This is a genomic window from Pantoea sp. X-Soil-TKNS-1280 (assembly GCF_059730475.1).
Window position 1 is genome coordinate 4,074,858 of record NZ_AP035962.1, and the last position, 115,343, is coordinate 4,190,200.

The 115,343-nt window shown below is 56.2% G+C and carries 100 protein-coding genes, 4 tRNA genes, 3 rRNA genes and 2 riboswitches (2 of these 109 cut by a window edge); of the genes, 38 read left to right on the forward strand and 69 right to left on the reverse strand.

The annotated features are described in order from the left end of the window. Both AC6I8X_RS19020 and AC6I8X_RS19025 read right to left on the reverse strand, forming a co-directional pair. On the reverse strand, positions 1-337 hold the 5' portion of the coding sequence (locus AC6I8X_RS19020; protein WP_497840295.1) for an epoxide hydrolase family protein. Its footprint begins 800 nt before the window's first position; only the first 337 of its 1,137 coding nucleotides appear in the window; its start codon is at positions 335-337; its stop codon lies beyond the left edge, outside the window. A gap of 45 nt (positions 338-382) precedes the next feature. Further along, positions 383-1,204 carry an SDR family oxidoreductase gene (locus AC6I8X_RS19025; RefSeq protein WP_497840296.1) on the reverse strand — a complete coding sequence of 274 codons (822 nt, stop codon included), beginning with the start codon at positions 1,202-1,204 and terminating at the stop codon, positions 383-385. 95 nt (positions 1,205-1,299) lie between these two features. Between AC6I8X_RS19025 and AC6I8X_RS19030 the strand changes: the two genes are divergently transcribed. Beyond that, on the forward strand, positions 1,300-2,202 hold the full coding sequence (locus AC6I8X_RS19030; protein ID WP_497840297.1) for a LysR family transcriptional regulator: 903 nt from the start codon (positions 1,300-1,302) through the stop codon (positions 2,200-2,202). Here the strand turns inward: AC6I8X_RS19030 and AC6I8X_RS19035 are convergent. Beyond that, the gene (locus AC6I8X_RS19035; RefSeq protein WP_497840298.1) at positions 2,193-2,834 is read right to left on the reverse strand and encodes a hydrolase; all 642 of its coding nucleotides are present in this window, start codon (positions 2,832-2,834) and stop codon (positions 2,193-2,195) included. The genes AC6I8X_RS19030 and AC6I8X_RS19035 overlap by 10 nt on opposite strands. A gap of 238 nt (positions 2,835-3,072) precedes the next feature. On the opposite strand from AC6I8X_RS19035, the gene AC6I8X_RS19040 reads away from it, so the two are divergent. Continuing rightward, positions 3,073-3,987, forward strand: a complete 915-nt coding sequence (locus AC6I8X_RS19040; protein WP_313686553.1) for a bestrophin family protein — start codon at positions 3,073-3,075, stop codon at positions 3,985-3,987. A gap of 8 nt (positions 3,988-3,995) precedes the next feature. Here AC6I8X_RS19040 and AC6I8X_RS19045 read toward each other — a convergent pair whose 3' ends face one another. From AC6I8X_RS19045 to AC6I8X_RS19060, 4 genes are all read right to left on the reverse strand, one after another. Then, positions 3,996-4,892: an alpha/beta hydrolase gene (locus AC6I8X_RS19045; protein ID WP_299449148.1), complete on the reverse strand. Its 897-nt coding sequence runs from the start codon at positions 4,890-4,892 to the stop codon at positions 3,996-3,998. 174 nt (positions 4,893-5,066) lie between these two features. Then, positions 5,067-5,414 carry a hypothetical protein gene (locus AC6I8X_RS19050; protein WP_313686551.1) on the reverse strand — a complete coding sequence of 116 codons (348 nt, stop codon included), beginning with the start codon at positions 5,412-5,414 and terminating at the stop codon, positions 5,067-5,069. A 32-nt stretch (positions 5,415-5,446) separates the two neighbouring features. Then, the gene (locus AC6I8X_RS19055; protein WP_313686549.1) at positions 5,447-6,790 is read right to left on the reverse strand and encodes a cation:proton antiporter; all 1,344 of its coding nucleotides are present in this window, start codon (positions 6,788-6,790) and stop codon (positions 5,447-5,449) included. Positions 6,791-6,843: 53 nt separating this feature from the next. Beyond that, on the reverse strand, positions 6,844-8,052 hold the full coding sequence (locus AC6I8X_RS19060) for an MFS transporter (RefSeq protein ID WP_313686547.1): 1,209 nt from the start codon (positions 8,050-8,052) through the stop codon (positions 6,844-6,846). Between the two features lie 93 nt (positions 8,053-8,145). Here AC6I8X_RS19060 and AC6I8X_RS19065 point away from each other — a divergent pair, with 93 nt between their 5' ends. After that, positions 8,146-9,081 carry a LysR family transcriptional regulator gene (locus tag AC6I8X_RS19065; protein WP_497840299.1) on the forward strand — a complete coding sequence of 312 codons (936 nt, stop codon included), beginning with the start codon at positions 8,146-8,148 and terminating at the stop codon, positions 9,079-9,081. Positions 9,082-9,109: 28 nt separating this feature from the next. Here the strand turns inward: AC6I8X_RS19065 and AC6I8X_RS19070 are convergent, their stop codons facing one another. From AC6I8X_RS19070 to AC6I8X_RS19125, 12 genes are all read right to left on the reverse strand, one after another. Beyond that, complete coding sequence (locus AC6I8X_RS19070) at positions 9,110-9,607, reverse strand: TIGR00645 family protein (protein ID WP_299448314.1); 498 nt, start codon at positions 9,605-9,607, stop codon at positions 9,110-9,112. Between the two features lie 54 nt (positions 9,608-9,661). Then, positions 9,662-12,337, reverse strand: a complete 2,676-nt coding sequence (gene kdpD, locus AC6I8X_RS19075; protein ID WP_313686541.1) for a two-component system sensor histidine kinase KdpD — start codon at positions 12,335-12,337, stop codon at positions 9,662-9,664. 10 nt (positions 12,338-12,347) lie between these two features. Continuing rightward, a complete protein-coding gene (gene kdpC / locus AC6I8X_RS19080) occupies positions 12,348-12,920 on the reverse strand; it encodes a potassium-transporting ATPase subunit KdpC (RefSeq protein WP_313686539.1) in 573 nt (190 codons plus the stop codon). An 11-nt stretch (positions 12,921-12,931) separates the two neighbouring features. After that, on the reverse strand, positions 12,932-14,980 hold the full coding sequence (gene kdpB / locus AC6I8X_RS19085; protein ID WP_313686537.1) for a potassium-transporting ATPase subunit KdpB: 2,049 nt from the start codon (positions 14,978-14,980) through the stop codon (positions 12,932-12,934). A gap of 7 nt (positions 14,981-14,987) precedes the next feature. Next, a complete protein-coding gene (gene kdpA / locus AC6I8X_RS19090; protein WP_497840300.1) occupies positions 14,988-16,667 on the reverse strand; it encodes a potassium-transporting ATPase subunit KdpA in 1,680 nt (559 codons plus the stop codon). Further along, on the reverse strand, positions 16,667-16,756 hold the full coding sequence (kdpF, locus tag AC6I8X_RS19095) for a K(+)-transporting ATPase subunit F (RefSeq protein WP_084877689.1): 90 nt from the start codon (positions 16,754-16,756) through the stop codon (positions 16,667-16,669). The genes kdpA and kdpF overlap by 1 nt, the downstream gene beginning before the upstream one ends. Before the next feature lie 109 nt (positions 16,757-16,865). Then, positions 16,866-18,032 carry an HD-GYP domain-containing protein gene (locus AC6I8X_RS19100; protein ID WP_497840301.1) on the reverse strand — a complete coding sequence of 389 codons (1,167 nt, stop codon included), beginning with the start codon at positions 18,030-18,032 and terminating at the stop codon, positions 16,866-16,868. Between the two features lie 87 nt (positions 18,033-18,119). Then, positions 18,120-18,449 (reverse strand): HigA family addiction module antitoxin, encoded by a 330-nt coding sequence (locus tag AC6I8X_RS19105; protein ID WP_313686529.1) that lies wholly within the window; start codon positions 18,447-18,449, stop codon positions 18,120-18,122. A gap of 39 nt (positions 18,450-18,488) precedes the next feature. Continuing rightward, positions 18,489-18,797 (reverse strand): type II toxin-antitoxin system RelE/ParE family toxin, encoded by a 309-nt coding sequence (locus AC6I8X_RS19110; RefSeq protein WP_313686557.1) that lies wholly within the window; start codon positions 18,795-18,797, stop codon positions 18,489-18,491. 111 nt (positions 18,798-18,908) lie between these two features. Beyond that, the gene (locus tag AC6I8X_RS19115) at positions 18,909-19,868 is read right to left on the reverse strand and encodes a 2-hydroxyacid dehydrogenase (protein ID WP_497840302.1); all 960 of its coding nucleotides are present in this window, start codon (positions 19,866-19,868) and stop codon (positions 18,909-18,911) included. Further along, positions 19,849-21,243 carry an MFS transporter gene (locus AC6I8X_RS19120; protein WP_497840303.1) on the reverse strand — a complete coding sequence of 465 codons (1,395 nt, stop codon included), beginning with the start codon at positions 21,241-21,243 and terminating at the stop codon, positions 19,849-19,851. The genes AC6I8X_RS19115 and AC6I8X_RS19120 overlap by 20 nt, the downstream gene beginning before the upstream one ends. Positions 21,244-21,578: 335 nt before the next feature. Beyond that, positions 21,579-22,085, reverse strand: coding sequence for a GNAT family N-acetyltransferase (locus AC6I8X_RS19125; protein WP_313686460.1), 507 nt, complete (start codon positions 22,083-22,085; stop codon positions 21,579-21,581). Positions 22,086-22,147: 62 nt separating this feature from the next. Between AC6I8X_RS19125 and AC6I8X_RS19130 the strand changes: the two genes are divergently transcribed. Further along, on the forward strand, positions 22,148-23,980 hold the full coding sequence (locus tag AC6I8X_RS19130; RefSeq protein ID WP_313686458.1) for an ABC transporter ATP-binding protein: 1,833 nt from the start codon (positions 22,148-22,150) through the stop codon (positions 23,978-23,980). Here AC6I8X_RS19130 and AC6I8X_RS19135 read toward each other — a convergent pair. Continuing rightward, on the reverse strand, positions 23,977-25,092 hold the full coding sequence (locus AC6I8X_RS19135; protein ID WP_313686456.1) for a GNAT family N-acetyltransferase: 1,116 nt from the start codon (positions 25,090-25,092) through the stop codon (positions 23,977-23,979). The two genes, AC6I8X_RS19130 and AC6I8X_RS19135, sit on opposite strands and share 4 nt — an antisense overlap. 123 nt (positions 25,093-25,215) lie before the next feature. On the opposite strand from AC6I8X_RS19135, the gene AC6I8X_RS19140 reads away from it, so the two are divergent. The 3 genes from AC6I8X_RS19140 (at position 25,216) to AC6I8X_RS19150 (ending at position 27,773) form a co-directional block, all read left to right on the forward strand. Further along, complete coding sequence (locus AC6I8X_RS19140) at positions 25,216-26,115, forward strand: LysR family transcriptional regulator (protein WP_497840304.1); 900 nt, start codon at positions 25,216-25,218, stop codon at positions 26,113-26,115. 99 nt (positions 26,116-26,214) lie between these two features. After that, positions 26,215-27,156, forward strand: a complete 942-nt coding sequence (locus tag AC6I8X_RS19145) for a glutathione S-transferase family protein (RefSeq protein WP_497840305.1) — start codon at positions 26,215-26,217, stop codon at positions 27,154-27,156. Positions 27,157-27,167: 11 nt separating this feature from the next. Further along, positions 27,168-27,773 (forward strand): alpha/beta hydrolase, encoded by a 606-nt coding sequence (locus AC6I8X_RS19150; RefSeq protein ID WP_299448343.1) that lies wholly within the window; start codon positions 27,168-27,170, stop codon positions 27,771-27,773. Here the strand turns inward: AC6I8X_RS19150 and AC6I8X_RS19155 are convergent. Both AC6I8X_RS19155 and crcB read right to left on the reverse strand, forming a co-directional pair. Next, positions 27,770-28,585, reverse strand: a complete 816-nt coding sequence (locus AC6I8X_RS19155) for a sugar phosphate isomerase/epimerase family protein (RefSeq protein WP_313686449.1) — start codon at positions 28,583-28,585, stop codon at positions 27,770-27,772. The genes AC6I8X_RS19150 and AC6I8X_RS19155 overlap by 4 nt on opposite strands. 107 nt (positions 28,586-28,692) lie before the next feature. Then, complete coding sequence (crcB, locus tag AC6I8X_RS19160; RefSeq protein ID WP_313686447.1) at positions 28,693-29,070, reverse strand: fluoride efflux transporter CrcB; 378 nt, start codon at positions 29,068-29,070, stop codon at positions 28,693-28,695. A gap of 91 nt (positions 29,071-29,161) precedes the next feature. Then, positions 29,162-29,237, reverse strand: a riboswitch (Fluoride riboswitch). Positions 29,238-29,370: 133 nt separating this feature from the next. Here crcB and AC6I8X_RS19165 point away from each other — a divergent pair. After that, on the forward strand, positions 29,371-30,288 hold the full coding sequence (locus AC6I8X_RS19165) for a nucleoside hydrolase (protein WP_497840306.1): 918 nt from the start codon (positions 29,371-29,373) through the stop codon (positions 30,286-30,288). Positions 30,289-30,382: 94 nt separating this feature from the next. On the opposite strand, the gene AC6I8X_RS19170 is transcribed toward AC6I8X_RS19165, so the two are convergent. Further along, positions 30,383-31,411 carry a zinc-binding alcohol dehydrogenase family protein gene (locus tag AC6I8X_RS19170; RefSeq protein WP_497840307.1) on the reverse strand — a complete coding sequence of 343 codons (1,029 nt, stop codon included), beginning with the start codon at positions 31,409-31,411 and terminating at the stop codon, positions 30,383-30,385. A gap of 135 nt (positions 31,412-31,546) precedes the next feature. Between AC6I8X_RS19170 and AC6I8X_RS19175 the strand changes: the two genes are divergently transcribed. Both AC6I8X_RS19175 and AC6I8X_RS19180 read left to right on the forward strand, forming a co-directional pair. Beyond that, positions 31,547-32,449, forward strand: coding sequence for a GntR family transcriptional regulator (locus tag AC6I8X_RS19175; RefSeq protein ID WP_313686441.1), 903 nt, complete (start codon positions 31,547-31,549; stop codon positions 32,447-32,449). 172 nt (positions 32,450-32,621) lie between these two features. Further along, positions 32,622-33,974 (forward strand): MFS transporter, encoded by a 1,353-nt coding sequence (locus AC6I8X_RS19180; RefSeq protein WP_299448355.1) that lies wholly within the window; start codon positions 32,622-32,624, stop codon positions 33,972-33,974. A gap of 125 nt (positions 33,975-34,099) precedes the next feature. Here the strand turns inward: AC6I8X_RS19180 and AC6I8X_RS19185 are convergent, their stop codons facing one another. Both AC6I8X_RS19185 and AC6I8X_RS19190 read right to left on the reverse strand, forming a co-directional pair. Continuing rightward, a complete protein-coding gene (locus AC6I8X_RS19185) occupies positions 34,100-35,014 on the reverse strand; it encodes a LysR family transcriptional regulator (protein ID WP_497840308.1) in 915 nt (304 codons plus the stop codon). Between the two features lie 2 nt (positions 35,015-35,016). Continuing rightward, positions 35,017-36,081, reverse strand: a complete 1,065-nt coding sequence (locus tag AC6I8X_RS19190) for a dipeptidase (protein ID WP_497840309.1) — start codon at positions 36,079-36,081, stop codon at positions 35,017-35,019. On the opposite strand from AC6I8X_RS19190, the gene AC6I8X_RS19195 reads away from it, so the two are divergent. The 7 genes from AC6I8X_RS19195 (at position 36,080) to AC6I8X_RS19225 (ending at position 42,974) form a co-directional block, all read left to right on the forward strand. After that, positions 36,080-36,244, forward strand: a complete 165-nt coding sequence (locus tag AC6I8X_RS19195; RefSeq protein WP_313685010.1) for a hypothetical protein — start codon at positions 36,080-36,082, stop codon at positions 36,242-36,244. The two genes, AC6I8X_RS19190 and AC6I8X_RS19195, sit on opposite strands and share 2 nt — an antisense overlap. A 38-nt stretch (positions 36,245-36,282) precedes the next feature. After that, complete coding sequence (locus AC6I8X_RS19200) at positions 36,283-37,878, forward strand: ABC transporter substrate-binding protein (RefSeq protein WP_299448363.1); 1,596 nt, start codon at positions 36,283-36,285, stop codon at positions 37,876-37,878. Beyond that, the gene (locus AC6I8X_RS19205) at positions 37,878-38,888 is read left to right on the forward strand and encodes an ABC transporter permease (protein ID WP_313685006.1); all 1,011 of its coding nucleotides are present in this window, start codon (positions 37,878-37,880) and stop codon (positions 38,886-38,888) included. Before AC6I8X_RS19200 ends, AC6I8X_RS19205 begins: the two co-directional genes overlap by 1 nt. After that, entirely contained in the window at positions 38,885-39,784 is a 900-nt protein-coding gene (locus AC6I8X_RS19210; protein ID WP_299448368.1) for an ABC transporter permease, read from the forward strand. Before AC6I8X_RS19205 ends, AC6I8X_RS19210 begins: the two co-directional genes overlap by 4 nt. Further along, positions 39,785-40,612: an ABC transporter ATP-binding protein gene (locus tag AC6I8X_RS19215; protein ID WP_299448370.1), complete on the forward strand. Its 828-nt coding sequence runs from the start codon at positions 39,785-39,787 to the stop codon at positions 40,610-40,612. 113 nt (positions 40,613-40,725) lie between these two features. Continuing rightward, positions 40,726-41,466 carry an ABC transporter ATP-binding protein gene (locus AC6I8X_RS19220; protein ID WP_313685001.1) on the forward strand — a complete coding sequence of 247 codons (741 nt, stop codon included), beginning with the start codon at positions 40,726-40,728 and terminating at the stop codon, positions 41,464-41,466. After that, a complete protein-coding gene (locus tag AC6I8X_RS19225) occupies positions 41,463-42,974 on the forward strand; it encodes a serine hydrolase domain-containing protein (RefSeq protein ID WP_497840310.1) in 1,512 nt (503 codons plus the stop codon). Before AC6I8X_RS19220 ends, AC6I8X_RS19225 begins: the two co-directional genes overlap by 4 nt. A gap of 57 nt (positions 42,975-43,031) precedes the next feature. Here the strand turns inward: AC6I8X_RS19225 and AC6I8X_RS19230 are convergent, their stop codons facing one another. The 10 genes from AC6I8X_RS19230 to mntP form a co-directional block, all read right to left on the reverse strand. Continuing rightward, positions 43,032-43,853, reverse strand: coding sequence for a M55 family metallopeptidase (locus AC6I8X_RS19230; RefSeq protein ID WP_497840311.1), 822 nt, complete (start codon positions 43,851-43,853; stop codon positions 43,032-43,034). A 58-nt stretch (positions 43,854-43,911) separates the two neighbouring features. After that, positions 43,912-44,958 (reverse strand): DmpA family aminopeptidase, encoded by a 1,047-nt coding sequence (locus tag AC6I8X_RS19235; RefSeq protein ID WP_497840312.1) that lies wholly within the window; start codon positions 44,956-44,958, stop codon positions 43,912-43,914. A 2-nt stretch (positions 44,959-44,960) separates the two neighbouring features. Next, positions 44,961-45,845 carry an ABC transporter permease subunit gene (locus AC6I8X_RS19240; RefSeq protein ID WP_313684993.1) on the reverse strand — a complete coding sequence of 295 codons (885 nt, stop codon included), beginning with the start codon at positions 45,843-45,845 and terminating at the stop codon, positions 44,961-44,963. Next, a complete protein-coding gene (locus AC6I8X_RS19245; protein WP_313684991.1) occupies positions 45,845-46,774 on the reverse strand; it encodes an ABC transporter permease in 930 nt (309 codons plus the stop codon). Before AC6I8X_RS19245 ends, AC6I8X_RS19240 begins: the two co-directional genes overlap by 1 nt. Before the next feature lie 84 nt (positions 46,775-46,858). Continuing rightward, positions 46,859-48,400: a glutathione ABC transporter substrate-binding protein gene (locus AC6I8X_RS19250; RefSeq protein ID WP_497840313.1), complete on the reverse strand. Its 1,542-nt coding sequence runs from the start codon at positions 48,398-48,400 to the stop codon at positions 46,859-46,861. Between the two features lie 19 nt (positions 48,401-48,419). Continuing rightward, complete coding sequence (locus AC6I8X_RS19255; protein ID WP_497840314.1) at positions 48,420-50,291, reverse strand: ABC transporter ATP-binding protein; 1,872 nt, start codon at positions 50,289-50,291, stop codon at positions 48,420-48,422. 18 nt (positions 50,292-50,309) lie between these two features. Then, positions 50,310-51,275 (reverse strand): N-acetyl-D-Glu racemase DgcA, encoded by a 966-nt coding sequence (gene dgcA, locus AC6I8X_RS19260; protein WP_313684985.1) that lies wholly within the window; start codon positions 51,273-51,275, stop codon positions 50,310-50,312. A 1-nt stretch (position 51,276) separates the two neighbouring features. Further along, complete coding sequence (gene dgcN / locus AC6I8X_RS19265; RefSeq protein ID WP_497840315.1) at positions 51,277-52,284, reverse strand: N-acetyltransferase DgcN; 1,008 nt, start codon at positions 52,282-52,284, stop codon at positions 51,277-51,279. A gap of 251 nt (positions 52,285-52,535) precedes the next feature. Continuing rightward, the gene (gene azuC / locus AC6I8X_RS19270) at positions 52,536-52,613 is read right to left on the reverse strand and encodes a stress response protein AzuC (protein WP_497841054.1); all 78 of its coding nucleotides are present in this window, start codon (positions 52,611-52,613) and stop codon (positions 52,536-52,538) included. 137 nt (positions 52,614-52,750) lie between these two features. After that, complete coding sequence (mntP, locus tag AC6I8X_RS19275) at positions 52,751-53,323, reverse strand: manganese efflux pump MntP (protein ID WP_084877771.1); 573 nt, start codon at positions 53,321-53,323, stop codon at positions 52,751-52,753. A 283-nt stretch (positions 53,324-53,606) separates the two neighbouring features. Between mntP and AC6I8X_RS19280 the strand changes: the two genes are divergently transcribed. Further along, positions 53,607-53,849, forward strand: coding sequence for a DUF1158 domain-containing protein (locus AC6I8X_RS19280; RefSeq protein WP_084877774.1), 243 nt, complete (start codon positions 53,607-53,609; stop codon positions 53,847-53,849). Here AC6I8X_RS19280 and AC6I8X_RS19285 read toward each other — a convergent pair. Next, positions 53,839-54,483 carry an FMN-dependent NADH-azoreductase gene (locus AC6I8X_RS19285; protein ID WP_313684979.1) on the reverse strand — a complete coding sequence of 215 codons (645 nt, stop codon included), beginning with the start codon at positions 54,481-54,483 and terminating at the stop codon, positions 53,839-53,841. The two genes, AC6I8X_RS19280 and AC6I8X_RS19285, sit on opposite strands and share 11 nt — an antisense overlap. A gap of 81 nt (positions 54,484-54,564) precedes the next feature. After that, positions 54,565-56,004 (reverse strand): MocR-like pyridoxine biosynthesis transcription factor PdxR, encoded by a 1,440-nt coding sequence (pdxR, locus tag AC6I8X_RS19290; protein WP_497840316.1) that lies wholly within the window; start codon positions 56,002-56,004, stop codon positions 54,565-54,567. Between the two features lie 64 nt (positions 56,005-56,068). Between pdxR and AC6I8X_RS19295 the strand changes: the two genes are divergently transcribed. Both AC6I8X_RS19295 and mqo read left to right on the forward strand, forming a co-directional pair. Further along, a complete protein-coding gene (locus tag AC6I8X_RS19295; RefSeq protein WP_497840317.1) occupies positions 56,069-56,524 on the forward strand; it encodes a carboxymuconolactone decarboxylase family protein in 456 nt (151 codons plus the stop codon). Positions 56,525-57,034: 510 nt separating this feature from the next. After that, entirely contained in the window at positions 57,035-58,648 is a 1,614-nt protein-coding gene (gene mqo / locus AC6I8X_RS19300) for a malate dehydrogenase (quinone) (protein ID WP_299448400.1), read from the forward strand. Positions 58,649-59,344: 696 nt separating this feature from the next. On the opposite strand, the gene AC6I8X_RS19305 is transcribed toward mqo, so the two are convergent. Continuing rightward, positions 59,345-59,938: a LysE family translocator gene (locus AC6I8X_RS19305; protein ID WP_313686748.1), complete on the reverse strand. Its 594-nt coding sequence runs from the start codon at positions 59,936-59,938 to the stop codon at positions 59,345-59,347. Between the two features lie 135 nt (positions 59,939-60,073). Here AC6I8X_RS19305 and AC6I8X_RS19310 point away from each other — a divergent pair, with 135 nt between their 5' ends. Further along, positions 60,074-61,564 (forward strand): aminotransferase-like domain-containing protein, encoded by a 1,491-nt coding sequence (locus AC6I8X_RS19310; protein ID WP_299448404.1) that lies wholly within the window; start codon positions 60,074-60,076, stop codon positions 61,562-61,564. Here the strand turns inward: AC6I8X_RS19310 and AC6I8X_RS19315 are convergent. Further along, positions 61,531-62,154 carry a glutathione S-transferase family protein gene (locus tag AC6I8X_RS19315; protein WP_208716864.1) on the reverse strand — a complete coding sequence of 208 codons (624 nt, stop codon included), beginning with the start codon at positions 62,152-62,154 and terminating at the stop codon, positions 61,531-61,533. The two genes, AC6I8X_RS19310 and AC6I8X_RS19315, sit on opposite strands and share 34 nt — an antisense overlap. Before the next feature lie 113 nt (positions 62,155-62,267). Here AC6I8X_RS19315 and AC6I8X_RS19320 point away from each other — a divergent pair, with 113 nt between their 5' ends. After that, positions 62,268-63,116: a PhzF family phenazine biosynthesis protein gene (locus AC6I8X_RS19320; RefSeq protein WP_497840318.1), complete on the forward strand. Its 849-nt coding sequence runs from the start codon at positions 62,268-62,270 to the stop codon at positions 63,114-63,116. Positions 63,117-63,190: 74 nt separating this feature from the next. Here AC6I8X_RS19320 and AC6I8X_RS19325 read toward each other — a convergent pair whose 3' ends face one another. Next, on the reverse strand, positions 63,191-63,949 hold the full coding sequence (locus tag AC6I8X_RS19325; protein WP_313686754.1) for an SDR family NAD(P)-dependent oxidoreductase: 759 nt from the start codon (positions 63,947-63,949) through the stop codon (positions 63,191-63,193). A 115-nt stretch (positions 63,950-64,064) separates the two neighbouring features. Here AC6I8X_RS19325 and AC6I8X_RS19330 point away from each other — a divergent pair, with 115 nt between their 5' ends. From AC6I8X_RS19330 to AC6I8X_RS19340, 3 genes are all read left to right on the forward strand, one after another. Next, positions 64,065-64,964 (forward strand): LysR family transcriptional regulator, encoded by a 900-nt coding sequence (locus AC6I8X_RS19330; protein WP_313686756.1) that lies wholly within the window; start codon positions 64,065-64,067, stop codon positions 64,962-64,964. Between the two features lie 45 nt (positions 64,965-65,009). Then, on the forward strand, positions 65,010-66,011 hold the full coding sequence (yhjD, locus tag AC6I8X_RS19335; RefSeq protein WP_313686758.1) for an inner membrane protein YhjD: 1,002 nt from the start codon (positions 65,010-65,012) through the stop codon (positions 66,009-66,011). A gap of 290 nt (positions 66,012-66,301) precedes the next feature. Further along, positions 66,302-67,636: an MFS transporter gene (locus AC6I8X_RS19340; protein WP_299448415.1), complete on the forward strand. Its 1,335-nt coding sequence runs from the start codon at positions 66,302-66,304 to the stop codon at positions 67,634-67,636. Positions 67,637-67,788: 152 nt separating this feature from the next. Here AC6I8X_RS19340 and ilvC read toward each other — a convergent pair whose 3' ends face one another. After that, positions 67,789-69,264: a ketol-acid reductoisomerase gene (gene ilvC / locus AC6I8X_RS19345; protein WP_313686761.1), complete on the reverse strand. Its 1,476-nt coding sequence runs from the start codon at positions 69,262-69,264 to the stop codon at positions 67,789-67,791. A 160-nt stretch (positions 69,265-69,424) separates the two neighbouring features. On the opposite strand from ilvC, the gene ilvY reads away from it, so the two are divergent. Further along, complete coding sequence (gene ilvY, locus AC6I8X_RS19350) at positions 69,425-70,306, forward strand: HTH-type transcriptional activator IlvY (RefSeq protein WP_084877799.1); 882 nt, start codon at positions 69,425-69,427, stop codon at positions 70,304-70,306. Here ilvY and ilvA read toward each other — a convergent pair whose 3' ends face one another. The 6 genes from ilvA to ilvL all read right to left on the reverse strand — a co-directional run bounded on the left by ilvA (position 70,307) and on the right by ilvL (position 76,865). After that, positions 70,307-71,854, reverse strand: a complete 1,548-nt coding sequence (gene ilvA / locus AC6I8X_RS19355; RefSeq protein ID WP_299448420.1) for a threonine ammonia-lyase, biosynthetic — start codon at positions 71,852-71,854, stop codon at positions 70,307-70,309. Between the two features lie 3 nt (positions 71,855-71,857). Then, on the reverse strand, positions 71,858-73,708 hold the full coding sequence (gene ilvD, locus AC6I8X_RS19360; RefSeq protein WP_313686764.1) for a dihydroxy-acid dehydratase: 1,851 nt from the start codon (positions 73,706-73,708) through the stop codon (positions 71,858-71,860). Between the two features lie 60 nt (positions 73,709-73,768). Further along, positions 73,769-74,698, reverse strand: coding sequence for a branched-chain-amino-acid transaminase (gene ilvE / locus AC6I8X_RS19365; RefSeq protein WP_299448424.1), 930 nt, complete (start codon positions 74,696-74,698; stop codon positions 73,769-73,771). An 18-nt stretch (positions 74,699-74,716) separates the two neighbouring features. After that, complete coding sequence (gene ilvM, locus AC6I8X_RS19370; protein WP_208716873.1) at positions 74,717-74,974, reverse strand: acetolactate synthase 2 small subunit; 258 nt, start codon at positions 74,972-74,974, stop codon at positions 74,717-74,719. After that, the gene (ilvG, locus tag AC6I8X_RS19375; RefSeq protein WP_497840319.1) at positions 74,971-76,617 is read right to left on the reverse strand and encodes an acetolactate synthase 2 catalytic subunit; all 1,647 of its coding nucleotides are present in this window, start codon (positions 76,615-76,617) and stop codon (positions 74,971-74,973) included. The genes ilvM and ilvG overlap by 4 nt, the downstream gene beginning before the upstream one ends. Positions 76,618-76,766: 149 nt before the next feature. Next, positions 76,767-76,865, reverse strand: a complete 99-nt coding sequence (gene ilvL / locus AC6I8X_RS19380; protein WP_071783595.1) for an ilv operon leader peptide — start codon at positions 76,863-76,865, stop codon at positions 76,767-76,769. 328 nt (positions 76,866-77,193) lie between these two features. Here ilvL and AC6I8X_RS19385 point away from each other — a divergent pair, with 328 nt between their 5' ends. Next, entirely contained in the window at positions 77,194-78,714 is a 1,521-nt protein-coding gene (locus AC6I8X_RS19385) for a YifB family Mg chelatase-like AAA ATPase (protein ID WP_497840320.1), read from the forward strand. A gap of 25 nt (positions 78,715-78,739) precedes the next feature. On the opposite strand, the gene AC6I8X_RS19390 is transcribed toward AC6I8X_RS19385, so the two are convergent. Beyond that, positions 78,740-79,078, reverse strand: coding sequence for a MaoP family protein (locus AC6I8X_RS19390; protein ID WP_084877814.1), 339 nt, complete (start codon positions 79,076-79,078; stop codon positions 78,740-78,742). Positions 79,079-79,199: 121 nt separating this feature from the next. Here AC6I8X_RS19390 and hdfR point away from each other — a divergent pair, with 121 nt between their 5' ends. Next, a complete protein-coding gene (gene hdfR / locus AC6I8X_RS19395; RefSeq protein WP_299448435.1) occupies positions 79,200-80,021 on the forward strand; it encodes an HTH-type transcriptional regulator HdfR in 822 nt (273 codons plus the stop codon). A 106-nt stretch (positions 80,022-80,127) separates the two neighbouring features. On the opposite strand, the gene AC6I8X_RS19400 is transcribed toward hdfR, so the two are convergent. From AC6I8X_RS19400 to btuB, 9 genes are all read right to left on the reverse strand, one after another. Beyond that, positions 80,128-80,203, reverse strand: a tRNA-Trp gene (locus AC6I8X_RS19400). Positions 80,204-80,212: 9 nt separating this feature from the next. Further along, positions 80,213-80,289, reverse strand: a tRNA-Asp gene (locus tag AC6I8X_RS19405). 74 nt (positions 80,290-80,363) lie between these two features. After that, positions 80,364-80,479: ribosomal RNA gene (gene rrf / locus AC6I8X_RS19410) — 5S ribosomal RNA — on the reverse strand. Between the two features lie 106 nt (positions 80,480-80,585). After that, positions 80,586-83,490 (reverse strand): 23S ribosomal RNA (locus tag AC6I8X_RS19415). A 204-nt stretch (positions 83,491-83,694) separates the two neighbouring features. Next, positions 83,695-83,770 (reverse strand) — tRNA-Ala (locus AC6I8X_RS19420). A 108-nt stretch (positions 83,771-83,878) separates the two neighbouring features. Continuing rightward, a tRNA-Ile gene (locus AC6I8X_RS19425) sits at positions 83,879-83,955 on the reverse strand. 74 nt (positions 83,956-84,029) lie between these two features. Beyond that, positions 84,030-85,571, reverse strand: a 16S ribosomal RNA gene (locus AC6I8X_RS19430). Together the 16S, 23S and 5S rRNA genes with 4 tRNA genes alongside form the textbook arrangement of a ribosomal RNA operon. Positions 85,572-85,942: 371 nt before the next feature. Next, positions 85,943-86,794 (reverse strand): glutamate racemase, encoded by an 852-nt coding sequence (gene murI, locus AC6I8X_RS19435; RefSeq protein ID WP_299448437.1) that lies wholly within the window; start codon positions 86,792-86,794, stop codon positions 85,943-85,945. Further along, positions 86,739-88,610 carry a TonB-dependent vitamin B12 receptor BtuB gene (btuB, locus tag AC6I8X_RS19440; RefSeq protein ID WP_313688579.1) on the reverse strand — a complete coding sequence of 624 codons (1,872 nt, stop codon included), beginning with the start codon at positions 88,608-88,610 and terminating at the stop codon, positions 86,739-86,741. The genes murI and btuB overlap by 56 nt, the downstream gene beginning before the upstream one ends. A 68-nt stretch (positions 88,611-88,678) precedes the next feature. Next, positions 88,679-88,859: riboswitch (cobalamin riboswitch) on the reverse strand. A 112-nt stretch (positions 88,860-88,971) separates the two neighbouring features. On the opposite strand from btuB, the gene trmA reads away from it, so the two are divergent. Beyond that, positions 88,972-90,075, forward strand: a complete 1,104-nt coding sequence (gene trmA, locus AC6I8X_RS19445; protein ID WP_497840321.1) for a tRNA (uridine(54)-C5)-methyltransferase TrmA — start codon at positions 88,972-88,974, stop codon at positions 90,073-90,075. A gap of 32 nt (positions 90,076-90,107) precedes the next feature. Here trmA and AC6I8X_RS19450 read toward each other — a convergent pair whose 3' ends face one another. Together AC6I8X_RS19450 and fabR are read right to left on the reverse strand one after the other, a co-directional pair. Next, entirely contained in the window at positions 90,108-90,464 is a 357-nt protein-coding gene (locus tag AC6I8X_RS19450; protein WP_013510971.1) for a YijD family membrane protein, read from the reverse strand. An 18-nt stretch (positions 90,465-90,482) separates the two neighbouring features. Continuing rightward, the gene (gene fabR / locus AC6I8X_RS19455; protein ID WP_084877826.1) at positions 90,483-91,127 is read right to left on the reverse strand and encodes an HTH-type transcriptional repressor FabR; all 645 of its coding nucleotides are present in this window, start codon (positions 91,125-91,127) and stop codon (positions 90,483-90,485) included. A gap of 193 nt (positions 91,128-91,320) precedes the next feature. Between fabR and sthA the strand changes: the two genes are divergently transcribed. Beyond that, a complete protein-coding gene (gene sthA / locus AC6I8X_RS19460) occupies positions 91,321-92,721 on the forward strand; it encodes a Si-specific NAD(P)(+) transhydrogenase (RefSeq protein ID WP_084877828.1) in 1,401 nt (466 codons plus the stop codon). Here sthA and oxyR read toward each other — a convergent pair. The 5 genes from oxyR to argC form a co-directional block, all read right to left on the reverse strand. Continuing rightward, on the reverse strand, positions 92,704-93,621 hold the full coding sequence (gene oxyR / locus AC6I8X_RS19465) for a DNA-binding transcriptional regulator OxyR (protein ID WP_084877830.1): 918 nt from the start codon (positions 93,619-93,621) through the stop codon (positions 92,704-92,706). The genes sthA and oxyR overlap by 18 nt on opposite strands. Before the next feature lie 262 nt (positions 93,622-93,883). Next, complete coding sequence (gene argH / locus AC6I8X_RS19470; protein ID WP_299448452.1) at positions 93,884-95,257, reverse strand: argininosuccinate lyase; 1,374 nt, start codon at positions 95,255-95,257, stop codon at positions 93,884-93,886. Between the two features lie 73 nt (positions 95,258-95,330). After that, complete coding sequence (locus AC6I8X_RS19475; protein WP_084877836.1) at positions 95,331-96,548, reverse strand: argininosuccinate synthase; 1,218 nt, start codon at positions 96,546-96,548, stop codon at positions 95,331-95,333. Between the two features lie 24 nt (positions 96,549-96,572). Continuing rightward, positions 96,573-97,349 carry an acetylglutamate kinase gene (argB, locus tag AC6I8X_RS19480; RefSeq protein WP_084877838.1) on the reverse strand — a complete coding sequence of 259 codons (777 nt, stop codon included), beginning with the start codon at positions 97,347-97,349 and terminating at the stop codon, positions 96,573-96,575. A gap of 18 nt (positions 97,350-97,367) precedes the next feature. Then, positions 97,368-98,372 carry an N-acetyl-gamma-glutamyl-phosphate reductase gene (argC, locus tag AC6I8X_RS19485; protein ID WP_299448456.1) on the reverse strand — a complete coding sequence of 335 codons (1,005 nt, stop codon included), beginning with the start codon at positions 98,370-98,372 and terminating at the stop codon, positions 97,368-97,370. Positions 98,373-98,540: 168 nt separating this feature from the next. On the opposite strand from argC, the gene argE reads away from it, so the two are divergent. After that, entirely contained in the window at positions 98,541-99,689 is a 1,149-nt protein-coding gene (gene argE / locus AC6I8X_RS19490) for an acetylornithine deacetylase (RefSeq protein ID WP_313681843.1), read from the forward strand. Positions 99,690-99,933: 244 nt separating this feature from the next. Next, positions 99,934-102,585, forward strand: coding sequence for a phosphoenolpyruvate carboxylase (ppc, locus tag AC6I8X_RS19495; RefSeq protein ID WP_313681841.1), 2,652 nt, complete (start codon positions 99,934-99,936; stop codon positions 102,583-102,585). A 101-nt stretch (positions 102,586-102,686) separates the two neighbouring features. Here ppc and AC6I8X_RS19500 read toward each other — a convergent pair whose 3' ends face one another. The 4 genes from AC6I8X_RS19500 to metB all read right to left on the reverse strand — a co-directional run bounded on the left by AC6I8X_RS19500 (position 102,687) and on the right by metB (position 109,090). Next, the gene (locus tag AC6I8X_RS19500) at positions 102,687-103,769 is read right to left on the reverse strand and encodes a YdcF family protein (protein WP_497840322.1); all 1,083 of its coding nucleotides are present in this window, start codon (positions 103,767-103,769) and stop codon (positions 102,687-102,689) included. 606 nt (positions 103,770-104,375) lie between these two features. Continuing rightward, positions 104,376-105,272, reverse strand: coding sequence for a methylenetetrahydrofolate reductase (metF, locus tag AC6I8X_RS19505; RefSeq protein WP_313681837.1), 897 nt, complete (start codon positions 105,270-105,272; stop codon positions 104,376-104,378). 219 nt (positions 105,273-105,491) lie between these two features. Then, positions 105,492-107,927, reverse strand: a complete 2,436-nt coding sequence (locus AC6I8X_RS19510; protein ID WP_497840323.1) for a bifunctional aspartate kinase/homoserine dehydrogenase II — start codon at positions 107,925-107,927, stop codon at positions 105,492-105,494. A gap of 2 nt (positions 107,928-107,929) precedes the next feature. Beyond that, the gene (gene metB / locus AC6I8X_RS19515; protein WP_084877855.1) at positions 107,930-109,090 is read right to left on the reverse strand and encodes a cystathionine gamma-synthase; all 1,161 of its coding nucleotides are present in this window, start codon (positions 109,088-109,090) and stop codon (positions 107,930-107,932) included. 279 nt (positions 109,091-109,369) lie between these two features. Here metB and metJ point away from each other — a divergent pair, with 279 nt between their 5' ends. Further along, positions 109,370-109,687, forward strand: a complete 318-nt coding sequence (gene metJ, locus AC6I8X_RS19520; RefSeq protein WP_013510984.1) for a met regulon transcriptional regulator MetJ — start codon at positions 109,370-109,372, stop codon at positions 109,685-109,687. A gap of 78 nt (positions 109,688-109,765) precedes the next feature. Here metJ and rpmE read toward each other — a convergent pair whose 3' ends face one another. Then, the gene (rpmE, locus tag AC6I8X_RS19525) at positions 109,766-109,981 is read right to left on the reverse strand and encodes a 50S ribosomal protein L31 (RefSeq protein WP_084877857.1); all 216 of its coding nucleotides are present in this window, start codon (positions 109,979-109,981) and stop codon (positions 109,766-109,768) included. Positions 109,982-110,195: 214 nt separating this feature from the next. On the opposite strand from rpmE, the gene priA reads away from it, so the two are divergent. From priA to hslU, 5 genes are all read left to right on the forward strand, one after another. Next, the gene (priA, locus tag AC6I8X_RS19530; protein WP_497840324.1) at positions 110,196-112,394 is read left to right on the forward strand and encodes a primosomal protein N'; all 2,199 of its coding nucleotides are present in this window, start codon (positions 110,196-110,198) and stop codon (positions 112,392-112,394) included. A gap of 168 nt (positions 112,395-112,562) precedes the next feature. Then, on the forward strand, positions 112,563-113,600 hold the full coding sequence (cytR, locus tag AC6I8X_RS19535) for a DNA-binding transcriptional regulator CytR (RefSeq protein WP_299448475.1): 1,038 nt from the start codon (positions 112,563-112,565) through the stop codon (positions 113,598-113,600). Positions 113,601-113,747: 147 nt separating this feature from the next. After that, positions 113,748-114,659 (forward strand): cell division protein FtsN, encoded by a 912-nt coding sequence (gene ftsN / locus AC6I8X_RS19540; RefSeq protein ID WP_497840325.1) that lies wholly within the window; start codon positions 113,748-113,750, stop codon positions 114,657-114,659. 139 nt (positions 114,660-114,798) lie between these two features. Then, positions 114,799-115,329, forward strand: a complete 531-nt coding sequence (gene hslV / locus AC6I8X_RS19545) for an ATP-dependent protease subunit HslV (protein ID WP_084877866.1) — start codon at positions 114,799-114,801, stop codon at positions 115,327-115,329. A gap of 11 nt (positions 115,330-115,340) precedes the next feature. Next, a protein-coding gene (gene hslU, locus AC6I8X_RS19550) for an ATP-dependent protease ATPase subunit HslU (protein ID WP_299448479.1) crosses the window boundary here: on the forward strand, positions 115,341-115,343 show its start. 1,329 nt of this gene lie beyond the right edge of the window; the window shows 3 of its 1,332 coding nt (coding positions 1-3); the start codon lies at positions 115,341-115,343; its stop codon lies off the right edge, out of view.

Sequence of the window (115,343 nt, forward strand, 5' to 3'; positions counted from 1 at the left end):
GGATGATCTTCTGGTAACGCAGAAACGAATCGGGCCAGCCGTGGGTCAGCAGCAGCGGCAGCGGATTTGGCCCGTTGCCACGTTGATGAATAAAATGCACCGGCGTTTCGCCCTGCTGCCAGTAAAAATGCGCCAGCTGGTTGAGTTCATGCTCCTGCTGACGCCAGTTATACTGATGCAGCCAGTAATCCACCAGCGCTTTCAGCTCATCAATGGCGGTGCCCTTTTGCCATGCCGCACCCGGTAACGGAGCAGCCCAGCGCGTCTGGCGCAGCCGCCACTCCAGGTCATCTAACTGCGACTGCGCGATATCAATCTGAAACGGTTGCACAGACATAACCACTCCTCAGTTTAAGCAGACTCTGCCTCTACTGTAGCCTGATCAGGCATCTGCGCCATAGGCCAGGGCCTTCTGTCCATGCAATTCCGCCAGACGGCTTTGTAACGCCGCGTCGATATGCTGATATGCAGTGCTGCCCAGCGCCAGCCGCAGCGGCATCTGTAGCTGCTCAAGGGTGGTGAGCATCGCGCTGACACATTTCTCCGCATCACCGAGGATCGCGAATTCCCCCGACAGCAGCATGCGGCGCAATTCACCCGAGGCAGTATCGCGGTAACAATCCAGCGCCTCAGCCACATCCAGACCCGCACCAAAGTTGGTGGCAGTCGGGCCGGGTTCCACCAGCAAAAAGTCGATGCCAAAGCTCGCCACTTCCTGGCGCACCGCCTCAACAAACCCTTCAATGCCCCATTTGGTGGCGTGGTAAAGGCTGAAGTTAGGATAAGCGACCTGCCCGCCTTCTGATGACAGCTGCGCAATCCGCCCGCCGCCCTGCTGACGCAGCAGTGGGATCACCGCGCGAATCAGCTGGATGGAGCCGGTCAGATTCGTGGCAATCTGGCGTTCAATCTGCACATCACTCAACTCCTCCGCCGCACCAAACAGGCCATAGGCGGCATTGCTGACCACCACGTCGATACGTTCCACAGCGGCAAAGGCCAGGGCTATGGCGGGCGCAATGGTAGCGGTCTGCGCCAAATCGAGGGAGATGACCTGCAACCGTGCGCCGTAGCGTTGTTGCAGGTCATCCATCGCTGCGCTGCGGCGCACGCAGGCGATAATCGTATCGCCGCGCGCCAGTAAACGTTCACTCATCAGACGGCCCAGCCCATTGCTGGCACCGGTAATTAACCAGGTTTTCATCTTTGCTTCCTCCGGTTGAAAACCTGATGATAGATCGCTTTACTGGTGGTCATAATCTCCCTAATCGTGCATGACCTGGTGAGGAAAAACCACCAATGAGACGACCTTCCTGGCATGAGTTGCAGGCCATCAAGACGCTGGCAGAACAGCGCAGTTTTCGTCATGCCGCCGAAAGGCTTGGCCTGAAACGTTCCTCGCTCAGCCATCTGGTTAAAGGGCTGGAACACAATCTCGGCGTGCAATTGTTTCAGCGCACCACGCGCAGCGTAGCACTGACCGAGGCGGGCCAGCAGTTGCTGACGCGACTGGCCCCGTTACTCGACCAGATGGATGAGGTGCTGAATGACGTCAGCGCCCGCCGCCAGCAGCATTACGGCACGCTGCGCATCAGCGCCAGCGATGCGGCGATTAGTTTGTTGCTGACCCAGGTCATTCCAGCATTCAGCGCCCAATACCCCGCTATCGAGCTGGATCTGGCCGCACAGGGCGCGTTGGTGGATATCACCGCAGAAGGATTTGATGCCGGTATCCGGCTGATTGAGGATGTGCCACAGGATATGGTGGCGATACCGCTGGGAGGCCCGCTGACCTTTGTCACCGTGGCATCGAAGGCTTATCTCGCCGGGCATCCGCCGCTACATCACCCGCTGGATTTGCATCAGCAACAATGTATCCGGCAACGCTTGCCGGGCGGTAAACGCTATCGCTGGGAATATCAACGTCAGGAGGAGGCGCTGGAAATTGATGTACCAGGTACACTGACGCTGGACAGCAATGCATTGATGGCCGAAGCAGCCATCAATCATATGGGGATTGCTTACCTGCCCCTGCCCCATGCTCGTGCGGGGCTACAGAGCGGCCAGCTGGTGGAACTGCTGGCAGAATGGCGGGTGCAGTCGGCGGGCATCGCCTTATGGTTCCCGCCTAACCGCCATCAGTCGATGGCGTTGCGGCTGTTTATCGATGCCCTGAAAACCCACCTGCCCTATTACAGATGACGTTGTGGAGCCTTATGCACCATGGTGTAGGCATAATCGACGCCCATGCCGTAGGCACCGCTGTGCTCACGCACCAGATCCATCACTGCATCGTAGGTGTCTTTGCGTGACCAGTCGCGTTGGTATTCCAGCAGCACCTGCTGCCAGGTCACCGGCACGGCACCCGCCTGCACCATGCGCTGAACCGAACGCTCATGGGCATCGACGCTGGTACCACCTGACGTATCCGTTACCACATAAACCTCATATCCGGCCTTCAGCGCCATCAGCGCCGGGAACGTCAGACAAACTTCTGTCCACAAGGCGGAGATAATCAGCTTTTTACGGCCGGTTTTTTCCACCGCTTCGACAAATTTGGCATCTTCCCAGGAGTTCATGGAAGTACGCTCAATCGGCTTCGCTTCCGGGTGCACCGCCAGCAGTTCCGGCCAGATATAACCACTAAAACTTTCGGTTTCAACCGAGGTGTAAATCACCGGCACGTCGAAAATCTTGCCCGCTTTTGCCAGGGCAACGGTGTTATTTTTGAGCTGCTGGCGATCAATATTGGCCACGCCGAAAGCCATCTGCGGCTGGTGGTCGATGAAGATCAGGGTAGAGTTTTGCGGGTCGAGCAGGTCAAGTTTAGACATAGTTATTTCCTCAGCGGTATCGGTTTTGTGTGTTGTGTCGTTGAGATGAACTTTAAAAAAAACCGCGCTGAAGAGATAACGGAAAGAATTTTATAAGTTGTTCAAAATGATTTTAGAAGGTTGATTTAAAAGAGAAAGAGAACCAGCAACTCGCAGGAAGCCTGCGAAACAGCGTTGATCAGTCGCGCAAGACAGGCGTAACCTGTGCTCACAAAATCAAAAACTCACCATCGCAAAAATGATTGTTCGCCCACATCAGCACTGGTTCCTGCGCTTGTTTGACTGGCACGGTTCGGTGCTTACCAGCATTCTGTTTCGTTTATCACTCAATCTGCTGATGTCGTTAATCGCCATCCTCGGTTTTCCCTGGTATGAAACCCTCGGCATCCATCTGACCACCGCGCCTTTCAGTTTGATTGGTGTGTCGATTGCTGTCTTCCTCGGATTTCGTAATAACGCCAGCTACGCGCGTTTTACCGAAGCCCGCACCCTGTGGGGCACACTGCTGATTACCCAGCGTTCGTTGCTGCGTCAGGTGAAAAGCATCCCCACCCTCAGCCTTGAGCAGGCGCGTGAATTTGCCAATCTGCAAATCGCTTTTAACCTGAGCATGAAACATCAGCTACGGCATACCGACCCGGCAACGGATTTGCAGCGCACGCTGCCACCCGGCTTCCGTGATCAGGTATTAAGCAACCCACTGCCGACCACGCTGATTTTGCTGCGCATGGGGGAATGGCTGGCGCAGCAGCGCAATGAGGGGCACATCTCGGATATTGTCTGGCAGAGCATGGATGAAAATCTGAATCATCTTTCCACCGTGCTGGGTGGCTGCGATCGTATCGCCAGCACGCCAATTCCGTTCGCCTACAGCCTGATTCTGCATCGCACCGTGTACCTGTTCTGCACCCTGCTGCCGTTTGCGCTGGTGTCGGACCTGCACGCCATGACGCCGCTGGTGTCGGTGTTTATCTCCTACACCTTTTTATCGCTGGAATCGCTGGCGGAAGAACTGGAAGACCCCTTCGGCACCGCGCCGAACGACCTGCCGCTGGATGCCATCTGTGTGGCGATTGAACGTAACCTGAAGTCGATGAACGGCGATCCGCTGCCGGAACCGTTGCAGCCGGATAAATACTTTAACCTGACGTGAACCCCGGCTTAGCTCAGATGATCCAGCCAGCGGACATAAGCCTGATCCCATAAGGCCGCTGGCGTCCCCGCCTGACCCAGACCAAAACCATGCCCACCCCGGGTCAGCTGAATCAGCTCCACCGGTACCCGCATACGGCGACAGGTATCGCGCATCAGTTCGGTGTTATGAGGATTGGAGGTGTGATCGTCTTCCGCCTGTGCCAGGAAGGTTGGCGGATAACTGCGGGTGACATAATTTTGTACCGACCAGTTAGCCTCTTCGGCCGGGGTGGCATTGTTACCCACCATCATCAAATGGGTGTTGGTGTGCTGGAACGGCGCTTCGAGGGTAATGACCGGATAGATCAGACCGACGCTATCCGCCTTTGGCACCACCTGATCGAGCGGGTCCTGCGCGGGATAAGAGTCGAACTCAGGCCGTGCCGCCGCCATGCCCAGCAGATGCCCACCAGCGGAAAAACCCAGCAGATGAACTTTGCGCTCCATCGAACGCACCAGGCGAATGGCACGCTGCGCATCCTGTAACGGGGCAAGATGGCCCGCCTGCCACTTCTCGCCCGGTAAGCGGTAGCTCAGCACATAGGCGGTGTAGCCGTTGGCGTTAAGCCAGCGCGCCACCGGCCAGGCTTCACGCCCCATACCGATCCATTTATATCCGCCACCTGCGGCAATCAGTACCGCTTCACCATTGGGATTTTCCGGACGAAAACGCTGAATCGCCGGAGAGACAACATTGGACCATGAACCGTTGGCACTGACACGTAATAAACCGGATGGGCCGCCGCCGCCGGGCGGATCGTCCGGCCAGAGAGGGATAATGTCATCACGGGCAAACAGTTTGCCTGTGGTCATGGAAAGTACCGTTGCTCCGGTTGCCAGCAAAAGGCGGCGACGCGTTATCATCATGCTGTGAAGCCACTGTCAGAAAAGGGACAGCCTTCAGGCTGTGTCTCGTTATGGTGATGCAAGGTCAATGCCAAACGCTGGCGATTATGTACGCAATCTGTACAAAAAAGCTATAAAAAAACGCGCCGAAAAAGGCGCGTATTTTGTTGTTAAAGCGGACGATAAAAAGATTTAATCTTCCTGCTGAAATTGCGTCATCACCGTTTGCTCACATTGCTGCTGGTTATGACGTAACTGGCTGCGTTCATCGTCACCCAGTTGCAGCCAGGCGTTGATCACTTCCTGCGCCGTCTCTTCATCAAATTCCTGTGGGCTAACCGCCGATGGCGACTGGCTGGCCGCCATTTGTGACTTCATTTTTGCCACATAACTGTCCATGGTTGCGGTGCTTTTTTCACTACTGACCAGATGGCAAAGCTGGCTGGCATAGACGTTTTGTTCGCTATCCGCGTTGGCGTCCTCCGCCAGCGCACTGGCCGACAGCGAAAGCCCGAAAAGGGCAAGTAATAAAACTTTCATAACAGGCTCCTGTTGTTTCCAGAAAATCGTAATCAGTCGTGTTGCGTGCGTGAAGCCTGACGGGCCGCACGCCAGTTGAGCAACGGCGTCACCGTTACGCCATGCAACACAATGCTGCACACCACTAACGTCAACGCCATATCCACCATCTGTTCTGCCTGTGGGCCGCGCATACCGTGCACCCAGGCATAAGCAATATAATTGATACTGCCGATGCCGCGAATCCCCAGCCAGCCAATCAGCAAACGCCGCGCCAGTGGCAGACCACAACCCAGCGTGGTGATCCACACCGCCAGGGGCCGCACCAGCACAAACAGCAGCAGCGCCAGGCCAATGCCGGTCAGGTTCCAGTGATGCGCCAGCGTAATGCCCAGCACCACCATCATCGCCGCCGCCAGCAGGCGCTCGATAGTATCACCAAACGACAGCGCATCACCGACCACCAGCCCCACCGATTTCACCATGCCGCTGCCACCGTGGGCCAGCCGCTGATTAGGATTGACGCGTGCTTCCGCCGGCAGCAGATGCTCCTCTTCCGACACATCTTCCGGGGGAAAACGCTTCACCACCCGCAGCTCGGCACGGCGCAGCCCCACACCCGCCGCAAAGGTCGCCAGAAAGCCAGAAGCATCCAGTGACTGCGCCGCCGCATAGCTCAGGGCAATCAGGGCCAGCGCAAGAATATCGTTCGGTGCCACATCCTGATGGGCGCTGCGCAGATGGGTTGCCAGCTGGCCGATGACGCGGCCAATGGCATAACCGATAACCAACCCGCCACCTATCGCCCAGACAGCATCGCGGGCGGCCCACAGGCTGATATCGGTGAAGGTGAACGCGGGTTGATGCAGCATCAGCAGCGCCAGCATCAATAATGGCAGCGCCGAGCCATCATTCATCCCGGCTTCGCTGGAGAGTGCCACGCGTAGTGCATCGTCGTCACGCGCGTCGTTGACGGAAATCAGGCTGGCGAGCACCGGGTCGGTAGGCGCGACAATCGCGGCAAACGCCAGCGCCAGCGGCCAGTCAAAACCGGTCAGCCAGCGCACCAGCAAGGTCATGCCCGCGACGGTGAGCAGCATCGCTGGAAACGCCAGTCGTACCCCCACCCGCCAGGCATGGGCGCGCAGCGGCAGGCGCAACTTAAGGCCGGTGATAAACAGCGAGGCGGCCATCGTGATTTCGGTGATGTGGGCGGCGAGATCAGCGTGCCCGAGAATATCGATGTGCAGCAGATTGAGCATCCACGGGCCGCAAAGCACCCCCGCGAACAGATAGAGACCAAATGAGGTGACTGGCCCCCGGTGAATCCAGCCGGAAGCCAGTGACATCAGCAGCAACAAACCACCGGTTGCTGCTGTCCAGGCAAGAAAATCCATAACGCTCCGTTTTTATAAAGGATCTTCTTTAAGCCTGGCACAGGATACGACAATCAGTTTTTCAGGTGACGGCTCGCCAGGCGAATCATCAGGCTCAGCGCCGCTGCCAGGGTGGACAACGCCACCACACCGGTCCAGCCCCAGTGGGACAATGCCAGGCTGCCCAGGGCTGCGCCGGTCGCCATACCGATAAACACCACGGTGAACATCAGCGCATTCAGGCGGCTACGCGCTTCCGGTGCCAGGCTGTAGACCAGCGTCTGATGCGCCACCAGCGTCGCCTGTACCCCTAAATCAAAACCCACAGTGCTGATGATAATCAGCCCAAGCTGCGCGGAGACCGGCAACACTGGCAACAGGAACATCAACGCAAAGGACACCATCACCAGCGTGGCACCATATTGGGTGACTCGTGCCGGCCCAATGCGGTCGGCAAAGCTGCCCGCCAGCGGTGCAGCCAGCGCACCGGCAGCACCGGCGAGGCCGAATGCGCCCGCTACAGCGCTATCGAGATGGAAGCGATCGCTCAGCATCAGCGCCAGGGTTGACCAGAAGGCGCTAAAACCTACCGACAGCAAGCCCTGGGCCAGCGCCGCACGACGCAGCGTCTGGTGGTGCTGCCACAGATGCGCCAGCGACAACAGCAGACGCGGATAGCTCACCGAGGTACCCGGTTTAAAACGCGGCAGCACACGCCATAGCGCCAGACTAATCAGCAACACCGCTCCCGCCGCCACCAGGTACATGGTGCGCCAGCCGAAATATTCAGCCACCACCCCGCTGACCACCCTGGAGAGCAAAATGCCGACCAGCAGGCCGGTCATCACCGTGCCGACAGTTTTCCCCCGGCTGCGTTCCGGTGCCAGCGCGGCTGATGCCGGTACGATATCCTGTGCCACGGTGGCGGTTAAGCCGGTGACAAAGCTGGCGATCAGCAGCGCATTCAGGCCACCGGAGAAGCCACACAGCAGCAGCGCCGCCATCAGCAATAAGCCTTTAATCAGGATAATGGTGCGGCGATCGTGGCGGTCACCCAGCGGTGCCAGCAGCAGGATGCCGAGCGCATAACCCGCCTGCGTCAGCATCGGCACCATACCGACGCTGCCAATGCTGGCGTTAAATTGTTTGCTAATGATATCCAGCATCGGCTGGCTGTAGTAAATCGACGCGACACTGAGACCTGCGCCCGCCGCCAGCGTGAAGACCAGCGGTGCGGGTAGCGATTCAGTGACCCGTTCTGAAGATTGCGTCATGGCAGACATATTCATTTCCCCCCGTGAAAGTGCGCTTATTAAAGCGCGTCGCCGCCATACGCGGTAGACTGATGAAAGACAAAACAGTTATACGTGGTACGTATGAGCAATTCTTCCAGCGTTGACCGCATCGAACTGATGCAAACCTTTATCCGCATCGTGGAGAGTGGATCGCTGTCGGCCGCCGCCGCACAGCTCGGTACCACCCAGCCAACCATCAGCCGTCGTTTGCAGGCGCTGGAGCAACGGCTGGGGCTGAAGTTAATTCTTCGCACCACCCACGCACTGAAATTGACTGATGACGGCGAGCGTTGTTATCAACAGGCACGCCAGTTGCTCGCCACATGGCATGCGCTGGAGGATGAACTGACCAGCGCGAGCGACGATCCGGTGGGCACCCTGCGCGTGCGTGCGCCCCATGCGTTTGGTCAGGATCAGTTGGTCGCGCCGCTGGTGGATTATCTGCAACGTTATCCGCGTCTGAATGTGGAATGGATGCTGAACGACCGCACGCCTGATTTTGTCGCTGAAAACGTCGATTGCGCCATTCAGGTTGGCCCACCGTCCGATCCCTCAGTAGTCGCGATTCTGCTGGCGGAAGTCCCGCGTTTTGTGGTGGCCGCCCCGTCGTTGCTGGCGGTGCATCCGCCGGTGGAACAGGTGGAACAACTGACCTCGCTGCCGTGGCTGGCGCTGACCAGTTTTTATCACAGCGAGATTGCCCTGCAACGTATCAGCGACGGACAGCCGCTGAATCTGGCGATCAACCCGCGTCTGGCCAGCGACAGCCTGTATGCGGTGCGCAAGGCGGCGCTGGCAGGCATGGGGGCCGCCGTGGTGTCATCGTGGGTGGTGCTGGAGGATTTAGCGCGCGGTGATTTGATTCAGCTGGTGCCGGATTGGCAGGCACCGCCGTTGCCAGTGTGGTTAACCTATCCGTGGGCCAGCTATTATCCGGCGCGATTGCAGAAGTTTTTTGCCATGATTCGTGAAGTGATGCCGCAGCTGGCAGGGGCACAACCCGCAGAGAGGTTGTAACGGCGCGATAAATCGCGCCGTCACGACATTATTTTTTGTCTGCTTTGGACATATTGTCCAGATATCCCATCACAAACGCCGACAGCACAAACGTCAGGTGGATAATCACGTACCACATCAGTTTGTCGTTTTCGACATTGCGCGCTTCCATAAACACCCGCAGCAGGTGAATCGAGGAAATCGCCACAATGGACGCGGCCACTTTGTTCTTCAGCGAGCCGGAGTCCATCTTACCGAGCCAGCTCAGTTTTTCTTTGTGCTCGGCAATATCCAGTTTAGATACAAAGTTCTCATAACCCGACAGCATCACCATCACCAGCAGGCCACCCACCAGCGTCATATCCACCAGCGACAGCAGCAGCAGGATCAGATCGTTTTCCCCGATGCTGAGGATATCCGGCAGCATGTGAAACACTTCCTGGAAAAATTTGATGGTGAGCGCCAGCAATCCCAGCGAAAGTCCAATGTAAACCGGTGCCAGCAGCCAGCGCGATGCATACATCAGGTTTTCGGTAAAACGTTCCATAATTTCCCATTAATCAACTGACAAGCCCGCGATTATAACTGAACAAGTGTGAAGTTATTTCAGCCCATCTTCAGAAATTTCAGGAGCCGGTGGCAGCGGCAGGGAAAGACGGAAGCACGCACCGCCTTCAGGACGGTTCTCCGCCCAGATGCGGCCAGCATGGGATTCAATAATGGTTTTACAAATCGCCAGCCCGAGACCCACGCCCGGCACCGCCGATTCCTTATCGCCACGGGCGAATTTATCAAAGATACGCGTCAGGGCATCCGGCGCGATACCCGGGCCGCTGTCCCAGATGGCGATTTCCAGCCGGTCATGTTCACGCCAGGCGTGGATACCATGCTGCGCCGCGTTACCGGCATATTTCAGGCTATTTTCGATGATATTGGTGAACACCCGCTCCAGCATGCTGCTATCACCTTTGATCAGCACCAGGCCATCAGGCAAATCGAGAGCGAAATCATGGCCTTTGAGCGAAGGCCCCATGCTGCTTAACGCGCCACCGATCACCTCATCCAGCGCCACCCACTCTTCACGCAAATTCAGCCCGCCGGATTGAATGCGCGCCATATCCAGCATATTGCTCACCAGCCGGATGGTGCTCAGCGTCTGCTCGCGGATCTGATTCGCCTGCGGGACATATTTTGACTCCTCGCTGGCGAGGTCGAGCATCAGCATTTCCGCCTGGCCAAATAACACCGTCAGTGGCGTGCGTAAATCGTGTGACAGCGCCGACAGCAGCGCGTTACGCAGTTGTTCACGTTCGGCAGACAGCCGCGAAGCCGCCTCACTCTGCGACAGCGCCATCCGCTCCAGCGCGTTAGCAATCAGCACGGTAAAGGTTTCCACCAGCCGCTGCTGTTCCGGGATCATCAGCTGGCGGAGATTTTCCGGCTCCACCACCAGCAGGCCGCGGCAGTGGTTGCCGCTTTTCAGTGGCAGAATCTGGTATGGCACCGCCGGTAAGGTGTCGGTACCGGCCCCGGCAGGCTGGCCTTTGCTGTAGCTCCATTTGGCGATGGCGAGATCCGGTGGCGTACCCATACTGCTGTCGCCTACCGTCTGCAACTCACCCTGCTCATCCGGCAGCAACAGCAGGCTACGCGCCTGCAACGTCACTTCAATCACCCGCTGACTGGTACTGGCAATATCCTGCGGCGTCAGCGCGCTGCCGAGCGACTTCGCCATTTCGTACAGATGGCGCGCACGCTGCTCACGATAACGCGCCACCCGCGCCTGATAACGCACGCCCGCCGTCAGATTACCGACGATCACGCCGACCGCCAGCATCACCGCGAACGTCACCAGATATTGCAGGTCCGACACTGCTACGGTGCCGGTGGGGGCGACGAAAAACAGGTCAAAGGCGAGAATATTGATTACCGTAGCAAACACCGACGGCCAGCGACCAAAGCGCAGCGCGACAATCACCACCGCCAGCAAATAAATCATCACGCCGTTGGCAGGATCGAACTCCACCAGCAGCCAGCGCCCGGCTGAGGTGACCAGAATGCACAGCACCAGCGCCATCAGGCAGCCGCGTAACTGCATACGCCATTTTTCCGCGCTGGCGCGCTGCCCGTTCAACGCGGCGGGCGCATCGCGTACCGGCTCATCCAGCGCCACCACCAGCAAATCGAGGTCTGGCCCCAGCTCGCCCAGCCGCTGGGCAAAGCTGTCACGCCGCCAGCGCCGTTGCGGCTGGCGACCGGTGACGATTTTGCCGAGATTGTGTTCACGCGCGTAACGTAGCACCGCACGCGCTTCATCAGGATCGGACAGGGTGGCGGTTTCCGCCCCCAGTTCCTGCGCCAGTTGCAGCGTGCGCAGAATGGCGCGCCGCCGTGCTTCCGGCAGGCGATTCAGACGCGGCGTTTCAACGTATACTGCATGCCACTCGCTGCCGAGACGCGCTGCCAGTCGCGCAGCGGTGCGCACCAGCTTTTCACTGCCGGTGTCATCGCCGATGCACAGCAGAATGGCGTCACGCGTGTGCCAGACTTTGTCGCGCCCCTGCTGATCGCGCCAGGCGCGCATCTGGTCATCCACCCGGTCTGCGGTGCGGCGCAGCGCCAGCTCACGCAGCGCAAACAGGTTGCCTTTACGGAAGAAGTTTTCGATGGCGCGTTCGGCGCGATCGCCCACGTAAACTTTGCCCTCCTTCAGCCGCTGACGCAGGTCGTCGGGAGGCAGGTCCACCAGCACCACTTCATCGGCCGCATCAAAAAAGGGGTCCGGCACGGTTTCACGTACCTGAATACCGGTGACTCCGCCCACCACATCATTGAGACTTTCCAGATGCTGCACGTTCACGGTGGTGATAACGTCGATACCGGCTTCAAGCAGTTCCTCGATATCCTGCCAGCGCTTGGGATGGCGCGAACCCTGCACATTGGTATGCGCCAGTTCGTCCATCAGGATCACCGCCGGATGGCGTGCCAGCGCCGCATCCAAATCAAACTCCGCATGGCGTGAACGACCGGTGGCCCGACGTGGCAAAACCGCCAGCCCGGTTAACAGGGCGGCGGTTTCATCACGTCCGTGGGTTTCCACCACACCCGCCAGCACATCCAGTCCCTGGGCGCGCAAGCGCTGTGCTTCCTGCAACATGGCGAAGGTTTTGCCGACACCTGCGCAGGCACCGAAGTAGATTTTGAGTTTTCCGCGATGGCTGTCGCTGTGGTTCAGCAACAGCGCATCGGGATCGGGGCGAGGCAGTTCGTCGTTCATAATCAGTCCGTTAATGTTTCAGAGCATCCAGCGCCATATTCAATCGCAGCACATTTACCGTCTCTTCACCGATAAACGGCAGCAGCGGACGCTGAGTTTGGCGCGTAATCAAATCTTCCACCTGCTGTAACGGCAACTGACGTGCTGCCGCAATACGCGGAGCCTGCCACAACGCCGCCTCAGGTGAAATATCCGGATCGAGGCCGCTGGCGGAAGCCGTCACCAGATCCACCGGCACCGCCGTCGGTGCCTGCGGATTCGCCGCACGCAGCGCCGCAACCCGTTCCGCCACCGCTTTATCCAGCGCCGGGTTGTTACCGGCCAGATTGCTGCCACTGGAGGCCTGTGGATTATAGGCGCTGTCACCGGTGGCCGACGGGCGGCCCCAGAAATGACCGGGCTGGCTGAAGTTCTGCCCAATCAGCGCCGAACCGCGCACCGCGCCATCCTGCTCCAGCAGCGAACCATTGGCCTGCGCCGGAAACCACCACTGCGCCAGCCCGGTGGTCAGCAGGGGATACACCGCGCCGGTAAGCACCGTCAGCAGCACTAACAATACAATAGCCGGACGTAACTGACTCATCTCTCTTCTCCTCACGCCAGACCGCATACGGTCAGCAGCACATCAATCGCTTTAATACCGATAAACGGCACCACCAACCCACCTACGCCGTAAATCCACAGGTTACGACGCAGTAACGCAGCAGCGCTCAGTGGCCGGTAGCTCACCCCTTTCAGCGCCAGCGGGATCAGGAACACAATCACCAGCGCGTTAAAAATTACCGCCGACAAAATGGCGGAGTTGGGTGAATGCAGATGCATCACGTTCAGCATATTCAGCTGCGGATAGGTCGCCGCAAACGCTGCCGGAATGATGGCGAAGTATTTCGCCACATCGTTAGCGATACTGAAGGTGGTCAGCGAACCGCGTGTCATCAGCATCTGTTTGCCGATGTGCACCACTTCCAGCAGCTTGGTCGGGTTGGAGTCGAGATCGACCATGTTGCCCGCCTCTTTTGCCGCCTGGGTTCCGGAGTTCATCGCCACCGCCACGTCGGCCTGTGCCAGCGCCGGGGCATCGTTGGTGCCATCGCCAGTCATCGCCACCAGGCGTCCTTCCGCCTGATACTGACGAATCAGCGCCAGTTTGGCTTCCGGCGTTGCTTCCGAAAGAAAATCATCGACGCCCGCTTCTGCGGCAATTGCCGCCGCGGTTAACGGGTTATCGCCGGTGATCATCACGGTTTTGATGCCCATTTTGCGCAGCTCGGCAAAACGTTCTTTGATGCCGCCTTTCACGATATCTTTCAGCGCCACCACGCCCAGCACCTGCGCGCCTTCCGCCACCACCAGCGGCGTACCACCGGCGCGTGCCACTTCTTCCACCGCCGCGTTGACTTCAGCCGGGAAGCGGCCATTGCTGGCTTCAATATGGCGACGTACCGCATCCACCGCCCCTTTGCGAATCAGACGATCCTGCACGTTGACGCCGCTCATGCGGGTTTGCGCTGAGAACGGAATAAAACTGGCCCCCATGCTGCTGAGGTCGCGTTCACGCAGGTTAAATTTCTGCTTCGCCAGCACCACGATGCTGCGTCCTTCCGGCGTTTCATCCGCCAGTGACGCCAGCTGTGCCGCATCGGCCAGTTGCTGTTCGCTGACGCCGGGAGCAGGCAGGAATTGCGTCGCCTGACGGTTGCCGAGGGTGATGGTGCCGGTTTTATCCAGCATCAGCACATCGACGTCACCCGCCGCTTCCACCGCACGGCCACTGGTGGCGATCACGTTCGCGCCCAGCATCCGGCTCATCCCTGCCACACCGATGGCAGACAGCAGACCGCCGATGGTGGTCGGGATCAGGCACACCAGTAGCGCCACCAGCACGGTGATACTGACCGGGGTGCCGCCCCAGGCGGAGAACGGCCACAGCGTTACCGTCGCCAGCAGGAACACAATGGTGAGCGACACCAGCAGAATGGTCAGGGCGATTTCATTCGGGGTTTTACGGCGTTTCGCGCCTTCCACCATGGCGATCATGCGGTCAAGGAAGGTTTCCCCTGGGTTGACGCTGCACTGAATCACCAGCCAGTCGGAAAGGATGCGGGTACCGCCGGTCACGGAAGCAAAGTCACCGCCGGATTCACGAATGACCGGGGCCGATTCGCCGGTGATGGCGCTTTCGTCCACCGACGCGCCGCCTTCCAGCACCTCGCCATCGCACGGGATGATGTCACCGGCTTCCACCAGCACCACGTCGCCTTTACGCAGGCTATCCGCCGAGGCGTTTTTCCAGGCTGCGCCATAATGCGGCTCCGCCAGTTTCTTCGCATCGACGCTCTTTTTCACCCCTTTCAGGCTGTTGGCCTGGGCTTTGCTGCGCCCTTCTGCCAGTGCTTCGGCAAAGTTGGCAAACAGTACGGTAAACCACAGCCACACCGCGACACCGGCGGTAAACCCGGCGCTACCGCTGAGCTGACCCGCGACCATGCCGATAGCCAGCACACTGGTCAGCACGCTACCGAGCCACACCAGAAACATCACCGGGTTGCGAAACTGCACACGCGGGTCGAGCTTTTTCACCGCATCCAGTATGGCGGTGCGTGTCAGCGCCGCATCAAACAGGGCCAGTTGTTGACGACTCATGATTCTGTTATCCCTGAATTAATTGCAGATGTTCCGCCACCGGACCGAGCGCCAGCGCGGGAATGAAGGTCAGCGCGCCTACCAGCAGCACGGTGCCAATCAGCAGGGCGACAAACAGCGGGCCGTGTGTCGGCAGCGTACCGTTGCCCACCGGCTGCACTTTTTTCACCGCCAGCGAACCGGCAATTGCCATCACCGGAATGATGATGCCGAAGCGACCGACGAACATGCACACCGCCAGCAGCAGGTTCCAGAACGGCGTGTTGGCGCTTAAACCGGCAAAGGCGCTGCCGTTGTTGTTAGCGGCAGAGGAGACGGCGTATAGCACTTCGCTGAAGCCGTGCGTGCCGGGGTTCGCCATGCCGGCGCGGCCTGCTTCGGTCATCATCGCCAGCGCAGTGCCGATCAGTACCAGCGTTGGGGTCACCAGGATCGCCAGCGCGGTCATTTTCATTTCCCACACATCGATCTTCTTACCGAGGAATTCCGGGGTGCGACCGATCATCAGGCCCGCGATAAACACCGCCAGCAGCACGAACAGCAGCATGCCGTACAACCCGGCACCCACGCCGCCGAACACCACTTCGCCCAGCTGCATCAGCCACATCGGCACCATGCCACCCAACGCCGTGAAGGAGTCATGCATCGCGTTCACCGCACCGCAGGAGGCTGCCGTGGTGATCACCGCAAACAGGCTGGAATTGAGGATGCCGAAACGCGTCTCTTTGCCTTCCATGTTGATGGCACTGTCCGCGCCGAGGCTGAGGAAATGCGGGTTACCACGCAACTCCGCCCACATCACCGTCACCACCGCCAGCACAAACATCAGTGTCATCGTCCACAACAACATATGGCCCTGACGACGATCACCCACCTGCTGCCCAAAGGCGAAGCACAGCGCCGCCGGGATCAGGAAGATACTCAGCATCTGCACAAAGTTGGTCAGGGCATTAGGGTTCTCGAACGGATGCGCCGAGTTGGCGTTAAAGAAACCGCCGCCGTTGGTGCCCAGCATTTTGATCGCTTCCTGCGAAGCCACCGGGCCGAGCGGCAACGTCTGCTGCGCCCCTTCCAGCGTGGTGATCGCATGATAGGGTTCAAAGTTCTGGATGCTGCCCTGGCTGACGAAAAACAACGCCAGCAGCAGGCTAATCGGCAGCAGCAGGTAAAGGGTGATGCGGGTCAGATCGCGCCAGGCGTTACCGAGCGTGGCCAGCGAACGATTGGCAAAGCCGCGAATCAGCGCAAAGGCCACGGCGATACCGGTGGCTGCCGACAGGAAGTTTTGCACCGTTAAGCCAGCCATCTGGCTGAAGTAACTCATGGTGCTTTCGCCGCTGTATGCCTGCCAGTTGGTGTTGGTCACAAAGCTAATCGCGGTATTCAGCGCCAGATCCCAGCTGAGTCCCGGCAGATGCTGCGGATTGAGCGGCAGTGCGCCCTGCATCATTAAAATAACCAGCAGCACGACAAAACCCAGCGCATTAAACAGCAGAATCGCCAGCAAGTAATGCGGCCAGCGCATGGCTTCGCCATCGGCACCGGCCAGCCGCCACAGCGCGCGTTCAGTGCGCGGCAGCAGCGGCTTATCGGCAATCATCAGCGCCATAAAGCGTCCGAGCGGTTGCGCCAGCACCATCAGCACCAGCAGGTAAACCGCTATCAGCAAAAATGCATTGGCAGCCATCAGAATGCCTCCGCGTTAAGCAGGGCATAGAACAGATAGCCCAGTAATATAAATACCAGCACGATGCCGGTTATCACGCCCACACTCACAGCGACCTCCAGAGGATTTTGGTTGTGCTGTAAGCATGAGCGCAGCGGTATAAAGAAGAGGTAAAAAGGCGGGTGTCGGGCGTAAAAAAAGTATAAAAATGTTCGGAAATCAGGCGCTTTCCAGCGCCCAGATACGATTAAGATCGACGTTTTGCCACAGGCCGCTGTCTTCCGCACCCGTGATACTGTCAGTACAAAAGCTATTGCCGAGATCAAGTTCTTCTGGCTTGATTTCGCGCTGCGCATGCAGCGACCAGAAGACATGAACCTTTGGCTTCAGCAGTGACTGCTCCCCGGCCTGCACCACCAGCGCCACCCGACCAGAAGCCAGCCGCACCAGCGATCCCACCGGATAAATGCCGATAGAGCGGACAAAGGCTTGCAGTAATTTGCTATCGAAATGACCGTGCCAGCTCAACATCTTGTGCATCGCTTCGGCAGGGGTCCAGCCTTTACGGTAGGGCCGGTCTGAGGTCACAGCATCGTACACATCGCACACGGCGGCCATACGTGAGTAAAGGGTGATCTCCCCGCCTTTTAAGCCATGCGGATAGCCGCTGCCATCCATTTTTTCATGATGATGCAGCGTGATATCCAGCAAATCCTCATCGGCATCGGCTTCCATCAGCATCTGCGCCCCCACAATCGGGTGCTGGCGCATGATGGCCATCTCTTCCGGGGTCAGCCTGCCCGGCTTATTGAGAATTTCCAGCGGCACCGCGGCTTTACCCACGTCATGCAATAAACCGCCCATGCCAACCCGCCGTTGCTGGTCTTCATCCAGCCCCAGTTTTTTGCCCAGCGAGATCATCAGGCCGCACACCGCCATCGAATGCAGGTAGGTGTAATCATCATGGTTTTTCAGCCGCGCCATGCTGAGTAGCGCCGTGGGTTCACGGGTGAGTGACCCGGCGATTTCATCCACCAGGTTGAGGGTAGAGTTGAGGTTAAGGCCCTGCCCGAGGCGCGCTTCGTTAAACATCGCCAGCACCTGGGGTTTGCCCTGGGTAAAGATGGCCTGCGCCTGGTCAATTTCCTGAAAATAAGGCGTTTGCGGAATCACTTTCTTCGGTTCAGGGGGCTTCTGCGGTGCCTGCACCGATTTATCAAGATCGATCCACACCTCGATGATCCCTTCGTTGCGGATCCAGGCGATCTGGCGTTTATCAGTGATCAGCATCTGGTTGCGAATGCGTTTGTCTTTGATCCACCAAACCTCCAGTTTGTGGACAAACATTCCCGGCCGCAGTTCGTCAACGGTAATCAGCTTTATCACGATATCTCTCCTTAATATCAGTGGATGGTAGAGAGATATCGGCAGCTGAACAAAATTTCTTCAGGTAGTTTTGTGCGATCTGTGGCGTCACGCCACCTGATGCCTCTGCGCCAGAAAGGTTGTCAGTGGTGTGACCCGGCTCAGCTCTTCCTGGGTACGCGCATCGTTTTCGACTTCCCACTGATCAAGGTGACGTTGCAGGTTCAGCCAGAATTCTACTGAGGTGGCAAAAACCAGCGCCAGCCTATAGGCCATCTCCGTGGTCAGTTTACGATTGTTATTCACCAAAGCGCTGACTGTATTGCGGTGCACATTCAGCATATCAGCCAAATCATTGACCCTGAGACCCAGGGGTTCGAGGAATTCGTACTGAAGTACATCACCCACGCTGGTTGGTTTACGCATTGCCTGTTTCATTGTATTCCTCTCTACATCACACCTGGCTGGCACCAGGGTTTATCGATGATGTTTATAACGATGCGGGTCGAGATACAGATCCCATACCTTACCATCAGTCCATTGAAAAATGAGGCGATACTGCCCGTTGATACGAATCGATGCATACCTCTGCAATGGAGGTTGCAGCATTTCAAAACGATTACCGGGCGGCGCGCGTAAATCCAGATGGCATTTTGCCGCATGAATGATGTCGAGTTTGCGTGCAAGCACGGACTCAATATTGGCGGGGATACATTTGTGCGATGTCCCATACACAAAAAATAATTGCAGCCATTCGTCCCTGAAACTCTGAATTGAACCCGCCATGTTGCTCCCTGCCCTGAGTGAACCTGGCAGAAATTTATTGCACTCACGCACAGTGCACAAGTGCAACATTTAACATCATAGCGAATTATCGAGGCAGATTCCAGATTTCCGTCACACCACCCTAGTCAGCACCGCTTCTCCCTGGGCAAACGCCAGCAGATTTTCGAACACCAGGTCCGCCATCGCCGCCATGGTTTCATGGGTGCTGCTGGCGAGATGAGGGGTAATCACCACGTCATCACGCTGGCGTAACGCTTCCGGCACCGCAGGCTCCTGTTCGAAAACATCCAGCCCGGCTCCGGCGATCTCACCGGCCTCCAGCGCGGCGATCAGCGCCTGCTCATCCACCACGCTGCCACGCGCGATGTTGATCAGAAAACCCTGCGGCCCCAGCGCGCGCAACACCTCAGCATTCACCAGATGATGCGTCGCCGCGCCACCTGGCAGCGTCAGCACCAGAAAATCCGCCCGCTGTGCCAGCGACAACAGGGAGTCGTGACGGGTGTAAGGCACATCCGGGCGCGAGCGCGGGTTGTAGTAATGGATGTCCATATCAAAGGCCTGGGCGCGTTTTGCCAGATCTTTGCCAATGCCACCCAGCCCGACAATGCCACACACTTTGCCGCCTAATTTCGTTGTCAGCGGGTAGCGGCCCTCGCTCTGCCATTTTCCGGCGCGCGTGTAGCGGTCTGCCGCGCTGATGCGCCGCGCCACATCCAGCAACAACGCCATGCCGGTGTCGGCGACGCAGGCGTTAAGTACACCGGGGGTGTTGGTCACCACAATACTGCGCGCTTGCGCCGCTGCGGTGTCGATGGCGTCGTACCCCACGCCATTGCTGCAAATCACTTTCAGATTGGGAAGCTGGCTGATCAATTCAGCGCTGGCCCCCATCAGGGCGTTGCCGCTGGTCGCCAGCGCGTCGATTTCCCCACCATGCTGCGCCAGCCAGGCGGCCTGATCATCCTGCTGCCACAGGCGATAAGTGGTGAAATGTGCATCCAGATTATCCTGTAAGCGCGCGGGTAATAACGGTCCCTTCATCAGCACCTTAAACTGCTTTGATACCATCTTCTTTCCCCTGTTTTTTGTAGGATGTGGCGGTTGATTGCTGCTCCTCACCGACACGCTCAATCGGTCCCATCACCAGCCAAAACAGCAACGCGGCCACCACGCAATGCGCGCCAACAAACACCAGGCCAATGCTGTAGCTGCCGGTCACCCCGACGATGATGCCAAACAGCAAGGGGGTGAGGAAACCAGCGATATTCCCGATGCCGTTAAAAATGGCGCCTGCCAGGCCCACCGCTTCTTTCGGCGCAGTATCGCTGACCACTGTCCAGGTCCCCGCCCCGGCCGCCACACCTTTACCAAAGAAGGCAAAGGACATGATGGCGATAATGCCCGCATTGCTCGGGATCACGGCGGCGAGAATCAGGGTCGCGGCCATCAGCATCCCGACGATATACGGCGTTTTACGCGCCCATGAGATGCTCCAGCCGCGCGCCAGCAGTTTGTCCGAAATGTAGCCGCCGCAAATTCCCCCCGCAAAACCGAACAACGCCGGGGCGATGGTGGCAAACCCGGCATCCAGAATATTCATGCCGCGCGCCTGTACCAGGTAGATGGGAAACCAGGTAATAAAAAAGTAGCTCAGCGCGATAATGCAATACTGGCCGATATAGGCGCACCACAGCATGCGGTTGCTGAGCAGCTTTTTGAACATGGCTTTGCTCAGCGCCGGGCGAGCCTTGAGTGTCTGCGCGGCATCGATATCCACCAGCGCGCCGCCATCAACAATATGACGCAGTTCGTTGGCCGACACCTGCGGGTGCTGCTTCGGGCTGCGCATAAAGGCCGACCAGACAAACACCGCCAGCACGCCAATACCGCCGAGCACGAAAAACGGCCACTCCCAGCCATAACGCGACACCAGCCAGCCCGACAGCGGTGAGAAGATGGCAACGGCGAAGTATTGCGCCGAACTGAACAGCGACGATGCCCGCCCGCGCTCGGCACTCGGGAACCACATAATCACCACGCGCGCGTTGGCCGGAAAGCTGGGGGCTTCGATCAGGCCGAGAACAAAACGCAGCCCAAACATCAGCGCCAGCGCTGCTGTCATACCGCTGGAAAATTCGCCGACAAAGCCCATCGCAATGGTGGAGAGCGACCAGAGCGCCAGCGTTACGCCGTAGACTTTTTTGGTACCAAAGCGGTCAAGGAACAGACCACCGGGGATCTGGCCGATCACATAGGCCCAGCTAAAGGCGGAGAGGATCAGGCCCAGCTGGATCGCCGATAAGCCAAATTCCTCTTTGATCGCCGATCCGGAGATCGACAGGATCGAGCGGTCGGCATAGGCCACCACGGAAAGAAACAGGATCAACATCAGTATCCAGATGCGAACATGACTGGTGCGGTTAAGATTTTTTTCTTGCGACATAAGGTGAATTCCCTGGCTGTGGGAGCCTCCTGCCCCGAAATGATGTTTTCAGGAATACCGCTTAATTTTCCCTGTGCAGAAAATATAGAGAGCCAGGCCGGTGGAGGTCATTGTGCGGATGGGGGAATTGCACGGTGAATTTCGCACCAGATTTGGCGCATGCCACAAAGGAGGGTGCGGTGCTGCACAGAACCCTGAATTTCCATGCAGCAAAGTGACGGAGTGTGCGCCAGGTCGAGGAAAATACTTCGTGTTGCAACTATGAGCAGGCTAACAGGAAAAACTGCGCGATAAATCGCGCCGCTACGCATCAGCGCGATCTGTCGCGGCGCAATTTATTGCACCCATTCTTCCCGCAGCACCGACATCACCACAATGTCGTGAAATTCGCCGTTGCGCAGGCAGGCTTTACGCTTCACCCCTTCATGCACAAAACCCATACGCTGGTAGAGACGCAGCGCACGGTGATTATCATGAAACGCTTCCAGCTCAATGCGTTGCACGCCCAGCCAGTTAAACGCGTAATCCATGCCGGTACGAATCAGCTGCTCGCCAATGCCGCGTCCACTGAAAGCCGGGTCAACGCAGATGCCAAAACTGATGCCGTGGCGGGTACGCGGGCGCTGCTCCACAAATAACGTCAGTTCACCCACCATGTTGCCGTCAATCTCGCCCACAAAGGCAATAAACCCTTCCGCATCCATTTTCTCGAATTTTTTCTCCCAGGTTGCCACACTGGGATAAGGCAATTGCGTGGTCCATTGGTAGACCTCTGGCTGGCTGTGTAGACGCTGGTAGGCTGCCGCATCGCGCGGTTCACGGCCACGGATAAGTAATTCCATATCGGTTTTCTCCCTAAGTTGCACTAAGCTGAAAGTCTCAATGAGACGGAAAGAGTGACGCTATGCTGTATCGCCGTTTTGAACGTTTTATCAATATTTTCCAGGATGCACCAACGGATTCGCCCCCTTCCACTGTCTGGCCGTTTTATCTCTACTATTTGCGCCAGGTGTGGCCGAGTTTTATCGCTCTGCTGGTTGTCGGGCTGGCTCAGGCGCTGATCGAAGTGGCGCTGTTCAGCTATCTCAGCCGTATTATCGATCTGGTGAACCATTCGACCCCCGCCACGCTGTTTAGCGACAACTGGCCGATTTTACTGTGGATGGCGGTAGTGGCGCTGATTCTGCGGCCGATCGTGATTGCCGTCCACGACCTGTTGGTGCATCAGAGTATCAACCCCAGCATGACCAGCATGATTCGCTGGCAGCATCACAACTACGTATTACGCCAGAGCCTGAATTTCTTCCAGAACGATTTTGCCGGGCGCATCGCCCAGCGCATTATGCAAACCGGCAACTCGCTGCGTGATTCGGCGGTGCAACTGGTCGATGCCATCTGGCACGTACTGATCTATGCCGTCACCTCGCTAGTGCTGTTCGCCGAAGCCGACTGGCGTTTGATGATCCCGCTGATTATCTGGCTGGTGGCCTATAGCCTGTCGCTGCGTTACTTCGTGCCGCGCGTGAAGCAACGTTCGGTGGCCTCATCGGAGGCGCGTTCCAAACTGATGGGCACCATTGTTGATGGCTATACCAACATTGCCACCATCAAATTGTTCGCCCACAACGACCTCGAAAAACGTTATGCACGCGAGGCGATTCAGGAGCAAACCGACAAAACCCAGCAAGCCAGCCGTATGGTCACCAGCATGGATATCACGCTGTCGAGCCTGAATGGCCTGCTGATTGTCAGCACCTCCGGGCTGGCGCTGTGGCTGTGGAGCCAGTCGCTGATTAGCGTCGGGGCGATTGCGCTGGCGACCGGCCTGGTGATTCGCCTGGTGAATATGTCAGGCTGGATCATGTGGGTGGTGAACGGCATCTTCGAAAATATCGGCATGGTGCAGGATGGCCTGAATACCATCTCCCAACCGCTCAGTGTGCAGGACGCACCCGCCGCGAAGAAACTTCAGGTGATGCGCGGCCAGATCCGCTATGAAGACGTGCGTTTTGATTACGGCAGCGGCCGCCAGGTGATCAATCGTCTCAACCTCAATATCAAACCTGGGGAGAAAATCGGCCTGATCGGCCCGTCGGGTGCCGGAAAATCGACCCTGGTGAATCTGCTGCTGCGGCTGTACGACCTCAATGGCGGCCGCATCATGATTGATGACCAGAACATCGCCAACGTGACCCAGGAAAGCCTGCGCGGCCAGATTGGCATGATCACCCAGGACACCTCGCTGCTGCACCGTTCCATCCGTGAAAACCTGTTGTATGGCCGACCGGATGCCACCGAAGCGGAGCTGATACAGGCAATTCACCGCGCGCGTGCCGACGAGTTTATTCCCTTGCTGTCCGACCCGCAGGGCCGCACCGGGCTGGATGCGCACGTCGGCGAACGCGGCGTGAAGCTGTCTGGCGGCCAGCGCCAGCGTATCGCCATTGCCAGGGTGCTGCTGAAAGATGCACCGATCCTGATTATGGATGAAGCCACCTCAGCGCTGGATTCCGAAGTGGAAGCGGCGATTCAGGAAAGCCTGGAAACCTTAATGCAGGGCAAAACGGTGATTGCCATCGCCCACCGTCTCTCCACCATCGCCAAAATGGATCGCCTGGTGGTGCTGGAGAAAGGTGAAATTGTCGAGATGGGCAACCACCGTGAATTGCTGACTCAGCAGGGCTTGTATGCACGCTTATGGCAGCATCAGACCGGTGGTTTTGTCGGCGTGGATTAATCGCCGCGTCGATACGGCAGGGATTCACGCGCCTCCACCGCCCAGGCGCGCATCCCTGCCCGCTCCTGTTGCAGAAAATCGTCCACTGCGTCACGTAACCCCGGATGGCTGAGATAGTGCCAGGAGTGGGTCAGCTGTGGCTCAAAGCCACGGACCAGCTTGTGCTCGCCCTGCGCCCCCGCATCAAAACGCTGTAACCCTTCCGCGATGGCGAAATCCATGCCCTGATAAAAACAGGTTTCGAAGTGCAGCCGATCAAACTCCGCCAGGCAGCCCCAGTAGCGGCCATACAGGGTGTTGTTATCCACCAGACAGAACGCCATCGCCGCCTGCTGCCCCTGCAATGAAGCGATGCACACGCGGATGCTGTGCGGCATCCGCTCCGCAAGCAGGCTAAAGAAATCACGCGTCAGGTAAGGCCGCTGACCCCGCACCGCATAGGTGTTGGCGTAGCAGGTGTAGACAAAATCCCACTGGTCTTCGCGTAGCTGATCGCCGCGATACCACTCAAAGGCGAAACCACTGCTGGCAACCTGCTCGCGTTCTTTGCGCAGTTGTTTACGCTTGCGCGACATCAGGGTATCGAGGAAATCCTGGAAATCACGGTAGCCGCGATTATGCCAGTGATACTGAATGCCAAGACGTGGCAGCCAGTCCTCTGCCTGTGCCAGCAGCCCATTGGCGTGCGGCGTGGTGAAGTTGATATGGGCGCTGCTGAGCCCGTGCTGATGCAGATAATCCGGCAATTGGGCAATTAAACTGGCGGCATCGCCCAGCAGCCGAGCGCCGGTCACCGGGCTGAACGGAATCGCGCCAAGCCATTTGGGATAATAAGGAATGCCCGCCCGCTGGCAGGCATCGGCCCACGCGTGGTCAAACACGTATTCGCCCCATGAGTTGCGTTTGCGATAACCCGGCAGCGCCGCACGGATTTCCCCCTGTTCGCGCCAGATCAGGTGATCCGGCTGCCAGCCACTTTCCGGCCGCACGCTGCCACTCTCTTCCAGCGTGAGCAGAAAAGCGTGGCGTAAAAACGGTTGATCGTCAGGTAATAACGCATCCCAGGCGGCGGCGCTGACATCCGCCAGCGATGACAGGTGAAGCAAAGACATCCACGGCTCCCGGCCAGATTAAAGGCGAACCTGTAGTCAAACAGGTTTTGCCAGCGGGGAAAAGGTGCAGCGCACCGAATGCCAACCGTTTTATACTCAGACTTTTCGCTATCAGGAAGCATCATGGATCGTCTTGATTGTGACCGCATGTTTGTTGCCGTGCTGGAAGTAGGCAGCTTTGCTGGTGCTGCCGCCCGCCTCGGCACCAGCAGCGGCCAGGCCTCAAAACTGGTTTCAAAACTGGAGCAGGAACTTGGCGTGCAGCTGTTCAAACGCAGCACGCGCGCGCTGTCCCCCACCGAGGTGGGCCGGGCCTATTACGAACGGGTGAAAAGCCTGCTGGAAGCCTTTGATACGCTGGATGCCACGGTGCGCGAAAGCGCCACCACCCCCACCGGTCGCCTGAAAATCAGCGCGCCCGGCACCTTCGGTACCGCCGTGCTCGCCAGCGTGCTGGTGGAGTTTGCCCGTACCTATCCGTTGATTGAACTGGACGTGAACTTCTCCGATCGTGCAGTGAATATCGTCGATGAAGGGTTCGATATGGCGATTCGCATCGGTAAGCTGGACGACAGCAGCCTGATTGCCCGTCGCCTGGGTGATGTGCCGGTACGCGTGGCGGCCTCACCCAGCTATCTGCAACAACATGGCACGCCGCAGCACTGGCGCGATCTGGCAGCTCATCAATGTATTAGTGACACCAATTTCCGCGATCCCTGGCACTGGCCGTTCATCACGCCATGCGGCGAGAGCGTCAATATGCCAATTCGCGGTCGGTTGTGTTTTTCCAATACCGAAGCCTGTATGCAGGCGGCGCTGGCCGGGTTGGGGATTGTGCGTCTGCCGGGTTTTATCGCCGCCCCGGCCTTACAGCGCGGTGAGATCGTCTCGCTGCTCGATGCCTTCGCCACTCCGCCGCTTGGCCTGTTTGCGCTCTACCCTCACGCCCGTCATCTGGCGCAGAAAACCCGCCTGTTGATCGACTTCCTGGCCGATCATTTCCGTCATCATCCACCGGGCTGATTCCTTCCAGACTGGAAGGAATCAAAGCCATTTTGCCCGGATTATCACCTCTCCGCTCAGAGAGTAAGCTAACCACCATCACCACAGAGGAGCAGAGCGATGTTGGTAAACGGTAAGTGGAGCGCAGAGTGGCACCCGGTACAGGCCACCGATAAACAGGGCGGCTTTGTCCGTCAGACATCCAGTTTTCGCCACTGGATCAGCAGCGATGGTTCCACTGAGTTTGCGGCAGAGCCGGATCGCTACCATCTGTATGTGGCACTGATTTGTCCGTGGGCCTCACGCACCCTGATTGCCCGCAGCCTGAAAGGGCTGGAGCAGGTGATTAGCTTATCGGTGGTGGAACCGCAGCTTGGTGAGCAGGGCTGGCATTTCGGCGATTATCCCGGTGCCAATCGCGATACCCTGAACAACGCCGAATACCTGCATGAACTCTATACCCGTGCCGCTGCTGATTTCACTGGCCGCGCCACCGTACCGGTGTTGTGGGATAAAAAGACCCAGACCATCGTGAATAACGAATCCGCTGATATCCTGCGTATGCTGAACAGCGGTTTTGGATCCCTGGCCGATAACAGCATCGATCTTTATCCGGCGGATCTGCAAAGCGAGATCGACGCTCTGAATGAATCGATCTATCCACGCCTGAATAACGGCGTGTATCGCACCGGTTTCGCCACCACGCAAATCAGCTACCAGCAAGCGTTTCATGATGTCTTCAGCCAGCTGGATGAGCTGGAAGAACGGCTGAGTGACGGGCGTACCTTCCTGCTGGGCGAGCAGCTGACGGAAGCGGATATTCGCCTGTTTGTCACGCTGATCCGCTTTGACGCCGCGTACCACGGGCTGTTCAAATGCAACCTGCGTCGCCTGCGCGACTATCCGCAGCTCAATCGTTACCTGAAGAGTATGCTGGCAGTTTCTGGCGTGCGTCAGACAGTGAATATCGACCATATCAAACAGGGTTACTATTCAATCAAGGCACTGAATCCGAATGGTATTGTGCCGGTTGGCCCGGATTTGGCGGAATACGGTTTTTAAGGAGCAGCAAGATGGCAAAAGCGTTAGTGATTTTTCTCCACGGCGTTGGCAGCAATGGCGCTGACCTGGCGGGACTTGGCCAGCACTGGGCCAGCGTGTTACCGGATGTGGCGTTCGCCTCGCCGAACGCCCCGATGCCGTTCGAACACGGTATGGGTTATCAGTGGTTCAGCCTGAACGGCGTCACCACGGAGAATCGTCCGGCTCGGGTCCGTGAAGCGCGGGCCGCATTTGATGCCACACTGCAACCGCTGATGGCGCAGCATGGGTTTACCGATGCCTGGGATAAAGTGATTCTGGTGGGATTCTCGCAGGGTTCGATCATGGCACTCGATGCGCTGGCAGCAGGTCGCCATCCGCTGGCGGGCGTGGTGGCGTTCTCGGGCCGTCTGGCGTTCGATGGTGCGTTGACACCGCAACCGCATACGCCCGCCCTGCTGATTCACGGCCATGCTGACGGGGTGATTCCGTGGACCGAAAGCGAATCTGCCGCGCAGCGCCTGAAATCTGCCGGTGTGACGGTGGAGACTCGCTTCGAACCGACCACCGGTCATACCATTTCGTCGCAGGGTGCAATGGAGGCAGCCGCCTTTATCGCCCAATGCTTGCAGGATTAAGGCCAGTAGCGATTCAGCGCTGCCCAGGCCTGTTGTGCAGCCACAGCCGGTGGCTGCGCTTTTAATGCATCGTTAAACACTTCAATGCCGACCGGGCCGTTATAGCCCGCGCTTTTCAACTTATCGACAAAACGCTCCACCTCGATGATACCGTCGCCAGGTAGTAAACGCTGGTGGCGTGCCATATCGATAATGGCGTCGTTATTCTGCGGCGGCAGCACCGCCATATCGCACAGCTGAACTTCATAGATACGATCGGCGGGGATACCATCGAGTTGCGCCGCATCGCCCCCCAGGGCGCAGATGTGGAACAGATCGACCACCAGACCGATATTGGGTTGATCCAGCCGTTGCAGCCGCTCCCACGCCAGCGGCAGGGTGTTATCGACGCTGCACCACGCCATTGGCTCGTACATAATTCGCATCTTATAACGTGCCGCTTCCGAGGCCATCCAGCGCAGATCTTCATCGATACGATCGGCCAGGCAATCTTCCCGCGTGGTAGCCGGAGCCTGAATGGTGTCGCAGCCCAGCGCCTGGGCAATCTGAATAAACTGACGCAATTCTTCGCGCTTTTGCAGACGTTCACGATCCGGCGCACCGGTGAAGTCGCGTAATACCTGCAAATTGGTAAACCGGAGTTGCTGCTCTGCGGCCAATTGCGCCAGCGCCTGCGTCCCCTGCGCGCTGGCCTGTACATCTTCACGCCAGATTTCAACCTGATCAAAGCCAGCCGCACGCGCCGCGCGCAATTTTTGTTCTGGCTCACCGTTTAACAACACCAGGTTAAGGAATTTGGGGTGACTACTCATCAACGGGCTCCTTAATCGTCCGGATAAATCGGTGACAAATTCTGTGCGTCACGCGCACAGAACTCTGACCAGTATCTACCTCTTAATGGTTATTTCAAGCGTGCCGTTTATCCCAGCAGATTGACGACAGCGAAACCGGCGAAGGTCATCAGTACCGAGCCGACCACATGCACCATGACGCTCGACATCGCCCAGAGATATTTACCGGATTGCAGCATCACCATAATTTCTGCCGAGAAGGCGGAGAAGGTGGTCAGGCCGCCACAAAAACCGGTGATAATCAGCAACTTCCAGGCAGGATCAAGATGGGGATTTTTCATCAGCCACGCCATCGCGCCACCAATAATAAAACCGCCGATCAGGTTCACCATTAAGGTGCCAGGGGGGAGATTGGGAAACAACGCGTTAAAACGCACAGAAATCAGCCAGCGCAGTGTGCAGCCAACTGCACCACCCAGCACAACTGCCAGTAAAGACTTCAACATAACTCTGTAGCTCCTGAAATGGGATACGCGCAGGGCCGCGGCAGGACAGAAAAACACCTGACACACCGCCGTCTCCCGCGCAGGGATACGTGTGTTGTCAGGCGTCATCAGCCGTCTGTTGCCAGAACGGCGGTTGGGAAAGGTGGCACGCCATCACCTTAGGGGGGTGATAATACGATGGCTGATGCTGGCAGACAATATGTGACTGGCAATAGGGTGTTGGAAAAAAGCCCCATAAATAGCACCTTCGCAATCACCCATTTTTGTTTTACCTTGCCAGAAAACCAACTGGAGATCCCCATGCGTACCCTGATTTTTGATACTGATATCGGCGTGGATGACGCTTTTGCGCTGGCCTATGCCGCGCGCACTCAGCATTTGCTGGGTATCACCACGGTATTTGGCAATGTTGCGGTGGGTCAGGCGGTAAAAAATGCCCGGCTGTTTTGCGAGAAGATGGGGATTGATGCGCCGGTCTATCGCGGCTGTTCACGTCCGCTGGCGCTGGCTCCGTCGGCCCCGGCGCGTCTGCATGGTGAAGATGGTCTGGGCGATGCCTTTAGCAATCCCCATAGCGACCAGGCCCCCAGCGCAGTGCAATTTATTATCGACAGCGTGCGCGCCCGTCCACACGCCATCACCCTGGTGGCGATTGGTCCGCTGACCAACATCGCCAGCGCGATTAATCAGGCACCGGATATTATTCCGCTGGTGAAAGAACTGGTGATTATGGGCGGTGCGTTTGGCACCGACGGCCACAGCGGTAACGTCACGCCTTTCGCGGAATTCAATATCTGGAAGGACCCGCATGCCGCCGATCAGGTGCTGGCATCAAAGCTGCCGGTGGTGGTGGTGCCGCTGGATGTCACCCATAAGGTGTTGATTACCGGCGCAGAAGTGCGGCAGCTCAATCAGCCGGTGCTGAGCGCCATCTGCCGTCCGTATCTGGCGTATAGCCTGGAGAAAGAAGGATTTGATGGCATGGCGCTGCACGACACGCTGACCCTTTCCTGGCTGGCGCTGCCGCATGCTTTCCATCTGACGGAAGCGCCGGTACGGGTGGTGACCGAGGGCATCAGCAGCGGCCAAACGCTGCGCCGCCTGAACGCCCTCGCCTCTCGTCATGACCCTTTCGCCGGGTTGCGTGCGCAGCGCCTGTGTCTGGGGGTAGAAGCTGACGCGGTGCGCCAGCACTTTTTCGCCACCTTGCAGGCTTAACGCTTTTGCCGCGGCGCGATTTATCGCGCTTTTTGGCCGCCACGTCAAAGGCAAAGGTGCGCGATAAATCGCGCCGCTACGAATTCATGCGGACTTAGCGGGCAAAGTGAATAACCCCTTTGATTAACTCGCGGTTGTTAATCACATCAGGTTCAAAGGTTTCCGCCAGGGTGGAGAAATCATAATGACGATTGAGCATCATGTCGGCACGTAGCTGACCCGTTGCCATCAGTTCGCGCACTTTATCGAAATCTTCGCGCGTGGCGTTACGGCTGCCCATCAGCGTGGTTTCTTTTTTGTGGAACTCGGTATCCGGGATCACCAAATCGCCTTTGTGCAGGCCGACAAACACGATGGTGCCACCGTGACGAATCAGTTTCACCGCGCCGTTCATCGCCGCCGGGCTGCCGGTGGCGTCAATCACCTTCGCCGCCAGTCGGCCACCAAACTGCGCGCGCAGGGTGGCATCAAAATCCGCGTCCAGCGGGTTAATGGTGGTCAGATTAAGATGTTGCGTGACATGCGCCCGCCGTTGTTCGCTGGTATCGGCAACCACCACTTGCGCCCCTGCGGCGGCAGCGATGGCAGCAACCCCGAGGCCAATGGGTCCGGCTCCGACCACCAGCACCTGTTCATCTGCCGCCACGGCCGCCCGACGCACCGCGTGTGCGCTGATGGCAAAAGGTTCGATGAGGGCTGCGGCTTCCACCGCCACATCATCTACCGCCAGTAAGTTGTTTTGCGGCACGCTGAGTAGCTCACAGAAGCCACCATCCTGATGCACGCCAATCACCGAAATGTTTTCACAGCAGTTGGTTTTGCCACTCTGGCAGGCATCGCACTGCTGGCAGGAAACATAAGGGATCAGCGCCACACGCTGGCCGGGGGTAAAACCGCTGGCCGCACTGCCCAGCGCCACCACTTCGCCACACAGCTCATGGCCCAGCACGCGCGGATAGCTAAAGAACGGCTGATTCCCCGCCCAGGCGTGAATATCGGTGCCGCAAATCCCGGCGGTAATCGGTTTGATCAGGACCTCGTGTGCCGCGGGGGTCGGTCTGGGGCGCTGCTGCCACACCATGCTGCGGGGTTCCATTACCACCAGGGTTTTCATGCTTGTCATAGGTTTCTCCTGTGCTGATGTCGCAGTTATGGCGAAAATCGATGTTAACGGCTTGTTGCTCGCACGGAAGTGTGAAGTAACACGATTTTTTTGGGCTTTCGATGGTTTTTAATAAATAAAAAACCGGAGCCTGCTATGAGCCGAAGCCAGAATCTGCGCCAGAACGTGATCAACCAAATGCTGGAAGGTATTGCCCAGCGCCATATTCGTTCTCCCTTACCACCGCAGGCGGCGCTGGCGGAAATGTTCAATATCAGCCGTACCACGGTGCGCCATACCCTGCATTACCTGCATCAGCGTGGTGTGCTGGAAAAGGTGGATGAGACTTACGTCATCGTGCGTGATCCTGGCGACGAGGACGGTTTCAGCGCCCTCACCCCGCCGATCGAGCAGCAGGCGGCGCAATTTGAGCAGACGTTTTTCAATCTGATCAACCAGCGGCTGCTGATGCCAGGCGATACCTTTACCGAGCTGCAACTGGCACAGCGGGTGAAGGTCAGTCCGGTGGTGGTGCGGGAATTTCTGCTGCGGTTTATGCGCTACAACCTGCTGGAACCGGTAAAACGCGGCCAGTGGCGTATGAAGAAGTTCGATCAGGATTACGCGGAGAAGCTATTTGAACTGCGTGAAATGTTAGAAACCCATGCGCTGAACCGTTTTCTCAATCTGGCCTCGCATGACGAGCGCTGGATTCAGGCGCGTGATTTGCTTGACCGCCATCGCGCAATGCGTGACACCATCGCCAGCGATTATCGCCACTTCGCCGCACTGGATAAGGAGATGCATTCACTGATCCTTTCCGCTGCCAATAACCCGTTTTTCAATCAGTCGCTGGAGATCATCTCGGTGATTTTTCATTCACATTATCAATGGGATGAAAGTGATTTGAAGCAGCGAAATATTGTGGCGCTGGAGGAGCATATGGCGATTCTCACCGCGCTGATTAGCCGCCAGGATGTGGAAGCCCTGTGCGCCCTGCACACCCATCTTGGTACTGCTAAGAGCTCAATGATCCGCTCAATTCGTCAGTACAATTAAAAACCGATTAAAAACCACAAATCATTAGCTCCCGCACGAATCAGAAACATCTTTGCAACATCCTGTCACCTTTGCTTCTAGTCTCGAGCCATCTGTTGAGGTCGCATCTGTTGGCGACCACAGAATCCCACACTGACTGATAACGATAAGTACCCAGCTCCGGGAGGTTGCAATGGAAAATACATCAGCTCGTGGTCGCGAGACAGCGCCAGCCCCAGCCGCAGATGGACGTGATTTCGTCCCCGCTCGTGGCGATGTGGTGCGCTCACCGCGCATCAAAAAGATTCAGATGACAGCGATGTTGTTGTTGCTGTTTGCCGCCATCATTAACTATCTCGACCGCAGTTCACTGTCGGTGGCCAATATGACCATTCGCGGTGAGCTGGGTCTGTCCGCCACCGAGATTGGTGTACTGCTGTCGGCATTTTCGCTGGCTTACGGTCTGGCGCAGCTGCCATGTGGAGCGCTGCTGGATCGCAAAGGTCCACGCATCATGCTGGCACTGGGGATGTTCTTCTGGTCGCTGTTCCAGGCGGCAGCGGGGATGGTGCATAACTTTACCCAGTTTATCCTGGTGCGCATCGGCCTCGGCATTGGCGAAGCACCGATGAACCCGTGCGGCGTGAAGGTCATTAACGACTGGTTCAACATTAAAGATCGCGGTATGCCAATGGGGATGTTTAACGCTGCTTCGATGATTGGCCTGTCTATCGCCCCGCCGATTCTGGCGGCGATGATGCTGGTACTGGGCTGGCGTGGCATGTTTGTTACCATCGGCGTGCTGGGCATGTTCCTCGCTATCGGCTGGTATCTGGCTTATCGCAACCGTGATAACAGCAAGCTGAGCGCTGAAGAGATTCACTATTTGCAGGCGGGCAGTGTCGCGTCACGCAAAGAACCGATTAGCTTTGCCGAGTGGCGCGGGCTGTTTAAGCAACGCACCATGTGGGGCATGATGATTGGTTTCAGCGGCATCAACTACACCGCGTGGTTGTATATCGCCTGGCTGCCGGGTTACCTGCAATCTACCTATAACCTCGACCTGAAAAGCACCGGTTTGCTGGCCGCGATTCCGTTCCTGTTTGGTGCGGCGGGTATGCTGCTGAACGGTTATGTGGTGGATGCGCTGGTCCGTCGCGGTATGGACGCGGTGAAGGTGCGTAAAGTGAGTATCGTCAGCGGCATGTTGCTGTCTGCGGCATTCACTGCCTTCGTGACCCGCGCCACCGACACCACCAGCGCGGTGACGTTAATCGGGATGGCGCTGTTTTGTATCCATTTTGCCGGTACATCCTGCTGGGGGTTGATTCACGCGAACGTTACCGCTCGCATGACCGCTTCGGTCGGCAGTATCCAGAACTTTGCCAGCTTTGTGTTTGCGTCGTTTGCTCCGGTGATTACTGGCTGGGTGCTGGATACCACGAAATCTTTCAGCCTGGCGCTGATGATTTGTGCCGGTGTGACGGTGGTGGGGGCACTGGCCTATCTGCTGCTGGTAAGGAAACCGATTACGGATGGGGTTTGATTTCAGGGTATAACCGCGCAATAAATTGCGCCGCTACGACAACGTGCAGTTATTTGTAGCGGTGCGATTTATCGCGCTCTTTTGGACGCAAATTCAAAGTCAAAGGCGCGCGATAAATCGCGCCGCTACGGTTTCACCGTAAAAAACCGCGACTCACACTGCCGTGCAATCTCCCACAACTTATTTCGGATCACCTGCTTCAGCTGCAAAGTCGATTGCGACTGTGGCCGATCGCGACGACTGATCAGCATCACCTCAAACGGCAACGGCTGCGCCACCGGCAGCAGCTTGAGCTGATCGGCATAGCGACAGGCGGTGAACAGATCAACCACCCCCACGCCGCCGCCCGCCAGCACCATATCGGCAATCACCGAATAGGTTTTAATCGACAGCGACACCGCCGGCGTCAGCCCTTTATCGCGCAGCGCCCGGTGCAGCACCCGACCTAGTGGGTCCTGGCTTTGCATCATCAACAGATTATTGGCACACAGCCATTCGAGCGTGACCGGTTCGTTGTGGGTGTGATCCCGTGGCAGCAACGCCACCATCGAGGATTGAAACAGCGGCTCGGCCAGTAGGTTAGCATCCACCTGCTGACCAAATACCAGCGCGAAATCGAGCTGATTTTCGAGAATACTACGGCACAGGGTGCTGAAATGTTCGGTGACCAGTTCCACGCTGACCGATGCGGCCTGCTGTCGCCAGGTCACCAGCGCCGGGGCCAGCACCATCTGACCAAACGCATGGGCGGCCCCCACGCGTACCGTCTGCCCTTCGCCACGTCGCAGCTGCTCCGTCAGTTGCGTAATCGCCTGCAACCTTTGATACAGCTCCTCCACTTCCGGCAGCAAACGCCGACCTTCCGCCGTGACGATCATCCCCTGCGCCCGCCGCTCAAACAGCGCAAAACCGAGCTGTTGCTCGGCGTGATTCAGCACCCGGCTGACATTCGGCTGCGAGACATTGAGCAGGCGCGCGGCACCGCTGATGCTGCCGCTCTGCACTATCGCCTGAAACACCTCAATATGTCGCAATCGCATGATTATTCGCCCCAGGTCGCTTCGAGCACGCGCAGCCAGTTGCCATAACAAATCTTCTCCAGCAACGCCTGCGAATAGCCACGCGCGGCCAGGGCATCCACCAATAGCGGGAAACCAGCCACATCTTTCATGTCGCCCGGCATGGTCGCACCATCGAGGTCGGAACCAAAACCGACTCCGTCCTCACCCACTTTTTCCATCAGATACTCCACGTGACGCACGATGGCATCGACCGTGGTCGGGGCATGGCGATCGCCATCTTCACGCAGGAACGGCACCGCAAAGTTAACCCCCACAAACCCCTGAGTTTCAGCAATCGCCGCCAGCTGACGATCGGTGAGGTTACGGGACTGGGCGCTTAATACATGAGCATTGGAGTGGCTCGCCACCAGCGGCGCATCGCTGATGTCGGCGGTATGCCAGAACCCTTTTTCATCCATGTGCGACAGGTCAACCATGATGCGGCGCTGATTACAGTCGCGCACCAGCTGCTTGCCCGCCGCCGTCAGGCCGTTGCCAATATCTGGTGAAGAGGGGTAACGGAACGGCACGCCATCACCAAACTGATTAGGACGGCTCCACAACGGCCCGAGGGTGCGTAAACCGCTGGCGTAGAGGATATCCAGCAGCTCGCCGTGAGTATCCAGCGCTTCCGCCCCTTCAATATGCATCACCACGGCCAGCACGTTGTTGGCCATGCACTGACGAATCTCACGCACGCTGCGACAAATCTTCACCTGCCCCTGCGACGCCTGTTCAATACGCAGCAGCAAAGCCAGCATGGAAAAGGTGGCATCGCGCGCAGTGCCAACAATTTCTTCAGGAAATTCTGAGAGGTCTGGCGCACTTCTTGCAACTAGCGGGTGTGATGGCACCCAGGTGGCAAAAATCCCACCTACCATATTTCCCTGGCGGATGCGGGGAAAGTCCATCTGCCCCGATTCGGTGCCATTCAGAAAAGCATTTACCGCATCAGGCTGATGGTGCTGCCACAGTTTGTTCAGGACATCGTTATGACCATCAAAAACCGGGATGGAAAGCCGGTTGGCGTTACGCAAGTCAGACATGTTGTATCCGTTTCATGTGCAGGAGAAAGCACAAGCGCTGCCAGCTGGCGGAGCAAAACGCACCAAAATGAGGCAAGCGCCTGAGCGTGAAACAAAAGGCTTAATGCCTGTTATTAATCCCCCTGCACCGCAGGAATGTCAAGACAAAAAACAGCAAAAATAAAATATTTTATTTTAATAATCAATAAGTTGGGAGTTTACATGGTTACCAGAAGACGTTTTCTTGCAGGATGCACCGCCGTACCGTTCCTTTCGTATCTCAGCCTTAATTCTGCCTTCGGTGCCACCCCGCCCAGCATGCTGGTGATGGCGATGCAGCTGGACAACATCACCAGCCTCGATCCGCACGAAAGTTTTGAAGCTATCGGCGGCCAGATCTGCGGCAACCTTTACCAGAAGCTGGTGATGCCCGATCCGCAGCAGGCCGACAAAGTGATTGGCGCACTGGCCAAAAGCTGGGATGCCAGCAGCGACAATAGCGTCTACACCTTCCATCTCGATCCAGCGGCAAAATTTGCCGATGGCTCACCGGTGACCGCCGAAGATGTGGCTTTCTCCATCGAACGTATCGTAAAACTGGATAAAAGCCCGGCATTTATTATCAACCAGTTTGGCTTCACCAAAGACAACGTCACCCAGCTGGTGACGGCGAAAGATACCCACACGGTGGAGATGAAACTGGGCGCACCGGCCGCCGAGACGTTCCTGTTGTATTGCCTGTCAGCCACTGTCGGCAGCATCGTGTCGAAGAAAGCCTGTCTGGCGAACCAGCAAAACAACGATTTCGGCAACGGCTGGCTGAAACAGCACAGCGCCGGTTCCGGTGCCTTTACCCTGCGCACCTGGAACGCCAGCGAAACGGTGATTCTGGAACTCAGCCCGCAGTTTAGCGGCGAGAGCAAAATCAAACGTGTGATCCTGAAACACATCGCCGACCCGGCAGCCCAGGCGCTGATGGTGCAAAAAGGTGACGTGGATGTGGCCTATGACCTGACCACCGAACAATTGTTGCAGGTGAAAGACGACCCGAAACTGTCGCTGGTGAATCAGTCGCTCTCCGCCATTATGCTGATGTCGTGCAACACCAATAACCCGTACCTGAAAAAACCGCAGGTATGGCAGGCACTGAAATGGGCGCTGGATTATGACAGCATCCAGAAAAACATTCTGTCGATGAGTTTTACCACTCACCAAAGTTTCCTGCCGAGCGGCTTCCCGGCAGCGCTGGACGATACGCCGTTCCACAAAGATCTCAGCAAAGCCAAAGCGCTACTGGCGGAAGCGGGTTATCCGGATGGCTTCGAAATCACCCTTGATCACTACTCGATGCAGCCGTACCCGGATATCGCGCAGGCGATTCAGACTCAGCTGGGCGCGATTGGCATCAAGGTGTCACTGATTGCCGCCGAAAACCGTCAGGTGCTGACCAAAATGCGCGCCCGTCAGCATCAGCTGGCCCTTACCGTGTGGGGTGCGGATTATTTCGATCCTAACTCCAACACCGAAGCCTTCTGCGTCAACACCGACAACAGCGACAACGCGCGCAACCGTACGTTGGCCTGGCGTTGCAGCTGGTCTGACGATGAGTTCAACAAGCTGACCGAGCAGGCACTGCACGAACCGGATGCGGCCAAACGTATCGCCCTGTATCACCAGATTCAGCAACTGGGGCGCGAGAAGAGTCCGTTTATCTACATGATGCAGAGAACACGCAACACGGTCTGTGGCAAAAATATCAGTGATGTCCACATGACGGTACTGGAGCAGTGGCCGTATGAGCAGGTGAAAAAAGCCTGATGCCGTTACTGAAGAAAATCGTCAGCACCCTGAGCAGCCTGGTGCTGACGCTGTTTGGCCTGTCGGTTTTGACCTTTTTCATTGGCCGCGTGATGCCCACCGATCCGGTGCTGGCAGCGGTCGGTGATAACGCGCCCCAGTCGGTGGTGGAGCGCGTGCGTGCGGAGATGGGGCTGGATCAGCCCCTTTACATCCAATTTGGTCATTACCTCAATCAGCTGTTACATGGCGATCTCGGCAAATCGATTCTGACCTCCAACCCGGTCACCACCGATATCGCCCGTTTCTTCCCTGCCACCATGGAGCTGGCGACTGCCGCGATTATTATCGCCGCGCTGGCAGGCATCCCGCTTGGCGTGTGGGCGGCGGTACGCCAGAACACCTGGGTGGATCAAACCATCCGTGTGATTTGCCTCGCCGGTCATTCGCTGCCGGTGTTCGTGCTGGCGCTCCTGAGCCTGCTGGTGTTCTACGCAGTGCTGGGTATTGCGCCGGGGCCGGGGCGGCAGGACATCATCTGGCAGGATATGGTGCCGCAGGTCACCGGCTTTCTCACCATCGATTCCCTGCTGGCGGGAGAATATGACGCCTTCCGCGATGCGCTGGCACACATGGTGCAACCGGTGTTAATCCTCGCTTATTTCAGCATGGCTTACATCACGCGTATGACACGAACCTTTATGCTCAACGCTCTGAGCGGCGAGTTTGTCATCACCGCGCGCGCCAAAGGTCTGTCTTCACGCCGCGTGATTTGGCGACATGCGTTTCCCACCGTGGCGGTGCAGCTGGTGACGGTGCTGGCGTTGACCTACGCCGGACTGCTGGAAGGCGCGGTGGTAACGGAAAACGTCTTTGCCTGGCCGGGCCTTGGGCAGTATCTCACCACCTCGCTGATGAACGCCGATATGAACCCGGTGGTCGGCTCGACCCTGCTGGTGGGCACCGTGTATGTGCTGCTCAACCAGCTGGCTGACATTCTCTATCGACTTTGGGACCCGCGCGTAAAATGATCTTTTTCTCTCGTGACTGGTTGCTTGATGACACCCCCGCCAACCGCCGTCAGGCGGTGTGGGGCCGTCGTTATCGCCTGTGGCTTAGCCTGCGCAGCAACACGCTGGCGATGGCGGGTCTGCTGGTGATTTTACTGATGCTGCTGCTGGCGCTGTTTGCTCCGCTGCTGACGCCATTCGATCCCGGCACCCAGCATCTCGATAATCGTCTGGCCCTGCCATCGCTGACGCACTGGCTCGGTACCGATGAGCTCGGACGCGATGTCTGGACGCGCATTATCTATGGCGGGCGCACCACGCTTGGCATGGTGATCGCCGTGGTGTTGCTGACGGCCCCGCTGGGGCTGCTGATTGGCTGTATCGCCGGGTATGCCGGAGGGATTGTCGATAAGGCGCTGATGCGTCTGACCGACATCTTCCTCGCCTTCCCGCGTCTGATTCTGGCGCTGGCGTTTGTTGCCGCCCTGAAGCCCGGTGTGGAGAGCGCGGTGCTGGCGATCGCCCTCACCGCCTGGCCGCCGTATGCGCGTCTGGCGCGTGCCGAGACCCTGCAATTCCGCCACAGCGATTTTATCGCCGCCAGCCGCCTGACCGGTGCATCACCGCTGCGCATTATCCTGCGTCATATCATGCCGCTGTGCGTGCCCAGCCTGATTGTGCGTGTCACCCTCGACATGAGCGCCATCATCATCACCGCCGCCAGCCTTGGCTTTCTCGGCATGGGAGCGCAGCCGCCCTCGCCGGAATGGGGCACGATGATCGCCACCGCCCGCCGTTTTTTGTTCAGCCAATGGTGGGTGCCGCTAATGCCGTGCATCGCGATTTTCCTGACGTCGCTGGCGTTTAACTTTCTTGGCGACGGTCTGCGCGACGTGCTGGACCCGAAGGAGCGCTAAATGCTGGTGGAAATTGACAACCTGCGCATTGCCTTTCGCAATCGTACAGAAACCTTTGAAGCGGTACGGGGCGTCAGCTTTAGCGTGGGACGCGAGAAATTTGCCATCGTCGGCGAAAGCGGTTCCGGCAAATCCCTGACAGCGCGCAGCCTGATGCAGCTGCTGCCGGGCAATGCTGAGGTGACGGCGGATGTGCTGCGCTTTGACGGCATCGACCTGCGCGGTGCCAGCGAGAAAGTGCTGCGGCAAATTCGCGGCAAGCGCGTCGGTTTTATTTTGCAGGACCCGAAATATTCGCTCAATCCGGTGATGACCATCGGCCAGCAGATTGCCGAAGCCTGGCGTGAGCATAAAGGCGGCAGCAAAAAAGCGGCGATGCAGGCGGCGATTGGCTTGCTGGAACAGGTGAAAATCCGCGATCCCGCCCTGGTGGCGAAGCGCTACCCGCACGAGGTATCCGGCGGCATGGGCCAGCGCGTGATGATTGCCATGATGCTGGCACCAGACCCGGAATTGCTGATCGCCGATGAACCCACCAGCGCGCTGGATGCCACGGTACAGGCGGAGATCCTGCGGCTGATTGACGATCTGGTTTCAGCGCGCGGCATGGGGTTGATCCTGATCAGCCACGATCTGCCGCTGGTGTCGCATTTCTGCGATCGCGTGGCGGTGATGTACGCCGGACGTATCGTCGAGCTACTGGATGCCGGACAGCTGCAACAGGCGCAGCACCCGTACACCCGCGGATTGCTGGCCTGTCTGCCGTCGCTGCGTCATCCGCGTGAGCGGTTGCCGGTGTTGCAGCGCGACGCGGCGTGGCGGGATTAATAATTTATCCGGGCATTGCGCGATGAATCGCGCCGCTACGGAGCAGGTGCGATTTGTAGCGGCGCGATTTATCGCGCGTTTTGCATCGGTTGATCAGAGAAACGAGTAATTTCATGATTCAAATCGATAATCTGCGCATCGCTTTTGGTGCGCATACCGTGGTGAAAGACGTCAGCTTTGCCGTTGGCAATGGCGAGAGTTTCGGTCTGGTCGGCGAAAGCGGTTCCGGCAAATCCACCATTTTGCGGGCGCTGGCTGGACTGAATGAAGACTGGCAGGGCAGCATGACCTTCGGTGGTCAGGCGCTGAGCGCCAAACGCAGCCGTGCTTTTTTTCGCCAGGTACAAATGGTGTTTCAGGACCCGTTCGGTTCGCTGCATCCGCGCCAGACCATTGACCGTATCCTGCACGAGCCATTGCTGGTCCATCAGATTGATCGCGCCGAACAACGTATCAGCCAGGCGCTGAGCGAAGTGGGCCTGCCTGCGGCAGTACGTTTTCGTTATCCCCACCAGCTCTCTGGTGGGCAGCGCCAGCGTGTGGCGATTGCCCGTGCACTGATTGCCGAACCGGAAGTGCTGCTGCTGGATGAACCGACCTCAGCGCTGGATGTGTCAGTGCAGGCGGAAATCCTTAATTTACTTAGCGATCTTCGCAGCGTGCGCAAACTGACCTACATTATGGTGACACACAACCTCGCGGTAGTGACGCACCTGTGTCAGCGTATTGGCGTGATGCAGCATGGCGAGATGGTGGAGCAGCTGAGCGCGGATGACCTGCGCGCCCGGCGTATCCAGCATCCGCACACCGCACAACTTTTTGATCTCAGCATGACGCTGGAGGAACCGGCATGACAGTCCACTGGCAACAGGCCGCAGACGTTGCAAACTCGATCGTGCAAAGCTGGCAACAACCCGGTGCGCCGGGCGGTGCCATCGTACTGTTCGATGCCCACCATATTCACTCCGCGCATTGCGCCGGGCTGGCGGATCTGGCCCAGCAAACGCCGTTCAGCATTGATAGCGTGGTGCGCTTTGCTTCCATCACCAAACATCTGTTTGCGACCATGGTTACCGGGCCGGGCCGACGTTACCTGCAACTGGATGACCGGCTCGACCAGCATCTGCCACAGCTGACCGGTGCCAATGGTGCCGTCACCGTCGGCCAGGCGCTGGATATGAGTAGCGGGCTGCCGGATGTGCGCGAAACCCTGTCGCTGCTGGGATTGTCGGTGTACAACGCCACCACCGCCGCCGATTTGCTCGATTTTCTGGCGCGTGAGGGCGATCTCAGTTACCCGCCGGGCAGCGAGATTTCTTACACCAACACCGGTTACCGGCTGGTGGAAGAAGCGCTGAAAGCCAAAGGGGTGCTGTTCAACGATCTGCTGCAACAATACGTTTGTGAGCCGCTGGATATCAATCTGACTGCGCCTGAAAGCTGGTTCGATATCGTGCCCGGCCTGGTACCGGGTTACTGGAACAATGGCGAGCAATGGCAGCTGTCCAGTGCTGGCTTGCATCTGTCGGCTTCCGGCAGCGTCACCGGCAGTCTGCGCCATCTGACGCGCTGGCTGCAAAGCCTGCTGGCGGATAGTGGGCCGGGCGCAGGGGTACTGCAACGGTTGAGCGCACCACGCAATCTGAACGATGGGCGTACCAGCGGCTACGGCCTCGGCCTGACCAGTTCCACCCTCGGCAGCCAGACTCTGTTTGGACACGGCGGTTCTCACGCCGGTTATAAAAGTTACTTCCTGCTGCACCCGGAGCTGAAAATAGGTGTGGCACTGGTAGCCAACCGCGAAGATGTCACCACCTCCGAAAGTGCGCTGCGCATTCTGGCGGCGGCGCTGGGCCGGCCATTGCCGGAGAAGGGACACGATTTGACCCCCGGTTTATATGTAGCACCGGATGCCGCCGACTGGCTGGAAATCAAAGGCGTCACTGCCACCTGGCTGGGCGCGGGTGAAACCCTGTGGCGCGATGAACGTCATGGTGATGCGGTGTCGCTTTCCAGCACCTTTCCGATGCAGTTACGTCATGAAGGTAAGGCGATTGTCGGCGAAATCGGCCATGCGGCGCGCCGCTTTGAGCCGGTTCAGCCGGACCGTGCCAGCCTGGATAACTTACAGGGGCGCTGGTTTGCCGCACCGTGGCGCAGCGAAATGGTGATTGAGGGCGAGACACTAACCATGGGGATTGGCCCGGCGGCGATTCGCGCCACGCTGCAATCGCTGGGCGGCGACCGGGTACTGGCCACCGCGATGGATGGCCCGTGGGAAAAACGTTTTGTCCTCGCGCAATCGGGGGATCGCGTGCGGCTGCTGTTAAATCGCAGCCGCGTGGTGTGCTTTACGCGCTAAAACCCGCGCGATAAATCGCGCCGCTACAAACCGCATCTGCCCGTGTAGCGGCGCAATTTAATTTTGCGTACTCGCCAGATAAGAGAAGGCGCTCAGCAGGCTAATCAGCGTGCCCATCTGCTCGGCACGATAGCCCACCGTTACTGCATCAATCCGCGTGACACCGGGGATCAGGCTAAACAGATCGGCCAGCACCGGTTTGCTGGCCTGGAGTCGCATCTCATACGGGGCACTCAGACGCGTGGTTTCGACCTGACGCGCGCGTTGTACCGCCGCCGTCGCCGCAGCACGAATGGCGTTTTGTGCCGCCTGCGGACTGATCGACTCCGCGCAGGTATGAGAGATGGCGCGTTTGACGCAAACGTAATCGACCGACGGATAATGCTCCGCCATCCAGCCCTGTAGTTGATCGTCACCGCTCACCAGCCACAGCGGCGTGCCCTGCTCAGCCGCCGCAGCAGCATAGATATCGCTTTCGCCCATCACTTTGCCGTTGATATGGATGCGCCAGAAGGCGCGGCCATTGATGGTATGTGCCAGCACGCCCGGCTCCCCCGCCGCACTGTGATAACCAATAAAAAACAGGCCGTCGAACGGTTGTTGTTCCAGCCCTTCCACCATCGACAAACCGCGAGGTTTGCCCTGCACCAGTCGGGCGCGGGGATCGATGTTTTCCGCGCGCAGATTGGTCATCTGTGCGTGACTATCGGCGACCACGACTTCTGTTGCGCCACCAGCAAAAGCGCCATCGATAGCCGCGTTAACTTCCTGTTCCATCAAGCCACGCGCCAGCTGGTGCTCCGCATGGCCCGGTGAACATTGTTCCGGGCGCATCACGCCCGCGATACCTTCGATGTCGGCAGAGATAAAGATTTTCATAGAATGATGTTTGTTCCGTTAAGGCGATAAAAACAAAACCGCGCGATAAATCGCGCCGCTACCGGTGCGCTAATTTATCCAACACATCCGTCAACGCCGGGCGGTGATGGCCGCGAAAGCCGGTCACCGCTTCGGCACTGAGTAATGCATCCAACACCGCGTGTTCAGTAGCATCGGCAGCAGCGGCCAGCAGCGGTTCAAGCGCGGCATCCTCCGGCGGTTGTGGCTGGGCATGGGTAGAGAAGGCCAGCGCGATATCGCCCGAACCGTGCCCCCAGTAACTGCCGAGCCGCCCGAGGCCCGCCCCGGCGCGTTTTGCCACGCGCTTCAGTTGACGTGCATCCAGCGGCGCATCGGTCGCCATAATGATGATGATGGAGCCGGCATCGCGCTGTGGCGTCAGTTCCGGCAGCAACGGGGCGATCATCTCGCCGAGGCGTACGCCATCCAGCGTTAACGCCGTCAGTGCACCAAAGTTTGCCAGCACCAGCACCCCCAGCGTGGCATCCAGTGCCGGGATCAGACGCGAGGCGCTGCCGATGCCGCCTTTCAGGCTGAAGCAGCTCATACCACGTCCGGCACCCACGCTGCCACGGGCGAAATCGGCCTGCGCCTGGTGCAGGGCTTGCTGCGCCAGTGCTTCGGTCACCGCCAGCGCCTGGATGTCGTTCAGCCAGCCGTCGTTGCACTCCAGCGCCAACGGATTGACCGTCGGCAGGCTGCGGCCCAGCTCCGGGTTGCGGCTGATGGCATCGCGTACCAGGGTGGTAAACAGCGTGCCAACCGCCAGTGTGTTGCTGAGCAGGATCGGTGTCTGCAACACGCCCAGCTCCTCCACCTGTACCAGGCCAACCGGTTTGGCAAAACCATTAAACACCGCCGCCGCGCAGGGCAACGGTTGCTGAAACAGGTTGTCACCCGGCGGCACAATCGCGGTGACGCCGGTCTGGATCTCACCCTCCGCCAGCGTGGCATGCCCGACGCGCACGCCGGGCACATCGCTGATCAGGTTGGTCGGCCCACAGGCGCTGCGCGGCTGACCGAGCTGACGCGTTTCGCGCCAGCGTTGCAGCAGCAGGTCGCGCTGCATCTGTTGAAAATCCATGCTTAGCTCTTCAGTTTGGGATCCAGCGTATCGCGCAGGGCATCACCCAGCAGGTTAAACGCCAGCACCGTGATAAAAATCGCCAGGCCGGGGAAGACGCTGACGTGCCACATGCCCGCCATCATCATATTGCGGCTCATCGCGAGGATGTTGCCCCACTCCGGGACGTCCGGCTCCGGGCCAAGACCGATAAAACTCAGTCCGGCTGCGGTGAGGATACTGGTGCCGATGCGCATGGTGAAGTAGACAATCACGTTCGACAGCGTACCCGGCAGGATATGGCGCAGCAGGATCACCCGGTCTGGCGCACCCGCGCAGCGCACTGCTTCCACATAGGCAGCCTGCTTCAGCGATAACGTTGAGGCACGCACGATGCGGGCGAAAACCGGTACGCTGAATACCGCCACCGCGATGATCACGTTATTCAAACCTGGGCCGAGAATCGCCACCACCGCAATCGCCAGCAGCATGCCGGGGAAGGCGAACAGCACATCGGAACCACGCATAATCAGCATGTCGATCCAGCGGCCATAGTAGCCCGCCAACAAGCCAAGCAGCACACCCACCACCATGCCAAGCGTGACCGACACAACGCCGACATACAGCGAGATACGCGCGCCGTAAATAATACGGCTGAACAGGTCACGACCCAGATCGTCAGTGCCCATCCAGTGCGCGGCAGACGGGGGCGACGACAGCGCCATCCAGTCCGGTGCCATCGGGTCCCACGGGGCCAGCCACGGGGCGAAAATCGCCACCAGCACCAGCAGCAGCACAAAACTGCCCGACACCAGCGCCAGTGGATTGCGTACAAAGGCGTGGAGAAAATCGCGCCACGGCGAACGGATCGCCTCCTGCGTGTTGGCAGGCAAAGATTGCAGACTCATCACGACTCCTGTCGCAGGCGAATTGCCGGGTTCACCACTGCGTACAGCAGGTCTACCAGCAGGTTAATCACAATAAATTCAAACACGAACAGCATCACCAGCGCCTGGATCACCGGTTGGTCCTGTGCTTTGATCGATTCGATCAACAGCCAGCCTAACCCCGGCCAGTTGAACACGCTTTCCACCACGATCGATCCACCCAGCAGAAAACCAAACTGCAAACCGAGCATGGTGATCACCGGGATCAGCGCATTGCGCATCACATGTTTCCAGGTGACGAGGCGATTACGCAGCCCCTTCGCTTTGGCGGTGCGCACATAATCTTCCTGCGCCACTTCAAGAAAGGCCGAGCGGGTAAAACGGGCCATCACCGCCGCCACCGAGGAACCGAGCGTGATAGCAGGCAGGATGATATCGGTGGGCTTATTAAAGCCGCTGACCGAGAACAAACCAAACGGCATGGCGACGAACTGGATCAACAGCAGACCCAGCCAGAAGGTCGGCATCGAGATGCCACCCACCGCGACGCTCATCAGCGTCCAGTCCTGCCATTTGCCGCGTTTCAGTGCCGCCAGCACACCGAGAAACAGGCCAAGAATCACCGACCAGGCAAAGCCCGCCAGCGCCAGCCACATGGTCGGCATAAAGCCTTTTTTGATCACGTCCAGCACCGGTTGCTGCGTGCGATAGGTCACGCCAAGATCGCCACGGAATAGGCCACCGAGCCAGTGCAGATATTGTTGCGGCAGCGGATCGTTAAGACCGAGGTGCTGACGCGCCGCTTCCACCGCCGCCAGCGGTGCATCCGGCCCGGCGTAGATGCGTGCCGGATCGCCCGGAAGCAGTTTGATGAAGCCGAATACCAGCAGCGAGACCACCAGCAGTACCGGGATCATCTCCAGCAGACGACGAATAATGTATGCGAACATGCGACTCCTTCAGGTGTAGCGGCGCGATTTATCGCGCATCTTTTTAAAAAACCGCGCGATAACTCGCGCCGCTACGGTTAGTGCTTACTTAAATGCAGCCTGGGTATACAGGAAGTTGCCATCCGCCAGCATAGAAACGCCGGTCAGGTTGCTGCGCTTGCCGACCAGGTTATCCGGCGTACCGAGGAAGGCGACAGGCGCCTCTTTCCACAGCAGTTTCTGCGCTTCGGCATAGGCCACACCGCGTTTTGCCGGGTCAGCCGTTGCCAGGCCACCGGCAATCGCTTTATCCACCGCCGGGTTGCTGTAGTAGGACACGTTGTACGAGGTCGGCACCCAGGACTCAGTGGCGTACAGCGGACGCAGCGCCCAGTCAGCATCGCCGGTTGAGGTTGACCAGCCACCGTAGTAGAGGTCGAACTCGGCCTGCTTCGGATCCTTCACGCCCCACAATTTGGCGTTACGCGTGCCGGAGTCCATCGGAGTGACGGTAACGCGGATGCCCACTGTCGCCAGCTGTGCTTTCAGGAACTGCGCCGCACGCACGCTGGCAGTGGCATTGGTGGTCCACAGCTTCAGGTCCAGACCGTTCGGATAACCTGCTGCTTTCAGCAGCGCTTTGGCTTCATCCGGTGCATAGCGGTAGTTCGGGTCGCTTTGCTTTTGATAGAACTGCACCCCTTCCGGGATGGCTGAGGTAGCCGGTTTGCCCATCCCGGCGAACGCCACTTTCAGCCATAAGTTGCGATCGATGGCATAGTTGATCGCCTGACGCACGCGCAGATCCGCCAGCGGCTTATGCTGGGTGTTGATCGCCATGTAGTAGAGATAAATGCTCGGATCGCGCTGGATCGCCAGCTTGCTGTCATTCTGTACGGTGCTGATCAGATCGGACGGCAGTGGCCAGATCGCATCCACCTGGCCCGACTTGAGCGCTGCGACGCGAGTCGCATCTTCCGGGCTGGGCGAGAAGGTGACGTTATCCACTTTCGGCCAGCCTTTCTGCCAGTAACCATCGTATTTGGTCAGGGTAACGGCTTTACCTGGCTGCCAGTCAACAAACTTAAACGGACCGGTGCCCACCGGGTGCAGACGCAGCTGCGCCTCTTCCGGGTACTGTTTCAGAATCGCCGGGCTCCACATCACTGCCGACGGGTGTGCCAGGGTGTTGATAAAGGCACCAAAGGATTGGTTCAGCTCAACTTTGACCTGATCCGGTGCCAGCACCGTGACTTTCTCGATCATCTTGTACAGGCTGTTGCGCTTCAGACCTTTGGTCTGATCGGCCAGGCGCTCAAGGTTGGCTTTCACCGCTTCCGCATCGAACGGCGTACCGTCCTGGAAGGTGACACCTTTACGCAGCGTCAGGGTGAATTCGGTGGCGCTGTCGTTGCTGGTGTAGCTGGTGGCCAGCCAGGGTTGCAGCTTCATCTGCGCATCAAACTGGAACAGGCGTTCAAAGATACCGCTCTGCACTGAATAGCTGACGTTGTCAGAGGTGTCGTGCGGGTCGAGACCGGTGATATCGGCATACATCGAAATATGCAGATCCTGCGCCTGTGCGGCAGCCGCCAGGGAGAGGGTAAGTCCGAGTGCGAGCGAGGTGCGACGGAAAAACGTGTGCATAAAATCTCCTGGTATTGGGTTAGCGCGAAACAATGCCGTCAGCGACCCAGTGCTGCGGCGCAACCTGGCGATAACGGGGTTTAATGACCGTTTCTCCCACCTTGCGTAACGGCGAAGGAATCTCGCTGTCGTCGAAGGTGCGTAGTGGACGGTTCTGTGGGTCAGCCACTGGCACCGAGGCCAGCAACCGTTGGGTATAGGGATGCTGCGGGTCATTGAATACCGACTGACGTGGTCCCAGCTCGACAATTTGTCCGAGGTACATCACCGCCACGCGGTTGGCGATACGCTCGACCACTGCCATATCGTGCGAAATAAAAATCCACGACACGCCGGTTTGCTGTTGCAGATCCATCATCAGGTTTACCACCTGCGCCTGAATCGACACATCCAGCGCCGATACCGCTTCGTCGGCGATAATCACCTTCGGTTTCAGCGCCATCGCACGGGCAATGGCGATGCGCTGACGCTGGCCGCCGGAAAATTCATGCGGATAACGGCGCGCATGTTCCGGCAACAGGCCAACGCTTTTCAGCAGTTCTTCCACCTGCGGCGTCGCTTCCTCCAGCGACGTCACCACCCCATGCAGCAGCAATGGCTCGGCAATGGTAAAGCCCACGGTCAGACGCGGGTTGAGCGAGGCGTAGGGGTCCTGAAACACCATCTGGATTTCACGGCGCAGCGGCTGGAACTGCGCTTCTTTCAGGTTGGCGATTTCATTGCCCTGAAAATGGATGCTGTCGGCGTCGCTGTGAATTAAACGCATCAGCGCCCGGCCGGTGGTGGACTTGCCACAGCCGCTCTCGCCGACAATCGCCAGGGTTTCTCCCGGCCACAGGGTAAAATCGATCTGCTCCACCGCGTGTACCTGATGGGTCAGTGCCGAAAAAATGCCGCTGCGAATCGGGTAATAGACTTTCAGGCCGCGTACATCGAGCAGCGGTTTATCGTCGTAACGCGCGGTGCGCTGTTCAGCGTTATTGGTCGGTTGCGCGCCGAGCAGCGGAAAACGCTGCGGCCACGCGTGTTCACGCATATCACCGAGTTTTGGCACCGCAGCCAGCAAGGCTTTGGTGTAAGGATGCTGCGGCGCGTTAAAGATTTCCGCCACCGTTCCCTGTTCCACCACGTCGCCGCGATACATCACCACGACGCGATCGGCCACTTCCGCCACCACCCCCATGTCGTGGGTGATAAACAGCACCGCCATTTCTTTGGCACGTTGCAGGTCGCGCAGGATGTGCAGAATGCGTGCCTGCACCGTGACATCAAGCGCAGTGGTGGGTTCATCAGCGATCAGCAACTGCGGATCGCAGGCCAGTGCCTGAGCAATCATCACGCGCTGTCGCATCCCACCTGACAGCGAGTGCGGGTAGCTTTTCATCACGCGATCGACATCGGCAATGCGTACCTGGCGCAGCAGTTCACGGGCGCGCGCGTCTGCCTCGGCTTTGCCGCAAATCTGCTGATCACGCAGCGCTTCGGTCAGCTGGTCGCCGACGCGTAACACCGGGTTCAGCGAGGTCATCGGCTCCTGAAAAATCATCGACATCTCACGGCCACGCAACGCGCGACGCTGGTTTTCGTTGAGTTTTTCCAGCTGATGCAACTGACCTTTGCGGTCACGAAACTGGATGGAGCCGCGATCAATACGGCCCGAGGCCGCCAGCAGCCCCATTACCGCCAGCGAGGTCACCGATTTGCCCGATCCGCTTTCGCCAACCACCGCCACGATTTCCCCTTTGTGTATCGCAAAATTGATGCCTTTCAGCGCCTGGCTGACGCCGCTACGGCCACGAAAGCTGACGCTGAGATCCTGAATAGCGAGGACCGCCGCCGTCGCGGAACCGGCAACGCTGGCGGCGTTGTGAATAAGTGAAGTGTCCGTCATCGTTGCTCCGCGTGCGGGTTATAGCCAGATTCGGCCCTGGGAATAGGAAAGGAACGGCGAGCTGTCGGCCGCCAGCCAGATCGGGCCATCAAGATCGATATGCTCAGCGGCAATCGCCACCGGTAGCGCCGCTTCCATCGCCAGCGATGAACCCAGCATGCAGCCCACCATCAGGCGCATATCCAGTTTCTGCGCTTCTTCCACCATCGCCAGTGCCTCGGTTAATCCGCCGCATTTATCCAGCTTGATGTTGATCATCTCGTAGCGATTACGCAGCTGCGCAATGTCTTCCCGCGTATGGCAACTCTCGTCGGCGCACACCGGAATCGGATGGGTGAAACGTTGTAAATCCTGATCCTGACCCGCCGGTAACGGTTGCTCGACCATCGCGATGTTGTAGGGCAACAGCGCGTTGAGCAGGCTGTGCAAATCGACCCCGGACCAGGCTTCGTTTGCATCAATAATCAGCGTGGCATGGGGGGCTGCCGCACGAATTGCCGCCACTTTTTCGAGAATGTCTTCACGATTCAGTTTGATTTTCAGCAGGATCGCGCCGCGCGACACCGCATCTTCTGCGGCGGCGGCCATATTGGCGACGGTATCAAGGCTGAGGGTTTCGGCGGTGATCACCGAAATCGGCTGCTCCTGCTGCGTCAGATGCCAGAAGGATTGCTTAGCCAGCGCTGCATCGAGCCGCCACAGCGCGCAGTCCAGCGCATTACGCGCTGAACCGGCATGCAGACGGGTTTGCAGATCGACACGGCTGAGGCCCGCTTCAATGTCGGCGCGCAACGCTTCCAGTTCAGCGTTAACGCTTTCCGGCGTTTCGTCGTAGCGCGGCGTGGGGGTGCATTCGCCGCGACCAATAAAGCCGTTCTGCTCCAGGGTGACGCGGATCACCGTCACTGCGGTGCGTGTGCCACGCGAGATGGCAAACGGACGCGCCAACGGCAGCTCCAGCACTTCAATCTGCATGCGCCGCATCTTAGCCACGCTCCTTCAGCAACGCAGCGATATCAGCGATACCAAAACGCACCGGGTCGGTGGCGGGCACGCCAAATTCGGCGCTGACGTCGGCGCAGTAAGCACGCGCTTCTTCTTCGCTGTAGTTCGAGGTGTTGATGGCAAAACCTGCCAGCTGTACCGAATCACTGGTGACGGCCGCCGCACGGAAGTTAGCGTCTACGCAATCTTTCAGGCTCACCATCGGCTGATGCGGCAGATGGCGCATATGCGGGCGACCCATTTCGTGGCACATCACCAGCCAGTGTGGCTGCGCACCGTGGATCAGACCCATAGAAACACCGGCATAGGATGGGTGGAACAGCGAACCCTGGCCTTCAACGATATCCCAGTGGTCATCTTCGTTAGCCGGAGACAGGGCTTCTGCCGCACCGGCGATAAAGTCAGCGATGACGGCATCGATAGCGATACCTTCACCCGCAACCAGGATACCGGTCTGACCAGTGGCGCGAAAATCGGCTTTCATACCGATGTCGCGCATTGCTGCTTCCAGCGCCAGCGAGGTGTACATCTTGCCGACGGAGCAGTCAGTGCCGACAGTAAGTACACGCTTACCGCTGCGTTTCTTGCCGCTGCCGACATCCAGTTTCGGACGCATATGACGGATATCGAACAGCTTGACGCCATATTCCTGCGCCAGCGCCACCAGCTCTGGCTCATCCACCAGACGATGGTGCAGACCGCTGGCAACGTTCATACCGGCTTTGATGGCGTTACACACAGTTGCCAGCCAGTGCTGCGGCAGATAACCACCGGCGTTGGCGGTGCCGAGCACCAGGGTTTTCGCCCCGCGCGCTTTGGCGGTGGCAATGTCGAGTTCTTCCAGACCGAGGCTAACGCTACAGCCCGGCAATTTGATTTCGCCCACGCACTGCTCAGGTCGCCAGACCTGGATGCCGCGTGCGGTTTTTGCTGCCAGTGGATCGGTAACGTCGCCAAGAAAAAGTAAATAAGGTTGAGGGATCAGCATGATGTTCTCGTGTCAGACAGGTGAATAGGACCTGGGCTGACTATTTCATGCAGCGCGAAGGGGTGACGAATGCTTGTTTAGTTATAGGGTATAACCTGAGGCTATAGTCAGATCAAAATCCGATGGCTGAAAGCCTAAAGCGGCGGTTTCAGGGGGAAAATGGGGAGATAACGGGCGGGAGAGATAAGAAAATCATTGATAATCACCGGTCGATCCCTGACCGCGATTATCGAGGGTTGCGTGCGGGGGACTTAGTTTAAAGCACCCGGCGGTACGTGTTTGTAAGTTTCAACATAAGCACGAAACACGTATTTGAAGAACCGTTTCATAAAGCACCTGATTAAAAATAAGTTGAGAAATACTAAAAAAAGTATAGCCCCAGCCTGTTTTCTAAGCAAGAAACTTTGAAGCAGATCACAAAAACGAAAGTTTTAAGCAACTGCACAATCCGCTAATGACTAAAACCTTAACTGAACCAACCCATATGTTCCACCAGAATGGTGCAACCGATACAAATTAGGACAACGCCCCCCAGCACTTCCGCCCATTTGCCCATTACCGGGCCGATAAAGCGGCCAACCAGCACGCCTGTGGTCGCCATAATGGTGGTGGCAGCGCCGATGGTCAGGGCGGTCAGCACGATATTGACCTGTAAAAATGCCAGACCCACACCCACCGCTAATGCATCGAGGCTGGTCGCCACGGCGGTTAACGCCAGCACCATAAAGCCGTGGCGCTGCGGTGGCTCGCAAGGTTCACCGGCGGTCTGGCTGAAGCCAGCCATCATCATGCGGCCACCGAGTAACGTCAGCAGGCCGAATGCCAGCCAGTGGTCCCAGGCCATCACATAGCGGCTGGCTGCCAGGCCAATTGCCCAACCAATCAGCGGGGTGAGCATTTCAATCACACCGAAAATCAGACCGGTGCGCAGCGCCTCTTTGAAATCCGGGCGATGCAGGGATGCGCCTTTGCCAAGTGCTGCGGCGAAGGCGTCCATCGACATACCAAAGGCCAGAATCAGGGTTGCGATAAATGTCATGATTTTTCAGTCAACGCAGACCAAAAGGCCGGAAAGCCTGAGGTTTATCTGCATTTTTTGTTCAGTAATGAAAAAGTGCGCGCAGTCTAACACGCAAATTAACTAAAAAAAAGACAGTAAAATCATGGATTTAAGTATAGCAAAGGCTATAACTCTTAACTATCGCTAAATATGTCGCTAAGTGAATGGAATAGAAGAAAATTATTGGGCTGACAACTCCAGGGATTGCACCCCGCTGGGCTTTGTGCGCTAATGCCCGCGCGATTTGCTGTGGAATTTTGCGATGAAAAATCCGTTAGAAACCCTGATTATCCCTGGTGGTATTCTGCTGCTGGGCTTTCTCTCTGCGCTGCTGTTGCCCGCTCCGGCATTTAGCCTTGCGATGGCAAAGAGCCTGCAAACCCGGTTCCATTTGCAGGATCTTAATCAGCTTTACACCATTGTGTTTTGCCTGTGGTTTCTGCTGCTGGGCGCGATTGAGTTTTTCGTTATTCGCTTCGTCTGGCGTCGCTGGTTCAGGCAGTAACCGCGGACCCTGCCCATTGCGCCACTACCCCATCCAGATCGCGATAAGCCTGGGCTAAACCGGCTTCGCGCGCGGCCTGGTCGGCAAATGCCAGCGGTTCAGCGTTAACAAATTGCGGATGCTGGATGCCGATAAAACCAAAGGCGGCACGCAGGGCTGGAGTCAATGCATCCATCTCTGCATAGGGTGAACCCGGTTGCAGGCTGGCCCCGCGCGTGGTGATAAACAGTGCTTTCTGGCGCGTGAGATTGCCAATCACATTTTGTTGTTCATCAAAGTGATAAGTCAGATTGGTGCGGATGATGGCATCAATATAGGCTTTAAAAGCGGATGGCATACTCCAGTTGTACATCGGCATGGCGAACAATAAGGCATCGGCGTTGAGCAGTTGCTCGCATAAGCGATCCGAATCCGCCAGCACAGCTTTCATACGTGGCGTGCGCTGCTCTTCGGGCGTGTAAGTCGCCTGCGCAAACTCTCCCGTGACATGGCTCACCGGATGCAAATCCAGATCGAGATAGTCCACCTGCAAATCCGGGGATTCCGCCTGCAAACGCTCAACAAAATAGCGGCTCAGTGCACGTGAGTTGGATTTGGCGCCTTTCGGGCTCACATCGACATGTAACAATTTCATGGCTAAGGTTCCTCACTGATAACAATGAGGCGTACCTTAATCCTCAGAATGGACCAGAAAAAGGGTCAAGAATGCAGTTTTTTACTGGTCCATTCGCCGCTGATGCGCATCTACCAGCCATTTCAGCCGCTCGGCGCAGCGCGCGAAACCTTCACGCGGTAGCTGAGTGACCCCCAGCAGGAAACCGTATTGCCGCCCGGATTCATGTTGATACCAGATCGATAACGGCGACGGTGCCAGGCCATAAGCCAGTGCCTCACGCGCGATTTGCTGGTCTGGCGTGCCTGCTGCTAAGCGGATAATCACCGCCAGCCCGGCACGCTGCACATCAGGAAAATGCGGGCGTAACGCGGCAACAATCCCCTCCAGCCTTTCATGGTAGACCCGCTTCATACGCCGCAGATGGCGCAGGAAATGGCCCTCACGCAGAAACTCCGCCACCGCATCATGCAGCAATGCTGAGGACGCCGGAGCCAGTAAGGCGCAGGTATCGGCAAAGCGCGCCGCAAGCCGCCCAGGTACCACGACAAAACCGAGGCGCAGGCTGGGGCTGAGGGTTTTGCTGAAGGTGCCGACATGGATCACCCGCCCTTCGCTATCGATCGCCGCCAGCGCCGGAGCGGCACGGCTGCCCAGCTGTAACTCCCCCAGATAATCGTCTTCAATAATCCAGCGTTGCTGGCTGCTGGCCCAGGCCAGTAACGCCTGGCGGCGCGGCAGCGACAGCGTGATGCCCAGCGGAGCCTGCTGCCCTGCCGTGACCAGCGCAAACGCCGCATCAGGTGCGCGTGCCACGCCCTCTGCCACCTGTAACCCTTCGTCATCAACCGGAATGCCCACCGGCGTCACATGCATCTGCTGCAACGCGGCCCGTGCCAGCATAAAACCGGGTTCTTCCATCCATGCCTGCTGGCCGTGCACGCCGAGCGCCAGCGCAATCACGCCAAGCGCGCCCGCATAGCCGTTGGTGATGAAGATTTGACTCGACTGGCATTGAATACCGCGCGCCACCGCCAGATAGCCCACCAACGCCTGTCGCAGTGCCAGGCTGCCGCGTGGATCGGGATAACCGCGCGACTGGCTGGCCTGCTGTCGCGCCTGGCGTTGCAGTACACGCGTCCAGACCTTAGCGGGGAAGGCGTCGCTGGCGGGAACGCCCATCTGAAAAGTAAGTGGCGGGGTGTCAAAGTCATAGACCATATCCAGCAGCGGCGATCCCGCTGCCGTTACCGACGCGCGTGGTGGCTGGGTCACCGCCGCCGCCACAAAGGTTCCCGCCGCGCCTTTCGCCACCAGCAGCTGGCTATCAACCAGCATGTCATAGGCGCGACGCACCGTGCCGCGTGCCACCCCCAGCTGCGCCGCCAAATCGCGACAGGAAGGTAGCCGCGCGCCTGCTGCCAGCTGCCCATCATCAATCGCGCTGCTGATGACCTGCCGCAGCTGTTCACTTAAACCACGCGTATCCGCACGATCCAGCGTTAGCGACAATGGGCCACTGTTTTTGTCATTTTTTGGCACTTTTGCTGCTCCATAAGGCAATGAACAATGCACCTGCCAACCATAACTGATTGAGGTGAGGAAAATGAGCCAGCGTATCGATTTTTACAGTGCCGCCCCCGGCGCGATGAAAGCCCTGGGCGGCGTTTATAGTTATCTGTCACAAACTGACCTGTCGCACAGCCTGCTGGAGCTGGTTTTTCTACGGGTTTCGCAAATCAACGGCTGCGCCTACTGCATCGACATGCATACCCAGGCGCTGCATAAAGCAGACATGCCGTGGCATAAAATCGTGTTAACCCAGGTATGGCATGAATCGGGGACGTTGTTTGATGCGCGTGAGCAGGCGGCCCTGGCGTGGGCTGAAAGTCTGACGCTGATTGCCAGCCAGGGCGCGCCGGATCCGCTGTTTGCCCAGGTCAAAACGGTATTTAGCGATAAGGAAATCGTTGATCTCAACGTGGCGATCGGCCTGATGAACACCTATAACCGGCTGGCGATCAGTCTGAAAAAATTGCCCGACAGTGCACCGCGTGATTGAAAAATCTTCTGACGGGCGCGTCAGTGCGCGCCCAAATTCGCCATCACATAAATGTAACATTATTTTTACACAGCCTGGCGAAACATTGCGCAACATAAAAACCGCATAAAAAATCAAATTTTGTTAAAGTTAATATTTTCATTAACTTACAATTAACTCATTGGTGTTACGACCTTTCTGAGCCTTACAACCCCCTCACAATATCGCAACATACCCCCTCTCGTAACCGTCTGATTAGGTGATAAAAATCCCTTATGACAAGCAGGTTGAACTGATTAATTCTTATGCTGAATCATTTCTGCATTTAAAAAATAAACAAACGTTTAATTCCGATACGAGAATGTTATATTCGAATGACTATGCATAACGTGCAGTTAACCGTTAGCACCCCCACGACTTAACCTGAGTCTTAACCTTTGAGAAACAGTACGACGCGCTCGAAAGAAGCGTGACTGTTTCGCCTGCGAACCTGTTGAACTTCAGGTCAACAGAGAGAGGAGATGTCGCCTCATGAGCAAAACTGCGGTAAATCTGGCGCTGGCAGTAAGCGCCGCTGGCATGGATAGCGCTAGCCTTCAGGAGCGAAAAGACGTCGATGTGCTGTTGATTGGCGCTGGCGTGATGAGTGCTACCTTAGGCACCTGGTTGCAGGATCTGGAGCCGGACTGGTCAATTGAGATGGTCGAACGCCTGGCAACGGTGGCGGAAGAGTCTTCCAATGGCTGGAACAATGCCGGTACCGGCCATGCTGCGTTGGCAGAGCTGAACTATACGCCGCAGAAGGCGGATGGCAGCATCGATATTGCTAAAGCGGTGGCAATCAACGAATCGTTCCAGATTTCCCGCCAGTTCTGGGCGTATCACGTGCAGAAAGGCAACCTGCGCAATCCGAAAAGCTTTATCCACAGTACGCCGCACATGAGCTTCGTCTGGGGCGACGACAACGTTGAATTTTTGCGCAAACGTTTCCACGCGTTGCAGAAAAGCACCCTGTTCCGGGGCATGGAATACTCGGAAGAACGCGAACAGATTTCTCAGTGGATCCCGCTGGTGATGAATGGCCGCGACAAAAAGCAGAAAGTGGCCGCCACCTGGACTGAAATGGGCACTGACGTGAACTTCGGTGAAGTCACGCGTCAGCTGATTGCTTCGCTGGAGAAGAAAGCCAATTTCCGTCTGCGGATGCAGCAGGAAGTGCGTGATATTAAGCGCCTGAGCGATGGCCGCTGGCAGGTTAGCCTGTTCAATCTGGTCAGCGGTGAAAGCCGTCTGCTCACTACTCGCCAGCTGTTTATCGGCGCGGGCGGCGCGGCTCTGCCGCTGTTGCAGAAATCCGGTATCCCGGAAGTGAAAGGCTACGCCGGTTTCCCGGTTGGCGGCTCTTTCCTGGTAACGGAAAACCCGGAAGTGGTGCAGCAACATATGGCGAAGGTGTATGGCAAAGCCTCGGTCGGCGCACCGCCGATGTCAGTGCCGCACGTGGACACCCGCGTGCTGGATGGTAAACAAGTGCTGCTGTTTGGCCCGTTTGCCACCTTCTCCACCAAATTCCTCAAACAAGGCTCGCTGCTGGATATGTTCGGCGCGATGAACGGCAGCAACCTGATGCCGATGATGCAGGTTGGCCTGAAAAACTTCGATCTGGTGAAGTATCTGGTTGATCAGGTGCTGCAAAGCGACAGCGACCGTATGGAAGCCCTGCGTGCCTATGTGCCGCAGGCGAAGCAGGAAGACTGGCGTCTGGTGACAGCTGGCCAGCGCGTGCAGATCATCAAAAATGATGAGAAAGACGGCGGCGTACTGCGTCTTGGCACCGAAGTGGTCACGTCTGAGGATGGTACGATTTCTGCGCTGCTGGGTGCGTCTCCAGGAGCATCAACGGCGGCTCCGATTATGCTGGAGCTGATGGCCAAAGCCTTCCCGGAGCAAATGCGTTCGCCAGAGTGGCAGACCAAAATCCGCGCGGTACTGCCATCATGGGGTCGTAAGTTGAATGGTGATGTGGCGCTGACCGAGAAAGTGCTGAGTGACACCAGCCGCGTGCTGCAACTTGATTATGCGCCGGTGACGCCGATGGCGGCGAACGACGAAGGACGAGAAACGGCCCACGTCGTGGGGAAGTAAGGTCTTAATGGCGAGCTAGCTCCGCAGGGGTTTAGCTCCGCAGGGGTTTAGCTCCGCAGGGGTTTAGCTCCGCAGGGGTTCCGCCCGCCAGGCTTTAGGTAGTTTCAGGGCCGCCTGTGCAGGCGGACGGGCAAAGGTCCGAGGGCGCGGACCTTTGCAATCCGCGCCCTGCGGCGTCCTCGCGCAGCGCTTCGCGCTGTTCCCTCGCTTATCACTCAGGCCAACGGACCTCGCGGATTCGCCATCCATGGCTCATGCCGCCCTCTCGCCGCATCCATGCGGCTCGTCCTGGCCTTCACTCTGCACTCGGCGCTGCGAATGCCGCCCACACCCCCGTTTGCAGGACCATCGAATAAAAACCAACGGCAAAAGAAAAAAACATAGACCGGCATAGCTGGGGCAGCGGGGGTGTGAGCGCCATCCGGACTCGCTGAGCGCGGGAACGATTCCAGGATGAGCCGCATGGATGCGGCGAAAGGCGGCGTTGAGCAGGAGCGAATCGACGCCGGGCCGTCGGAAGCGTGAGTAAGCGAAGGGACCGCGAAGCGGCGAGGCAGGCGGCGCAGGGCCGGGGAATGCAAAGGGGACGGCCAGGTCCCCTTTGCTCGGTCGCCGCACCGGCGAACTGCAACTGCCGGTGCATGTAGCGAACGAAACCGCGCTATAGCAAACGAAACCACGCTATAGCAAACGAAATCACGCCGTAGCGAGCGAAATCGCGTCAACCAACATCCATCCTGTTGTCGCCACCAGCGACAACGCCATCAAACTATTAAACGCCTGGCGTTTCCACGCCACCTGCAAATGGCTACGCAACTGATCCCCCAGCGCCGCCCAAATCAAAATACAGGGCAGGTTAAGCAGCGCGAACCCCAGTACCACCGCCATCACCCCGTTGCTGTTGGCGTACATCAGCGCCACGTTGGTCGCCATCAGCCAGGCTTTAGGGTTCACCGCCTGGAAACAGGCACCCGCCAGAATGGTCATCGGGCGCGCGCTTTCCCGCACTTCCGGTGCGCCCGCGCGAAACAGCTTCCATGACAGCCACAGCAAATAACCACATCCCACCAGCGTCAGCGGCAGGCGCACCGCGCTCATCCAGCTCAGTAACACCTCCAGCGCCATCCCCGCCAGTACCACCTGCACCGCACACCCCAGCATAATGCCGAACACCATCGGCAAGGTGCGCTTCAGGCCAAAATTAACCCCGGAGGTGGCGAGCAGCAGGTTGTTTGGACCCGGTGTAATTGACATAACGGTGACATAACTGAAAAAAGAAGGATCGAGCATGATGCAGTTCCTGATTGGTCAACATGACTTCATGCTAATCGTGACGGAACGATGGAAACAGAGACACAAAATGACTATTGTTATGGTTACAGTTTGTCAGAAACTCAATTGTACCCATCATGTGTGGAGGCTTTTGTGTCCCTTCCTCTTTCGACCGGCCAGACGCTGTATCAGCAGCTGGCCGATAGCTTTGCCGAGTCAATCCATCAGGGCACCCTCAAGCCCGGTAAACGCTTACCCGCAATTCGCCGCGTGGCGCAATCGCATCAGGTCAGTATCAATACCGTGCTGAATGCCTGGCAAATCCTGGAAGATCGCGGCCTGATTGAAGCACGACCGCAGTCCGGATATTACGTGCGCACCGTATTGCCTGCGGTGACGCGCCCGGTACAGAAACTGCGGGCGAAAGAGGATGATCCCAGCGCTCAAAAGCTGGAACTGATTGAGCAGGTGTTCGCCGCGCAGAATAACCCGGATTACACCAATATCTCGCTGGCGTGCCCCCAGGATAGCGAACTGTTTCCCGCCGCCCGACTGAGCCGCATTACTGCTTCGCTGCTGCGGCGCGATCCGGACCTAATCGGGCGCTACGTGCTTCCGCCCGGTAGTAAGCGCTTACGGGAGGAGATTGCCCGCCGCAGCCTGCATGTTGGCATCAATCTGACGGTAGATGACATCACCCTCACCCACGGCTGTATGGAAGCGTTGCAACTGGCGCTGCGGGCAGTTACCAAACCGGGCGACTGCGTCGGGCTGGAATCGCCCACCTACTTCTTTCTCTTCCCGCTGCTGGCTTCGCTGGGCCTGAAGGCGCTGGAGATCCCCACCGACCCGCAGCAGGGATTATCGCTGGACGCACTGGAGATGCTGCTACAGGAACAACGGATTCAGGCGCTGATCGCCATGCCCGGGGCACAGAATCCGCTTGGCTACGTGATGCCGCTGGCAAATAAGAAGCGTCTGGCGAAGTTGGTAAACACTTACCATCTTCCACTGATCGAAGATGGTTTGTACGATGAATTGCAGTTTGACTGGCCGCTATCGCCGCCGGTTAAGGCCTTCGACAACGAGGGCTGGGTGATTTATTGCACCAGCTTTACCAAAACCGTGGCACCGGATTTCCGTGTGGGCTGGACCGCTGCCGGGCGTTTCCACGAGAAAATTGCCCGTCTGAAGGCGGTATCGTCGATGTCGGAGTCGCGTCTGCTGAGCGAGGTGCTGGCGGAATTTCTTGCCAGTGGCGGTTACGATCACCATCTGCGCACGCTGCGTCGCCGCTATGCCGCCAATCTGGATGCAGCGCGCGGCATTATCGCCCGACATTTTCCCCAGGGCACCCGCGCTACCCTGCCGCGCGGCGGCTTTGTGTTTTGGGTCGAACTGCCGGGCAAAGTCGATACCGTGGAGATGTTTCAGCGGCTGTTGCAGGAACAAATTTGTCTCACGCCGGGTGCGCTTTATTCACTGAGCGAACGCTACACCCATGCACTGCGCCTCTCTTGCTGCTATCCGTTCGATGCGCGTTATACCTGGGCGCTGGAACGTACCGGCGCGCTGGCCTGCGAATTAAGCGGCCTGCCGCCGGGTCAGGATCAGGGCGTGCCGTTGCGGCCCCAGGTGGTGTAGCCTTCGCGCTCAGTGAGACGTTCGTAATAGGTGCGTACCGCCGGTAAATCGGCATGTTCGAGCGGGGTTTCAAACCAGCGGTTCACCGCCAGACCAATCGGAATATCCGCCAGCGTGAAATTGCGCCCTGCGACGTAGCGCCCGGTTTTTTCCAGCTGCTGGTTGAGAATGCCCATGGTGTGATTCCAGCCTTTGCAGGCAGCGGCCAGCAGGCGTTCATCCTGATGTGCCGGTGAATTGCGCACCAGAGACATAAACGCGTAGCGCCATGAAGTGTTAAGTTCAGTAGCCTGCCAGTCCGTCCATTGATCGATCGGGGCGCGGGCGCGCGGATTTTCAGGATAGAGCCATTCACCGCCATAGCTGGTAGCCAGGTAACGCAGGATGGCATTGGATTCCCACAGGACAAAATCGTCTTCGATAATCACCGGGATCATAGCATTGGGGTTGAGCGCCATAAATTCTGGCGAGTGCAGCGATTTGTTTTCATCACCCCAGACTTCGTGTTCATAAGGGATATCCAGCTCTGCACACAGCCACAGAACTTTACGCACGTTAATTGACGATGTGCGGCCAAGAATTTTTAACATAGCGAACTCCGGTTGCATAATTGTTAATCTATTCATAGCCCTATTGATTACCTTTAGCAATTAACATCATGTAAATCCGGATTTCAGACCACCTCAACGAGGAAGGAGTGCCAATGAAGGTCGCGTTTAAACAAGTGGATGTCTTTACCTCATCAGCCTTTCGCGGTAATCCGCTGGCGGTGATCATGGATGCGCAGGGATTAAGCGATGCGCAGCTGGCCGCCATTGCGCGCTGGACCAATTTGTCGGAAACCACCTTTGTACTGCCGCCCGAAGATGCCGCGGCGGATTATCGCGTGCGTATCTTTACCCCGGGTGGCGAGCTGCCATTTGCCGGGCATCCCACGCTCGGCACGGCCCATGCGCTGCTGGAAGCGGGCTGGCCGCTGAAAACACCGGGTAAAATCGTGCAGGAATGCGGGGTCGGGCTGGTTGAGGTCAACATCAGCACCGATGGTGCCCTGGCGTTTGCCGCTCCGGCGGCTACCCTCACGCCGTTCGAGGATGCCCTGATCGGCAGCGCCATCAATAGCGATGCGCTGGATACCGTACAATCTCCGACGGTGGTGGATATGGGGATTCGCTGGCTGCTGCTGCCGATGACCAGTGCCCAGGCGGTACGGGAGATTCGGGCTAATCCCAGCGATCTGCAACGTCTGCAAAAACATGCGAAGGTGAATGGCATCGCCCCGTTCGGACCTTTACCGCAGGGAGAAGGCGAACAGTATGAAATCCGCGCCCTGTTTATCGAAAACGGTATCCTGGTGGAAGATCCGGTAACCGGCAGCGCCAACGCCTGTCTGGCACGCTATTTTGCCGCGCAGGGGCATACCGCTGACTACCGCGCCCGCCAGGGTAGCGTGATTCAGCGCGACGGACGTATTCAGGTGCGCTTCACGCCAGAGGCCATCTGGATTGGTGGTCAGACGGTGACGGTGATCTCAGGTACCATTGAACTCTAAGACGCCGATGTAAATTGCGCGATAAATCGCGCCGCGACGGTTTGTTGCGACGCAATTTATTGCGCGGGTTTTGATTACAGCGCCTGGCCGCCTGAGGCTTCGATACGCTGGGCGGTGATCCAGCCAGTTTCATCGCTCAGAATCGCACTGACGGCATCGCCGATATCATCCGGCAAGCCTACGCGCCCCAACGCGGTGAGCGAGGCGATGGTGTCGTTGATTTCTTTGGTGTCGCGCACGCGGCCACCGCCGAAGTCAGTTTCAATCGCTCCCGGTGCCAGGATATTGACGCGGATACGACGTTCGCCCAGTTCCTTCGCCTGGTAGCGCGTCAGCACTTCCATCGCCCCTTTCATTGAGGCATAGGTGCCGGAACCCGGATAGGTAAGGCGCGTCAGGCCGCTGGAGATATTCAGAATGCGGCCTCCATCGATAATCAGCGGCAGCAGCTTCTGCGTCAGGAAGTACGGACCTTTAAAATGCACGTTGACCAGTGCATCGAACTCATCCTCAGTCGTCTCGCTGAACAGTTTGTAATGACCGTGACCGGCGTTGTTCACTAAATAATCAAAGTTGTCACGCTGCCACAGCTTTTGCAGCGTCTCTTTCACCTGATCTTTGAACCCCTCAAACTGGCGGGTATCACCGACATCCAGCAACAGCGCGGCGGCACGGGCACCCAGCGCTTCAATTTCCTTCACCACCGCCTGCGCTTCTTCCTGATGGCTCCGATACGTGAAAATGATATCCGTGCCTTTCGCCGCCAGTTTTAGTGCGGCATTCTTACCTAAACCGCGGTTGCCACCGGTAATCAACGCAATTTTGTGACTCATGATTCGCTCCTGTTGCAAAATTGAACACGTTTAAAGGATATTCTCTGAAGTCTGATCTATAAACTCGTTGTAATGCGCTGCACTGTTTCACTAACAACAACAATCGGTGAACAACATGGATAAAATTCACGCAATGCAAGTTTTTGTGCGGGTGGCAGAAATGGGCAGTTTTACCCGTGCAGCAGAAAGTCTCGGTTTGCCGAAAGGCAGCGTATCGCGTCAGTTGCAGGCGCTGGAAAATCAAATGGGTACACGGCTACTGCATCGCACCACGCGTCGTGTCCACCTCACTCAGGATGGGCTAGTTTATTACGATCGCTGCCTCGATTTGCTGTCGATGCTGGATGATATGGACAGCCTGTTTCAGCATGATCCGGCGACGCTCAGCGGCAAACTGCGCGTGGATATGTCGGTCGCGATGGCCACCGGTTTTATCCTGCCGCGCCTGCCGGAGTTTTTGCAGCACTACCCCGGCATCGAGATTGAGCTTAGCAGCAGCGATCGCCAGGTGGATGTGATCCGCGAGGGATTTGACTGCGTTATCCGCGTCGGTGAACTGAAAGATTCCGGCCTGATCGCCCGTAAAATCGGAACTCATGCCTTGATTAACTGCGCCAGTCCCAATTACCTTTCCCGCTTCGGCAGGCCGGTACGGCTGGAAGATTTGTCGCAACACGCGATGGTGCATTACACCCAGCAACTGGGGCAGCCATCACCGGGCTTTGAATATTTCGATGGCAAACAAAGCCATTTCATTCAGACCGGCGGCGTAGTGACGGTGAACAGCACCGAAACCTATCGCGCCGCTTGTATCGCCGGGCTGGGCATTATTCAGGTTCCGGCCATTGGCGTGCAGCCGTTACTGGAATCCGGGCAACTGGTGGAGGTACTGCATCACTTCCCGGCTAAACCGATGCCAATCTCCCTGCTCTATCCACACCGGCGCAATGTGGCACGACGCGTACGGGTGTTTATGGAGTGGCTGAGCCAGGTCCTGCAGGAGTACGTGACCTGACGGGCTATAATTAACATTTCGCAGTGAACAGGATGATGAACGTCTATGACAGACAAAGATAATCAGCAGCAGGCGGCTGGACAAAAGCCGCTGATCGATCTCAAAACCGGTAATCAACACGTGGACCGCTCGATTGTACGCGTCTCGCGGTTCGCCACCTGGTTTCAGGCCATCCCGGCGGTGGCGCATTTTTTGCGCGCGCTGGAGCGATTCAACGATCGCCTCGGCAGCCAGTTCGGTGCCGCCATTACCTATTTTTCGTTTCTCTCATTGATACCGATTTTGATGGTCTCCTTTGCGGCGGTTGGCTTTGTGCTGGCGTCGAATCAGGATTTACTCACGGAGTTGATCAACAAAATCGTTAACAGTATCAGCGATCCTAATCTGGCCAATACCCTGAAAAGCACCGTCAACACGGCGATTCAGCAACGCGCCACCGTCGGCCTGACCGGGCTGTTATTGGCGCTGTATTCCGGGATTAACTGGATGGGGAACCTGCGCGAGGCGATCCGCGCGCAGTCCCGCGATGTGTGGGAGCGTAAACCGGACGATCAGGAGAAGTTCTGGAAGAAATACATTCGCGACTTTATCTCGCTCACCGGCCTGATGCTGGCGCTGGTGATCACGCTGTCGCTGACATCGGTTGCCGGGGCCGCCCAGGCAGCGATTGTGCACGCGCTGGGGCTGGATCATATTGAGTGGCTGCGTCCGGCGATGACCGTCATTGCACTGGCCATCTCCATTTTTGCTAACTATCTGCTGTTTCTGTGGATTTTCTGGATCCTGCCGCGCCACAAGCCACGCAAGAAAGCGTTGTTCCGCGGCACGCTGCTGGCCGCCATTGGTTTTGAGGTGATTAAGTTTGTCATGACAATTACCCTGCCGAAGCTGGCGACATCCCCGTCTGGTGCAGCTTTCGGTTCGGTGTTGGGTCTGATGGCCTTTTTTTACTTCTTTGCGCGTCTGACGCTGTTCTGCGCAGCCTGGATCGCTACCGCCCGATACAAAGACGATAAAGAAATGCCGCAGCCCCATCAGCAACAGTAAGCTGCCGCAGTTCGTTACATTTGCCGCAACAGCAAAAAATGTTTCCCGCAGACTGTTTTTACTGCAAAAGACAGCAGGAATCGCTAAAGGGTCACTTTTATTTGGCCCTTTTGCAGAGATTCCCGCCAAAAAACCGGCTGTAACCCTTTCCATTCGCCGCCGATGGCGTGAACTCAGAAATTATCCTCTTTTTCGCCGAAAAAGCCTGTTATGACGCGGTTTTTCGCCATTGAATGACGCAATACAGGTGCGTAAGATTCTTTGTTTCTATTTACAATTAAGAAACAGTTATGCAAGCCTCCATCACCGAATCAATCGACAAAAAACAAGACGACACGCCGGTCAATTCTCGCGGCAAAGTGGTCGTTGCGTCTCTTGTCGGCACCGCCATCGAATTTTTCGATTTTTATATTTACGCCACTGCGGCGGTTATTGTTTTTCCCCATATTTTCTTCCCACAGGGTGATGCCACAGTCGCAACGCTCCAGTCGCTGGCAACCTTCGCCATCGCGTTTGTGGCACGTCCGATCGGTTCTGCCGTGTTTGGCCACTTTGGTGACCGTGTGGGCCGTAAGGCAACCCTGGTGGCTTCACTGCTGACCATGGGGGTTTCTACCGTGGTGATCGGCCTGCTGCCAGGTTATCAAACCATTGGTGTGGCCGCACCGCTGCTGCTGGCACTGGCGCGTTTTGGTCAGGGTCTGGGCCTGGGTGGTGAGTGGGGTGGCGCAGCGTTGCTGGCGACCGAAAATGCCCCGGCAAAAAAACGTGCCCTTTACGGCTCGTTCCCACAGCTGGGTGCACCGATTGGCTTCTTCTTCGCTAACGGAACTTTCCTGCTGCTCTCCTGGCTGCTGACAGACGAACAGTTCATGCAGTGGGGCTGGCGCGTACCCTTCATTCTCTCTGCGGTGCTGGTGATTATTGGCCTGTATGTGCGTGTCTCGCTGAACGAAAGCCCGGTGTTTGCCAAAGTTAAGAAAGAGAAAAAACAGGTACGTGTACCGATTGGCACGCTGCTGAGCAAGCATTGGCTTGCCACCATTCTCGGCACCTTTATCATGCTCGCCACTTATACGCTGTTCTATATCATGACCGTGTACTCCATGAGCTACGGCACCGCACCTGCGCCGGTGGGCCTCGGTTATTCACGTAACAGCTTCCTGTGGATGCTGATGGTGGCGGTGATTGGTTTTGGTGTGATGGTGCCGATTGCTGGCCTGCTGGCAGACCGTTTTGGTCGTCGCAAAACCATGATCACCATTACCCTGATGATTATCGCCTTTGCCTTTATGTTCCCGGCACTGCTTGGTTCTGGTTCTCAGGTGCTGGTGATGGGCTTCCTGCTGCTCGGCCTGAGTATTATGGGCCTGACATTTGGCCCGATGGGTGCGCTGCTGCCGGAACTGTTCCCGACCGAAGTGCGTTATACCGGTGCTTCCTTCTCGTATAACCTGTCGTCGATTCTGGGTGCCTCCGTTGCGCCTTATATCGCCACCTGGCTGAACGCTAACTATGGTTTGCAGGCGGTCGGTTTCTATCTGGCTTCGATGGCGGCATTGACACTGATTGCGCTGATTGCCTGTAAAGAGACCAGCAGGCAGACACTGTACGAAGCGGTTTGATGCGGTTGATAGGGTAAATGCGAAACCCGGCTCTGGCCGGGTTTTTTATTGCCTAAAACCGCGCGATAAATCGCGCCGCTACGGGTGATGAGATATAAAAAAACCCCGGCAAGCCGGGGTTTTTCGTTGCTGAAAACTGTGTCGCGTACCGATTAACCGGCAACCGCGATACGTTTCATATCGGTCATGTAGCCACGCAGTTTGCGGCCAACTGCTTCGATCGGATGCTGACGAATTGCTTCGTTGACATCACGCAGCTGCGCGTTGTCTACCTGAGTGCCTTCCACTGCTTTGCCCAGGTCGCCCGGTTGCAGGGTGGTCATGAACTCTTTCAGCAGCGGAACTGCCGCGAAGGAGAACAGGTAGTTGCCGTATTCTGCGGTATCAGAGATCACCACGTTCATTTCATACAGACGCTTACGTGCGATGGTGTTAGCGATCAGCGGCAGCTCATGCAATGATTCGTAGTAAGCTGACTCTTCGATGATGCCCGCGTCGATCATGGTTTCAAACGCCAGCTCAACGCCCGCTTTAACCATCGCAACCATCAGAACGCCTTTGTCGTAGTATTCCTGCTCTTCGATTTTACCTTCGAACTGTGCTGCAGTTTCAAACGCGGTTTTACCGGTCTCTTCACGCCAGGTCAGCAGGTTTTTGTCGTCGTTAGCCCAGTCAGCCATCATGCCAGAAGAGAATTCACCGGAGATGATGTCATCCATGTGCTTCTGGAACAGCGGAGCCATGATGCCTTTCAGCTGCTCAGACAGCGCATAAGCACGGATTTTAGCCGGGTTAGACAGGCGATCCATCATCAGGGTGATGCCGCCGAACTTCAGTGATTCGGTGATGGTTTCCCAGCCGAACTGAATCAGTTTTTCAACATAAGCCGCATCGTGACCTTCAGCCACCAGCTTGTCGAAGCACAGCAGAGAACCTGCCTGCAGCATGCCGCACAGAATGGTCTGCTCACCCATCAGGTCAGATTTCACTTCTGCAACGAAAGAAGATTCCAGCACGCCCGCACGGTCACCACCGGTAGCAGAAGCCCAGGCTTTCGCAATCGCCATGCCTTCGCCTTTCGGATCGTTTTCCGGGTGAACCGCGATCAGAGTCGGCACACCGAAACCACGCTTATATTCTTCACGAACTTCAGTACCTGGGCACTTCGGTGCAACCATCACCACGGTGATGTCTTTACGGATAGTTTCGCCCACTTCAACGATGTTGAAACCGTGTGAGTAGCCCAGCGCTGCACCGTCTTTCATCATCGGCTGTACTGCCTGAACGACTGCAGAGTGCTGTTTGTCCGGCGTCAGGTTAACGACCAGGTCCGCCTGCGGGATCAGCTCTTCGTAAGTACCCACTTTGAAGCCGTTATCGGTCGCTTTGCGGAAAGAGGCACGTTTCTCAGCAATCGCTTCAGCACGCAGCGCGTAAGACACATCCAGGCCAGAGTCGCGCATGTTCAGACCCTGGTTCAGGCCCTGAGCACCACAGCCAACGATGACCACTTTTTTCCCTTTCAGGAAGCTTGCGCCATCCGCGAATTCATCGCGAGCCATGAAACGACATTTGCCTAACTGCGCTAACTGGTTGCGCAGATTCAATGTGTTGAAGTAGTTAGCCATGGGTACTCCGGTTAGATGTTGTGTTTGCTTTGTTCAGTAACGACGTCATCAGTAGCGCCGCGAATGACCCCATCATATGACAGGAAATCTGTTGCTTAAATTGATATATTAACAACGCCACATTGCAGGATTTGCAATATTACTTTGAGGTTACCCGCGCATGGATTTACGAGACCTGAAACTCTTCCTCCATCTGGCCGAAAGTTGCCACTTTGGCCGCACGGCGCGTGCCATGCATGTGAGTCCGTCCACCTTGTCGCGCCAGATCCAGCGGCTGGAAGAGGATGTCGGCCACGCGCTGTTTCTGCGTGATAACCGCACTGTGACGCTGACCGAAGCCGGTGAACGGCTGCGTCAGTTTGCTCAGCAAACCCTGCTGCAATATCAGCAACTGCGTCATGTGATGGACCTGAACGGCCCGTCTCTCAGTGGCGAGCTGCGCCTGTTCTGTTCGGTGACGGCGGCCTACAGCCATCTGCCACCGATCCTCGATCGTTTTCGTGCCGAGCATCCCCAGGTAGAAATTAAACTCACCACCGGTGATGCGGCAGATGCGATCGAGATGGTGCAATCCGGTGAAGCCGATCTGGCGATTGCCGGTCGCCCGGAATCGCTACCCGCCAGCATAGATTTTACGCCACTCGGGCTGATTCCGCTGGTGCTGATCGCTCCGGCGCTGCCCTGCCCGGTGCGCAGCCAGGCGACACAGGATGAACCTGACTGGTCCCTGATTCCGTTTATCCTGCCGGAACAAGGGCCTGCGCGACGTGGTATTGATTTGTGGTTCCGCCGCCGCCGTATCCCCAATCCGCTGATTTATGCCACGGTATCGGGCCATGAAGCGATTGTGTCGATGGTCGCACTGGGTTGTGGCATTGCGCTGCTGCCGGATGTGGTGCTGGAAAACAGCCCGGAGCCGGTGCGGAATCGCGTGCTGGTGCTGGAGAATGTCGAGTCGGTTGCGCCACTGGAACTGGGCGTGTGCGTACAAAAAAAGCGGCTCGGGGAGCCGCTTATCAATGCTTTCTGGAACCTGCTGTGATTACTGACCCGCGAGGAAGAAGCGGAATGCCGGGTTATTGACTTCATCGTGGAAGTCATAACCCAGCGCCATGAGATGCTCCTCAAAGCGCGGCTCATCCTCGCCCAGCTCAAACGCCGCCAGCACACGACCGTAATCCGTACCGTGGCTGCGATAGTGGAACAGCGAGATATTCCAGTGCGTACCCAGCGTTTGCAGGAACTTCAGCAACGCGCCGGGTGCTTCCGGGAATTCAAAGCTGAACAGACGTTCACGCAGCGGTTTGGAGGGACGACCACCCACCATGTAGCGCACGTGCAGCTTGGCCATCTCATCGTCGGACAAATCCACCACGTTATAGCCACCCTGCGTCAGCTGGCTGATGATTTCACTGCGCTCCTCCAGCCCGCGCGTTAACCGCACGCCGACGAAGATACAGGCGTTGTCGGCATCCGCGTAACGATAGTTGAACTCGGTCACTGACCGGCCACCCAGCGTCTGGCAAAACTTCAGGAAGCTGCCCTGCTGCTCAGGAATGGTTACCGCCAGCAGCGCTTCACGCTGCTCGCCCAGTTCGCAACGCTCGGAGACGTAGCGCAGACCGTGGAAATTCACGTTCGCCCCGGAGAGGACGTGCGCCAGACGTTCGCCTTTGATGTCGTGCTGCTGGATGTATTTCTTCATCCCGGCCAGCGCCAGTGCCCCGGAAGGCTCCGCCACCGCACGCACATCTTCAAACAAATCCTTGACCGCCGCGCAGATGGCATCGCTATCCACGGTGATGATGTCGTCGATATATTCCTGGCACAGACGGAAGGTTTCGTCGCCGATACGCTTCACCGCCACGCCTTCAGCAAACAAGCCCACACGCGCCAGATCGACCGGATGACCGGCATCCAGCGCCGCTTTCAGGCAAGCAGAATCTTCGGACTCGACGGCGATCACTTTGATCTGCGGCATCAGCTGCTTGATCAACACCGCCACACCCGCCGCCAGACCGCCGCCGCCTACGGGCACGAACACGCGATCAAGATGCGCATCCTGTTGCAGCAGTTCCATCGCCAGCGTTCCCTGTCCGGCGATCACCGCCGGATGGTCAAACGGTGGCACGAAGGTGTAACCCTGCTGCTCCGCCAGTTCAATCGCCTTGGCTTTCGCCTCGTCGAAGTTGGCCCCATAGAGGTAAGCCTCACCGCCAAATGCGCGCACTGCATCAACCTTGATATCTGCCGTGGCCAGCGGCATCACAATCAGTGATTTGATGCCAAGCCGGCTGGCCGAGAGCGCCACGCCCTGCGCATGGTTACCGGCCGATGCCGTCACCACGCCGCGCGCTTTTTGCTCTTCGTTCAGCCCGGCAATCATCGCGTAAGCCCCACGCAGCTTAAAGCTGTGCACCGGCTGACGATCTTCGCGCTTCACCAGAATGGTGTTGCCAAGACGCGATGAAATTTTCTCCATTTTCTGTAACGGCGTCACCTGGGCGATTTCATACACCGGTGAACGCAATACCGCGCGCAAATACTCCGCGCCGCAGGGCGCCGCGGGTAGCGGTTGAGACTCAGCCATCTGTTAGCCTCCCAGCTTGGACTTATCGCGCACCGCGCCTTTGTCAGCGCTGGTCGCGAGTGATGCATAAGCACGCAGCGCGAAGGAAACCTGACGCTCACGGCCATGCGGCGTATACGCCTCATCGCCACGCGCTTCTTCTTCTTCACGACGGGCGTGCAGTTCGTTGTCCGGCACCGCCAGCTTGATGCCACGGTTCGGGATGTCGATTTCGATGATGTCGCCATCTTTCACCAACGCGATGGTGCCGCCGCTGCCAGCTTCCGGTGACGCGTGACCAATGGACAGACCTGAAGTACCGCCTGAGAAACGACCATCGGTGATCAGTGCACAGCTTTTGCCGAGACCCATCGATTTCAGGTAGGTGGTCGGATACAGCATTTCCTGCATGCCCGGCCCGCCTTTCGGCCCTTCGTAACGGATCACCACCACATCACCGGCAACCACTTTACCGCCGAGGATGGCTTCCACTGCATCATCCTGGCTTTCGTAAACTTTGGCCGGACCTTTGAAGGTCAGGATCTCTTTATCCACGCCTGCGGTTTTCACGATACAACCGTCTTCCGCCAGGTTGCCGTACAGGACCGCCAAACCGCCATCCTGCGAGAACGCGAACTCACGGGTACGGATACAGCCATCCTGACGATCGTCATCCAGCGTATCCCAGCGGCAATCCTGCGAGAAGGCCTGGGTGGTACGGATACCTGCCGGGCCAGCGCGGAACATCTTCTTCACCGCTTCATCTTTGGTCAGCATGATGTCGTACTGATCCAGCGTTTCGCGCAGGTTCAGACCCAGCACGTTGCGCACGTCGGTGTGCAGCAGACCGGCACGATCCAGCTCACCGAGGATACCAATGACGCCACCCGCACGGTGTACGTCTTCCATGTGATATTTCTGGGTGCTCGGTGCGACTTTGCACAGGTGTGGCACTTTGCGCGACAGACGGTCGATATCGGAAATGTTGAAGTCGATTTCGCCTTCCTGCGCCGCAGCCAGCAGGTGCAGTACGGTGTTGGTGGAACCGCCCATGGCGATATCCAGCGTCATAGCATTCTCAAATGCTGCTTTGTTGGCGATGTTGCGCGGCAGCACACGGGCATCATCCTGCTCGTAATATTGCTTGGTCAGGTTAACGATGCGCTTACCGGCATTGATAAACAGATCTTTGCGGTCAGCGTGGGTCGCCAGCAGCGAACCGTTACCCGGCTGTGACAGGCCCAGCGCTTCGGTCAGGCAGTTCATCGAGTTGGCGGTGAACATACCGGAACAGGAACCACAGGTCGGACAGGCGGAACGTTCGATTTGCTCGCTGTCGGCGTCGCTGACGTTCGGGTTGGCACCCTGAATCATCGCATCCACCAGATCCAGCTTGATGATTTTGTCAGACAGTTTGGTTTTACCCGCTTCCATCGGGCCGCCGGAAACAAAGATCACCGGGATGTTGAGGCGCAGTGACGCCATCAGCATGCCGGGGGTGATTTTGTCGCAGTTGGAGATGCAGACCATCGCATCGGCACAGTGGGCGTTAACCATGTACTCGACGGAGTCAGCAATCAGCTCGCGCGAAGGCAGTGAATACAGCATGCCGCCATGACCCATGGCGATACCGTCATCCACTGCAATGGTGTTGAACTCTTTAGCCACACCACCAGCCGCTTCGATTTGTTCAGCGACCAGTTTGCCGAGATCGCGCAGGTGGACGTGGCCTGGCACGAATTGGGTGAATGAGTTGACCACGGCGATAATCGGCTTACCGAAATCGGCGTCGGTCATTCCTGTCGCGCGCCACAAGGCACGGGCACCCGCCATGTTACGGCCATGGGTGGTGGTGGCGGAACGGTACTTAGGCATGCTCTATTTACTCCAGTAAGAAAGGGCACGCGGACGCCTGAACGCCCGCGCAAAGTCTTGTTATGCGTTAACCGGATCCAGCCAGCCCCATTTGTCTTCAGTTTCGCCGGTGAACAGGCCAAAGAACGCCTGCTGAATGCGTTTGGTCACCGGACCGCATTTGCCTGCGCCAACCTGGATACCGTCTACGCTACGTACCGGGGTGATTTCTGCTGCAGTACCGGACATGAACACTTCGTCAGCCAGGTACAGTGATTCGCGTGACAGTACCTGCTCGCGAACTTCGATACCCATGTCTTTTGCCAGTTTGATGATGGCGTCACGGGTGATGCCCGGCAGCGCAGAAGAGGTGAACGGCGGCGTGAACAGGATGCCATCTTTCACTTCGAACAGGTTTTCACCGGCCCCTTCTGAAATATAGCCGTTGGTGTCGAGAGCGATACCTTCCTGATAACCGTGGCGGCGCGCTTCGCTACCGACCAGCAGAGAAGACAGGTAGTTACCACCGGCTTTTGCCGCAGTCGGCAGAGTGTTCGGTGCCACGCGGTTCCAGGAAGACACCATCGCGTCGATGCCCTGCTCCAGCGCTTCGGCACCCAGGTAAGCACCCCACGGGAACGCGGCGATGATCACATCGGTGGTGTAGCCATCTGGCGGGTTCACACCCAGGCCCACGTCGCCCACGAAAGCCAGCGGACGGATGTAGGCGCTTTTCAGTTTATTGACGCGCAGCACTTCGCGGCAGGCTTCCATCAGCTCATCTACGCTGGCTTCGATAGGGAAGCGGTAGATTTTGGCGGAGTCGTGCAGACGCTGCATGTGTTCGCGATGACGGAACACCACCGGGCCTTTGTGAGAGTCGTAGCAACGCACGCCCTCAAACACAGAAGTACCGTAATGCAACGCGTGAGACATGACGCTAACCTTGGCGTCTTCCCACTTAACCATCTCCCCATTGAACCAAATAAAGTCTGCTTTCTTCGTACTCATTGTTATTTCCTTTCGCGACTAGGCACGGATTTGTTGTGTTGTCTGTTGTTGGATTTGGACGCAAGCGACATCCATCAGTTTACTTAACTGCGAAGACAGTAAATCGACTGAGCGCTGGCTGGCAACGGTCATTTCAATATTAATGTTTTCCGTATTAGCGGCTGATGCCATGTTCATGGCGCACACCTGGAAACCACGGTGGCGCACGACGCGCAAAATGCGTTCCAATATTTCAGGGCGGAAGCGGGCCTCGATAGACAATTGATGCTGGTTCATGCGGTTTTCTCCATCATGTTTGCGTTGCTGGCACCTGGTGGCACCAATGGCCAGACGTTTTCATGCTCATCAATCGAAACATGCAGGAAGTAAGGACCTTCACTGTTCAGCAGAGCATCAAGGGCGGCGTCGACCTGATCTTTACGAGTAATACGCTGGCCTGGGATATCAAACGCGCTGGCCAGCGTCAGGAAATCGGGGTTATCAGTCAGGATGGTTTCGCTGTAACGACCATCAAAGAACAGCTGCTGCCACTGGCGCACCATGCCGAGCCGTTGGTTATCCAGCAGCAGGATTTTCACCGGCAGTTTGCCGCGCTTGATGGTGCCCAGCTCCTGGATGTTCATCATGATGGAGCCGTCGCCGGATACGCAGATCACCGTATCGTCCGGGCGGGCGACCTGAGCGCCGATTGCTGCTGGCAGGCCAAAGCCCATGGTGCCGAGGCCGCTGGAAGTAATAAAATTTTCCGGCGCGCTGAACGACATATGCTGTGCAGCCCACATCTGATGCTGCCCAACGTCGGTGGTCACCACGGCGCTGGCCGCTTTGCGATCGGAAAGTTGCTTCAGCAGCAGTGGCGCGTAAATCGCTTCGCCAGGATGATCGTAACGCCAGCTAAATTCAGCCTTCAGCATTTTCACTTCGGTGCGCCACGCGTCGATTTGCAGCGGCATACTCAGTGCTGGCAGCACCTGATTCAGATCGCCCTGCAATGAAACGTGAGCACGGCGCAGTTTGTTCAGCTCAGCAGGATCAATATCGAGATGGATGACGTTGGCGTGCGGCGCGAAGGTATCGAGCTTACCGGTGACGCGGTCGTCGAAACGCGCGCCAACGGCGATCAGTAAGTCACACTCCTGCACCGCAATGTTTGCCGCCTTGGTGCCATGCATGCCCAGCATGCCGAGGTAGACTTCGCTGCTGGCATCAGCACTGCCCAGACCTTTCAGGGTGGCAACCATCGGGATGCCGGTATCGATCGCCATGGCACGCAGTGCCGGAACGGCATGCGCCATACCCACGCCGCCACCGATGTACAGCATGGGTTTTTTCGCCTGAGCCATCAGTGCGCGCGCTTCCGCGATTTGCTGTGCCGAGTGGATCGGCGCTTCTTCGACTGGCAGCAGACGCGGTGTCGGTTCACCTCTGGCAACCTGAATGTCTTTCGGGATATCAACCAGAACCGGGCCTGGACGGCCTGACTGGGCGATGGCAAAGGCTTCTGCCATCACTGAAGGTAAATCATCAAGGGATTCAACGAGGAAACTGTGCTTGGTGCAGGCCAGCGACAAGCCGAGAACGTCGATTTCCTGGAATGCATCGGTGCCGATAAATGGGGAGGCAACCTGCCCGGTAATCGCCACCACCGGGATGGAGTCCATCATCGCGTCGGCTAAACCGGTGATCAGGTTAGTCGCTCCCGGGCCCGAGGTGGCGATACAGACACCGGTTTTACCTGTGGCACGCGCATAACCAATCGCCGCCATCACCGCACCTTGCTCATGCCGACACAGTAGGTGTTCCACGCCGCCATCGTAGAGCGCATCGTACACTGGCATGATGGCACCGCCAGGATATCCAAACACGGTCTCAACACCCTGCGCGCGTAAAGTCTGAACTACCCACTGTGCACCTGTCATGGTTATTCTCCTGTATCCCTGCGGGAACAACAGAATTTTATGCTACTGTTCATTATCTGTTCCTCGATGATTCGCTGATATTTTGCCTGGTCGAAAAAAAACCCCCGGACCTTTCGGTGCGGGGGTTTTTGGAATTCCAGGCTTGATTTTTAAGCCTTTCTTTCTCCAAGCGTAGCCCCGCACGGTGGGATAATAATCACCACCACGCTAATCACGACTAGGCTAATCACTTGTAGAAGGGCTTTCATGTGTTGTTCGTTTTTTCGATTGTTCGAAGTAATACCTACAGAGTTACCATAGTTATCTGTGCATTGACAATAATTTTCATCAGGAATTTTTATGACGTTGCGCTTCAGTCGCGGTTATCACTTTGTAAGTAAAGGGTTATTTACATTCGTGATAAATATTCATTACGACCGCGACGTAATCTTTCATTCTGATTTGGCAAGCGGCTTCCAAAATCTCTTAACGTGCTGCAAAAAACCGTGAAATAACGGAATCAAACGCGCAGTGATGATCATCTGGATTCGATCTCTCAATGTGAAGCGCGCAGGATAGGGCTAACAAGGAGAGGTTATGTCTTTATCCCGGGTTTTAACACGCGCGGCACTGGGCGTTCAGGCACCACTGGTGACAGTGGAAGTGCATATCAGTAACGGCCTGCCCGCTTTAACGCTGGTCGGTTTGCCAGAGACAACGGTGAAAGAGGCGCGAGAACGGGTTCGCAGCGCCATCATCAACAGCGGTTTTGTCTTTCCGGCGAAGCGCGTCACGATCAATCTTGGCCCCGCTGATCTGCCCAAAGAGGGTGGGCGCTACGACCTGCCAATCGCCATTGCGATTCTCGCTGCCTCAGAGCAGCTTCCAGACGCCAAACTCACTCAATATGAATTCCTGGGTGAATTAACGCTAAACGGCTCGCTCTGTGGCGTTCAGGCCGCCATTCCCGCAGCGATGGCAGCGCTGCATGCTGGCCGGCAAATGATTCTCTCTGAACAAAATCAGCAGGATGTGGGTTTAATCCGCGAAGGCGTGACTCTCGTTGGTAAGCATCTGCTTGAAATCTGCGCATTTCTCCATAACCAGACAGAGTTAACCGTTGCCCAATACCAGCCTGAAGCGATCAACAAAGAAACACAGGACCTCAGCGATATCATTGGTCAGGAACAGGGACGCCGCGCGCTGGAGATCACTGCGGCTGGCGGGCACAACCTACTGCTGCTCGGTCCACCTGGTACCGGGAAAACCATGTTGGCCACCCGCTTACCCGGTATCATGCCGCCACTGAGCGACCAGGAAGCGCTGGAGTGCGCGGCCATTTCCAGTCTTGTCAGTAGCGGCAATATCCATCGTCAGTGGCGTAAGCGCCCGTTTCGCGCCCCACATCATAGCACTTCGCTGTATGCCTTAATTGGTGGCGGCTCTTTACCGCGTCCGGGAGAAATCTCTCTGGCGCACAATGGCGTACTGTTCCTGGATGAGCTGCCGGAGTTCGAACGCAAAGTTCTGGACTCCCTGCGGGAACCGATTGAATCCGGAGAGATCGCGATATCCCGAACCCGGGCAAAAGTAACCTATCCTGCCCGCTTTCAATTGATTGCAGCAATGAATCCGAGTCCCACAGGCCATTATCAGGGCACGCATAGTCGCTGCACGCCACAGCAGATATTGCGCTATCTGAGCCGTCTTTCTGGCCCCTTTCTCGACCGCTTCGATCTGTCACTGGAAATACCGCTTCTGCCCAACGGTACGCTCAGCCAGAAGCAACAGCGCAGCGAAAGTAGTGCCGATGTGCTGCAACGTGTTCTCGAGGCGCGGCAACGTCAAATCAATCGCAGCGGGAAAGTGAATGCGCATTTATCTAATGCAGATATCCAGCGCTGGTGTGAACTGCTTCAGGATGATGCAAAGTGGCTTGAAGAAGTACTGAATTCACTGGGGTTATCAGTGCGCGCCTGGCAACGCATCCTGAAAGTGGCAAGAACTATCGCAGATCTGGCAGGAGAAACGCAGATTACCCGTCTTCACCTGCAGGAGGCGGTTGGGTATCGCAGTATCGACCGGTTAATGATTTTTCTGCACAAAAGCCTGGAATAAAAAACGGGGCATTTGCCCCGTTATCTTAGTCTTCGCTGTCGCTGTAGTCTTCGACACTGTCCATCTGCGGCTTGCCGCCGGAAAGCGTGTGAAAACGCTTAGGACGCTTGATACGTGCGGTATATTTCGACCATACACGTTCAGCTTCCGTTTGCGGCTCACGAATACCACGACATACTTCAAGAAATAAACGCTCTTCTTCCGTCACCGGCTCACGCTTTGCCAGGTCCAGTTCATTAAAGGCATAACCGTGGCGCTCAAGAAGCGTAGCTTCTTTAATGGTGAAGTCACCATGACGCGAAAAACCACGAGGGTAATGTTTGTTATCAAAGAAACGATTCGTTGTTGCGAAGCTGTCCGCCATTTTACACGCTCCTGATTCTCATATGGCCGTGCTATTTATGGCGCGGAGTATTAGATAGGCTTGACAGAGTGTAAAACAAAACATTTAAATCAACACGACAAACATTTTTTGGGAGAATGCTGTGGATACGGAATTACTGAAAACTTTCCTCGAAGTGAGCAGAACACGTCATTTCGGGCGCGCTGCTGAAGCGCTTTACCTCACGCAATCTGCCGTTAGTTTCCGCATTCGCCAACTGGAAAATCAGCTGGGCGTTAACCTTTTTACTCGCCATCGTAATAACATCCGGCTGACTTCGGCAGGTGAGCGTTTATTGCCCTACGCTGAAAGCCTGATGAGCACCTGGTTGATGGCTAAGAAGGAAGTTTCGCATACACAGCAACATCATGAGCTTTCTATAGGGGCCAGTGCTTCACTCTGGGAAGCCTACCTAACCCCCTGGCTACAATCGCTTTATGAGAACAGAGAAAGCCTGCATCTTGAGGCGCGAATCGCACAACGGCATTTGCTGGTAAAGCAGCTACATGAACGACAGCTTGATCTTTTGATCACCACGGAAGCACCGAAGATGGATGAATTGACCAGCCAGCAAATTGGTCACATTTCACTCGCGTTATTTCGTGCACGTAAAACTGAGAAACGTGAAAAATATGATTACATTAAACTGGAATGGGGAGCAGATTTTCACCAACACGAAAATTATCTTTCAAGTGATGACGTTCCGGTATTAACAACAACTTCGGCGCATGTTACCCGAGAATTGCTGCATACAACGGGTGCTTGTGCATTTTTACCTGATTTCTGGCATGGCACTTATAGCGATCTGATGGTTATTCCTGATACACCTGTCGCTGTCAGACCGTTATATGCGGTATGGCTTCAGAATAGCGATCAGCAGGCGCACATTCGGCAGCTGCTTAAATATCCGGTATTGACACATTGAGGTAATAAAACGGGAAGGGTTTGAGCGGATATTGGTGAAGCTCAACTCTCTTCACCACTAAATTTAGAACAAAAAAAATCCTTTGCCTAAGCAAAGGATTGTTTTCTGGCAGGGGCGGAGGGACTCGAACCCCCAACACCCGGTTTTGGAGACCGGTGCTCTACCAATTGAACTACGCCCCTAAATGAGGGTGGCGGTGCGGACGGGACTCGAACCCGCGACCCCCGGCGTGACAGGCCGGTATTCTAACCGACTGAACTACCGCACCACCGAATACTGCATTACCAGCGGGGTCTCGCTGATAACCGGTGTTACCTTTTCAGGTAAGTACCTTAAATTGATGCCTGGCAGTTCCCTACTCTCGCATGGGGAGACCCCACACTACCATCGGCGCTACGGCGTTTCACTTCTGAGTTCGGCATGGGGTCAGGTGGGACCACCGCGCTACAGCCGCCAGGCAAATTCTGTTTATCCGCACCGCCCTCGCAGGCCGCACGAATCAATCCGTTCGAACAATGCTGAAAATCTTCTCTGGTCTTTCAACCAAAACGCCTCTGGCGTTGTAAGGTTAAGCCTCACGGGTCATTAGTACCGGTTAGCTCAATGCATCGCTGCACTTACACATCCGGCCTATCAACGTCGTCGTCTTCAACGTCCCTTCAGGACCCTCAAGGAGTCAGGGAGAACTCATCTCGGGGCAAGTTTCGTGCTTAGATGCTTTCAGCACTTATCTTTTCCGCACTTAGCTACCGGGCAATGCCATTGGCATGACAACCCGAACACCAGTGGTGCGTTCACTCCGGTCCTCTCGTACTAGGAGCAACCCCCCTCAATTCTCCAGCGCCCACGGCAGATAGGGACCGAACTGTCTCACGACGTTCTAAACCCAGCTCGCGTACCACTTTAAACGGCGAACAGCCGTACCCTTGGGACCTACTTCAGCCCCAGGATGTGATGAGCCGACATCGAGGTGCCAAACACCGCCGTCGATATGAACTCTTGGGCGGTATCAGCCTGTTATCCCCGGAGTACCTTTTATCCGTTGAGCGATGGCCCTTCCATTCAGAACCACCGGATCACTATGACCTGCTTTCGCACCTGCTCGAGCCGTCACTCTCGCAGTCAAGCTGGCTTATGCCATTGCACTAACCTCCTGATGTCCGACCAGGATTAGCCAACCTTCGTGCTCCTCCGTTACGCTTTGGGAGGAGACCGCCCCAGTCAAACTACCCACCAGACACTGTCCGCAGCCCGGATTACGGGCCTACGTTAGAACATCAAACATTAAAGGGTGGTATTTCAAGGTCGGCTCCACGCAGACTGGCGTCCACGCTTCAAAGCCTCCCACCTATCCTACACATCAAGGCTCAATGTTCAGTGTCAAGCTATAGTAAAGGTTCACGGGGTCTTTCCGTCTTGCCGCGGGTACACTGCATCTTCACAGCGATTTCAATTTCACTGAGTCTCGGGTGGAGACAGCCTGGCCATCATTACGCCATTCGTGCAGGTCGGAACTTACCCGACAAGGAATTTCGCTACCTTAGGACCGTTATAGTTACGGCCGCCGTTTACCGGGGCTTCGATCAAGAGCTTCTCCTTACGGATAACCCCATCAATTAACCTTCCGGCACCGGGCAGGCGTCACACCGTATACGTCCACTTTCGTGTTTGCACAGTGCTGTGTTTTTAATAAACAGTTGCAGCCAGCTGGTATCTTCGACTGGCTTCAGCTCCGGGAGCAAGTCCCTTCACCTAATGCCAGCGTGCCTTCTCCCGAAGTTACGGCACCATTTTGCCTAGTTCCTTCACCCGAGTTCTCTCAAGCGCCTTGGTATTCTCTACCTGACCACCTGTGTCGGTTTGGGGTACGATTTCGTGTTACCTGGAGCTTAGAGGCTTTTCCTGGAAGCAGGGCATCAGTTACTTCACCACCGTAGTGGCTCGTCATCACGCCTCAGTGTTAAAGAAGACCGGATTTGCCTGGTCTTCACACCTACACGCTTAAACCGGGACAACCGTCGCCCGGATAACCTAGCCTTCTCCGTCCCCCCTTCGCAGTAACACCAAGTACAGGAATATTAACCTGTTTCCCATCGACTACGCTTTTCAGCCTCGCCTTAGGGGTCGACTCACCCTGCCCCGATTAACGTTGGACAGGAACCCTTGGTCTTCCGGCGAGCGGGCTTTTCACCCGCTTTATCGTTACTTATGTCAGCATTCGCACTTCTGATACCTCCAGCAGACCTCACAGTCCACCTTCAGCGGCTTACAGAACGCTCCCCTACCCAACAACGCCTAAGCGTCGCTGCCGCAGCTTCGGTGCATGGTTTAGCCCCGTTACATCTTCCGCGCAGGCCGACTCGACCAGTGAGCTATTACGCTTTCTTTAAATGATGGCTGCTTCTAAGCCAACATCCTGGCTGTCTGTGCCTTCCCACATCGTTTCCCACTTAACCATGACTTTGGGACCTTAGCTGGCGGTCTGGGTTGTTTCCCTCTTCACGACGGACGTTAGCACCCGCCGTGTGTCTCCCGTGATAACATTCTCCGGTATTCGCAGTTTGCATCGGGTTGGTAAGCCGGGATGGCCCCCTAGCCGAAACAGTGCTCTACCCCCGGAGATGAATTCACGAGGCGCTACCTAAATAGCTTTCGGGGAGAACCAGCTATCTCCCGGTTTGATTGGCCTTTCACCCCCAGCCACAGGTCATCCGCTAATTTTTCAACATTAGTCGGTTCGGTCCTCCAGTTAGTGTTACCCAACCTTCAACCTGCCCATGGCTAGATCACCGGGTTTCGGGTCTATACCCTGCAACTTAACGCCCAATTAAGACTCGGTTTCCCTTCGGCTCCCCTATACGGTTAACCTTGCTACAGAATATAAGTCGCTGACCCATTATACAAAAGGTACGCAGTCACACCCCGAAGGATGCTCCCACTGCTTGTACGTACACGGTTTCAGGTTCTGTTTCACTCCCCTCGCCGGGGTTCTTTTCGCCTTTCCCTCACGGTACTGGTTCACTATCGGTCAGTCAGGAGTATTTAGCCTTGGAGGATGGTCCCCCCATATTCAGACAGGATACCACGTGTCCCGCCCTACTCGTCGGACTCACAATCTGTGCATTTTCGTGTACGGGGCTGTCACCCTGTATCGCGCGACTTTCCAGACGCTTCCACTAACACACAAACTGATTCAGGTCCTGGGCTGTTCCCCGTTCGCTCGCCGCTACTGGGGGAATCTCGGTTGATTTCTTTTCCTCGGGGTACTTAGATGTTTCAGTTCCCCCGGTTCGCCTCGTTAACCTATGTATTCAGTTAACGATAGTGCACAAGTGCACTGGGTTTCCCCATTCGGACATCGCCGGCTGTTGCGGTTCATATCACCTTGCCGGCGCTTTTCGCAGATTAGCACGTCCTTCATCGCCTCTGACTGCCAGGGCATCCACCGTGTACGCTTAGTCGCTTAACCTCACAACCCACAGGCGTTTTGCAACGCTTATGAATCGTAAGCTTTTGAGAGACTCGAACGCGTCGCTTTCATTTCTTATTACGGAGAAATGACACAACGCGTCGTTTCAAATTTTCAGCTTGTTCCGGATTGTTAAAGAGCAATAACTTCACAATGCACTCGTAAATGCATTCGGAAGTTGAGTATCAACGTGGGGATCGTTGATGGTGGAGCTAAGCGGGATCGAACCGCTGACCTCCTGCGTGCAAGGCAGGCGCTCTCCCAGCTGAGCTATAGCCCCAATGATTCGCAAAACCCTTCACCCAATTCTTTCGAGTTCAAGGCGTGACGATGCGAAGCATACAATAAGTATGCGAGCTGTCGGCACAACGCAGAAATCGGGAGAATTTGGTAGGCCTGAGTGGACTTGAACCACCGACCTCACCCTTATCAGGGGTGCGCTCTAACCACCTGAGCTACAAGCCTGCCGAGGGTTTTACTGCTTCTTTAAATTTCATCAGACAATCTGTGTGAGCACTTCGAAGGAAGGTATCTTCAGGTAAGGAGGTGATCCAACCGCAGGTTCCCCTACGGTTACCTTGTTACGACTTCACCCCAGTCATGAATCACAAAGTGGTAAGCGCCCTCCCGAAGGTTAAGCTACCTACTTCTTTTGCAACCCACTCCCATGGTGTGACGGGCGGTGTGTACAAGGCCCGGGAACGTATTCACCGTAGCATTCTGATCTACGATTACTAGCGATTCCGACTTCATGGAGTCGAGTTGCAGACTCCAATCCGGACTACGACGCACTTTATGAGGTCCGCTTGCTCTCGCGAGGTCGCTTCTCTTTGTATGCGCCATTGTAGCACGTGTGTAGCCCTGGCCGTAAGGGCCATGATGACTTGACGTCATCCCCACCTTCCTCCGGTTTATCACCGGCAGTCTCCTTTGAGTTCCCGACCGAATCGCTGGCAACAAAGGATAAGGGTTGCGCTCGTTGCGGGACTTAACCCAACATTTCACAACACGAGCTGACGACAGCCATGCAGCACCTGTCTCACGGTTCCCGAAGGCACTAAGGCATCTCTGCCAAATTCCGTGGATGTCAAGGCCAGGTAAGGTTCTTCGCGTTGCATCGAATTAAACCACATGCTCCACCGCTTGTGCGGGCCCCCGTCAATTCATTTGAGTTTTAACCTTGCGGCCGTACTCCCCAGGCGGTCGACTTAACGCGTTAGCTCCGGAAGCCACGCCTCAAGGGCACAACCTCCAAGTCGACATCGTTTACGGCGTGGACTACCAGGGTATCTAATCCTGTTTGCTCCCCACGCTTTCGCACCTGAGCGTCAGTCTTCGTCCAGGGGGCCGCCTTCGCCACCGGTATTCCTCCAGATCTCTACGCATTTCACCGCTACACCTGGAATTCTACCCCCCTCTACGAGACTCTAGCCTGCCAGTTTCGAATGCAGTTCCCAGGTTAAGCCCGGGGATTTCACATCCGACTTGACAGACCGCCTGCGTGCGCTTTACGCCCAGTAATTCCGATTAACGCTTGCACCCTCCGTATTACCGCGGCTGCTGGCACGGAGTTAGCCGGTGCTTCTTCTGCGGGTAACGTCAATCGATGAAGCTATTAACTTCACCGCCTTCCTCCCCGCTGAAAGTACTTTACAACCCGAAGGCCTTCTTCATACACGCGGCATGGCTGCATCAGGCTTGCGCCCATTGTGCAATATTCCCCACTGCTGCCTCCCGTAGGAGTCTGGACCGTGTCTCAGTTCCAGTGTGGCTGGTCATCCTCTCAGACCAGCTAGGGATCGTCGCCTAGGTGAGCCGTTACCCCACCTACTAGCTAATCCCATCTGGGTTCATCCGATGGTGTGAGGCCCGAAGGTCCCCCACTTTGGTCTTGCGACGTTATGCGGTATTAGCTACCGTTTCCAGTAGTTATCCCCCTCCATCGGGCAGATCCCCAGACATTACTCACCCGTCCGCCACTCGTCACCCAAGGAGCAAGCTCCTCTGTGCTACCGTTCGACTTGCATGTGTTAGGCCTGCCGCCAGCGTTCAATCTGAGCCATGATCAAACTCTTCAATTTAAAGTTTGATGCTCAAAGAATTAAACTTCGTAATGAATTACGTGTTCACTCTTGAGACTTGATATTTTTTAAGTCCGTGGACTTTTGATATCAATCCTGCGAGTGCCCACACAGATTGTCTGATAAATTGTTAAAGAGCAGTGCCACATTTCTCGTGTGGCGCGGGTTGCGTATATTACGCTTTCCGCGTTTTCAGTCAAGCATTTATTTTTGCTTTTCTGAAGGTTGCCACTTAAGGCTACCTACTTAACCCAGCGCTTCGTAAGCCGTTGTGCCGTGTCAGTGGAGGCGCATTATAGGGAGTTCTTTGGGGCTGACAAGTGCTAAATGCAATTTAATTTCTGAGTGTTGTTTTTTTCGACGAAAAGCCGCTAAAGCGCCAGTTTTTCCAGCAATGGGAAGCCATAACGCTGCAATACTGCTGATAATTGCAGCACTTCCTCATCCATCTGGGTACAAAATGCCATATTGGATGCAGAAGAGAGTGCAGTAGGTTCTGCCTGTTGCAATAACCAGGCGGTACGACGCGCAATCGCCGCACCGGAATCCACCAGGCGCGTCCCTTCCGGCAGTACCAGCTGCAACTCATCACGCAGTAAAGGGAAGTGAGTACAACCCAGCACCACCGTATCCGGCGGCTCCTTCATGCGCAGCCAGGGCTGTACCACGCGACGCACATCATCCAGCAGCACTTCTTCTCCGTGCAGCTTCGCTTCAGCCAGTTCAACCAGCTCTGAAGAACCTAACATTTTGATTTGGCATTCGCGAGCAAACTGCGCCACCAACTCATGGGTATACGGGCGTTTCACTGTGCCCCGCGTCGCCAGTAACCCTACAACACCATTACGCGTTAAGCGCGCTGCCGGTTTAATGGCTGGTACCACACCCACCACCGGGAAGGAGAACTTTTCGCGCAATGCGGGTAAAGAAACCGTGCTGGCCGAGTTACAGGCAATGACCACCAGCGCCAGTGGAAACCGTCGCGTGATGGACTCAACCACCGCCATAACGCGTTCGACGATATAGGTTTCGGTTTTTTCGCCGTAGGGAAAACCTTCATTATCGAAGGCGTAGAGATAGTGGAGATCCGGCAGGAGTTGCCGAATCTCTTCATAGACGGAGAGCCCACCGACGCCGGAGTCAAACACCAGCACGGTGGGACGCAGATCAGAAGCTGTAGCTGGCGCTGAGGTAATACTCCGTTCCTGGAGTTTGATAGCCATACACTGTCTCGTAGTCTTTATCGAACAGGTTGGCAATTCTACCACGAACGGTGAGCTGAGAGGTGACCGGATACGACACCGCCAGATCCCATAAACTCACACCGCCCAGTTTAACGCGCTGCGCAGTATAGGAGTGGTTGTAATCATTGTCATAGCGCTCACCAAGGTAGTGATAGGTAATGGACCAGTCAAAATCGAACACCGTCCAGTCGAGCTGGTATTTCACCTGCTGCTTAGCACGGCGCAACAATTGCTGATTGGTTTCTGCATCACGCGCATCGACATAATCATAAGAAATGGTATGACTCAGCGGACCGGTATCGAAAGACGCGGTGGCTTCAACACCTTTAATGCGCGCTTTGTCGATATTGTAGTAAACGTAGGTACTCGGATCGCTATCAATCAGGTTGTCGATGTCATTGCGATAGCCCGACACGCGCCAGTTCACCGGCCCGGTTAACCCTTCAAAGCCACTCTCCCACTGTTTGCTTTCTTCCGGCTTCAGGTTCGGGTTGCCGTAGGTCTGGCTATAAAGCTGAGCCAGGTTCGGAGCCTTATAGGCTGTGGCGTAAGAAGCGAAGACACGATAACCATCAACAAATTCCCAGGCGGCGCTGCTCTGCCAGGTGCTGTGCCAGCCAAAGGCATTATTGTCATCACCGCGTACCGCGCCTTCCAGCGTTACGCTGCCAAACTGCTGTTGAGCCGTGGCGTAAATGCCGGTATTACGCTGTTCCTGGCCATCTACCGTGGAATTGGTGCCGGGTTCTGACGTTTGTTTCTGCCAGTCAACGCCGCCGCTAACAGCACCATGCCCCACCTGCACCGTGTTGCCCCACTGCAGGTTGTATTGCTGAACATCATCCAGCGAAGCGGTGGCATCATATTTACCCAGCTGCGGACTGTAGTTGTAATCTTTGGTGTGGCTGTAGCTGGCGATCAGCTGAGAAGAATAGATGCCCTGATTAAAGCGCAGTCCGGTGTCCCATGTCTGGCTGTAAAGCTGACGGGTATCAACGAAGGTGTTGGGTTCAACATAGGTCGGGTAGCCGTCATAAGCGGTACGGTTATCAAAGCCATAGCCGCGCACGAAGCCGCTGAACTGGTCGCTGAACTGATGTTCCAGTGAACCATAAAGGGTCTTGCTCATAAATCCGTCACGGTCTTTTTGCGCCGGATCGCCATAGATGTCTGGCAGGTTCGCCACCACATCATAGCCTTTGGTGTAAGTATAGTTACCGGCCAGCGTCAGTTTGGTCGCATCACCCAGTTGTTGCTGCGTCGAGCCATCGTAGCTTTGATAACCTTTTGACCCGACACCCGCCGTCAGCGTAGTCCCGGGTTTATCACGACCGGTGATGATGTTCACCACGCCGCCGATAGCATCCGACCCATACACCGCCGAGCGCGCACCACGAATATACTCGATGCGTTGCACCAGCGAGATCGGAATCTGGCTGAGATCGGACGAACCGGAGATACCCGCCTGATTCAGACGAACTCCGTCGATCAGAATCAGCACATGGCTGGAATTAGTGCCACGGATAAACATCGAACTCTGCTGGCCGAGGCCGCCATTTTGCGCAATATCCACACCCGGCAGGCGACGCATCACATCCGTGAGGCTTTTTGCCTGCCAGCGATCAATATCTTCCCGGGTAACGACTGTGGTGGGTGCCAGCACGGAAGAAACCGGCTGAGCAAAACGGTTAGCGGTAACGATTTGCGTATCATCATCCTGGGCATAGCCATATTGCGCCCAGAGGGACACCGCCGTTGCACTAAAGGCAAACAGCGAAGCATGTGTTTTTTTCATTGTTATAGCATCCAAAAGACAAAGCAGGATGCCGCAGGCATACGATCGATAGCACGCGATGACCGTACGAATTGCGACGTCACACCGGCAGGTCTTCGGGCTGAGAATCATTAATGGTGAAGACTTCCCATCCCGCAGGACAGTGTCTGCATCAGCAATCACCACGACATTCATTACCGCTGCGCGTCAGCTCCAGATTCACACTGGATTCCCTTTTAACTCAAGGAGGCCGGCTGCCGCAGTCTACGGATAAGAAGGCCAGAAATCCAGACTTCCAGCCATCTTCTTTCGCGCAGAGCTGGACATCAGCAGGTGAATGCCTACAATCGCCCGGCAAGCAGGCTTATTACCAGGATTAAAGATGACACCCGAACAGCTCCCGATTGAACAATACGACGCGCAACTGGCGGAAAAAGTCAGCCGTTTGCAGGCGATGATGACACCATTTGCTGCGCCAGAGGTGGAGGTGTTTCGTTCACCGGTCAGTCACTACCGCATGCGTGCCGAATTCCGCATCTGGCACGATGGTGACGATCTCTACCACATCATCTTTGATCAGCAGACCAAACAACGCATCCGGGTTGATCAATTCCCCGCCGCCAGTGAATTGATCAACCAGCTGATGCCAAAAATGATCGATGCGATCCGTGATAACCGCGTCCTGCGCCATAAATTGTTCCAGATCGATTATCTGTCAACACTGAGCAACCAAATCGTCATTTCCCTGCTCTATCACCGTAAGCTGGAAGCGGACTGGCAGCTGGCGGCGACGGCGTTGCGCGATGATCTGCGCGCCGCAGGGCTTGATGTGCAGCTGATTGGTCGCGCCACCAAAACCAAAATCTGTCTCGATCGTGATTACATTGATGAGCGCCTGCCGGTAGCGGGCAAAGAATTGATTTATCGTCAGGTAGAAAACAGTTTCACCCAGCCCAATGCGGCGATGAATATTCAGATGCTGGAGTGGGCGCTGGATGTGACACAAAACGCGCGCGGCGATCTGCTGGAGCTGTATTGCGGTAATGGTAACTTTTCACTGGCGCTGGCACGGAATTTCCGTCGCGTATTAGCCACCGAAATTGCCAAACCTTCCGTGGCGGCAGCGCAGTACAACATTGCTGCCAATCAGATTGATAACGTGCAGATCATCCGCATGGCGGCGGAAGAGTTTACCCAGGCCATGAACGGCGTGCGCAGCTTTAACCGCCTGGAAGGTATCGACCTGCAAAGTTATCAGTGTGAGACCATTTTTGTCGATCCACCGCGTAGTGGGCTGGACGCCGAAACAGTCCGGATGGTGCAAGCCTACCCACGCATCCTTTATATCTCCTGCAACCCGCAGACGCTGTGCGACAATCTCGCCACGCTGGCGGAAACCCATGAGGTTGCACGACTGGCGTTGTTCGATCAGTTCCCCTACACCCATCATATGGAGTGTGGTGTGTTGCTGACGCGCAAATCCTGAATAAAAAACGGGACCCTGAGGGTCCCGTTTTTTTAATTCTTGTTCTTCGGTCGCTTAAAGCGTGTCGCAATCCAGAACACCAGCGCTACCATCAGGATGGTAGGAATAAAGTTGGAGCCGATGTCCGGATACTCGGCACGAACCAGTGCGCTGTAGACCAGAATCCCCAGCAGAAAAAACGCTGCGGCCAGCGATGGCATACCTTCCGGCATATTGCGGTTCAGGTAACGCTGATGCAGACACCAGGCTGCCAGGCCCAGGGCGATCAGCGGGAAAATCGAAAACGGCACAAACGCACTGAACAGCACCGAAAAGGAGCCGTTGATGGCTAAACCGGTGATAAAAGCCAGTAAAAGCGTTCCTTTATCGCGGGGGTTTTGCTCAATCATTTCATTATCCTTATCACATTACTCTTCGGGTTTTTCCAGTGTTACCGACAGGCGCTCCTGCTCCCGGCGATACCAGTAATACGCACCTTTGGCAATCATACGCAGCTGCAGCACCAGACGGTCTTCCAGCTTGCGGCGTTGCTCAATATCCACATCCAGCGCTTCCGCACCGGCACTGAACACGATGGTGACCATCGCTTCCGCCTGCGCTTCGGTAAAGCTGCGTGGCATGCGGTTCTCCAGCTCCAGGTAATCCGCCAGTTCGGCAATGAAGTGTTGAATTTCACGCGCAACTGCAGCACGAAACGCAGCAGAGGTTCCGGAACGCTCGCGTAGTAAGAGACGAAAAGCGTTGGGATTGTTCCCGATAAATTCCATAAAAGTTGCGACGGAGGTCTTAATAATGCTGCCGCCCTTGGCAATACGCTGGCGTGCCTGACGCATCAGCTGGCGCAACATCAGGCCACTTTCGTCAACCATGGTAAGACCCAGTTCATCCACATCCCGGAAATGACGGTAAAACGAGGTGGGCGCAATGCCCGCTTCGCGAGCAACCTCTCTCAGGCTCAGGCTGGCGAAACTCCGTTCTGCACTTAACTGACTGAAGGCGGCTTCAATCAAAGAACGCCTTGTACGTTCTTTTTGTTGCGCTCTGACGCCCATTCTCTCTGCCCTGTGAGTAATCAGGCAGGCACTATAACAAACTTTGCCGCCGCCAGTGCCGCAAAGTTTGTGAACGCCTGTGAACCTCACGCTTTGTCAAAATCAGGCAAAAATCGCTGTTAGAATTCAGAAGTGCGCGGCGAGATGTTAGAATCTCGTTGTAAAAATGTATAGAAACATAGGACGTACTGGTATGCAAAAGTCTTACGATTACGATGCCATTGTGATTGGCTCCGGTCCGGGCGGTGAAGGTGCGGCCATGGGGCTGGTGAAGCAGGGAGCGCGCATCGCAGTGATCGAACGCTACCATAACATCGGCGGCGGTTGTACTCACTGGGGCACCATCCCTTCCAAAGCGTTGCGTCATGCTGTCAGCCGTATTATCGAGTTCAATCAAAATCCCCTTTATAGTGACCACACCCGACTTCTGCGCTCCTCCTTTGCAGATATCCTTAACCACACCGAAAACGTCATCAGCCAGCAAACTTCGATGCGGCAGGGTTTTTACGAGCGTAACCGGTGTGAGCTCTATCAGGGCGATGCGCATTTTGTTGATGCCAACACCATCGAAGTGGAACAACCGGATGGCACCCGCGAACGCTTAACCGCAGAAAAGTTTGTCATTGCCTGCGGGTCGCGACCTTATCATCCGAATGATGTCGATTTCACCCATCCACGTATTTATGACTCCGATTCGATACTCAATCTGCACCATGAACCGGGCCACGTCATTATCTATGGTGCCGGGGTGATCGGCTGTGAATATGCCTCCATTTTCCGTGGCTTGAACGTCAAGGTTGACCTGATCAACACCCGCGATCGTCTGCTGGCGTTTCTCGACCAGGAGATGTCGGATTCGCTGTCTTATCACTTCTGGAACAGCGGCGTGGTGATTCGTCACAACGAAGAGTTTGAGAAGATAGAAGGCGTGGACGATGGCGTCATCATTCACCTCAAATCCGGTAAGAAGGTGAAAGCAGATTGCCTGCTGTACGCCAACGGCCGTACCGGTAATACCGATTCACTGGCGCTGGAAAATGTCGGTCTGGAGGCAGATGGTCGTGGTTTGCTGAAGGTCAACAGCATGTACCAGACGGCACAGCCGCATATTTATGCGGTCGGTGACGTGATCGGTTATCCGAGCCTGGCTTCAGCTGCCTATGATCAGGGGCGCATCGCTGCTCAGGCCATTATCAAAGGCGAAGCCACCGCACATCTGATCGAAGATATCCCCACCGGGATTTACACTATTCCGGAAATCAGTTCAGTTGGGAAAACAGAACAGCAGCTAACCGCGATGAAAGTGCCGTATGAGGTGGGACGTGCACAGTTCAAACACCTGGCGCGTGCGCAGATTGTCGGGATGAATGTCGGTAGCCTGAAGATCCTGTTCCACCGTGAAACCAAAGAAATTCTCGGCATTCATTGCTTTGGTGAACGTGCGGCGGAAATCATTCATATCGGCCAGGCCATCATGGAGCAGAAAAATGGCGGTAACACGATTGAATACTTCGTGAATACCACCTTTAACTATCCCACGATGGCCGAAGCCTATCGCGTTGCCGCGTTAAATGGCTTAAACCGCCTGTTTTAACGTGTTATCGAGATAGCTCTGCATGTGGGTTTTGATCGCTTCTGCCAGCTGCTCATAGCGGCTGCGCAGAGGCGAGCCGGGACGATAGACCAGCGCGATGGTGCGCTGAGGCACTGGCTTATAACACGGCAGATAACATACGCCATCACGCACGCGCTCGTTCGGCACCGCCAGTGCAGGCAATAAGGTGATGCCACTTCCGGCAGCGACCATATTGCGCAGTGTTTCCAGGCTGGTAGCACGGAAATGGGTGTCTTCATCAGCGCCCGCTTCAAAGCAGAAACCCATCGCCTGATCGCGCAGGCAGTGACCATCTTCCAGCATCAGCAGCTTTTCACCGGCCAGATCCGACATGGGTACACGATCGCGATCGTGCCACGGGTGATCCTCATAGATCGCCAGTTTCATCGGCTCGTCAAACAGCGGCACCTCGATAAAGGCTTCGCTCTCTTTCACCAGCGCCAGAATTGCACAGTCGAGTTTGCCGCTATCGAGTTGTGACAATAGCTGCTGCGTCTGCGCTTCGTGCAGATACATTTCAAGCTTGGGAAAAGTCTGATGCAGCATCGGGATGATTTGCGGCAACAGATAAGGCCCGGTGGTGGGGATAAGCCCAATGTGCAACGGCCCGGACATCGTTTCGCCCTGCTGGCTGGCCATCTCCTTCAGCACCTTTACTTCACGCAGCACGGTGCGCGCCTGATCCACCAGCAACAGCCCAGCCTGGGTAAACAATACCTTACGGCTGGTGCGCTCCAGCAGCATGACGCCCAGTTCATCTTCCAGCTTACGAATTTGTCCGCTCAGCGTAGGCTGGCTGACATGGCAGGCATCCGCTGCACGGCGGAAATGACGGTGCTCCGCAAGCGAAACCAGATACTCCAGATCACGAATGTTCATTGATATCCTCCGAACCACGATAGCCCGTGGCGATAGATAGAATAGCAATGAACGATTAGCCCTATCAAGCCACTGACAGGAATAATACGTGCCATCTGAAGCAATGATGAAGAAAGGCTGAGAAGACGGAGCAACACCTGCAATCAGTCTGATAAATCACTGAGTTGGCCGGAGTGCCTGCTCTTTGATGATGTGCCTATAAAATAATGAAATTCCGAAGCTAGAGGTTGGCGGGCTATCCATAGCCCGCTTTTTTTTTGCCTTAGCTCAGGCGTTGCTGCGCTTCCTGAATCGCCAGCGCCACCTGCTGTGGTGCCACGCCACCACGGGCGTTACGCTTATCCAGGCAGGATTGCAGCGACAGAATTGGATAAACATCCTCTTCAATCACCGCACTAAACTGCTTCAGTTGCGCCAGGCTTAACGCTTCCAGCGCCACGCCCTGTTTAATCGCTTCTACCACCGCTTCACCAACGATATGGTGCGCTTCACGGAAGGGTACGCCTTTAGCGACCAGATAATCCGCCAGCTCGGTGGAGTTCGCATAGCCCTGCTCCGCCGCTTCCTGGCAACGTGGACGTTTTACCTGAATACCGTCCAGCACCAGCACCGACATATGCAGGCAGTCCAGCCAGGTGTCGAGCGCATCGAACAGGCCTTCTTTGTCTTCCTGCATATCTTTGTTGTAGGCCAGCGGCAGGCCTTTCAGCGTCATCATCATGCCAGTCAGCGCGCCCTGCACACGGCCACATTTGCCGCGAATCAGTTCCAGCGCATCCGGGTTTTTCTTCTGCGGCATCAGTGAAGAACCGGAAGTCACTTTGTCCGACAGCTCCACAAAACCCGCTTCGCCGGTGTTGAAGAAAATCATGTCTTCAGCAAAGCGCGACAAATGCACCATACCGATGGATGCATCAGACAGCAGCTCCAGCACATGGTCGCGGTCAGAAACGGTATCGAGGCTGTTGCGGGTGGCAGAAGCAAAACCTAACCAACCGGCCAGCTGCTGACGATCGATTTCGTAGGCAGTACCGGCCAGGGCGCCGCAGCCCAGCGGGCTCACGTCAAGACGCTTCAGGGTGTCCTGTAAACGGCTTTCATCACGCGCCAGCATTTCGACATAGGCGAGGCACCAATGGGCAAAAGTTACCGGCTGGGCGCGTTGCAGGTGGGTATAGCCCGGCATCACCGCGTCCTGATTCGCCTCTGCCGTTACCACCAGCGCTTTTTGCAGCTCACGCGTTGCGTCCAGCAGCACCGCAACCTGCTCTTTGCACCACAGTTTTAAATCGGTCGCGACCTGGTCATTACGGCTACGGCCAGTGTGCAGCTTTTTACCCAGCGCCCCGACTTTATCAATCAGTTTGCCTTCCACCCAGCTGTGGATGTCTTCGGCATCGCTCTGCAGAATTTGCTGCGGATTAGCACGCACTTCGGCCAGCAGTGCCTGTAACGCCGCTTCCAGCTGCTGCTGTTCGTCGCTGCTCAATACATTGACCGTGACCAGCGCTTTTGACCAGGCGACAGAACCGATGATGTCCTGCTCCGCCAGGCGATAGTCGAAACGCAGCGAGTCATTGAATTGTTTGAACCGTTGGTCTGCTGCCTGGGTAAAGCGTCCACCCCAAAGTGCCATCTGAATACTCCTGAATGCTGTTAAACAAAGGGCGGCCCGAAGCCGCCCTTGTGAATGTGTCGTTCGCGCGGAATTACTTTTTCTGCTCGTTCAGCGCACGGATGCGTGAAGAGAGCGAGAACAGACGGATAAAGCCGCCCGCGTGACGATGATCGTACACTTCGTCTTCGCCGAAGGTAGCAAACTCTTCCGAGTACAGGCTATTAGCGGATTTCTTCTGAATTGCGGTAGCCTGGCCTTTGTACAGCTGCAGTACCACTTCGCCGTTAACCAGCTCCGCCAGCGACTCGGCAGCTGCCTGGATAGACTGACGCAGCGGCGCAAACCAGCGACCATCATACACCACGTATGACATTTCCTGGCCCAGCTGCTCACGCCATTTGAAGCTGTCACGGTCCAGAACCAGCTGCTCAACCGCACGCAGGGCGTTGACCATGATGGTGCCCCCTGGGGTTTCATAGCAACCACGGGATTTGATCCCCACCAGGCGGTTTTCCACGATGTCGATACGGCCTACGCCGTGCTTCGCACCCAGCACATTCAGTTTTTCCAGACAGGCGAACGGGCTGAGCTTCTCGCCATTCACCGCCACCACGCGACCTTTTTCTACGGTCACGGTGACGTTTTCCGGCTGATCCGGCGCTTCCAGCGGATCAACGGTCCACACCCAGCAATCTTTGTTCGGGGCGTTCCACGGGCTTTCCAGCACGCCACCTTCGGTGGAGATGTGCCAGGCGTTCTCGTCACGGCTGTAGATTTTTTCCAGCGACGCGGTGGTCGGGATGTTGCGCTCTTTCAGGTAGTCGAGCAGCGCTTCACGTGAACGCAGGTTCCATTCACGCCATGGAGCCACCACTTTCAGCTGCGGTGCCAGCGCAGTATAGGTGGTTTCAAAACGTACCTGGTCGTTACCTTTACCGGTCGCGCCGTGGCACAGGGCATCGGCACCCACTTTCAGCGCCAGCTCAACCTGTGCTTTAGCGATAATCGGACGCGCCATGGAAGTACCCAGCAGGTAGGTGCCTTCGTACAGCGCACCGGTCTGCAGTACCGGGTAAACATATTCACTGATGAACTCTTCACGCAGGTCAACCACGTGGCACTCAGAGGCACCTGATTGCAGTGCTTTCTTCTCAACGCCATCCAGATCGGCTGGGTCCTGGCCGATATTCGCCACGAAGGCCACCACTTCACAGCCGCCGTAGTTCTCTTTCAGCCATGGAATGATGGCAGACGTATCAAGGCCGCCGGAGTAAGCCAGAACAATTTTTTTGATGCCTTGCGTTTGCATTTCGTAATCCTTGAATCAGTGTCGTTAAGCGAGAATCCGGGTGCCAATCGACACGCCGTTGAAAAGGGTTGGCAGCTGTTCAGCATGACGCCAGCTGGCAATATCCACCGGGCGACCCAGGGTACGTGCCGCATCCAGCGCTGCGTTAACTTTAACGATCATGCCATCGGTAATGATGCCCTGAGCAATCAGCTGCTCGGCTTTTGCTGCGGTCATTTCCGCAATGCGCTGACCTTTGCCATCCAGAATGCCGCTGACATCAGACAACAGTACCAGATCCGCACCAATGGTTGCTGCCAGCGCGGTCGCCGCCTGGTCCGCGTTGACGTTCATCAGTTCACCCGCGTCGGTGATACCGATGGAGCTGATCACCGGCATATAGCCTGCGCCCAGCAGCGTATTGACCAGCATCGGGTTACCTGGCGTCGCGTTACCCACATGGCCCAGTTCTTCGTCGAACTGCGCAACATTGACCAGGCCAGCATCACCCAGGCATAAACCTACTGCATTGATGCCATATTTCTTCGCCCAGGCCAGCAGAGTTTTGTTGGCCGTGCCTGCCAGGGCACCGGTAATAATGTCAATCTGATCGGCTGGCGTCACGCGCAAACCGTTCTTCTTTTTCACCGGCAGTGCGAGCTTCTTCATCAGCTCATCCACCAGGCAGCCGCCGCCATGCACGATGATCAGCGGACGCTGATATTCGGTGCGGTACGCCAGCAGTGCATCAAACAAACGGGCCAGCGCTTCTTCGCTGTCCAGCAGGACGCCACCCAGTTTAATAATCAGAGGATTGGTCATGGTTTACTTACTCGCCCGTTAAATCAGAGACAGCGTTTCGGGGAAGCCGAAACGGATATTCAGACACTGCACCGCCTGGGAAGAGGCACCTTTCAGCAGGTTGTCTTCAGCGGCAACCACAATCAGGTGCTCACCCTGCACGGCAAAACCGATATCGCAGAATGGCAGGCCGACCACGCCTTTCAGCGCCGGAACACCCTTCTTATAGAGACGCACCAACGGTTTGTCATGGTAGGCGTTGTGGAAGGCTTCCGCCACATCCTGTTCACTCACGCCAGGCTTCAGGCGGCAGGTAATGGTGGCGAGAATGCCGCGCGGGAAATTGCCCAGATGCGGCGTAAAGATCACCGGCGTGCCGAGGTGGGCAACAATTTCCGGATGATGACGATGATTGAAGATGCCATACGGTTGCAGGCTGACTTCGCAGAAGCTGGTGGTGACGCTGGCTTTGCGTCCGGCACCGCTTACGCCACTGGTGGCATTGATCACTGGCCACTGCGCTTCATTGAGCAGGCCGGCTTCCACCAATGGTTTCAGCGCCAGCTGTGAAGCGGTCGGATAGCAGCCCGGCACCGCCACCAGCTGTGCTTCTTTAATTTTTTCGTGCTGCCATTCGGCCAAGCCGTAAACCGCTTTATCCAGCCAGTCACCGTGCTGATGGGTGAAACCGTAATATTGGGTATAGAAAGCATCGTCGTTAACGCGGAACGCACCGGAGAGATCGAAGACCACGCAACCCGCTTTCAGGAATTCCGGTGCCAGATCGTGGCTGACTTCATGCGCCGTGGCGAGGAAAACCACATCGACTTTATCCGCCCATTCAGCCGCATCACTCAGCGGCTGCAACGGCAGGTCGATAATCCCTTTCAGCTGAGGATGCAGATCGGACAGTAACTTTCCAGCATCCGGGCTTTGCGCTGAAACCGCTAAAGCGGTTATGTTCATATGCGGATGGCGATTCAGGTAGGTGGCAAGCTCTACGCCAGCATAACCACTGGCACCAACGATCAGCGTATTCAACATCAGGCTGTATACCTTATTACAGTCACACGTTCCGGGTCGCGGCCTTGCCCCGTTGCCCACGATGCCGTTTGCAGAAAATTTACTGTTCACATGCAGACGACGTTAATGTATTTTTATTCACTATTAATGCATGAATATTGATACATCCTAACCCAAGGACCGTCAACAGTGAAGACAAAATTACCACCTTTTATCGAACTCTACCGCCAGCTGATTGCCACACCGTCGATCAGTGCTACTGACGCAGCACTCGATCAGAGCAATGAAACTTTAATCAATTTGCTGGCAGGCTGGTTTCGCGATCTTGGTTTCAGTACCGAGGTGCAACCGGTACCGGGTACGCGGCATAAATTTAACCTGCTGGCGAAGACGGGATCGGGCGCGGGTGGCTTGTTACTGGCGGGTCACACCGATACCGTTCCGTTCGATGATGGCCGTTGGACGCGCGATCCTTTTACCCTGACTGAGCACGACAACAAGTTGTACGGTTTAGGCACCGCAGATATGAAAGGCTTCTTTGCCTTCATTCTGGATGCGTTGCGTGACGTTGACGTGACCAAACTGAGTAAACCGCTCTACATTCTCGCCACGGCCGACGAAGAAACCACCATGGCGGGTGCGAAGTATTTTGCTGAATCCACCCAGCTGCGTCCGGATTGCGCCATCATCGGTGAACCGACCTCACTGAAACCGGTGCGCGCGCACAAAGGTCATCTCTCGAATGTGATTCGTATTCAGGGGCAGTCAGGCCACTCCAGCGATCCGTCACGCGGGGTGAACGCCATCGAGTTGATGCATGAATCCATCACCCAACTGATGCAGCTGCGTAATACGCTGAAAACGCGTTATAACCATGACGGTTTCGCCATTCCTTATCCGACCATGAACTTTGGTCATATTCATGGTGGCGATGCCGCCAACCGCATTTGCGCCTGCTGTGAACTGCATATGGATATTCGACCGCTGCCGGGGTTAACCCTCAGCGATCTGGATGGCCTGCTGAATGACGCGCTGGCCCCGGTGAGTGAGCGCTGGCCGGGTCGTTTAACCGTCGGCGAGCTGCACCCACCGATTCCGGGGTACGAGTGCCCGGTCGATCATGAACTGGTGAAAGTGGTGGAGAAATTGCTGGGCACACCAACCGAAGTGGTGAACTATTGCACCGAAGCGCCGTTTATTCAGCAATTGTGCCCAACCCTGGTGTTAGGCCCAGGTTCCATCAACCAGGCTCATCAGCCGGATGAATTTATTGATACGGCATTTATTAAACCGACCCATGCGCTTATCACGCAGGTTGTGCATCATTTTTGTCACTGATGAACAATCGATGGGGCATTTCACTGTTTAATCAGCAAAATGCCCCGTCAATGTTCGGGATTTGATAATAAGAATAACTTATCTCGCTTCACTCTCGTTAAATTCTTTGAATTTCCATCATTTAGCAGCGAAATTTCGTCAGTTTAAGGCAATTGACGAACAGAGCGATACGTGGCTAGATAAAAGACGAAGTTATGCCCGTTGGGTATATAGATTAAAAAGACGATAAGGGTGTCAGGGTCACATGAACGAACAATATTCCGCAATGCGAAGTAATGTCAGTATGCTCGGCAAACTGCTCGGGGATACGATAAAGGATGCACTGGGAGAGAACATCCTCGATAAGGTGGAGACCATCCGCAAACTCTCTAAGTCATCCCGTGCCGGAAATGACACTCATCGTAAGGAACTGCTGTCCACGCTGCAAAATCTGTCCAATGACGAGCTGCTCCCCGTAGCGCGTGCATTTAGTCAGTTCCTGAATCTGACCAACGTGGCTGAACAGTATCAGACCATTGCGCGTAGTGGCGACGGTGCGAATAACCCGGAGCTACTGAAAACCACCTTTGATCGTCTGAAACAACAGAAAGACCTCAACGAAAACGATATCCGCGCGGCAATTGAATCGCTATCGCTGGAGCTGGTGCTCACGGCGCACCCGACTGAAATTACCCGCCGCACGCTGATTCATAAGCTGGTCGAAGTGAACAGCTGCCTGCAACAACTCGACCATAGCGATATCACCGGGTATGAGTACAACCAGGTGATGCGTCGTCTGCGCCAGCTGGTTGCTCAGGCCTGGCACACTGACGAAATCCGTAAATACCGTCCAACCCCGGTCGATGAAGCCAAATGGGGCTTTGCCGTGGTGGAAAACAGCCTGTGGGAAGGCGTACCGGCGTTTCTGCGTGAGCTGAATGAGCAGGTGGAAGAAACCTTTGGTATGCAGTTGCCGGTGGATTTTGTCCCGGTGCAATTTACATCATGGATGGGCGGCGACCGCGACGGTAACCCGAACGTCACTGCTAAGGTGACGCGCCAGGCGATGCAGCTGGGTCGCTGGAAAGCCGCCGATTTGTTCCTGCGCGATATCGGCGTGCTGATTTCTGAGCTGTCGATGTCCGAATGCAGTGACGAAGTGCGTGAACTGTGTGGCGACCCGGAAGCGCTGGAACCTTATCGCATGATTCTGAAACGCATCCGCAGCCAGTTGATGTCCACACAAGCCTATATGGAGCATCGTCTGAAAGGCGAGCGTCTGCCGCGCCCGGCCGATTTACTGGTCTCCAACGATCAGCTGTGGCTGCCGCTGTATGCCATCTATCAGTCGCTGCAACAATGCGGCATGGGCATCATTGCCAATGGTCAGTTGCTGGATACGCTGCGCCGCGTGAAATGTTTTGGTGTGCCGCTGGTGCGTATCGATCTGCGTCAGGAGAGCACCCGCCATACTGAGGCGCTGGCAGAGGTAACTCGCTATCTCGGCCTCGGTGATTACGAAAGCTGGTCAGAAGCTGATAAACAAGCCTTCCTGATCCGTGAACTGAATTCCAAACGTCCGCTGTTGCCACGCCAGTGGGAGCCGAGCGACAACACCCGCGAAGTGCTGGATACCTGCAAAGTGGCAGCAGAAGCTCCGCAGGGTTCGATTGCCGCCTACGTGATTTCGATGGCGAAGATGCCTTCCGACGTGCTGGCAGTGCATCTGCTGCTGAAAGAAGCGGGCATTCCCTACGCCATGCCGGTGGCACCGCTGTTTGAAACCCTCGACGACCTGAACAACGCCAACGACGTGATGAGTCAGCTGTTGAGCATCGACTGGTATCGCGGCTTTATTCAGGGCAAACAGATGGTGATGATTGGCTATTCTGACTCGGCAAAAGATGCCGGTGTGATGGCCGCCAGCTGGGCGCAATATCAGGCGCAGGACGCGTTGATCAAGACCTGTGAGAAAGCCGGTATCGCCCTGACGCTGTTCCACGGACGTGGCGGCTCCATCGGGCGTGGCGGTGCACCGGCGCACGCAGCGTTGCTGTCACAGCCACCGGGTAGCCTGAAAGGCGGCCTGCGCGTCACCGAGCAGGGTGAGATGATTCGCTTCAAATACGGCCTGCCGGAAGTGACCATTGCCAGCCTGTCGTTGTACACCGGGGCGATTCTCGAAGCCAACCTGATGCCGCCACCGGAGCCGAAAAGCGAATGGTGCGACATCATGGATGGTCTGTCAGCCCACTCCTGTGCGATGTACCGTGGCTATGTGCGTGAGAATCCTGATTTCGTACCCTATTTCCGCTCAGCTACGCCGGAGCAGGAACTGGGTAAACTGCCGCTCGGCTCACGTCCGGCGAAACGCCGTGCCAGCGGTGGTGTGGAATCACTGCGTGCTATCCCATGGATTTTTGCCTGGACGCAGAACCGTTTGATGCTGCCCGCCTGGCTGGGTGCAGGTGCCGCGATTCAGAAAGCGATGGAACAGGGCCACCAGGATCAGCTGGAGACGATGTGCCGCGACTGGCCATTCTTCTCTACCCGTCTCGGCATGCTGGAGATGGTGTTCTCGAAAGCCGACCTGTGGCTGGCGGAATACTACGATCAGCGCCTGGTCGACAAATCCCTGTGGCCGCTGGGCCAGCAGCTGCGCGAACAGCTGGATGCGGATATCAAAGCGGTGCTGACTATCGCTAACGATGCGCATCTGATGGCAGATCAACCGTGGATTGCTGAATCCATCGCCTTGCGTAACGTCTACACTGACCCGCTTAACGTGCTGCAGGCTGAACTGCTGCACCGTTCACGCGCGCAGGAAGAACGCGGTGACGAACCGGATGCGCGGGTAGAACAGGCGCTGATGGTCACCATCGCGGGTGTTGCGGCGGGAATGCGTAATACCGGTTAAGTCCTCATGTCCTGTTGAGGACAAAAAATGCGCGGCGAGTGTTGCAAAACGCCCGTCGCGCATGACATTTGAATATCGTTTTTATTTCAACGCGTTAATTTTTATACACTCCCCCTTGTAAACGTCATCTCCAGCGGGTTAAACAACCCACGGAAAAACTGGTCTACTATCCTGATATTATTTTTATCTTCCGTGGTGTGATTATTATTTTTCAGGCGAGAAATCATCTCCGCAGATATGGACTCCATGGCATCAATGACGCTTTTATATTTTTCAACCACCTCTGTATCTTTTTTCTTTAATCCTTTTGCCATTGTCTGGATAGTATCTACCGTGCTATCAAAGAACGAGTCCGGATAGAGCTGTGCATCAGCAGGCAAATAATCAGTATTCATAAGATAATGCAGCGTGGTCGAGAACTCGCGTAAAATCGCCAATTTATCAGGTATGGTGATATATGCACCCTTTTCGCTAAAGGGGAATGACTCGATTTGATAACTATCTGCTGCAATATCCAGTTGCTTTGCATACGTGTAAGTCTGACGAAAAACCGCTGCCGGTGTTCCGGCGATAATAATTGTCACTTTGTCTTCAGCCTGAATTTGATCATTCAGAATCCCCGCCACGTTGATGGCATTCTGACCACTGTTAGTGGACCAGGGATCAACGAGTATTTTTTCCTCCGCAACGCCATTGCTCATCAGAATATCTTTGAATCTGTCCGCTTCAGTTTGATTAGTAGAGATAGTATGGCGATCAGTTGTGCCATGCCCACCAAAACCACTCGTGATAATTTTCAGATGTGCGCTATTTTTAACCCGTTGAGCGATAAAAGATACATAGGTTTCATCATTATTACCGTTTAACACGAGGTAATTTCCCGGCTTGTCATGCTGCTCCAGCCATTGTTTTTCAGACATCTCCTGTGATGTATTCAGGCTGACATTGTTGTTAGTTATCTGTAATGAGAGAGGTTGGGTCAACGTGCGCAGCTCATCGTCAGCGACCTGCATTAAGAGATCTTTTATTTTATTAATCTCATCAGAAATCGCTTTATTTTCAACTGGAAAATCCTGAAGATGTCTTCCTTCCTGGATGAGGTTCTTCATGGTTTTTGCGGTCTGTAAATCAGCAATATGCATTCCGCTGTTAACTGTGTGATGCAGCTCTTTGCCACTAGACATAAGGAAAGAACCTGGAAATTGCTGCATCCGGTGTTCTTTGGGGGTCTGAGGCGGGGTTTTATTTCTCTGTTTGGTTATATTTGACTCTATCGTGATTGCCGTGTTTTTCCTCTGAGTGATGTTTTTAATAAATATTGACTGGCTTTTAGTATGATCAATATCATTAAGGTATAGGCTTAGTACGCAAGTGCAAGTTGGAATTCTGGTCAAAGTCAAAATTAAGTCCTCACTAACAATTATCATTTATTTTTAATAAGTAATAATAAACACAGCTATCGCCATTTATTTCCAGACTATCGCCTCCTGATTTTAAATTAACTACCTTGTACAATAAGCGTTCGATTTTCAACAATGAAGGAGGATAAAAATGAAATCATAAATTAATCATCAAATGAATTACGTCAGATGAATTTTATGGCTTATTTTTTAATGATGGATTAAGAATGTTTCTGAAGAGTAATTACGTGAGGCGCAGGGGTGATTATCTTAATAAAATAAGTATTCACCTGATTTTTCATCAGTCCGGCATCAATGATAAAAGGTGGATAACGGGTTTTATCCATATAAAAAAGGGCCGTAGCCCTTTCTTTCATACAATATGTTATATCAGACTGCAATTCCCGGACGCACACCCAGCGTGTGGCAAATCGCGTAACTCATTTCGGCACGGTTCAGGGTGTAGAAGTGAAAATCTTTTACCCCTTCCCGCGACAGAATCTTCACCATATCCATCGCGATATTGGCACCCACCATCTTGCGGGTTTCCGGATCATCATCCAGACCAGCAAACATTGCATTCATCCAGCCGGGAACACGTACGTTGGTCATGGTGGCAAAGCGCTGCAACTGTTTGAAATTAGACACCGGCAGAATACCCGGCACGATTTCCACATCAATACCGGTCGCCACACAGCGATCGCGGAAGCGCAGGTAGCTTTCGACATCAAAGAAGAACTGGGTAATGGCGCGGTTAGCACCGGCATCAATCTTACGCTTCAGGTTGATCAGGTCTGCCTGCGCGCTTTTGGCTTCCGGGTGGACTTCCGGGTAAGCCGCCACGGAGATATCAAAATCGCCCACTTCTTTCAGCAACTCAACCAGGTCAGAACCGTACATCTCCGGCTTGCCCGCACCCGGCGGTAAATCGCCACGCAGCGCCACAATATGACGAATGCCACTATCCCAGTAATCGCGAGCGATAGTGCGCAGTTCATCGCGGGTCGCATCAATGCAGGTCAGATGTGGAGCTGCTTCCAGGCCGGTACGCTCTTTAATGCCTTTGATGATGCTATGGGTACGGTCACGCTCGCCGGAATTCGCGCCATAGGTGACCGAGACAAATTTCGGCTTCAGGCTGCTGAGGCGGTCGATAGAGTTCCACAGGGTTTCTTCCATTTCGCTAGTTCGTGGCGGGAAAAACTCAAAGGAGACATTAATTTGCCCGTTCAACTCAGCCAGGCTTTGATTCAGCGCTTCGCGCTGATTGGCATGAAAGAAACTCATCCTGTTACCTCATCTTCACACATCGATTATTTGCGGCCCGCGAACATCCATACGTTTAGACGTCCAGATGCACAAAATGAACGATCCGCAGCGTAGCGTCAACTGAAAATTAATAAACAGGCGTGACAAAAATTCAACCAACATGAAAGAGTTTCATGATCGAAGCGGGGAAAATGAATAAAGCAGACGACAGGGAGCCGTCTGCTGGAGGAAGGCAAATTACAGCAGTTGCGCGAGCCGGTTGATATCCGACTGAATGGCCCCGGCGGTGACGTCACGTCCGGCACCTGGTCCACGAATCACCAGCGGGTTGTCGCGATACCAGCGGCTTTCGATAGCAAACACGTTGTCACACGGCAGCAGCGCCGCCAGCGGATGCTCAGGGCGCACCGCTTCAACCCCTACACGTGCTTTGCCATTGGCATCGAAGCGCGCCACATAACGCAGTACCAGCCCCATCTCCTGTGCCGCTTCCAGACGCTGGAGCATCTGATCATTCAATTCGTCCGCGTTCTCAAAGAAGTGATCGATCGATTCACCTTCACAGCTGGCGGGCACCAGCGATTCCACCCGCACCTGATCCGGCTCGATGTTGTACCCCGCTTCACGCGCCAGAATCACCAGCTTGCGCATCACGTCCAGGCCCGAAAGGTCAACGCGCGGATCGGGCTCCGTCAGCCCCTGCTGCCACGCCTGATCCACCAATTCGGTGAAGGGCACGGTGCCATCAAATTGCAGGAACAGCCAGGAGAGCGTGCCCGAGAAAATACCGCTGATGGCCAGAATCGCATCCCCACTCTCACGCAAATCACGCACCGTATGGTTTACCGGCAGACCCGCACCCACGGTGGCGTTATATAACCAATGGCGACCGGTTTTGGCAAAGGCATCGCGGATCTGTCGCCAGCTCTGGCTATTCGATGCACCGGCAACCTTGTTGGCGCTGATAACGTGAAAACCGTGGCTGGCGAAATCCAGATACTGCTGCGCCAGCGGCTCGCTGGCGGTGACATCCAGCACCACCAAATCATCAAACGGGTGCGCACACATCCACAGGAACAGCGACTCTTCATCGCGCTCCTCGGCTTCATCATCAAAGAACGCCAGTGCCCGACTCGCCTCAAGCCCGTCATAGCTCAGCAGGCTACGGCGGCTGTCCGCCACACCTGCCAGCACGAACTCAAACCCGGTGCGCCCCGACAATATCTCCTGCTCGCGTGCAAACAGCTCCAGCCAGCGTGAACCGATGTTGCCTTTACCGAACAGCATCAGGCCAATACGCTTTTCTGCACGAAACAGTGACTGATGCAGCCCCTGAATCAAATGCTGGGTCGGACCGACACGCAGCACCGCCACGATGCTGATATGTTCATCTGACTGCCAGACAAACTCGACCGGCTGGTCTTTAATTTGCTGCCAGAAACGGTGGCTGTGTAATGGGTTGCGCGTCACGCCCGCCCCCACCAACGCCACCAGTGCTAAACCATCACGCAGTTGCAGATGACCCGGCAATGCGGCGTCCTGCAACAGGTTAAAGGCGCTATTCACGACCTCTGAGGTGTAGCACAGCTGCAAAAGCTGGCGATCCGGGTGCGTCCCCACTGCCAGCGGTCGCAACTGCGCGCGCTTGAGCAGCAGATCAATCTCTTTGTTCAGAATGGCGAAGTCGTGGTTGTCAGGGATTTGAATCTCAATCAGGCAAACATCATCGTGGCTGGTGACAATACGCGCCCCGGTGCCCGAAGCCAGTACGCGCTCAATACGCGTAGACCCCTGTTCCGGCTGATAACTGCAACGTAGTTGCAGGTCGATATCGCTGTTCGACACCGGTTGCAGAGTGCGGGTATGCAGCACCGGCGCAGCAAGACGAGCCAACTCGCTGGCTTCATCCAGACGCAGTAACGGCAGCAGACAGGCATCGGAAACTTTGCGCGGATCCGCACTGTAAACCCCGGCAACGTCACTCCAGATGGTCACGCGCCCGACACCGGCCAGCGCGCCAATCTGTGTGGCCGAATAGTCCGAACCGTTACGGCCCAGCAAAACGGTTTCACCCGCCTCGTTACGGCTGATAAATCCGGTCACTACCAGGCGCTTATGCGGATGTTGCGTCAACAGCGCCTGCAACAACGGCCAGGATTTTCCTTCATCAACCTGTGGCTGTGCAGCGCGTTCGGCGCGCAGGAAATCGCGTGCATCGAGCCAAACCGCTTCAATATCACGTTGGCTCAGCACCGCTGCCATCAGCCGCGCCGACCAAATTTCGCCATGCCCGACCACTTCGGCGTAAACCGCATCGGTAATGGTGCCATCCAGCAGCACTGCCAGTTTTTCCAGATCGCGGATAAAGGTGGTGGTGAGGGTTTCTGCGGTTTCAGCAGGCAGCAGCGCAGCGATCAGCTCACTGTGGAAACGCCGTAACGCCTGTTGCACCTGATGCGCAGACAACCGATCACTTTGGCTCAGCTTGAGCCAGCTAATCAGCTGGTTAGTGGTACTGCCTGCGGCAGAGACCACCATCATATCGCCCGGCTGGCTGTAATCCGCCATAATAGTGGCTACGCGCTGATAGCAACGCGCATCGGCCAGGCTACTGCCACCAAATTTGTGCAACTGCTTACTGGTCGGCGTTCCCGCGCCTGCTGAAATCGTCATGGTTACCCCTCGGCTGCGATCCTGAATGCATTATCCAGATCGGCGATTAAATCTTCGTGATCTTCAATTCCGACAGAAATGCGGAGCAACGTTTCAGAAATTCCCGCTGCTGCGCGCGCTTCGGCAGACATGCCGGCATGCGTCATGGTGGCGGTATGCGAAATCAGGCTTTCAACACCGCCCAGCGACTCCGCCAGCGTAAACAGCTGTAACGCTTTCAGAAAACGGCGCAACCGGTTTTCGTCGGCGTCCAGCTCGAAACTTAACATGGCACCAAAACCGCGCTGTTGACGTACCGCATACTCGTGACCGGCATTTTCCGGCAGGGAGGGATGATACAGTTTTTTTACCAGCGGTTGTTGCTTTAGGTAATCAACAATCGCCAGTGCATTACGCTGTGCCGCCGCCATACGCGGTGCCAGGGTACGCAGGCCACGCAGCAGCAGGTAACTATCAAAAGCGGCACCGGTCACGCCGATATTATTGGCCCACCAGGCCAGCTCGGTCACCAGTGCCGGATCTTTCGCAATGACCACACCCGCCACCACATCGGAGTGACCATTGAGGTATTTGGTGCAGGAATGCAGCACCAGATCAGCGCCCAGCGCCAGCGGGTTTTGCAGCGCCGGGCTGAGGAAGGTGTTATCCACCACACTGATAGCACCGGCCTCACGCGCGGCCTGGCAAATCGCGGCAATATCCACCACGCGTAATAAAGGATTGCTCGGGCTTTCGACCAGTACCAGTTTCGGTTTTTCCGCCAGTGCAGCCTGCAATGCCGCTTTATCACCCTGATCGACAAATTTCACCCGGTACGCGCCGCGTTTGCTCAGGCTGTCGAACAGACGATAGCTGCCGCCGTAACAGTCATGCGGAGCCACCAGCAAATCGCCCGGCTTCAGGAACACCGTGGTCACCAGATGAATCGCGGACATGCCGGTATTAGTTAATACCGCGCCTGCGCCACCTTCCAGCTCGGCCAGCGCACGCTGCACCACATCACGCGTAGGGTTACCGCGACGAGAGTAGTCGTGCGCGCGAGGCTCATTGAAGTCGAGAAAGTTATAGGTGCTGGAGAGGTGAATCGGTGGGACAACGCAGCCATATTGCTCGTCATCATTCAAACCGCTGCGCACTGCGATGGTTGCCTGTTTACGCGTCATGGTGCTTACTGTTCCTGAAGAGTAAAAAGAAGAGGCCACAGGATAGCATTCCAAGAATGGACGTCAATACATCTGGACATCTAAATGTCTTTGCGTATAGATTGAGCAAAGCATCAATACCCGCTAAAATTACGCGTCATCGCCTGGTGTTCAAAACGCGCTTTCTTCGGGAAAGTGATGTTTAAGCATAAAACCTGCATTTTCAGGGGTCAGGCACCAAAAAATCGGGCATAATCAACGGATTTCCCCACTTTCCACTTTTATTGATTAAGGTAACCCATGGCTGAATGGAACGGCGAATATATCAGCCCTTACGCTGAGCACGGTAAGAAAAGCGAGCAGGTCAAAAAGATTACGGTTTCTATCCCGCTGAAAGTGCTGAAGATTTTAACGGACGAGCGTACCCGCCGTCAGGTGAACAACCTGCGTCATGCCACGAACAGTGAGCTGCTGTGCGAAGCCTTCCTGCATGCTTTCACCGGTCAGCCTCTGCCGGACGACGTTGATCTGCGTAAAGAACGTAGTGATGAGATCCCGGAAGAAGCGAAGAAGATCATGCGTGAGATGGGCATCAATCCCGATACCTGGGAATACTGAAGCCAGAAACAAAAAAACCCAGCCGAAGCTGGGTTTTTTCTTGTAGCCGACTCTCGTAAGAGCCGACGACAAATAATCTTATTTCTTGCTGGTCGGCAGGCTGAAACGCTTGTTGAAGCGATCAACACGGCCACCGGTGTCAACAACACGCTGCTTACCAGTGTAGAACGGGTGGCAGTTGCCGCACACGTCCAAGTTCAGGTCGTGGCTCATGGTAGAGCGAGTGTGGATCACGTTACCGCAAGAGCAAGTGATGGTCACTGCTTCGTATTTCGGGTGAATACCTTGTTTCATGGGAGAACCTCATAAAAGGCCGTGTCGCTCTCCGTGCCAGGTTAAACCTGCACAGCACCACACGCGGTTGAACAATATGTGTATGCTTTGACGAGCGTTTCTCATCAAAGGCGGCGCGCAGTATACAGAAAATGACCGCTTTTGGCAAGATATCCGCTTGCTGCGCCAGCGTGTACACTACTTCTCCTTATTACAGAACCGGATAGAGATTGTCATGCCCGTTGTTCAGGTTGCCCTGCCCGTCCCGCTGCCTCGCCTGTTTGACTACCTGCTGCCTGCCGATGCGCCGCAGCCGGTCACAGGCGTGCGCGTCAGCGTGCCGTTTGGTAACCGCAAAATGGTGGGCATCGTCGTCGGAGTGCGTGAAACCAGTGATTTGCCGCTGGCACAGCTGAAGCAGATCGATGAGATACTCGATAGCAGCAGCCTTTATTCTCCCGCGTTATGGCGCATTTTACAGTGGGCGGCTCAGTATTATCATTCACCGCTGGGTGAAGTGCTGAACCATGCCATACCGGTATTGTTGCGTCAGGGCAAACCCGCCCAGGAAGCACCGCTATGGCAGTGGGTAATTAATGATGCCGGACGCGAAGTGGCGTTAGAGAGCCTAAAGCGCGCACGCAAGCAACAGCAGGCGCTGGCCGCACTGCGGCAACAGCCACTTTATCGTCATCAGGTAAGCGACCATGATCTCACCGATGCCGCTTTGCAGGCGTTACGCGCCAAAGGCTTGTGTGATTTGCGTGAACACGCTGCGCAGGTGCATGACTGGCGCGACACTTTCGCCGTTAAAGGTGAGAGACTACGCCTTAATACCGATCAGGCGATGGCAGTGGGTGCCATTCGCAGCGAAGACGATCACTACGCCGCCTGGCTGCTGGCCGGTATCACCGGTTCGGGCAAAACCGAGGTCTATCTCAGCGTGCTGGAAAATGTGCTGGCGCGAGGAAAACAGGCGCTGGTACTGGTGCCGGAAATCGGTCTGACGCCACAAACCATTGCCCGCTTTCGTGAACGCTTCCATGCACCGATAGATGTACTGCACTCGGCGCTCAATGACAGCGAGCGCCTCGCCGTCTGGCTGCGCGCACGCAATGGCGAAACGGCGATTGTGATTGGCACCCGTTCGGCGCTGTTTACCCCGCTGGCGCGTCCCGGGGTGATCATTATTGATGAAGAACACGACAGCTCCTACAAACAACAGGAAGGCTGGCGTTATCAGGCGCGCGATCTGGCGGTGTTTCGCGCCCATGAGGAAGATATTCCGATTGTCATGGGTTCTGCCACTCCGGCACTGGAAACGCTGCACAATGTGCGCAATGGCAAATATCGCCAGCTCAATCTCACCAAACGCGCCGGTAATGCCAAACCTGCACTGCAGCAATTGGTTGATCTCAAAGGACAGCAGTTGAAAGGCGGACTGGCACCCGCACTGCTGGGCAAAATGCGTCAGCATTTACAGGCGAATAATCAGGTACTGCTGTTCCTGAACCGACGCGGTTTTTCGCCGGCCCTGATGTGCCATGACTGCGGCTGGCTGGCCGAGTGCCAGCGCTGCGATCGTTATTACACCCTGCACCAGCATCACCGTCAGCTACGCTGTCATCATTGCGATAGCCAGCGCCCCTTGCCCCATCAGTGTCCGCAATGTGGTTCTACCCACCTGATGCCGGTCGGTGTCGGCACGGAGCAGCTGGAGCAACAGCTCGGCACCCTCTTCCCTGGGGTGCCAGTCTCACGCATCGACCGCGATACCACCAGCCGTAAAGGCGCGCTGGAGCAGCATCTGGCGGATGTGCATCGCGGCGGGGCGCGCATTCTGGTGGGAACGCAGATGCTGGCAAAAGGTCATCATTTCCCCGATGTTACATTGGTTTCATTATTAGATGTCGATGGCGCGCTGTTTTCCGCTGATTTCCGTGCCGCCGAGCGTTTCGCCCAGCTCTATACTCAGGTTGCCGGGCGCGCGGGCCGTGCGGGCAAGCAAGGCGAAGTGTTGTTGCAAACGCACCATCCCGAGCATCCGCTACTGCAAACCCTGTTGCATCGCGGTTATTTCGCGTTTGCCGAGCAGGCGTTGCTGGAGCGTCAGTCGGTCCATCTGCCGCCCTGGACCAGTCACGCGCTGTTTCGCGCGGAAGATATGGATAATCAGCAGGCAGCCGAATTTCTCAGCCAGTTAAGAAACTTACTGGAAGCCAGTCCGCTGAAAGATCAGGCGCTATGGCTGATGGGGCCTGTTCCGGCGCTGCAACCCAAGCGCAGCGGACGCTGGCGTTGGCAGCTGCTGCTGCAACATCCATCACGTAAACGTCTGCAGCAATTGCTGAGCAGCTCGCTACCTCTGGTTAGCACGCTACCCGCTGCGCGTAAGGTCAAATGGACGCTGGATATCGACCCGACCGAGAGTTAACGTGCGCCACATCTGCGAGCCGGATCGAAAAAAGTCGCACAAGTCACAATTTTTATGCAAATTAAGTAACAACACCAACCGGGGTTCGGTTAACAATAGTGCCCGACCCGGCAGATGCCCGGCTTTCGACAGACATTCAATGCGCCGAACTGCGTCAGGAGTAAAACGTTGGACCAGAAGCAATCCTCATCCGCCGCCACGATGAAAGATGTGGCAGAGAAAGCCGGTGTTTCGACTGCCACGGTTTCTCGTGCGCTGATGAATCCGGAAAAAGTCTCGGCTGCCACCCGGCAGAAAGTGGAACAGGCAGTGATTGCCGTCGGTTACTCCCCACACGGCCTGGCACGCAATGCCAAACGTGGCGAGACGCAAACCATTCTGGTGATTGTGCCCGACATTTGTGACCCTTTTTTCAGCGAAATCATCCGCGGCATAGAAGTGACTGCCGCCCAGGAAGGTTATCTGGTGTTGATTGGCGATTGCGCGCATCAGAATCAGCAGGAAAAAACCTTTCTCAATCTGATGCTGACACGCCAGATCGACGGCATGGTGCTGCTCGGTTCGCAGCTGCCCTTTGAGGCCGGTGTAGAGGATCAACGCAACCTGCCACCAATGGTGATGGGGAATGAATTCGCGCCGGAGATGGCGTTACCCACAGTACACATCGATAACCTAACTGCCGCATTTGAAGCGGTGAACCATTTGCTGCAACTCGGTCATCGTCAGATCGCTTGTATTACCGGCCCCGAACATATCCCGCTGTGCCAGTATCGTTTGCAGGGCTACATTCAGGCGCTGCGCCGTAGCAGCCTGCCGGTCGATCCCACGCTGATTGTGCATGGCGATTTTACCTTCGAAGCCGGAGCCAACGCGTTAAAGCAACTGATGAGCCTGCCCAATCCACCGAAAGCGCTGTTTTGTCATAGCGACCTGATGGCGCTGGGTGCCATGAATCAGGCACGCAAACTGGGTATGCGGATCCCACAGGACCTTTCGGTGGTAGGTTTCGACGACATCGAACTGGCGCAATATTACGATCCGCCGCTGACCACCGTCGCCCAGCCACGGTTTGATATCGGTCGAGAGGCGATGCTACTGCTGCTGGATGAGTTGCAGGGGAAACGCGTCAATAACGGTTCACGCCTGCTGGATGCGGAACTACGCGTGCGTGGAAGCACGGCCCCTGCTGCAAAACGTGAAAAATGACCACCTTTACACCGCATTTTCAGCGGATTCTGAAGGCAGACTCCGCTGGTCAAAGTTCCGGCCCTTGAGTAACATGGCGAATTCCTTGCCGGGCTATTAACAGCATATTTACAGGCCCGCATTTTTTTGAAGGGTATCAGAACGAGAGTGGCACAAAGAGATTACGTAGGCCGCGGGCGTTCAACAGGGACGCGTCGCAAAAAAAGCACAGGCCGCAGCAAGAAAAGCAAAGGCGGTTCTGGCACCTCCAAACTGATGATCGTACTGGCTGCGGCCGTACTGGTCACCTTTGCCGGTGGCTTATGGTTCATCTCCCATCATAAGAAAGAAGAGACGCCAGTGATGCCGGATCACAAAGCGGCGGGTAATGGGCTGCCGCCGAAACCGGAAGAGCGCTGGAAGTACATCAAAGAGCTGGAAAACCGCCAGCTGACCGTGCCCACACCCACGGAACCTTCTGCCGGTGGCGGCATTCAGTCGCAAACGCAGCTGACCGATGAGCAACGCCAGCTACTGGAACAGATGCAGGCGGATATGCGCCAGCAGCCTACTCAGCTGAATGAAGTGCCGTGGAATGAACAAACTCCGGCACAGCGCCAGCAAACCCTGCAACGTCAGCAGCAGCAACAACAATTGCAGCGCCAGCAACAGGTGCAACAACAACAGGTGCAGCGTCAGCAGCAGGTCCAGCAACAGCAGCCACAACATCAGCAGATGCAGCAGCAACCGGTCACCCGTCAGCCACAGCAGCAGCCCGCTCCCATTACGCGTGAGCCCGAGCAGCAGACCCGGCCACAGGAAACCGTGAAAGCGAAGCCAGTAGAGAAGGCATCGTCGCAGCGCTGGATGGTGCAGTGTGGTTCGTTTAAGGGAACTGACCAGGCGGAGTCTGCACGAGCGGCACTTGCCTTCGAAGGCTTTGAAAGCCGGATTACCACTGGTGGCGGCTGGAATCGTGTAGTCATTGGCCCCTTCAAGGATCGCAGCAGCGCTGACAGCACGGTGAAACGCCTGCACAGTTCCGGCCACGGAAGCTGTATTCCCCTCGCTATCCCCTGAATAATCTGAGTTCCCCCGAGCCCCGTAATATGACGGGTGAATCGGGGTTGAAACTCCTGATTACTACCCCATATCAGTTTGCATGATACTCCGCGCCAGGTGCGCGGAGTCCTTTTCTACTGCAACAAGGGGTCTGCCCGTGACAACAATAGTAAGTGTACGACGCAACGGCCAGGTAGTGATTGGCGGTGATGGCCAGGCTACTCTCGGCAATACCGTAATGAAAGGCAACGTTAAAAAAGTGCGTCGTCTTTATAACGACAAAGTCATCGCCGGTTTCGCTGGTGGCACTGCAGATGCCTTCACCCTCTTCGAACTGTTCGAGCGCAAGCTGGAAATGCACCAGGGACATTTGGTGAAAGCTGCCGTCGAGCTGGCTAAAGACTGGCGTACCGATCGTATGCTACGTCGCCTCGAAGCCCTGCTGGCGGTGGCGGACGAATCCGCTTCACTGATCATCAGCGGCAACGGTGACGTTATCCAGCCGGAAAACGATCTGATTGCTATCGGTTCGGGTGGACCTTACGCCCAGGCAGCGGCACGCGCCCTGCTGGAAAATACTGATTTAGGTGCGAAAGATATCGTGGCTAAAGCGCTGAATATCGCTGGCGATATCTGCATCTACACCAACCATAATGTTAACTTTGAAGAATTACCCTCTAAGGCGTAAGGATCTGAATCATG

What these genes read in the sequence shown, in the direction of transcription:
- AC6I8X_RS19040 (WP_313686553.1), top strand. Translation starts at nt 3,073, where the DNA reads ATGATTGTTCGCCCACATCAGCACTGGTTCCTGCGCTTGTTTGACTGG.
- mqo (WP_299448400.1), top strand. Translation starts at nt 57,035, where the DNA reads ATGAGCAAAACTGCGGTAAATCTGGCGCTGGCAGTAAGCGCCGCTGGC.
- argH (WP_299448452.1), bottom strand. Translation starts at nt 95,257, where the DNA reads ATGGCACTTTGGGGTGGACGCTTTACCCAGGCAGCAGACCAACGGTTC.
- AC6I8X_RS19205 (WP_313685006.1), top strand. Translation starts at nt 37,878, where the DNA reads ATGCCGTTACTGAAGAAAATCGTCAGCACCCTGAGCAGCCTGGTGCTG.
- AC6I8X_RS19130 (WP_313686458.1), top strand. Translation starts at nt 22,148, where the DNA reads ATGCTGTATCGCCGTTTTGAACGTTTTATCAATATTTTCCAGGATGCA.
- AC6I8X_RS19220 (WP_313685001.1), top strand. Translation starts at nt 40,726, where the DNA reads ATGATTCAAATCGATAATCTGCGCATCGCTTTTGGTGCGCATACCGTG.
- AC6I8X_RS19045 (WP_299449148.1), bottom strand. Translation starts at nt 4,892, where the DNA reads ATGATAACGCGTCGCCGCCTTTTGCTGGCAACCGGAGCAACGGTACTT.
- kdpB (WP_313686537.1), bottom strand. Translation starts at nt 14,980, where the DNA reads ATGAGTCGTCAACAACTGGCCCTGTTTGATGCGGCGCTGACACGCACC.
- fabR (WP_084877826.1), bottom strand. Translation starts at nt 91,127, where the DNA reads ATGGGCGTCAGAGCGCAACAAAAAGAACGTACAAGGCGTTCTTTGATT.
- AC6I8X_RS19320 (WP_497840318.1), top strand. Translation starts at nt 62,268, where the DNA reads ATGAAGGTCGCGTTTAAACAAGTGGATGTCTTTACCTCATCAGCCTTT.
- AC6I8X_RS19055 (WP_313686549.1), bottom strand. Translation starts at nt 6,790, where the DNA reads ATGGATTTTCTTGCCTGGACAGCAGCAACCGGTGGTTTGTTGCTGCTG.
- AC6I8X_RS19225 (WP_497840310.1), top strand. Translation starts at nt 41,463, where the DNA reads ATGACAGTCCACTGGCAACAGGCCGCAGACGTTGCAAACTCGATCGTG.
- crcB (WP_313686447.1), bottom strand. Translation starts at nt 29,070, where the DNA reads ATGTTGAAGTCTTTACTGGCAGTTGTGCTGGGTGGTGCAGTTGGCTGC.
- ppc (WP_313681841.1), top strand. Translation starts at nt 99,934, where the DNA reads ATGAACGAACAATATTCCGCAATGCGAAGTAATGTCAGTATGCTCGGC.
- AC6I8X_RS19390 (WP_084877814.1), bottom strand. Translation starts at nt 79,078, where the DNA reads ATGGCGGACAGCTTCGCAACAACGAATCGTTTCTTTGATAACAAACAT.
- AC6I8X_RS19240 (WP_313684993.1), bottom strand. Translation starts at nt 45,845, where the DNA reads ATGAGTCTGCAATCTTTGCCTGCCAACACGCAGGAGGCGATCCGTTCG.
- AC6I8X_RS19070 (WP_299448314.1), bottom strand. Translation starts at nt 9,607, where the DNA reads ATGGAACGTTTTACCGAAAACCTGATGTATGCATCGCGCTGGCTGCTG.
- AC6I8X_RS19140 (WP_497840304.1), top strand. Translation starts at nt 25,216, where the DNA reads ATGGATCGTCTTGATTGTGACCGCATGTTTGTTGCCGTGCTGGAAGTA.
- argB (WP_084877838.1), bottom strand. Translation starts at nt 97,349, where the DNA reads ATGACCAATCCTCTGATTATTAAACTGGGTGGCGTCCTGCTGGACAGC.
- trmA (WP_497840321.1), top strand. Translation starts at nt 88,972, where the DNA reads ATGACACCCGAACAGCTCCCGATTGAACAATACGACGCGCAACTGGCG.
- AC6I8X_RS19230 (WP_497840311.1), bottom strand. Translation starts at nt 43,853, where the DNA reads ATGAAAATCTTTATCTCTGCCGACATCGAAGGTATCGCGGGCGTGATG.
- AC6I8X_RS19385 (WP_497840320.1), top strand. Translation starts at nt 77,194, where the DNA reads ATGTCTTTATCCCGGGTTTTAACACGCGCGGCACTGGGCGTTCAGGCA.
- AC6I8X_RS19250 (WP_497840313.1), bottom strand. Translation starts at nt 48,400, where the DNA reads ATGCACACGTTTTTCCGTCGCACCTCGCTCGCACTCGGACTTACCCTC.
- ilvL (WP_071783595.1), bottom strand. Translation starts at nt 76,865, where the DNA reads ATGAAAGCCCTTCTACAAGTGATTAGCCTAGTCGTGATTAGCGTGGTG.
- oxyR (WP_084877830.1), bottom strand. Translation starts at nt 93,621, where the DNA reads ATGAACATTCGTGATCTGGAGTATCTGGTTTCGCTTGCGGAGCACCGT.
- sthA (WP_084877828.1), top strand. Translation starts at nt 91,321, where the DNA reads ATGCAAAAGTCTTACGATTACGATGCCATTGTGATTGGCTCCGGTCCG.
- AC6I8X_RS19110 (WP_313686557.1), bottom strand. Translation starts at nt 18,797, where the DNA reads ATGGCGGGTTCAATTCAGAGTTTCAGGGACGAATGGCTGCAATTATTT.
- AC6I8X_RS19245 (WP_313684991.1), bottom strand. Translation starts at nt 46,774, where the DNA reads ATGTTCGCATACATTATTCGTCGTCTGCTGGAGATGATCCCGGTACTG.
- AC6I8X_RS19105 (WP_313686529.1), bottom strand. Translation starts at nt 18,449, where the DNA reads ATGAAACAGGCAATGCGTAAACCAACCAGCGTGGGTGATGTACTTCAG.
- AC6I8X_RS19450 (WP_013510971.1), bottom strand. Translation starts at nt 90,464, where the DNA reads ATGATTGAGCAAAACCCCCGCGATAAAGGAACGCTTTTACTGGCTTTT.
- AC6I8X_RS19135 (WP_313686456.1), bottom strand. Translation starts at nt 25,092, where the DNA reads ATGTCTTTGCTTCACCTGTCATCGCTGGCGGATGTCAGCGCCGCCGCC.
- metJ (WP_013510984.1), top strand. Translation starts at nt 109,370, where the DNA reads ATGGCTGAATGGAACGGCGAATATATCAGCCCTTACGCTGAGCACGGT.
- azuC (WP_497841054.1), bottom strand. Translation starts at nt 52,613, where the DNA reads ATGAAACGGTTCTTCAAATACGTGTTTCGTGCTTATGTTGAAACTTAC.
- kdpD (WP_313686541.1), bottom strand. Translation starts at nt 12,337, where the DNA reads ATGAACGACGAACTGCCTCGCCCCGATCCCGATGCGCTGTTGCTGAAC.
- priA (WP_497840324.1), top strand. Translation starts at nt 110,196, where the DNA reads ATGCCCGTTGTTCAGGTTGCCCTGCCCGTCCCGCTGCCTCGCCTGTTT.
- AC6I8X_RS19190 (WP_497840309.1), bottom strand. Translation starts at nt 36,081, where the DNA reads ATGTCTGACTTGCGTAACGCCAACCGGCTTTCCATCCCGGTTTTTGAT.
- AC6I8X_RS19025 (WP_497840296.1), bottom strand. Translation starts at nt 1,204, where the DNA reads ATGAAAACCTGGTTAATTACCGGTGCCAGCAATGGGCTGGGCCGTCTG.
- metB (WP_084877855.1), bottom strand. Translation starts at nt 109,090, where the DNA reads ATGACGCGTAAACAGGCAACCATCGCAGTGCGCAGCGGTTTGAATGAT.
- ilvD (WP_313686764.1), bottom strand. Translation starts at nt 73,708, where the DNA reads ATGCCTAAGTACCGTTCCGCCACCACCACCCATGGCCGTAACATGGCG.
- murI (WP_299448437.1), bottom strand. Translation starts at nt 86,794, where the DNA reads ATGGCTATCAAACTCCAGGAACGGAGTATTACCTCAGCGCCAGCTACA.
- rpmE (WP_084877857.1), bottom strand. Translation starts at nt 109,981, where the DNA reads ATGAAACAAGGTATTCACCCGAAATACGAAGCAGTGACCATCACTTGC.
- AC6I8X_RS19255 (WP_497840314.1), bottom strand. Translation starts at nt 50,291, where the DNA reads ATGACGGACACTTCACTTATTCACAACGCCGCCAGCGTTGCCGGTTCC.
- ilvM (WP_208716873.1), bottom strand. Translation starts at nt 74,974, where the DNA reads ATGAACCAGCATCAATTGTCTATCGAGGCCCGCTTCCGCCCTGAAATA.
- argC (WP_299448456.1), bottom strand. Translation starts at nt 98,372, where the DNA reads ATGTTGAATACGCTGATCGTTGGTGCCAGTGGTTATGCTGGCGTAGAG.
- ilvA (WP_299448420.1), bottom strand. Translation starts at nt 71,854, where the DNA reads ATGGCTGAGTCTCAACCGCTACCCGCGGCGCCCTGCGGCGCGGAGTAT.
- AC6I8X_RS19035 (WP_497840298.1), bottom strand. Translation starts at nt 2,834, where the DNA reads ATGTCTAAACTTGACCTGCTCGACCCGCAAAACTCTACCCTGATCTTC.
- AC6I8X_RS19325 (WP_313686754.1), bottom strand. Translation starts at nt 63,949, where the DNA reads ATGAGTCACAAAATTGCGTTGATTACCGGTGGCAACCGCGGTTTAGGT.
- AC6I8X_RS19125 (WP_313686460.1), bottom strand. Translation starts at nt 22,085, where the DNA reads ATGGAATTACTTATCCGTGGCCGTGAACCGCGCGATGCGGCAGCCTAC.
- mntP (WP_084877771.1), bottom strand. Translation starts at nt 53,323, where the DNA reads ATGACATTTATCGCAACCCTGATTCTGGCCTTTGGTATGTCGATGGAC.
- yhjD (WP_313686758.1), top strand. Translation starts at nt 65,010, where the DNA reads ATGACAGACAAAGATAATCAGCAGCAGGCGGCTGGACAAAAGCCGCTG.
- kdpA (WP_497840300.1), bottom strand. Translation starts at nt 16,667, where the DNA reads ATGGCTGCCAATGCATTTTTGCTGATAGCGGTTTACCTGCTGGTGCTG.
- AC6I8X_RS19115 (WP_497840302.1), bottom strand. Translation starts at nt 19,868, where the DNA reads ATGGTATCAAAGCAGTTTAAGGTGCTGATGAAGGGACCGTTATTACCC.
- AC6I8X_RS19170 (WP_497840307.1), bottom strand. Translation starts at nt 31,411, where the DNA reads ATGACAAGCATGAAAACCCTGGTGGTAATGGAACCCCGCAGCATGGTG.
- metF (WP_313681837.1), bottom strand. Translation starts at nt 105,272, where the DNA reads ATGAGTTTCTTTCATGCCAATCAGCGCGAAGCGCTGAATCAAAGCCTG.
- AC6I8X_RS19315 (WP_208716864.1), bottom strand. Translation starts at nt 62,154, where the DNA reads ATGTTAAAAATTCTTGGCCGCACATCGTCAATTAACGTGCGTAAAGTT.
- AC6I8X_RS19340 (WP_299448415.1), top strand. Translation starts at nt 66,302, where the DNA reads ATGCAAGCCTCCATCACCGAATCAATCGACAAAAAACAAGACGACACG.
- AC6I8X_RS19150 (WP_299448343.1), top strand. Translation starts at nt 27,168, where the DNA reads ATGGCAAAAGCGTTAGTGATTTTTCTCCACGGCGTTGGCAGCAATGGC.
- AC6I8X_RS19155 (WP_313686449.1), bottom strand. Translation starts at nt 28,585, where the DNA reads ATGAGTAGTCACCCCAAATTCCTTAACCTGGTGTTGTTAAACGGTGAG.
- AC6I8X_RS19030 (WP_497840297.1), top strand. Translation starts at nt 1,300, where the DNA reads ATGAGACGACCTTCCTGGCATGAGTTGCAGGCCATCAAGACGCTGGCA.
- AC6I8X_RS19215 (WP_299448370.1), top strand. Translation starts at nt 39,785, where the DNA reads ATGCTGGTGGAAATTGACAACCTGCGCATTGCCTTTCGCAATCGTACA.
- AC6I8X_RS19120 (WP_497840303.1), bottom strand. Translation starts at nt 21,243, where the DNA reads ATGTCGCAAGAAAAAAATCTTAACCGCACCAGTCATGTTCGCATCTGG.
- AC6I8X_RS19235 (WP_497840312.1), bottom strand. Translation starts at nt 44,958, where the DNA reads ATGGATTTTCAACAGATGCAGCGCGACCTGCTGCTGCAACGCTGGCGC.
- AC6I8X_RS19510 (WP_497840323.1), bottom strand. Translation starts at nt 107,927, where the DNA reads ATGACGATTTCAGCAGGCGCGGGAACGCCGACCAGTAAGCAGTTGCAC.
- ilvG (WP_497840319.1), bottom strand. Translation starts at nt 76,617, where the DNA reads ATGACAGGTGCACAGTGGGTAGTTCAGACTTTACGCGCGCAGGGTGTT.
- AC6I8X_RS19285 (WP_313684979.1), bottom strand. Translation starts at nt 54,483, where the DNA reads ATGAAATTGTTACATGTCGATGTGAGCCCGAAAGGCGCCAAATCCAAC.
- AC6I8X_RS19060 (WP_313686547.1), bottom strand. Translation starts at nt 8,052, where the DNA reads ATGTCTGCCATGACGCAATCTTCAGAACGGGTCACTGAATCGCTACCC.
- dgcN (WP_497840315.1), bottom strand. Translation starts at nt 52,284, where the DNA reads ATGCTGATCCCTCAACCTTATTTACTTTTTCTTGGCGACGTTACCGAT.
- dgcA (WP_313684985.1), bottom strand. Translation starts at nt 51,275, where the DNA reads ATGCGGCGCATGCAGATTGAAGTGCTGGAGCTGCCGTTGGCGCGTCCG.
- AC6I8X_RS19195 (WP_313685010.1), top strand. Translation starts at nt 36,080, where the DNA reads ATGTTGTATCCGTTTCATGTGCAGGAGAAAGCACAAGCGCTGCCAGCT.
- AC6I8X_RS19210 (WP_299448368.1), top strand. Translation starts at nt 38,885, where the DNA reads ATGATCTTTTTCTCTCGTGACTGGTTGCTTGATGACACCCCCGCCAAC.
- kdpC (WP_313686539.1), bottom strand. Translation starts at nt 12,920, where the DNA reads ATGAGTCAGTTACGTCCGGCTATTGTATTGTTAGTGCTGCTGACGGTG.
- AC6I8X_RS19165 (WP_497840306.1), top strand. Translation starts at nt 29,371, where the DNA reads ATGCGTACCCTGATTTTTGATACTGATATCGGCGTGGATGACGCTTTT.
- ilvC (WP_313686761.1), bottom strand. Translation starts at nt 69,264, where the DNA reads ATGGCTAACTACTTCAACACATTGAATCTGCGCAACCAGTTAGCGCAG.
- AC6I8X_RS19305 (WP_313686748.1), bottom strand. Translation starts at nt 59,938, where the DNA reads ATGCTCGATCCTTCTTTTTTCAGTTATGTCACCGTTATGTCAATTACA.
- AC6I8X_RS19185 (WP_497840308.1), bottom strand. Translation starts at nt 35,014, where the DNA reads ATGCGATTGCGACATATTGAGGTGTTTCAGGCGATAGTGCAGAGCGGC.
- AC6I8X_RS19065 (WP_497840299.1), top strand. Translation starts at nt 8,146, where the DNA reads ATGAGCAATTCTTCCAGCGTTGACCGCATCGAACTGATGCAAACCTTT.
- AC6I8X_RS19280 (WP_084877774.1), top strand. Translation starts at nt 53,607, where the DNA reads ATGAAAAATCCGTTAGAAACCCTGATTATCCCTGGTGGTATTCTGCTG.
- AC6I8X_RS19145 (WP_497840305.1), top strand. Translation starts at nt 26,215, where the DNA reads ATGTTGGTAAACGGTAAGTGGAGCGCAGAGTGGCACCCGGTACAGGCC.
- AC6I8X_RS19475 (WP_084877836.1), bottom strand. Translation starts at nt 96,548, where the DNA reads ATGCAAACGCAAGGCATCAAAAAAATTGTTCTGGCTTACTCCGGCGGC.
- AC6I8X_RS19200 (WP_299448363.1), top strand. Translation starts at nt 36,283, where the DNA reads ATGGTTACCAGAAGACGTTTTCTTGCAGGATGCACCGCCGTACCGTTC.
- ilvY (WP_084877799.1), top strand. Translation starts at nt 69,425, where the DNA reads ATGGATTTACGAGACCTGAAACTCTTCCTCCATCTGGCCGAAAGTTGC.
- btuB (WP_313688579.1), bottom strand. Translation starts at nt 88,610, where the DNA reads ATGAAAAAAACACATGCTTCGCTGTTTGCCTTTAGTGCAACGGCGGTG.
- ilvE (WP_299448424.1), bottom strand. Translation starts at nt 74,698, where the DNA reads ATGAGTACGAAGAAAGCAGACTTTATTTGGTTCAATGGGGAGATGGTT.
- AC6I8X_RS19180 (WP_299448355.1), top strand. Translation starts at nt 32,622, where the DNA reads ATGGAAAATACATCAGCTCGTGGTCGCGAGACAGCGCCAGCCCCAGCC.
- AC6I8X_RS19050 (WP_313686551.1), bottom strand. Translation starts at nt 5,414, where the DNA reads ATGAAAGTTTTATTACTTGCCCTTTTCGGGCTTTCGCTGTCGGCCAGT.
- AC6I8X_RS19175 (WP_313686441.1), top strand. Translation starts at nt 31,547, where the DNA reads ATGAGCCGAAGCCAGAATCTGCGCCAGAACGTGATCAACCAAATGCTG.
- AC6I8X_RS19500 (WP_497840322.1), bottom strand. Translation starts at nt 103,769, where the DNA reads ATGTCTAGTGGCAAAGAGCTGCATCACACAGTTAACAGCGGAATGCAT.
- AC6I8X_RS19330 (WP_313686756.1), top strand. Translation starts at nt 64,065, where the DNA reads ATGGATAAAATTCACGCAATGCAAGTTTTTGTGCGGGTGGCAGAAATG.
- AC6I8X_RS19295 (WP_497840317.1), top strand. Translation starts at nt 56,069, where the DNA reads ATGAGCCAGCGTATCGATTTTTACAGTGCCGCCCCCGGCGCGATGAAA.